We start from the raw sequence: 115,343 nt of genomic DNA, 5'->3' as shown, positions 1-115,343 counted from the left end.
CTAGAGCAGTATTGCGATGAGTTGCTTGTACACGCTGTTGACGTAGAAGGTAAGCAATCCGGTATTCAGCAAAGTCTAGTACGCGATCTTGCAGAGTGGACAACGATTCCGACAACCTATGCTGGTGGAGCGCGATCGCTTGAAGATATTGAGTTATTTCACAGCATAAGTAAAGGAAGACTCGGCTTAACAATAGGAAGTGCACTATCAATCTTCGGTGGTAATCTCTCGTATGAGCAAGTGTTAGACGTATTTAAAGCATATTCGTAATGGAAAAACTGACTGTATGCCATTTACAGTCGGTTTTTTATTTTATATTTATGTTGGAATAAGTGCATAGTAATGGATATCGCTAATGAAAAGGAATGGATTGTGGATTGGTTGGAATATAATCTAAAGGAAAATAGAGAGTTTGCGAAAAAATAAATATATCGGTCATCAGATATATACTGTAAAAGTAAACAATATACATACATAAAAATAATTATGTAAACTAAAATGCGAGAAAATCAAATTTGCTGTAAACGGAAGTTATTAGCGGTAATGAAAGTGTATTAATGATCTGTACACATGAATATGAACAATTTATAATAAATAAATGGCACATAACAATGAATGGCCTTACATAGATTCATTTATTGGATTCGTTGCAATGAAATAGGAACAATTTCTGTAAAGAGCAATAAAATAGTTATTGTGCCTAACAGAAACGGTCAATCGATGAACTGCAATAGTTGACGCGCAGCAGGTACATGATACCTCAGGTGATGTTTATGCTTATCGTTATCCAGCATGGGGAAATTTGTACTGAAGGAGCAAAGCTGAATGGTTAGTGCAATTATAGGAAGTTTTATATCTGCTATGGCGACTGTGCTTGGCGCACTGCCACTGCTTTTTGTAAAAAAACTGTCTGAAAAGTGGAAGGATATACTGGTTGCGTTTACCGCAGGCATCATGGTGAGTGCAACGACATTTGGATTAATTCCGCAGGCGCTCGAGGAGTCAAAGCTATGGATTCTGACAGTTGGTCTAATCGTTGGAATACTCGCGCTTGACCTTATAGAGAAAAATGTGCCTCATATTGATATTGAGCGCTATAAAAGTGTAAAGCAATTTGATACGAAATCACTGCTTGTCATCATTGCCTTGTTTCTTCACAATATACCAGAGGGCTTGAGCACTGGCTTTAGCTATGCCAGTGAAAATGAAGGACTCGGACCAATGATTGCGATTGCGATCGGTGCACAGAACATTCCAGAGGGCCTTATCTTAGCCGTTTTTCTTATACAGTCAAACGTAAGCAAGCTTCGTGCGATATTGATTGTAACGATTACTGGGCTAGTAGAGGTTGTATCGGCGATTGTGGGGTATTTTACAGCCGCCTATATTTCTTGGCTTATTGGTTTTGGGCTATCCTTTGCCGCAGGAGCTATGTTATTTATCGTATATAAGGAGCTAATACCTGAAACACACGGTCATGGCTACGAGCGTCCAGCAACCTATTCATTCATTATTGGATTAATTGTAATGATTTATATTAGTTATTTTTTTGGATAAGTAACCTTTACGGCGACCAATCATTTGGTCGCTTTTTTTATATAAACTTACGTAAAAATAATTATGTAAACTAATATGGCTTGAAAAAATATTGTTAAAATCGTAAGCACAAAACAGAACATATGTTCTATAAAAGGGTAAAGTAACAAATTGATTAAATGAATATGTAAATAAGTGAAATAATGATAGAACATTAGGTATCACAATAAAGAACACAAGATAAGCGACGGGTTACACCATAACACCGTCACATAGGGTGGACGTAGCAGTAATTCAGCACCTGTAAATAGGAATTTTATCATTTTCGATGGAAGCGAAACAATAAAATATTTTTCTTATTTAATAATTATTTATTGTAAAACGATAAATAATATGCTACATTCAATATGACATTACATTTGAGAGGTGCTTTTTATGAAACGTGTATCAACAGCCTTTTTGAAGGCAGCTGTAATTGTAATTGGTATTCCCGTGCTAGCAGCATGTATATTTGTAGTTCCTGCCTTTGGAAACTTTGCAGCTCACTTTTTTCCTGAGTTTTCAGCTATGAAAATTGTTGTCATGCTTTACATGTATGTGACGGTGCTGCCTTTTTATTTTGCCTTATACAAGGCCTATCAGCTACTGAATTATATCGATCAAGGCCGAGCTTTTTCAGAGCTGTCAGTTCAGGCGCTACAAGTCATTAAGCGCTGTGCAGTCATTATTAGCGCTCTGTATGTTCTATTCTTGCCAATGGTTTATCTCTTGGCTGAATATGACGATGCTCCTGGCTTGATTCTGATCGGGCTATTCATTGTTTTCGCTGCACTGGTCATTGCGGTTTTTGCAGCAGTACTGCAAAAATTGCTGCAGGAAGCAATCGACATTAAATCGGAAAATGACTTAACGGTCTGAGGTGATAAATATGGCGATTATTATTAATATTGATGTCATGCTAGCAAAGAGAAAAATGAGCGTAACGGAGCTGTCGGAGAAGGTTGGGATTACGATGGCAAACCTTTCAATCTTGAAAAATGGGAAGGCTAAAGCGATCCGAATATCGACATTAGAAGCGATATGCAAAGCTCTGGATTGTCAGCCGGGTGATATATTAGAATATCAAAGTGACGAGGAAACGTAACATAAATAGAAGCAGCGATTTCATAACGATGAGATTGCTGCTTTTTCTTGTGCGCCACGCATGGCGCGTAACTAGGCGGTGAAAGTCCGCTATGGGGGCTGGCAGTTGCCAACCATTAGCCAAGAGCAAGGGTGTCCATCGTGAGGTGGAATCTGAAGGAAGCTGGAGGCAAAGTTCCGACCCGAGGAACACGAATCGCATCAGGCATCTGTAGTGGGATGAGTCTGCAAGACAAGACGAAATCCAATAAACTGCACAGACACGAAGATGTAAATGCGGCGGGTGCATGGAATGAAAGCTACGCGTCTTACCGTGGGAGGTCTCATGGACGCATGAAGCGCATGTGCAACATGTGGTTGAAACAAGATTTGTCATGAGAAGTCAGCAGATACCATAGTAGTAACGCGATCGACCGCGTTATGAAGGGTTGAACCTAAGGAGGTGTTTAGTCAATGAAAGTTACCAAAGTCGGGATAAAAGAAAGCAGAATACCTTGCTGTGGCAAGGGCTACCTGCAAAGAGCTAGTGCGGAACACGAAGGGTATACAGGAGCGCTTACTGACAAGCGGATAACGGAAAACAACAACACCAATACAAACAGTCGAGAGGACAAGCTTTTAGAACGAATCTTAAACCGAGAAAATCTGAACAACGCTTACAAGCAAGTAAAGAGAAACAAAGGTGCGCACGGCGTCGACGGGATGGAAGTGGAGCATCTTCTACACTATCTCAAAGACAATGGAGATGAATTCATAAAACTAGTCCAGGACGGAAAATATCGTCCAAATCCAGTCCGAAGGGTGGAAATTCCCAAGGACAATGGGAAGATGCGTACATTAGGCATCCCAACAGCAGTAGATAGGATGTTGCAACAAGCGATCACGCAAGTGCTAACCCCGATCTTTGAACCTCAATTCGCAGAAACGAGCTACGGTTTCAGACCGAAAAGAAGCACACACGACGCACTAAGGAAGTGTAAGGAATATGCGAATGAAGGATACACCTATGTCGTCGACATGGATCTGGAAAAATTCTTCGACACGGTCAACCAATCGAAAATGATCGAGCTGCTGTCCAGAACAATAAAGGATGGTAGAGTAGTATCACTCATTCACAAGTATCTCATTGCAGGGGCGATGAATAAGGGGAAATATGAAGAAACAGAACTTGGCCTAGTACAGGGAGGAAATATTAGCCCATTATGCAGCAATATCATGTTGAATGAACTTGATCAGGAACTGGAGCGCAGAGGAATCAAGTTTGTGAGATATGCAGATGACATGATTCTCTTCGCGAAGACAAAACGATCAGCACAGCGGATGCTAGAGCATATTCTACCTTTTATTGAAGGGAAGCTTCGGCTAAAGGTGAACCGAGAGAAAACGGTGGTTGCCTACATTGGTAAGATTAAATTCTTAGGATATGGATTCTATCCATCCAAGGACGGGATCAAACTACGTGTTCACCCGAAGAGCACGAGTAAAATGAAGGCGAAGATCAAAGAACTAACGGCTAGAAGCAACGGATTAGGATACAAACAATTGAAGATAAAGCTAAAACAATTCATAGCAGGATGGCTGAACTACTTCAAGCTTGCAAATATGAAGAATCTGCTGAAAATAACAGATCATTGGTTAAGAAGAAGACTACGCATGTACATCTGGAAACAATGGAAACGAGTACGTACCAGATATACGATGTTGCGTAAATTAGGAAAAGATCACCACACAGCGCTCAAGTTTGCGTATACAAGAAAAGGCTACTGGCGATCTGCCAATAGCCCAATATTGAGTACAACCGTAACCGATGCACGCTTAAAACAAGCAGGATACACAACCTTCCTAGAATATTTCAAGACTGTAAAAGTATAAACTTAGGAACCGCCGTATACCGAACGGTACGTACGGTGGTGTGAGAGGTCGGCTGATTAATTAATAATCAGCCTCCTACTCGATTGTTAATCTATGGAAACTAGCGAGTTTATATTTAATTTATATAGCTGTGCTAGAGTAGTTGCATTAACAAAGAGGAGGAATTACGTTGAAAAAACTGTTAAATCCCATCACAGATTGGGTGTCAACGAAGCGCGGGATGTGGATAACAATTTCCGTTTGGTTGGTTGTTATGATTGGGCTAAGTGCTGGCCCCCAATTAAGTGAATATAAAGTGACTAATTTTCAGTCACTGCCAAATGATGCACAGTCGATCATTGCTGAAACGAAGCTAGAAGAAATTTTTCCAAATGATCAAGGAACACCTGGTATACTCGTTTTTCATAATCCGAATGGAGATGTGAGTCATGACGAAGTAAAAGTAATATTAGACCATATTAGCTCGGCTAATATTTCGGGTATAAAATCTATCGTTGATATTAGTAAATTGCCACCTCAAGCACTTTCAGGCTTCATGTCAGAGGATTTATCTACGATGATTGTTCCGATGAGCCTAGAAGCAGGTCTCGGTAACAGCGAATATGCCGAGATCAATGATAAAGCTTCAGAGCTCGGTAATGAGGCGGCTGAGGGTCTTAGTACTGAGTTTTATATAACGGGTCCAGCAGGAATTGCGGGAGACACGGTAAAGCTGTTTGAACAGGCTGATTTTGTACTGCTCTTCGCTACAATTATTATCATCCTATTATTATTAATTTTAATATACCGTTCACCTTTGCTAGCTATTATTCCACTACTAGCAACGATTATCGTGTATCAGGTAGCGAACCAATCCATTGCCTTGATGGGATCGTTTGGATTAGAAATCAACAACTCGACAACATCGATTATGAGTATTCTGTTATTCGCTGCTGTCATTGACTATTCGTTGTTTGTATTCTCACGCTATCGTGAGGAATTAAATAAAGTTGAAAGCAAATATACTGCAATGAAGCAAGCGATGCGAGCGACTGGCGAGCCTGTATTCTTTGCTGGTGGAACAGTACTAGCAGCAATGCTTATCTTGTTCTTTACAGAATTTCGTGATTATCAAAATTTCGCGCCGGTGTTCGGCATGGCGATATTCGTCATTATGCTGGCATCCATCACACTCGTCCCTGCACTATTCACATTATTTGGACGAAAAGCGTTCTGGCCTAAGGTTCCTAAATTCGGTGAAGATCAAGAAGTTAAGCACAGAGTATGGGGAGCTATTGCAAAGTTTGTCGTAAATAAACCAGTGATCAGCGGTGGACTCGTAGCTGTGTTCTTAGTAGTTACCGCCTTGAATGTTTTTAATTTGGATTATGAATTCGATACAGTTAAAAAATTCCCTAAAGATCTACCTTCTCGTGTCGGCTATGAAATCGTTGAATCAAAATTCAATAAAGGGGAGCTGGCACCATCCACCATTCTTCTAGAGTCTGGAGAAGCACTAGATGAGAATCAAATTGAGCAATTTAGAAGCAAGCTAGAGAGCTATGAAGAGATTGACTCCGTCCGATTAGCTGGAATAAGCGAAGATTCAAAAGCAGTGAAATTAAGTACAGCTTTATCGCTGAACCCATATTCTACCGAGGCGATTGACTTCGTAGAGCAACTACAAGGAGAGTCGACTTCGATCTTAAGTGAGTTACAGCTTCAAGGCGATGTATATTACGGTGGTGTGACAGCTAAGTTAGTTGATGAACGAGATATTAACAATAGTGATATTATTAAGATCGTAATTTTAGAAAGTATACTAATTCTAGTGCTGCTGATTGCTTTAACACGGTCAATAAAAATGGCGCTGTATATGATCGCAACCATTCTTATTTCCTATGTATCGGCTCTAGGGCTAGGCATATTCCTAGTTGATGTATTGTTTGGCTACGACTCCATCAGTACCCGTGTTCCGGTATATGCATTTATATTTTTAGTAGCGCTTGGTATCGATTATAATATCATTATGGTTTCCCGCTTCCTCGAAGAGAGAAAAACATTAAAGCTAAAGGATGCTCTTGAAGTGGCGATTCGCAATACTGGTGGAGTCATTTCATCGGCTGGTGTAATCTTAGCAGCTACTTTTGCTGCACTGACAACGATGCCGATTGCAGACTTGTTTGTGTTTGGATTTATGGTTGCGATTGGTATACTAATTGATACATTCCTGGTTAGAGGTTTATTGCTGCCGTCTTTGATCTTATTTTTTGAGAAGGATAAGGACAAGACATCAATCTCTTCCCAGAAATAATAGGGAGGAGACGTTATGAAAATTTTAGTCGTTGATGATGATTATGATATATTACAGCTGGTAACGATTCATCTAGTGCGAGAGGGCTATGAAGTATTACAAGCTCAGAACGGACTAGAGGCCCTTAAGCTGCTTGAGGAAGCAGAGGTTAGCCTCGCGATCGTCGATGTAATGATGCCTGGGATGGATGGATATTCCTTGACTAAGATTTTAACGAAGGAGTTAGACATTCCTGTTATCTTACTAACAGCAAAGGGGCAGCTATCTGATAAGGAGCAGGGGTTTAGATCGGGGACAGAGGATTATATTGTTAAGCCGTTTGAGCCGAAGGAGCTTTTGTTCCGAGTTGCCGTTGTGCTTCGTAGATATGGACGAGCATCGGAGAGTGTGTTACAGGTCGGTAATGTTAAGATCAATCGGAGCGATTATGAGGTCATCATCAACGATAAAACGATTCTATTTCCAATGAAAGAGTTTGAGCTGCTCGTTATGCTTGCTATGCGGGCCAATAAGGTTACACCCCGCGCTGTCCTTATTGAGCAAGCATGGGGCGAGGACGAGCAGGAACATGAGATGACATTAAATACGCATATGAACCGGATTCGTGAGCGACTTAAGCGATATCATGCGTCGATTGAGATCCAGACCGTCCGTGGCATCGGTTATAAGCTAGAGGCTGCAGAATGAAGACACTATATCGGGAGTTTATATCTGCTACGCTGCTCATTTTAGGCATCAGCATTTGTATCGGCTTTTTATTGGCGAATATCGTATACGTCGTGTTTACGAAGGATGAGATTACGAAGCAAAACGTTGAGGTTGCTGAGCAAATTGTACTCAATCTCGAAGAAATGCATAAATACGGCGATACGTTCCAGCCGTTTTTAGATTCGATTGCACGTTTAGGCTACCAGATTTATCTTACGAACCAAGCCAACGAGCACTATTACTTTGGAGAACCCTTCGAGTATAGTGAGCTGCCTGAGCCAATTAAGACTCAAGTGTTAAACGGTGAGTCCTATATGGGGAAGGAAGGGGTTTGGGAACAATTTTGGATGATGGGTCATTTTTCTAATGATATTACTAACACGATTGGTCTACCCCTGCAAATCGAACACGAGACGTATGCATTATTCGTAAAACCGGATAGCAAAACTTTATTCTCAGACTTTCATATGATGCTGGCAGGCTTTATTATCGCTATCGCGTTAGTTAGCTTAATCGGTGTCATCATAATGACAAAGCAGCTTATTCGTCCGATCTCTGAGCTGTCAGAAGCAACAAAAGCGATTACGAACGAGGATTTCACGTATTCGCTCGGCATTCATCGAAAGGATGAGCTTGGACAGCTTGCGGAAAACTTTACATTGATGCAGCAGCAGCTGAAGCATAATGATGTTGCACGTAAATCATTTATAAGCAACGTGTCTCATGATTTCCAGTCACCTCTAATGAATATTCAAGGTTACGCAGATCTGCTTCTCAGTTCCAAGCTGGAGGAGAAGGAGCGATTACAATACGCGAGGATTGTTAGCGATGAAGCCAAGAGACTATCTAACCTGACGAAGCAGCTATTACTCATTACGTCACTCGACCAATCTGGCTATCCTGTGAAAAAGAGTGTGATCCGACTAGATCAGCAGATTAAGGAGTCGATTAGAAAGCATCAGTGGAGCGTTCAGGAGAGAAATCTAACCATTTCCTATAAATTGGATGAAGCTTCGTTGTTGTCCGACCCAGAGCTGTTAGCGATCGTATGGGATAACTTAATTACAAATGCTATCAAGTACAACCAACCAGACGGTCAAATCTTTATCTCCTGCACTAATGATGAAGCCAGTATAATTATTAGGATTGAGGATACTGGTATCGGTCTATCTGAAGAGTCCGCAGAGCAGGTATTTGATCGCTTCTATCGCGTGGATACAACCCGCAAAAAGGATGGAACAGGTCTTGGTCTATCCATCGTAAAAGAAATTGTAACGCTGCTAAACGGTACCATAACGCTCGAAAGCGAGCTGGGTAAAGGAACCACCTTTACGATAATTTTACCAAAGGAAGGAAATGATCATTAATGGAACAAAAATGGAGCTTAATTCTTATTCGCTACGCTGCGATATTCGGTATTATTGGAACGTATATTGGTTCCAAGATGTCTGGTGAAATGGATTATTCCTTGCGACCAATCCACGCCCATATATTACTGGTAGGTTGGTTGAGCGTATTTGCATGGGGGATCTTCTATAAAAACTATAAGGTAAAGTACAAGAAGCTTGTCACGGTTCAAGGATGGCTAGCTATACTGGGATCTTTCGGGTTAACGTTTGGTATGTGGATGTATAATCTGAATCCGTTTAATCTAAATGACACCTTAGTTATGATTCTTTTTATTGTAGGTGGGTCGCTTCTGATGCTTGCATTTCTACTATTTGCAATCATTACGTTTTTTACAGAGAAAGAGCAAGCTTAAGCTGGAATAGAAGCAGTCAAAGCCAGCCAAAAGTTTTAGTAATGGAATGATGTTGACATTGCAAAGGAATTCTATGCCTTATGTGGTATGGTTAGGAGCTTTCTAACGATTCACGGGTGGCTGAATTCCTTTGCTTTTTTGTTTAATCGAGGTCTAGCTGCTCTATACCATTGCAAGCAAAGGATGAAGATCAACAGAATATCGATCAAATCTCCGCCGTAGTACATGAGCATGCCACCACGTTCTGCTTGATCTGCAGGTACACCAGTGGGAGGAAAAGCGTAGATAATCTTGGACAGTATACCGTGAGCTGCTAGCGCTACGATCAAGATAATCGCACGAGTGAAATACGAGGTCCTATGAGACATCGGATCAATATAAATGATCGACACCGTAAATAAATAACCAGCGATAAATACGTGCGCATGGATGAATATATGTAAAACGGTATGCTCATGCATGAGTATATAGAGATTCGTAGTATACAGGTACCAGAGCCCGCCAATATTCAATAATGCTGTTATGATTGGGTGAGTAAGCCATTGTGCCAGTCGGCTTCTTAGTAGTGCTGCTAGCCTTCTTGCAAGTGGAACGCTAAGCGAGCGAAGAAGCAGCGTTAATGGTGCTGCTAGTGCGATAAGCATCGGTGCAAGCATACCTAATAATAAGTGACCGACCATATGGGCTCTGAAATCTACAAATCCTTGCTCTGCTAGCGGTCCAATTACCGAACCAATAGCAAGTAGACATCCAGTTACCCAGCAAGCGGTACGAATGCTTGGCCAACGCTTATACTTTCGATTAGTAGCTGCAACGGCAACGATATACAATACCAATACCATGACGAATGGCAATGCCAAGATGATCTGCGGAATAATGCTTGTGATGTCATGGTCGTACATTCCCTTGCTAGGAATATGCTCGTCATGGCTCATAAGGCTATTCATGATCATGTGAAACGGCCTTTCTTGCATAAGTATGCTTTCTTGCACGAGCGACAAGGATAAGCCCTACTACAATCATAATGACGGCAATAACATTCCAGATTAGATCGTATACGATGACATTGTCTACATAACGGATCTGGTGAATGCGCATAAGCTTATGCTGGATCGTCCCATCATATAGCTGAAAGCTTCCTCCACCAATTAATTTTCCTGCCCACCATTTCATTCCCCAGTAGACATTACGCCGGCGGAGATCAGCCAGCATAAATAAGCCTCCAATCGTAGTAAACCAGCTAAATGCATGGAAAAGGCCGTCAGAGATGAGTCCAATGTCTGTCGTGGACTTGTCATAAAAGTGATGCCAGTGCAGCAGCTGATGAAACACGGCTTCGTCAATGAAAGCAGCTAAGCCTATGCCGAATAAAGCACCTGACCATAGATTACGCTTGGAGTATGCAGATAAAGTATCAAACGCAGATTGGTGTCGAATAGTCATGCTGTTCTCCTTGAAATATTGATGTAAATATTACTTTGAGTGTTGCCTTCATCCTGTAGAAATAAACTATCGTGAGTGATGAGGGTGATTGAGAACAAATTTACGACCTAATGCGTTAGACATTAATGTAATAAAACTGTTCGAAATTATGTAAATATTTACATAAGAACATGTGTTTGTTAATATGGAATGAAACTACGCTTTATGTCAATTCGAATCAAGTCTCGAATCGCATCATGAATAGTCTCTCATCGCAAGCCAATTTGTCGTGTGGAGGAAAATATGAATGAGTTTATCGAAATAAAAGGTGCTCGAATACATAATCTCAAAAACATTGAGGTCCGCATTCCTCGAAATAAATTGACGGTTATTACTGGTGTATCAGGGAGTGGCAAATCTAGTCTAGCTTTTGACACTTTATATGAAGAAGGTAAACGTAGATATCTGTTATTTTCAGGAGAACAATATACGGTGGATACAGACTCCAAGTTCGAAACGATCACTGGTCTTTCTCCCACTGTTGCGGTTGAACAGCGTATTATACGTCAATCGAATCCTAGAAGCACAGTTGGTACGAGGTCGAAGGTTGGTCATTTACTAGCTGTTCTCTATGCTTCCTATGGAGATCGAGAGTCTATGTACGATGATGGCTTACCACTATCGATGGAGTTTTTTCAGAAGAATTCCCCTAAAGGAATGTGTGTAAAATGTTTAGGAACAGGACGACATCAAGAGACTGACGAAGAAGCCATCATTAATAAGACAATCCCTATTAAGAGCATATTTGATGGTTTTCTAATGAAGCATCGAATACATAAAGCTAATTTCAAAAAATTCTGTGAGCTGCATCGTATCGATGTGAATGCTCCAATCGGAGATTTATCAGACGAGCAGATGTTATTGTTCAAATACGGCTGTCGTTTAAGTGGATTTGTCGGTGCAGTCGTATTTTTCCACGATATACAAAAGCATGCGATAAGCAAGCATATGCGGCACAATAAAGAAGGCAAGGAAGTCGAGCTGTGGGGAGTTAAGTTAGCATTAGTCGTGTGCCCTAAATGCCATGGTACAGGCCTTGGTGAACAAGCGATTCATACAACCATAGCGGGGAAAACAATTACTGAGCTAGAGAATATGTATATAGATGAGCTTTTAACGTATTTGCAGGATGAAAGAGGATCATTACCTGGCAAAAACATTATTGATGAAATCATCTTAAAGCTTCAGTGTATGGTAGATGTCGGTTTGCACCACCTCGCGCTATCACGTCAGGTGCCAACGCTTTCGGGAGGAGAGATTCAGCGTCTCTTCCTTGCATCATTTATTATTGCAGAGATGGACTCGATCATATTTATATTAGATGAGCCTACCATTGGGCTGCATGAGACGGAGAAAGAAACATTAATCAACATCGTTCGTAGTCTTGTCAATCGTGGTAATACGGTTGTTGCAGTAGAGCATGATGAAAATTTCATGCGTGCAGCAGATTATATTATCGATCTAGGACCAGACGCAGGGATATTCGGCGGTGAGAGGATTTTCCAAGGCAGTCCAGAACAGTTTATGCTGTGTGATAATTCTAGAACGGCACCTTATCTCTCAGGCAATTTAAGATTAAACGCTAAACGTTACTATAAACCAATAGATACGGAGAAGTTACTAAAGATCGAACATGCGACTTTACATAATTTGAAGAATCTCACTGTTTCCATTCCACTGGGATTGATGGTAGGCATTGCAGGGGTATCGGGTAGTGGAAAATCTAGCTTAATTAACGATACATTGGTCCTCAAGCTGAGGCAGTTGTTAAAGTCCAAGCTCGTGTATGATCGAGATGAGAGTGATGAATCGACTACCCCCGATGACGGTGTACTAGTAACTGGCATTGAGCATATCAAAAAATGCATTGTCGTTGACCAACGACCGATCGGCAGAAGTAAAACTTCCTGTCCCGCTACCTACACAAAGATAACGGATAAAGTGCGTGCGATGCTAGCCAATAAGCCTGAAGCCATTGACGGCGGATATACGGCTGGATTATTCACAATAAATTCTGAGGGTGGATGCAGAGCATGCAAAGGAGATGGCATCAAGAGCTATTATATTGGATTCGGAAATTTTGTCGAAGTAGAATGTGAAATATGTGGCGGTACAGGTTTTATTGAAGAAGCATTAAGCGTAACGCTGGATGGTAAAAACATAAAGGACATCATGAACATGAGCGTAGCTGAGGCAGCAGAGTTCTTCGGCCTCGAACAATCAGAGGCTTACAATAAATCAGTATCGGCTATTTTGACCACGCTTCAACGTGTTGGATTAGGGTACATAACGCTTGGACAAAAAACACCAACGATATCAGGCGGTGAAGCTCAACGAATTAAACTGGCTAAGGAGCTTTGCAAACAAACTGGCAGCGGCAATGTTTATATCCTTGATGAACCAACAACAGGTCTATCGTTCTCAGATACTGCCCGTTTAATTGAGTTGTTGCAGCAGCTCGTTGATGCAGGGAATACCGTCATCGTTACAGAGCATGATCCTTCTGTCTTGGCAAACTGTGATTATATCATTGAAATGGGGCCTGGCGGCGGCAGCTATGGTGGCTATGTCATTGCTCAGGGAACGCCAGAGAAATTAGGAATCAACGAACATTCTATTATCGGTAAATATATAAAGCAGGTGTTATTATGAGCTATGAGTGGTCGTTCTCTACTCCTGAAGAAGAAGGTCTGGATCGAAATGTGCTAGAGCAGGTAGATCATTATATTAGGCAAAAAAGATACCGCCTAGTGAATAGTGTGTTAGTGGTGAAGAATGAAAAAATTGTGTTTGAACATTACTACAATAAGTATGATGAGCATAGCAGAAACCATATTAAATCAATCTGGAAAAGTATTTTGTCTGTTGTGACCGGGATATGTCTTGATAAGGCGATTATTAAAAGCTTAGATGAACCAATCGGGAATTATTTGCAGGAGTTTTCACAGCAGCATCATCCTTATCACAAGCTAATTACAATACGGCATTTGCTTACAATGACTTCAGGCATTTACTGGAATGGAGGAGTCCACTATCATTGTCCGATGGTTGCGCAAATGATGAGAACGAATGATTGGACGGCACATATTGCGGATATTGCTATGAATAGTGTACCTGGCATGCATTTTCAGTATAAGGAATGGGATGTGATGCTGTTATCTGCTGTTATTGGCAGAGCATGTGGAGGCACCGCATACGACATAGCAAAGGAATACTTATATGAGCCACTCGATATGATTAGTGGAAGCTGGCCTCAAAGTCCATGTGGCTTCTCCTATACGGTGATGAAAGGGGAGGAAGCGTCTGATTTGTCCGCAAGAGACCTTGCAAAAATCGGGCTGTTGCTTCTAAATGACGGAAAATTTAACGGTAAACAGATTGTTTCCTCTGAATATATAAAACAAATCGTTAGTACGTCATCTTCCCATGCTATCGTAGACACAAGGGCAACTGATAACGGATATGGGTTTCTATGGTTGCTCTATCCGAATGGATACGGTGCGAGAGGATTTGGCGGACAGGAGTTAACCATCATTCCGGGAAAGGACTTTATTTCGGTTATTCAAGCGACACCGACGTCTTCTAGTAAATTTTATGGTGATATTCATGAGAATGTATTGAGCAAGGCTATATTGTAAGAGAATACAATACACTACTAGAGCACCAAGTTCGAGTTATAGGAGCTATTTTAACATTTGGTTTGTTATTTTAGGTGCTCTTACTTAAAAAGAAAGGAGATGATTTATCAATGTTACGTCAGCGTGAATGTCCAGTTGAGACACTCATTCATGTTTTAGGTGGAAAATGGAAGCCAATGATTTTATGGCATTTGATTGAATCCAAAAAGAGATTTAACGATTTGGAGAAGCTTATACCTGATGTTTCACAAAAAATGCTTTCACAACATCTTCGAGATTTGGAACGAGAAGGCATAGTCGATAGAAAGGTCTACCCCTCTGTCCCCCCCAAAGTAGAGTATTCTCTTAGTGAATACGGCAGAACATTGATTCCTGTAGCAGAAGTCATGTGTGTATGGGGAGAAAATCATAATATGTAAATGTCAACATAAACATGTACACTTTCGCTTGTCTAAGGATGTACAAAATCACTTGTCCTCTTGAACTAAATGATCCTTCAATCGGTAAGATTCGCCTACAATGGTAACAACGGTTGCGTGATGCAGAATACGATCTAAGATTGCATTGGCTAGCTTCGGTTCACGAAACACTTCATCCCATGCTCTGAAATTAACATTCGTTGTAAAGATCGTGCTACGTTTCTCATAACGCATATCAATGAGCTGAAAGAACAGTTTGGCATCTTCGGGTTCAATAGGAAGATAGCCAATCTCATCAATGATGAGCAGCTTGTATTTTGTGTAGTGCTTCAATCTTGCTTCCAGACGATTTTCTAGCATGGCGCGTTTCAAATTCTGAATCAGATCATGACATTTTATGAAGTACGTACTTGTACGTTTCTTTGCTGCAGCGATGCCAATTGACGTAGCTAAATGGGTTTTCCCAACACCACTGGGACCTAGGAATACAATGTTTTCATTTCCTTCAATGAAGCGCAAGCTAGCGAAGTCTAGCATTTGTTCACGGTTTACGGAGGGCTGAAAACTAAAGTCAAACTCTGAAAACTCCTTCTGGTGGGGAAAAGCACCAACCTTCACCATCGCGTGAATCATGTTCTGTTCACGCACATCAATCTCATAGCTTGTGAGCTTCACAAGCGTATCCATAAACGACAGTTGGTTGTGAATACTGAAATCGACGACTTCGTTCAGATGGCTTACCATTTGCTTAAGGCCTAAATACTCTAGGCTTCTTACGGCTTGCTGGTAGGTGGTTATATTCAATCGAATGCACCTCCAATCGCTCGTAGGTTCTTCTTGGCCAAGTCATTAATATCTGGATAGCTCGGCATAGACAATCTTCATAGACTTGTATACCTACCGTTTTTCCTTGATACCCAGTGGGGACTGAGTATTGTCTGGATTGGTAGGAGATCATGTTCGATACATTGATCTTCACAAGCTTATAATGTATGCGATAGGAACTTCTTACACGCTCCGCTGGTAACGGGTGTAAGGAGTTCTTTTCCTTTTCTAAGGCTAGAACTGGTACTTTTCCCGTTCCTTGATGAAACGATTGGTTTATACGATCGCATAGCCTCTGAATGTAGACTTGAAGCTCTAGTAAGCTTAACTGACCTTGGTAGGCATGGATCTCATCTAAGATTTTCATTTGTGCTTCCACCTTTCCTTTGGTGCGAGGACGTCCTGCGATACAGGGTCTCACTCGAAATCCAAAGTCAGCTGCATATCCAGCAAACCTCGTATTCACTTTTCCAGCAGTATGTTCCGTTCTGGCTTCGTCCATGACCGTCTTCATGTTGTCAGTTAGGATCTCGTGCGGAACACCACCAATAATTTCAAAGGCCTCGGTCAGGAAGGATAGAAGCACGCTTTGTGACTTTGACACGCTCATATGGTACACCCTAAACCGTGAATAGGAGAGCAACAGCACAGCTACATTCACTTCCACCTTTTCTCCTTCTTTCGTTTCAAAGGGAATGCTTTCTTTCCAGTCTAACTGAGCCTGCACACCTGGATCTGTTTCAAAGCGAATGGTTCCTTGTGGTGAAGACATACGCTGTCCATGCTTAAAGTAAGCTTCAAACTCTGGTTTCCGAGCGATGTATGCTCTAAAGGCAGATGCAGAACATTGCAGTCCATGATTGTCTGTTAGGTACTGCCAAAGCACTCGTTTGTAGTAAAACACTTGCTTGCTGTCTGTGGATAGCAGTGCAGCAATGATTTCATAATACTCATCGATTTTGGAACCTTTGTCCCGTGATCTCTTTCGTGTAAATCCATCTAAGTATTTCTGAATGGTTCGACGATCCACACCCAGTTCTCTTGCTAACTGACTTTTATTAATTTTCATATTGAGATTCTCCATTAATAATTTGAGTTTAGGTAAATCTAGTAAACTACGAATCTCCATATTCGATTGAACATTCAACGTGATGTACATACTCATCTCTCCCTTGAGACAAGTATGATTGCTCTCGTCAAATCTGTACATCCTTATTCAAGCACTTCTGTACATGTTAAGAATAGCATTTATATAATAAAAGGAAATATGAAGGTTCTGCGTCATAAATCAGTTTCAGTTCAATGAACACTACATTAATTCAGTCAACTCAAAACAAAAGCTGCCATGAGATTCCTCGGGCAGCTTTTGTTTACCTACAGTCGTATTCTATAAATGAGTTAGTAATCAATCTTGAAATAATAATTTTCTTATTGTGATGATTTGTCTCCAATCTGGCTAAAAAACCATCTTGACCTCTCAACCTCCGAGTATATTTTTTAGGTGGCCAGCTCTGTCATTCATGCTTACTTTTAAGTTAGTACCCTACTTTAAAGTGGGTTCTTAACATTATTTTGAAGTGATGCTAAGCTTGAGTCACCTAATATTGTGGCCATTAAAGAGGAGGTAAGAGAATGAAAATTATTGTTTTTGGAGCAACGGGAAATATAGGGAAAAGAGTGTTGCTACAAGGGATAAAAATGGGGCATGAAATGACCGCATTTGTGCGAAATTCTGAGAAGCTTTATGATCAACTAGGAGAGCATTACGTAAAGCATGTGAGGGTAATCGTGGACGATATTATGGACTCAGTAATCGTCCACGAGGCGCTTGCCCATCAAGACGCCGCTATTATTGCAGCAGGCCATGCCGGACAGGGAGAAGAGTTTGTTCGTATCGTCGATAACATTATGAGCCAATGTGAATTCCAAACTAGTTTCTCTGGGCGAATTTGGATAATGGGAGGAGCCGGCCTACTGGATATTCCACATACTGATCTTATCGGCAACAATTTACCCGGCTTCCCACCTGAGTATAGAAATCACACTAGGAATTACGAAAGGCTACAACAAACTCAACTCGATTGGTCCATTATGTGTCCAGGAACCATGATTGATTCGAAAGAGATTCCAGTTGCAGTTCGTCTACATGTAACAATGGATACCTTGCCTATTTTGATTCAGGAGACGACAAAGGAATATTCCGAAGCAGAGATAGCCGGTCACTTGTTCAGCAGACTTCAAGAGCTGAATATTGCTTATGACGATGTCGCAATATTCATGTTAGATCATCTTGAGCTGGGAGGAGCATTTAGAAGAAAAAGGGTCGGTCTAGCCTATCTAAGGAGTACTACTGTAAGCTAGTGGAAAGGGGATAACTATTTGTTTGGAATACTGCTTGTTTTGCATATATTAGCTTCAATCGCTATAATTGGCCCTGCATTCGTGATGCCCATTATTCTAAGATCCGCAAGAACCGTCGGTCAGCTGCATTTTGCTTATGCTATTAAAGCCAAATTTGCCATGTTTCCAAAAGTTGGCGGACTCGTACTTATTTTAACCGGGGTTTGGCTTATGATCATAACGAAGATTGGGTTAACCCAAATGTGGCTGAATGCATCTATCCTTTTATCGCTGCTCGTGATCGCCTTGATCGACGGATGGATCGAGCCGCGAATGAAAAAGATCATAAAGAGCATGTCTGAAGGTCAGGATCAAGATAATGAAATACCCGCTCAGTTCAGACTGTTGATAGAAAAGCTCGTACCAATCGAGACGGCAGCACAGCTGCTGATGCTTTTCATATTAGTGCTTATAGTCCTTAAACCTTTTTGAAATATTAATGAGTTGTTGCTCAACCGTGGATACTATCAAATTTTTCGTTATTTATTTATAGGTAATACCTATAATATGGATAGAAATTATATATTTAACGAATGTAGTTCGATATGCGACAATGAAATTACCAATAAAAGGAGATGGTGAGCGATGAATTCTACTAATGCTTGGCATAGTGATCATTATGATAATAAATTGAATTTTGTTTCAGAGCTTGGCAAGGGGGTCGTGGAGCTTTTGGATCCGAAAAAGGATGAACGGATACTAGACCTAGGCTGTGGTACGGGCGAATTGGCTGATCAGATCGCTCAATCAGGTGCAATCGTCACAGGTATAGATCTTTCTGAGTCGATGATAAGCTCCGCTAGACGTAAGTATCCTCATATTCCGTTCTTCGTAGAAAACGGAGAAAGTTTTCAGCTGAGAGAACAAGTCGATGCGGTGTTTTCCAATGCTGCATTACATTGGATGACGAGTCCAAGCAAGGTGATTACGTGCGTACGGAATGCATTAAAGGGTGGAGGGAGGTTCGTTGCAGAATTCGGAGGGAAGGGTAATGTGGAACGCGTTGTTCAGTCTTTAACTCACATTCTTTATGACGAATACGGCATCGATGCTGGTACGCTGAATCCATGGTATTTCCCTAGTATTGGAGAGTATAGTACGTTACTCGAGCAACTAGGCTTTCGAGTCGTATATGCCACACATTTTGATCGGCCGACTGAAATGACTGATGGTGAAGCAGGACTGCAACATTGGCTTAAAGGTTTTGCCGGGAATTTCTTCAGTCAATTAACGGAGATTGAAAGAGAAAATGTCATTCATAAAATAGCTGCAGAATTACGTGATGAGCTATATATAAACGGATCTTGGTATATTGATTATAAGCGGATCAGAGTTATCGCGATAAAGGATACGTTGTGAAATTAGAGCGCGTATAATCGTATTCGATATCGTAGCTCATATTGAAGATCTAGTCGCATTGGCTCATCCCATTTTGACAAATTAAGTGAAGGTTGCAGATGACCTCTGAATATATGGGGGTCATCTGCTTAAATGTTTGCTATTCATTGCTACGACAGGGCAAGTTAAGAATGAATGTAAGCGTTTACTTAATGGTGTGCGTTTAATAGATGGAAAGTTAGGAAAATACTATATTAATAGTATGTATTGAAATGCGTATTAAAGAAAAAAATTCATTTCCAATTCCTGAAGGTTAACAGATAATTAAAAAAGTTGTCATTAGATTATAAGATAACAATTGAATATGAAAATCTATTCAAATAGTAACAAAGTGAGTCGATCTAAGTAATATCGGTTTCAAATTTGTGATTGATATTACTTAGCTGATTAAGAACGTTTTAGAGTTTATTTATTGGTTTTTTATATAAGATCATGTATGATCTGAAGTTATTTTCAACAAGTTATGTAGAATATTGTGAAGACGAACTAATGATGAACCTTTGTAGTGAATGCTAATAGAACATAGATTTATAATAGTTGGAATTATAATTAAAAGACAGAATCCAGCGAATATAAACCATCTTCCACATAAGTCTACATTACATCTTCACAAAACTCGTATTTTGTACATATGTAATAAAGTTTGAATAATCCCTTGTATATCATGGTGTTTCCTTTAGTGTCATACATCAAAGAATACATTTTTTCCACGATAAAAATATAAGTTCTTTGTATTCACTCTTATTATAAAGTGTTCATCAATAAAACTCATTTATTCGTGCTACAAACCATCATAAGCAACGGCTAGCTAATTTAAGCCGTTGCTTATGATTATTAATATTCTCATGAATTAATTAATTTAAACGCATGAGTTCTTAATTATCCACTGTAGATGTCTATTGATTATCCTTGATTCCAATTATTATTTATTTGTTCGTTGCCTGTATAATGAGAATTTACTTTTTCCCCCACCTTCTGTCTTTCAAATCCCAAAGAGATGGTCATACAGCATTTAACATTATTTATACCTATGCCTTTAGTCGCTTTATATCTTGTTTTGGTGGAAAGCCAAACATTCGGGAATACTCACGGCTGAATTGCGAAGGGCTTTCATAACCTACCTTAAATGCCACATCGGTTGCATCCGCTGATTCAGTTAATAATAGTCGGCGGGCTTCCTGTAGTCTTAGCTGTTTTTGGAACTGAATAGGACTCATGGCTGTTACCTCTTTAAAATGCCTATGGAGTGAAGAAACACTCATATTTGCTATTTCAGCAAGTTCTTCAATTCGAAAAGAATGATCATAGTTATTCGTAATTTGTTCAATAACATCTTTAATTTGATAGGTGGAGCTTCCTTCCATAACAATTTGCTCCAAAACAGTCCCATGCTGCCCTTGTAGCACCCGATAAAGAATCTCCTTTATAACTAATGGAGCAAGCACTGGAATATCTTCAGGTTTATCTAATAAACGTGCTAACCTGAGGACTGCATCCAATAAAGACGACTCCATTCGGCTGACAAACATTGCTCGCTTAGAATTTTCCTTCGGATTAATTCGAATTTCGGAATTATGTAGCACCTCTAAGATTTGACTCGTTGAAAATTCAAGCTTTAAACCCAGATATGGAACATCGCGAGTGGCTTCGGTGACTTGGGCGCTAACAGGCAAATGAACGGATGCAACAAGATAATCAGCAGGACTATACCTAAAACGCTCCTGTGCCAGCCATACCTCCTTCGCCCCTTGAACAACTATACATAAGGAAGGTTTATAAACTCCATGTTTTGGTACGGAAGCATTCGAGTCACGCAAGAAAAATAAGGACTGAATATTGGTTGAATGAACACCGTCCTTTTCTGCGTAATGCTCAATAATTTTGGCAAGCTCATTCTGCTGTTTAGTAATTATCTCAATCATCTGATCCTCCCCTTTTGTAATTCTTTATCGTTCAATTATAGTCCATGTTTATCTATTATATAAGTAGTCATGAGAGGATTAGGCAAACATTCGGCACGAATGGGATATCGGGCGCTTTGTCTTTTAGTGCATAATAAGGATGTAAGCGCGGTGATTGAGTGAGCCACTTATGAATGAAAAGGATAGGAATGAGTTGGTTTACATTTAACTTTTCAAACAAGGGAGGATCTATATGAAAGAAAAAGTATTATTGAACAATGGTATCGAGATGCCTATTCTTGGTTTTGGTGTCTTTCAGATTGCTGATCCAATTGAATGTGAACAAAGCGTATATGACGCTATCATGGCAGGATATCGTCTGATTGATACTGCCGCCTCTTATTTAAACGAAGAAGCAGTTGGCAGAGCAATTAAGCGCAGTGGAGTGGCAAGAGAGGAATTATTTATCACTACGAAACTTTGGGTGCAGGATACCGGCTATGAAAGCACAAAGAAAGCATTTGAAAAATCACTGAATAGATTGCAATTGGATTATTTGGATTTGTATTTGATTCATCAACCATTCGGCGATGTACATGGCTCATGGCAAGCTATGGAGGAATTGTATCGTGAAGGAACAGTTCGTGCAATTGGTGTTAGCAACTTTCAGGCAGATCGTCTGATTGATTTGATTATTCACAATGACGTAGTTCCTGCCATAAACCAGGTTGAAACACACCCCTTTAACCAGCAAATTGAGAATGCAAAATTTATGAAAGATAATAATGTTCAGATTGAATCATGGGCGCCTTTTGCTGAAGGAAAAAATAACTTGTTCCAGAACGAGGTATTAGTATCCATAGCTGGAAAGTATAATAAATCCGTTGCTCAGGTAGTATTACGCTGGTTGACACAAAGAGAAATTGTTGTGATTCCTAAATCTGTGCGTAGAGAAAGAATTATCGAAAATATCAATATCTTTGATTTTGAATTAAGCCAAGAGGATATGGAGTCGATTGCCACGTTAGATACGAAACAGAGCTTGTTCTTTTCTCATAACGATCCTGAAATGGTGAAATGGATCGGAACCCGGAAACTTGATATTTAACAAACGATTTCTAAAGATCACCTGTAGTTTTGATTAAGCAAAAGAATTTAGAAATCAATCTATTTTAGGTGTTGGTTGTTATTATAGGAGCAGATGCACTTAAGCGATCTGCTCCTATTTCGATTACATTATCCATTATAATTAGTAAACAGTTTGATTACATAGCAATCTTTTCTCAACAAAAAGAGCTGATATCTTTCTCCACTGGGTTGGTATACTGTAGCGTGCATCATTTTAAATGTTCATTTTTTGTTTAATACACGATTAGTCAAATCGTTGAGGTTTCTTGTAAAAGATCAAAATATTATTGCTGTCTTTTCCATGTATACTATAACCAGACTGACTATCTAAATAAATATAGAGGAGAAACTGCACAGCATGAAAAAACGACTCACTGCACTTTTTATGATTCCCTCTTATCCCCTACTCTTTTTATGTATGTTTCTACAGGGAATGGCTATTTCACTCAGCGTCCCCTTTTTATCAATTTATTTCACGGAACAGCTTGGAGTATCTATCGGGATGTTTGGTATTTTTCTATCCGTGACGTTAATTGCGGGGATATGGATCAGTTCGCTTATTGGTAGACGCTCTGATCACGGCTTGAATCGAAAAAATATTTACCTTGTCTCTACGCTCTGTAATGCTTTGGCTTATAGTGGATACCTGTTAATTGAGAACTTTACGATCTTGTTCATCTATATGATTGTCTTCACTGCCCTCGGTTCACCTGGGATGCCTCAATTATTCGCCATTTCTAGAGAAGCAGTTAATAAAAGTAATTTTACTGATCATGCTTTTGCTAATTCTACCTTACGTTCTGCTTTCGCTCTCGGCTTTATTACAGGTCCTTTAATCGGTACCCTTCTAATCGACGGTTTAGAATTTAAGGGAATTTTCTCAGGTACGATCAGCGTTTTCCTGCTTGTTGCTTTACTTATTTTCCTATTTCTCAAATCAAATACTAATCATAAAAGAACAAACGATCAAATAAAAGTGAAAAGTTTCCAGTTGCGCCAGAACCCTAAGATACTGCTCCCTTTTCTGATTCTAACATTCATGTACGTCGCTCACTGGACGAGCAGTCTCAATACCGCCCTTTTTATTACAAACAATCTAGGAGGAACGACAAGTGATGTCGGACTAGTCAGCAGTATTTGTGCTGCATTGGAAATTCCTTTTATGATCATGCTCGGTCTATTCAGTGCAAAGTACAGTAACCGCATCTTAATGATGAGTGGTGCAGTTTTCGGGGGAGTTTATTATCTCATTGTCATTATTTCAGGCGCGATGTGGCAGATGTTTGCAGCTCAAATTCTGCTCGCCGTCTTTGTTGCTGTTATTTCAGCGATTGGCATTAGCTACATTCAAGATCTGCTTCCAAGCATGCCTGGGTATGCATCTACGCTCTACTCTAATTCATCCACGATCGGAAGACTGATTGGCAGTCTTGCTGGTGGGGGATTAGCCAGTGTTGTAGGTTACCGGTATTCCTATGTTTTTTGTTTTATACTTATCTTTATTTCTGCAATCATGCTTGCGGTAAGCGGACGTTACTCTGTAAATGAAGCACAAAAATTAACTTAATCCGCATTGCATTTCGTTTTATAGGAACAGGAGACAAATTTCTGTCGTTGTGATGCTACAAGAATTTGGTAAGATGCCGATGTGGAGAATTATTTGTCTTAGTCGCAATTTTTCATCGTTGGATATAAAAAAGTTGATTTTACTAGTGTTATCTAATTGTTTAGACAAGTTCTACAGGTTAAGAAACGTAGGATTTACTCTGGTAGATGACCTTTTAGAAGAGTCAATAGCAGCTGTTACCAATGCTGACGCTAACACCAAGAAGAAAAGGTTGTATTCCACTGTGGTGTCCGGAAAGAGCCGCATTGGTATGGTAGCCTACGGAACATTAATGGCGTTAGGGGTAGCTCATTAACTTAATGATGCAGGAAAAAGAAAAGAGGATTCGTCCTGTCTTAAACATTAAACCAGCACACCGATTGCATTAGAAAAACTCTACTAATAATTAAATAAACACGCTTAGAAAATATTATTCTAAGCGTGTTTATTTACTAATAATCCACAACCTACTGGAATTTTTCAAATTGGTTTTTTAACCAAATTTTATTTTGTTGTGCAATGTATTGTTCTGTACGAATTAACAACTCAACAATCTCTATCTTAGTAAGCTGCATATACCGTTGCTTTACACGTTCTAAGTCACGATCTTCTTTAATTGACTTGTATTCATCTAATATATCATTCCGATCGATCTGAATTCTTTTACGTCTTTCGTACGTCTTAGAAGTTCTGTGTTCAAAGAAATACTGTTTAAGTTCTTTGTTTTTCCTTATTGTATTTTGATGTATTCCTACGCCTGTTGGATCTAATTGTTTTGTCTTATCAGCGACTGTAGTATATGAAATAGATTTACCTTCTTCTTTAAGAACATCAATTGCACGTATACCAAGTTCTAATGAACGCTCTTTTCTTCTCTCATAAGATTCTTGTAGCCAGACTACTTCCTTACTTTGAGGAGATGTGAATTTCTGGTGCATGCAGTTCATCCTTTTGTGTTTTTTCAATTAATTGAATTTCTTTGAGTTCATTCCGGGCTCTACTTTTAGCTATTTTCATCTTTTTTTCTTCTAGTGGGAGATTCAATTTTTGAAATTTCTTTTCGCTTTCATCTGCCCAATTGTAGAATGCAATAATTTCTTCTTTAAACTCTGGACGAGGAATCTTTGCACCACATCCAACACAAGCCATTTTCGTAGGGCATACAGAGTCAATTGTACATATACCACCTACAACCTTTGACATTGTACCTACTTTTTCACGATAGTCATCATACAGCTCTTTAAGTTCCTCAGGTCCTCTAAGTATCCCCTTTTGAATATCAACATATGAAACCCAGTTTTCATAGAGTGAACTCACTGATTCTGTGATTTGTTGAGTAGTAGGTGCTGAATAATAGGATGTTACTTCTATATCTTTTTGGTGTAACAGCGTTTTAACAATATCGACGGGGATCTTTTCAGTTTGTACCGCATGAGTAGCAAATGCATGTCGTAGCAAATGTGCTTTTATGACAACTTGCTTTCCATCAGAAGCTTGAACAATTAAACCATGTAAAAGAAAACGTAGAATTGCATTAATAGAAAATTCATTGATATGTTTTGATTGATATTGGAAAATGTACTTTCTATCTTGAAGTAAGTGTTTTCTACTTTCAATTGAATAATTGACATCTGGAATGGTATCTGATTCATAAGAATCTTTAAGCATTTTTACAATTTCATTCATGAACTTATAGATTTCTTCAGGCATATAATAATTTTCTGGCTCATCCCTGCCCTTAGGTATTAATCGGAAGATGAAGTTTTTCTTGGGAGGATTACTACTTGTATCAACTGTCACTACACAGCAATCTTTGTCATAACTTATTTGTAGTAGTTCATTCATGCGTGCTCCTGAGGAGGTTATTATATCGAGTGCGAACTTAGCAAACATACAAGCTACATAAATAGGTTCAATGTTGATGAGGAGTTTATTTGTTAATCTAGCGGTACGAGTAGTCTCAAAACCTTGAATTAAAAGGCCAGAATTACGTGGTGAGAAAGGAGCAGTTGTTTTCTTACCTTCATTAATTTCATATCCCCAATGGTTTAAATAATCGATAACTTTTGTTCGATGTTCTTCAGTAGTATATTCCGTATCCCAATTCCCCAAAAGCTTAAGTCTAAGGAGATCTAGAAACCAAGGTCCTTCACCTTCTGTACCATCATCTAGTTTTTCTGCTCTTACAAATTCTAACACACAAAATTCATCTTTAAATTCTCTATATGTTCTTTTCTGTCCATGAAATTGTCCGAATCCTTTTAGATCCCTAAGGATAAAATGCCATCGTTCTCCAGCGTATTCAGATTCATCATATGAAAATTCAATAGGGAGTGGCAAAGCTTCTCTTCTGACACGTGCTATAGCCTCTTTAAAGGCTGCGCGCAGTCTGCTAATCTGATTCCACCGCAGATGTCCCTCTGCTCTAATTTCAGGCAACAAGGGCGTCACAGCAGAAGTGTCTTCTTTTCTCTTCGTTTTTGCATTTTGAATTGCTTTTGTTCTTGCACTAAAATCTCTATTATCATATGGAAGGTTAGGTAGTATGTATTTAGAGAGTTGAATTAGGATTTCATCGCTAAATTGAGTTCCAATCCACTTTTTAAGATTAAACATAAAAGTATTATAGCCAGTTAATATTGATTGTCGTTGTCGATCTGAATGCTCACTTAGTATTTGCCCTGTTACATATTGTTCTATATGATATGGTTGGATTTCCTCAACTTTTGATAAGTTGAAGTGAGTAAAGATATCTCTAAATCGCGCATTTAATACAGTTGTGATACTAGAAATTGAGGAAGGTGTTAGATTACGATCTGATAGACACATAAGTGCTAATGCAAAATGGCTACCCCAAGGATGGTCCGCAGTATGACGAGCAAAATACTTAATGTTTTTCTCATCTACTTTATCCCAGTAGTATTCTCCATTTGAGTTAGATAGTAATAGTAACTCTTGTGGAATTTTGTTATGCAGCAGCTTACTCCATACTTTTTCAATAATATCATCTGGTAGGTTATCTTTTAACGACATTATTACTCCATCCCTTCAAAAAAATCATGTACCCAATCATCTTTTAGATCAGATGAATCCAAATTTATGTGGATAGGCTGCACTGGTTTTGTTAGTTTTTCACGTGCTTTTAAGGATTTGAAGTATTCTTTTTCTCGCTGCGAGTAATTTTCTTGAAGTTTTTCATGTAATTCGCGGAATTTTTGTTCATCATAATAGTGTTCATAAATATTTAGAGTTTCTGGATCACGCCATTTCATATAAGCTACTAATTGTTTTTTCTTATCCTCTATTTGAGCAGCTGTTTCTGATGATTCGTATATACCTCGTAACATTGATGTAACAAACCAGTGTCTAGCTTTATGAGGGTTTAATTTAATGCCAGCTTGCTTAATGATGGTTGTCCAGTTTGAATAAAATGCAGAATATGTATACGGAGTTCCTCTTTTCGACAAGAAAATAGGCTCTTCATTTGTTAATTCAGAAAATTTCATATGTGTTTTAGCGGATTGACGACGATCCTTGTTAACGTACCTAATCAATAGTTTAAGTGTGTCGGGCGATATTCTAATGAATTTGATTCTACGTTTGAAACTACCTTTATTGATAGCAGCAAGTTCATGGATATCTGTTCTGTTTCTATAATCCCCAATAGTCAGTTCTAATATTTCTGAAATTCTAGCTCCAGTTTCAAACATAAATCTCGTAATAACCTCATCTCGCAAACTCCAACCGCTAGCCTCACCTGCTTGATAGACTCGATAAGGTAAATCCCAATCACCAATAATTTCAGGAATCCATTCATCATTAATTATCTTAAAATATGAATCTGTCTCTCTTCGGAAGGATAAAGGCTCTTCGGTTCCAGCTAATGGTGATAGTCGTGGTCGGTTAGGTCGTACTCCAGGATAGTCTTTCATTTCAACTGGTCCATCCAAACCTATAAGGGGATTGTCGAAGTAATACATATTTAGTCGAATCATTGTTTTGTAAAAACCTTTTATAGCAGATAAGAAGAGCTGAACAGTTTTTGAACTCTTGCTAGTTATATATACTCCTTCGTGACCATCTCTACCTCGCACCTTACAATACAATCTCGTTAATAAATACTGTCGAATGGTTTCTTGAACAGCTGCTGGTTTATGATCCCACCACACAGGTTCCTCTTTATAAAGGCTCTTATACTTCATCCAATAAAAGAACGGTTCCAAGCAATTAAGATACGCAATAACTGAACTCTCACTAATTCTGTTAACTTGATCATGATAAAATTCTGTTAGCGGCATAAATGGTTCTTTTTATCATCAAATACGATTAATCGATATTTACTTACTATATCTGTTGGACAGTACAGATGAAAGAATGAAGCCATTAGTTAACAGAACCCCCTTCCCTTACAAAAATAAATGACATCATTTTCGATGAGAAAATGATGTCATAATATGTTGTGTAACACTTTATAAGATAGTTCAATAATCTAGCATAGTCAACAATTTCTTACATTTAATATTATATAGTCTTTTGTACATATGTCTATAAGTCGTGATAAGCCCCTATACAATTCAATTTCTGAATGAAATATTATTTGAAATCGAGTAGGAGGGGGCGGCTAGCCCCCGTCCTCTCACACCACCGTGCATACCGTTCGGTACACGGCGGTTCATGTCATATTCCGCAAGTGATTATATCTGTCCGTTAAACTTCTCAGTCCAAGAGATGACCAATATTGGTTGTCTAGTGACCGATGAAGAATCGGACTACATGCAATTCTCCAGTATTTCTTCCTCGAATTTCCCCATTCGTGTGCCTTTTGTTTCGAAACGCCTAACGACAGCAGTTTTCTGACCTTTGTCTTCGGCTGCTTCCATTCTTTCCATATACACATTCGAAGCCTTCTTCTTATCCATTCGTCCAACGCTTGGAACACACTTTTCGTATCGGCTAATGCATAATAACCGCACCAGCCTGTAAGATATTGATTGAGTTCCTTTATTCGTAGTTCGATCGGGATCGGCTCACTCCGAGAGGTGATCGCTTTAATCTTTGCTTTCACTCGATCTAGTGATGGCTTTGCGATCTTTATTCGCGGATTTTTCTTCTCCCAGCTGAACGTGAACCCTAGAAACTTGCGCTTCCATGGACGGGCAACCGCACTTTTCTCTCGGTTAACCTTCAATTTCAGTTTTCCTTCGATGAATGCAGTAATGGAGCTCATCACTCGTTGTCCTGCCTTCCACGTTTTCACGTAGATGTTGCAGTCGTCGGCATATCTCACGAAACGGAGGTTCCTCTTTTCCAGTTCCTTATCCAGCTCGTCTAGGACGATATTCGATAATAACGGACTAAGTGGACCTCCTTGCGGGGCTCCTTCCGTTGTCGATTGAACGAGACCACCTTCCATTACTCCCGCTTGCAGATAGCCGCGAATAAGTTTCAGCACCATTTTGTCTGTCACTCGTTCCGCCAGCTTTGCCATTAAGCGGTCGTGGTGGATTCGGTCGAAGAATTTCTCCATGTCAATGTCTACCACAATGCGATATCCCTCTTCCATGTAGCTTCGCGCTTTCCTTACTGCATCATGCCCTCGCCGTTGTGGGCGAAATCCATAACTTTGCTCGGAAAACGTTGGGTCAAATACAGGCGTTAATACTTGGATGATTGCTTGCTGAATGAGGCGATCTGTCACCGTAGGTATGCCTAAGAGCCGAGTTCCACCGTTCGGTTTCGGGATTTCGACCCGACGGACTGGGCTCGGTTCATACGCTCCTTTCTTTATGCTTTCGCGAATGGTTTGCCAATGTTGTACGAGGTGTCTGCGTAAATCTTTTACCGACATGCCATCTACGCCGTGGCTTCCTTTATTCGCTTCGACCCTCGCTAGCGCCGATAGCATGTTTTCTCGTGACAGTACTTCTTCGATCATCCTTAGATACAACTCCCTTGCGTGAATGATTCTTTCTCTTTGTGCCGCTGATGAGCTCTGCCCTTCCGAGTACCCTCGCGTATTCACCGCTACTTTCCTCAGATAAGTCCTTTCGGATTGTCTGCTTTCATCGCCCATCCTCGAACGCCAAGATTCTTCATTCCTATTCCATGTTCGGTCCTTCCGCTAGCTGTTGCAACAGCCTGCGTACTATGACCTCTGCTGACTTCTGTACGTTCAGCTCGCCCTCGTGGGCAAGGTTACGAAGTTCACTTCGCATTCCGCACAGATCTCCCCAGGTAAGAACGCTATCTTCCTCTCCATCTATCTGCTTCATTTACTCTCGTACGCCTTCGGCAGTATGGACTTCAGTTTGTGCGGCAACTTCATCCAACGTACGCTAGCCTTGTATGAAGTTCGTGTCCCTCAGACCGGAGATTTGCCGCTGGCTTCCTTCAGATTCCATCTCGCGATGGACACCCTTGCCTTAAGCTATGGCTACTACTGCCTTCACCATTCGGGACTTGAACCCTAGAGATAGCACCCATGCTGGGCACACCACAAAAAAACGGACACTATTACAGGTGTCCGTTTATATATTTATTTCTTAAATTGCTCAATACATTCTTAATCAAACTTCATTATTAATGCCGATATATTATTCTAGCCGTAATCGTAACTTAAATAAAATATAAGGTATGAAAAGCGAATTAGTCGATTCTTTAACTAATCAGACGTTAGAGAGTATAAAATATTATGTGTAAATGAATAAATGCAAAAGGAAGACCTTTTCTTGTAGAATTGAGTTACCACACAAAATTCACAGAGAGAGGTCTTCCCTATGAATCATTTTACAACAGATTTAGTCCAAGCTCTAGTTACAAAACAAGATGTGACTGAAATTTTTCGTATTCACCTCGAAAGAGCGATGAATCACTTGTTAACAACCGAGTTAACCGCCTTCCTAGATTACGAAAAGTATGATCGTGCAGGCTTCAATACAGGCAATTCTCGTAACGGCAGCTATACACGTACGCTCCATACGGAATACGGCGATCTGCACCTTCAAATCCCTCGTGATCGTAATGGAGAGTTCAAGCAGCAGACCGTAGCGCCCTACAAGCGATCCAACGACACGTTAGAATCGTTTGTCATTCATATGTTCCAAAAGGGCGTAACCATGACTGAAATCGCTGATCTGATCGAGAAAATGTATGGGCATCATTACACACCACAAACCATATCTAACATGACGCAAGTGATGGTAGAGCATGTTGATGCGTTCCTAAAGCGCCCATTAGCCCAGCGCTATGTCTGTGTCTATTTGGATGCAACCTACATTGCTGTAAAGCGTGAGACTGTTTCGAAAGAAGCCGTTTACCTAGCTGTAGGCATTCGTGAAGACGGTTCTAAGGAGGTGCTTAGCTATGCCATCGCTCCAACTGAGTCTGCCTACGTATGGAAAGAGCTTCTGCAAGACCTTCGAGAAAGAGGCACAGAAGAAGTGCTACTCTTTATTTCTGATGGGTTAAAAGGTATGGTTGATGCCATTTTCGAGGTCTTTCCAAGTGCCAAATACCAAACCTGCTGTGTTCATCTTGCTCGCAATCTTGCTCATAAAGTGCGTGTGTCTGATCGTGCTGAGATCTGTGATGATTTCAAAACAATATACCGCGCAAAGGATGAGCAAGCTGGTCGTGAAGCGCTAGAACGTTTCTGTGATAAGTGGAAAACTGCTTATCCTAAAGCAACGAAAGCTTTAGTGGAGAATCCGTATATCTTCACGTTTTACAGCTTTCCACAGTCGATTTGGAGAAGCATTTACTCTACGAATCTTATTGAATCTTTTAACAAGCAGATCAAGAAATACACGAAACGGAAAGAACAATTTCCTCACGAAGAAGCACTAGAGAAATTTTTAGTTTCACAGTTCGAAGGCTATAACCAACGCTTTGCTACAAGATGTCATATTGGCTTTGACCAAGCTCGTGCAGAACTACAAGCCATGTTCAAAAGCAACACGTAATTCAACTGCTACAAGTAAAGGTTATTTTTATTTACACAAAATTCTTGACGCTACCAGACGTTATCTTATAACTTTCAAGCTCACCATCATTATTAAATTTGAGTCGAAACAAGCTGTCATCTACTCCCAATCCTGCTCTTCCTAAATAATATACATACTCACGAAATGGTTCCTCTACTATTTGTTCTGGTTTCCCAAGTAAATCAACAATCTGAGTTTCCGTCATTTCCTCAAGCTCATATTTGTTTATTAAATCATACACCATGCTGCTTCTTTTTTCTGGTTTCTTTAACCATTTTTCACTTTCAAACTGATTACTACAGGAACAAAGAATTAGTATTAATATTATTACGAAGGGTAACTTCTTCATTAAATCAACCTTTCAGTCTTCTTTGAAAATAATTTGCAGGTATTGCACATGACGTTTTTTACAAATTCCGTAATCACTTCATATTGTAGAGTATTCTCGAAATTATTGAGCTATCCTGCATTTTAGTCTAATAAAATGAGCAGGATACCGAAGCACCTGCTCATTGTTTATTACTGAACTAACGTTTTCCGTTAGAAATTCATTGAACGGTTGAACTTCCAGTAGGATTTTATAGGTAAGCAGGTATGATTCAACTGCTACCTCCTACTCCCTCACATCATCCGTTAAGAAGTTCCAACGACCACGCGATATCTGGACGCCTGAAGGTTAAACATTTGAGCGTATTTCCCGTCGATTTTCATAAGCTCTTCGTGTGAGCCTTGCTCAATGATTTGACCATTTTCCATCATGAGAATGCGATCCGCCATTTTGGTCGTCGATAAGCGATGGGAAATGAAAATGATCGGTCTATCTTCCGCCTTCTCTAACATGACTTGATTCAAATGGTATTCACTCATAGGGTCTAATGCACTGGAAGGCTCGTCTAATATAATTAGGAGAGTCGGCTTGGCGAATACTCTTGCGATCGCCACCTTCTGAGCCTCTCCGCCAGATAACTCGATCCCGGCATCGTCAAATTCCTTAGTAATGGAAGTCTCGGTCCCTAGTCGCAAAGATTGTAGCTTACTGCCAAAACCACTTTTCTCTAGCGCTTCTCTTATCAGATAGGTATCGCCTGATGCAGCATGGTTCATGACAACGTTTTGAGAAAGCGTAGCAGCGAACAACTGATGATCCTGAAACACAGAGCTAATCTTCATTCGGTAATCGTCCAGCTTCAATTGATCGATGGGTATCCCATTTAATAGAATTTCTCCAGAGCTTGCATCATATAGACGCATGATCAGCTTTGTCAATGTCGTTTTTCCCGCACCATTATAGCCAACGATTGCAATCTTTTCTCTAGGCTTAATGCTTAAATTAACGTTTTTGAGGATTGGCGGCCCGGATTGACCATATTGGAATGATAAATCTCTTAGCGTTAATCCAACAAACTTGTTTGGCACAGGTATAGGATCTTCAGCTTCTAACAGACGGTTCTTTTGATCCAGGAAGCTTCTTAACTTCTCAATATACAAGCTGTTTTCTTGCATCTGGCTAATAAGCGTCGTCATATATTGCAAATTGCCCTTTAAACGCCAGGATGAATTAAGCAGCGTAACCGCGCTTCCAAAACTTAACGTTCCTTTCACTAACGTCATAAACACAACATAGACGACGTACAAGCCGCTCAAAATCAACTCATTAAAAAAATACTCAGAGGAAAAGTTTAACCAGAACTGCTTTTTCGAATGCTTTTGCACGATTCCGTGCATCTCTTTATGTGTATCAGAGAAATTTCTAAAAAATCTCTCCTTGATGGAATAAAGTCTTAATTCCTTTGCATAATCAGCTAAGTAAAATAACCGCTTCAAATAGATTCGTTTGCGATCCTTTTCGTTTAGCTCCATCCTCATTTTGTACCCGATTTTATTGGTGATCATGCTGATAATTAGGGTTAAAATGAAGGACACGAGCACAAACAGCAAACCGACCTTGTCAACGAACAAGAAGAAGCTTATAGAGGTTATGATAACCGTAACGGATTTGCAAATGGTTCTGATGTTGTTTATTGTAGCATCTATTCGATTATGAGCATCATTGGCGCTCCAGACATAATCATTATAGTAAACGGGATCATCATAATTTGCCAAATCGGTACTAATCGCTTTTCCGTAAAGATCCATCCTTATCTTTTGATACAGCAATTCTTTTCCTTTAGGTTCAACGCTCTGGTAGTAAATACTGTCTAGTACAAAGCAGATTGCGATAAACAAAATGGTTAGTCCGATATAGAAGGCAACCGTAGTAAAAGAAGTTCCATATTGAACGCTGTCGAACACAAACTTAATCAAAATAACATGCTCGATAAAAATTTCGATTTCCTGCAAGCATGCATACAAGCATGTAAAGATGATATATTTTCGTGAATAGCGCAGCCCGTATTTCAAAACAAACCAATTATTTTTAAGTACCCGACTAAAGCTATGCTTATTAGGCTTCATGCAGATTCACCATCCCAGCCAACTCATCTTGATCAACATACTTTTCTGCTTGCTTTAAGAATAGCTCCGCATATTTTCCTTGCAGCTGCATCAATTCCATGTGTGAACCAGACTCTTGAATTTCGCCATCCTCCATGTAATAAATGCGGTCTGCCAGCATAGCGGATGACATGCGGTGAGAAATAATGACAACGGCTTTATCCTTGCAGGCTTCCATCATACTTTCAAATATTTCATATTCCGCAATCGGGTCGAGTGCACTTGTAGGCTCATCAAGAATGAGTAGTTCAGCCTGTTGCGCAAAAATGCGCGCGATCGCAATCTTTTGAAACTCACCGCCTGATAAAACCACTCCTTGTTCATCGAATTCCTTCGTAAGCATCGTATCTATTCCCTTCGGCAAAGTGGCTACCTTATCGTATACTCTGCTTTTCTTGAGCGCATTTATGACGAGCTGGCGGTCTGCTTCGGTTTCCACATCGCGCATAAGCACGTTCTCTGCAATTGTCATCGAAAAAATCTTAAAATCCTGAAATACAGTCCCATACAGTGAGCGATAGGACATGAGATCGAACTCTTTTATATTGCGGCCATTTAACAGTATTTCTCCCTCAGTAGCATCGTACAATCGCATCATGAGCTTAATTAACGTTGATTTACCTGCTCCATTGTGACCAACAAGTGCAATTTTCTCATTCTTATTCACTTCCATCGTAATATGGCGAATAGAAGGTCTATCTGCTCCATCATACGTAAATTGAAGATTCCGAATTGCTAATTGCTGTATCGGCGGCGCAATGGGTTTGACTGGATCGGCATCCTCCTGAATTTCAGAAACATAGCTTAAAAAAGTTTTTAAATTTTCAGTGTAAATGCCGTTCTTGTTGATCTCTACAAAACTATCAGACAGCCGGATGAGCGACCAGGCGCCACCAACCATTGCGCTTCCAAGAACGATAAAGGAACTGATTGAAATCGATTGCTTAACAATGGCTAGATAAGCACCGTACAGCAATACCCCTTGGAAAATGAGCGTGAAGGTAGTAAAAATTTTCAAAAAGGAAATGACTCCCGCCTTTACTCGATACTTATGAATGACAGAAATGACACCGTCATACCCTTCAATATAAGTGCTTCTCAGTACTGAAAAGATACGGGACAATCGAATTTCCTTGGCAAAGTGCGATAAATAAATGACACGGTTTACATAGTCCATTTTTCTTTGGTAGGGTATCCGTTCATCATTTTGCTGAAACTGAAGTCGATTCAGTTTTTTTCCAAAATAAAAATTGCCGATAATCGGCAATAAAGCAAACCATACCACCCACGGATCTATGGCGTACATGACGGCAAATATACTTATCGTTGCAAGCGAGACGAATATAATTCTAGAGAGATTGGCAAGAACAGCGCTTACTCGTATATCCGCTTCTTGGATGGCTTTAGTATATTTATTATAAAACTCATGATCTTCAAAGCACTTCAATTCTACGGAAGCTGCCTTTCGAAAAAGAATGAGATACAGCTTCTCATATAACTTCAGATCGCTTATAGGTTTGAAGCGATAATCATACCAGTTGTCCAGCAAGACTAATGCGAAAAGCAAACCCAATGTCAGCAATATGAAATAGACAATTTGCTGAAAATCTCTTCCGATTGATATGGACTCGATGATGTACTTCATGAAGTATACGGTAAAAAATACATTAGCAAGCTGTCTACCGGCTTGGACTGCAAACTCAGCCACCACTCTCTGCGGATGTATACTCCATGCTAATTTGAACATAAATAAGTTGTTGGCGATATTGATTTTAATATGCTGGAATGTATGGCGTAGCCTCTTCAAGATCGTTCCTTCCCCCTCGTATCGTTAAGAGCATTTAATCAGCATTTAGAAAAAGCTCCACCCAATAAATAATCAAAATTTACTACAAGGGATGATGGAAAACAACCCCAGAAATTATATGTATTGTAATTTGTAAACAAAAACATACAAAAAGATATGGGCGTTAGGTAGTTAAGAATCCAACACGATAGGGATTGAAGATGGACTAGGGATATGAGACGTGTCAATTTAGTCATGTACGAAGTCGATCCAGAATAATGATTCGGTTAGTGTAAATACAAGAAAAGCCGCCAGCGGCGACTTTTCTTGTGTGAGCTTATTCGTATCGTTGGTGCCAATAGGTAACTATAGGTAGGTATTGGCGGGTCTTACTGATCAGCAGAGTATTTAATTAAGTTCTCCGGAACCTTTAGCGGGATAATGAGCTGATGCTCCGAGCTGCCGTCTTTGGCGCTGCTGACATACAGAATTAACATCATATTTGGCTGAGTTGCGTGCTCGAAACTTACATCAAACTTAAATCTTCCCCATTCAGGTGCACCCGCATCAGTCATTTCATGACCTTCAGCTAGTATGTTGTGACCGTCCTCCAACACCCAACTGAATGCTGCTTCGAAAACACGGGCTTCTCCTTCAACAGTAAACGTAGGACCTAATTCTTCATGTGCTTGAGGGCTATATAAACGGAATGCATCATTCTCCGTTGCAACAATCGGAACGATTTCGCCTGATTTAGAATCAATGCGTACAGTTACCGGTTGATCCATATATTGAAAATTTACGATCTCCACCAGCCAGAACGCATTGCCTTCATCTAGCGTCGCTTGCTTAACTGCCCAAGGACCATTCACCTCTGTTTGCGCGTTAAGTGCAATTCGAATGGCCTCTGCCCGAATAATCGTAGTATCCACTGAATTCTCATCATCAAGCAACACAATTTTCACTGCAGTAGCTTGAGCAGGATATGATTCCGCTACTACTCCAGTATGCCATGCTTCCACCTGTGCACCAACAGTCAGTTGGTCAAGGGTCACCACTTCTTCGTTCTTACTCAGTAGCTCAGTCTGATCATTAATTCGAAACGAAATAGCATCTACATAAGAATCGGCTCCCTTGTCTACGAAGGTTGTAATGAGCAAGCTATCATTACTGGTTTGAATAATTTCTCCCCTGTCGATCGCTTTCACTGAGTGAATGTCATCCTGAATAGGCGGGTTATCACCTGTTCCCTGCTTATTGTTCGTATCTCCTCCCCCACAAGCTGTTATTAGCAGTATTGCACAAAGCATGGTTAGATGGAGAACTCTTTTCCTAATTGTCATCATGATCAACTCCCACGATCAAGTATTGTTTTTCCTGTAATTCTTCTTATATCGGAAGTCCTTTTTTGCTCGAAGCTCTAATTACTTCATTACAGGAATGGCTCCTTATCCTTCTGACGAAGCCTTGATAAAAAATGTTACATTAGTAGACCATTTCAATCCTATCATTGGGCGTAATATGGGATGAGTATTGGGAGTAAAGATTCATGAATCAAGAGCAGCGATTACGAATCTTCAATACCGGTATCATCACGCACGACTTTCTCTATGAATAATTTACTGAAACTCCGTCAGTGTAAGGATTACTTTTTGTTGGTAATATTCCTTGTATGTTGAAAACGGCAGCCTGCCAACGGCTGCCGTCATGACATAGAGCGACTATCTCCTATCTCCTGATGGTGAAATCTCCTGCTTATAACCATATATTTCTATGTGTGACAACGTAGCGCATTATTTTTTGCCCCAACTATCCTTTAGCGGAACAATTCGGTTAAACATCAGTTGATCATGCGTTCTCGACTTACGATCCAGGCAAAAGTAGCCATGTCTGATAAATTGGAATTTCATTTCCGGAGGGAAATCTTTAATGGAAGGCTCAATAAGTGCGTCCTGTATGGTAACCAATGAGTTAGGATTTATCTTTTCAGTCCACTCTTTGCCACCTTCCGTCGAAGTTTCTTCATCAAGCAGCATTTTTTCATAAAGATTAACATCTATCTTTACCGCCTGGTCCGCAGAAACCCAATGAATCGTCCCTTTCACCTTTCGTCCTGTAAACCCAGTGCCACTCTTCGTAAGCGGGTCATAGGTGCAGTGAAGTTCCGTGATTTCTCCTGTTTCACGATCCTTGATCACTTCTTCACACTTAATGAAATAAGCTCCCTTCAGCCTAACCTCTGCATTCGGACTTAGCCTGTGAAAACCCTTTGGCGGCTGCTCCAAAAAATCATTACGCTCAATATAGATCGTTCTGGAAAAAGGAACCTCTCTCTTCCCCAGTTCCTCGTTTTCGCTATTATTATCAATCGTTAGCATCTCCACGTCATCTTCAGGATAGTTTGTAATGACGACTTTCAGAGGGCGCAATACCGCCATTACGCTAACCGATTTTTCTTTTAACTCCTGTCTGAGGCAATGATCTAAGAGGGATATGTCCACCATGCTTTCTGTTCGAATTCCGCCAATTGTCTCGATGAAACTACGGATGCTTTCCGGTGTAAAGCCTCTTCTTCTAAGTCCTTGTATCGTTGGAAGCCTTGGATCATCCCACCCGTCAACGTAACCACCTTCAACCATTTGTCTTAAAAATCGTTTACTTGTGACAACGCCTGTTAAATTTAGCCGCCCAAACTCCCTTTGCCGCGGAGGATCAGGGATGTCAAGCTCTCTTAATACCCATTCGTACAAGGGACGATGATCTTTAAATTCAACTGAGCATAAGGAGTAGGTGATCCCTTCCATTGCGTCTTGGATCGGATGAGCAAAATCGTACATCGGATAGATACACCATTCACTTCCTGTCCTGTAATGCTCAGCGAAGATAATTCGATAAATTATCGGATCTCGCATATTTATATTAGGCGAAGCCATATCAATTTTGGCGCGAACAACCTTAGAAGCAGCCGGGAATTCTCCGTTTTTCATTTTTTCGAACAGCTCCAGATTTTCCTCGACTGAACGGTTTCTATAGGGGCTATTTTTACCTGGCTCAGTTAAAGTTCCTCGATACTCTGTCACTTCGTTCGGTGATAAATCACAGACGTAGGCCTTCCCCTTCTTGATCAATTTAACCGCAGCATTATAGACTTCGTGTGAGTAATCCGATCCAAAGTAAATATGTTTACCCGGATCGTAGCCTAGCCACTTTATGTCCTCAATGATCGCGTTAACGTACTCGAGGTCCTCTTTAAGAGGATTGGTATCATCAAAACGCAAATGAAATGTCCCATTAAATTTTTGAGCCACCGAATAGTTAGTGTGTATGGCATAGGCGCTCCCAATGTGAAGGTAACCATTAGGCTCGGGTGGAAAGCGCGTGCACATATTCCTGCCAAAAGGATTCTGTCCAAGCTCTTCCTTAATCCATCTAAATATAAAATTATCAGTTTGGTGTTCCTTTTCTTTAACCATGACAACTCCTCCTAATGAACTGGGTGTGGAAAAACAAAAAAAAATTTCACCTCCAAGACCTAATGTCTTGGGGACGAAATTTCGTGGTGCCACCCCAGCTTCATTAATATGTCGCCATATTAACCTCTTCAAGTACGGCATTGCATGCAATGCTTATACTCTAGCTCTGTAACGGGAGCTCCCGTCATGCCATCCCCTGTAACGGTTCCGACATGCTGCTCAGAGGCTTGTTTCTTGGAAAAGCTCTTGACTCCTTTTCAGCTTCCGGAGCTCTCTGTGCAAGGACATTTTCCCTTACTCTTCTCGTCATCGCGTTTGAATTTGCTCTAATATTATCAAATCATTCCCTCTTTTGTAAACTACAATTCAAGTTACAGTACACTTTGATCTTAAAAGATCAGAACTTTTACATCCCCATAAGCTTTAAACTTTATTTTCTCATTCGGTAAATGGGTTTGTTCTCAATGATTCTTAGTGGCTGCGTCCATTCTTCGGAATCAGGTGTCGAATCTAACGCATCCTCAACAGCCTGAAGCTTTGCATCTAGCGTATCAATATAGTGCAGAGCAATTGCCTCAGGTATTTGTGGTTGCACAGGACTGCCCCATTCCCCAAGATTGTGATGAGAAAGAACGAGATGCTGGAGTATAACGATTTTTTCATCCGAGGTATCCAACCCGAGAGCAATGGCTGCTTCAATAATCCAGTTTGCTGCTAGCGAAATATGCCCGATCAGCTTCCCCTTAAAGCTATAATCCGTTACGATGCCGAGTTCTGCGTTCATTTCCTCAGGTTTAGCTATGTCGTGCAGTATAATACCCGCTTTGATTAGATCAGCATTAAGGAAAGGACGCTGTTTTACGACAAATTCTCCTAGCTCAAGCATTCTGCAAATATGATAGGCTAGTCCGGCATAATAAGCGTGGTGCATCCCCTTAGCAGCTGGATAATGCATAAGCCTTTCTTCTACCTTGCTGACACAGTACTCGACGACACGTCTAACATCGCTATCTTGAATGCTGACAGCAGTTTGCTTAATCATGTGTACTAGATCAATTGCTTGAATCGGAGCTGATCTGATAAAGTCTGTTAGGTTGTAACCATCCTCTTCAGTAGCCTTCCGAATTCGATTAATTTTAAGTTGAGGTTTATCACGATACATTTGAACAAAACCTTGAACTTTTACTAGCATCATCGGGAAGTATGTCTCTTTATCGACAGGAGAAACATCCCAGAGCTTAGCTGGAATCTCTCCGCTCGTATCAGCAAAAACAAAATCAAAATAATCTCTCGGAGGTGTTGAGTTGGTTTGCTTTATATCTGCTCTTTTTAACAAATAAAAACCGATGATTTCTTCACCCTCGGTAAATGTTTTAATCAAATTCAATGTAGTGTCGCCCCTTACAATGTGGTTTATGAGTTATTCTACATCATAAGGTTTATTACCTTCTCGAAGATAGATGGTAATCCGAGGATCGCGATTTACGCGACTTCTAATCTATAATACATCTTGCCTTCGACATTATTGGATTATTTAGCAGGCTATTATATGTAAGAAATTGACCTACTTTCTATTTAGATCGTTTCTGAGCTCTATCACATGGAAACTTTCGGTATGATCCATATTCTAATTTGCTTTACTTCACGTTAGCCCAAGGCTGTGTCTCAGATTCTATGGTTTCTCCTGTAGCTACGGCCCGCTCTATTAACATCCCTAAATAATGATCTTGTGAAGCTTCTGCAAGACTATAGAAAGACGGACCACCAGAAGCGTAATCAGCCATTTTCACAAGACAGCTTGCGATAGCAATTTCATCATCGTAAAGTCTTGCAGGCATAAATGGATTCTCATACACCCAGCGTTCTCAAAGCCATAATCCCTATGAGCAGCTTCGGGTTATGAATAATTGCTATTCCGAGTCCTAAGCGCTGCTTCATACCCATTGAGAAATTCTTTACTCTCTTCTTAGCCGAATGCTCAAGACCTATAATTTGAAGTACTTCTTCAATCCTTGTTTTAGGAAGACCATAATTGGTACAAGCCACATTCAGGTTTTCCCTTGCAGTTAAATTAGGGTAGATGGTCGGATGCTCTATTAGTGCCCCTATGTTCCTTAGATCTTGTCCAGTCCACAGATGATCCTCAATATAGATGTCTCCTGAGGTCGGTTTCATTATCCCTGTAATCATTTTTAATAGTGTTGATTTTCCTGCTCCATTTGGTCCTAGTAATCCATAAACTGAATTCTTTCGAATACGTAATGAAACATGATTTACAGCAATTTGATTGTTGAACTTTTTAGTTAGATCCTTAACTTCTAAGGCATAATCTGACATTCTAATTACCTCCATTATCATCATAGCTTTCTTTGATAGGTTAAGAATAAAAGGTAATTATAAGGAATTCATAAGGATCTGTAGAAATAAAAAAAGCCTTGCTGTGCAAGACTAATCTTATAATTAACTCCTTTCCTAATCTACATCTAGTTAGCAAGCTGCTGCTCCATTTGTACATCCAAGTAATTCGGAAACTCGTCATGGAACTGAGCCCAATTCGCGATTAGTTCATTATCAGTTAGCAGGCATTGATCTAGTTCATGAGAGATCGCCAAGCGATCCAGAGCAAGGCCGATAAACACAATCTTATTTACTCTATCGCCATATCGTTCATCCCAGGACTCAGCTAGAGACGGATCCTCCAATAGCACTTCCTTCAGCTCTGCTTCTGGTAGTGCTGCAGCCCATTTACCTGCTGGTCCGAATTGGATGGAAGGTCCAGCCTGGCTAATGCTCTGTGCCATATCGTTGCGTGTGGCGAGCCATACAATCCCTTTGGCACGTACGATCTCTTCCGGCCATTCACGCATCCAGTTCATTAATCGTTCCGGATGGAAAGGTCGTGTTCGCTCATAAACAAAAGAGGAGATTCCGTACTCCTCGGTCTCGGGAGTATGATGCTCCTTCGCCATTTCAAGCATCCAGCCTGCTGATTGACTTGCTTCTACAAAATCGAACAAACCGGTATTCAAAATCTCGGCCGGATCTACCTGCCCACGATTAGAACGGATGAATTTGGCACGCGGCTGCAAGCTTCGAAGAACGGTTTCTAGCTCATCTAGCTCCTTCTCATCAACTAGATCGCATTTATTCAGTATTAGAATATCACAGAACTCGATCTGATCAATTAGTAGATCAACCACCTCCCTGACATCATCCTCTGCGACCTCCTGCTTCCGGTCAAGCAATGTGTCGCCGGAGGAAAAATCGCTCCAGAAACGATAGGCATCCACAACGGTAACCATACAATCAAGCCTGCAAAACTTGGTCAGATCTATTCCCTGCTCCTCATCGATATAGGAGAAGGTTTGGGCAACAGGTACAGGCTCACCTACACCCGTTGATTCAATCAAAATATAATCAAAGCGCTGTTCTAAGGCCAATCTTTCTACTTCTCGAAGCAAATCTTCACGAAGCGTGCAGCAAATGCAGCCATTCGACATTTCGACCAGCTTCTCATCGGTACGTGACAGACCCCCGCCTCCCTGAATCAAATCAGCATCTATATTGACCTCGCTCAGATCATTTACAATGACTGCGACTCTCATGCCTTCCCTGTTATTCAGAATATGGTTAAGAATTGTTGTTTTTCCTGCTCCCAAATATCCACTTAGAACAGTTACAGGCAGCTTTTTATCAATATTCATTAGTACACACCTCTTATTTTTTATTCATTTACTCATGTTATGGGCAAATCGTAATGATTACCATTATTAATAGTAATAATTACGATTAAAAAAGTCAATGAATTTATACCGTAGATCGACCTAATGGTTTAATTAACAAGTGATCAATAAGTAACTTAATAGGTTCTGGCTCATATTAAAGTTGAATGTTTGCAACTACAATAACGCTTAAAATACTCGTTAGTTATCCAAAGCTGCCGCACCCGATAATTTGCCTTGTCGGTCATAGGAGCAAACTATCACAAGTGCACTGAGAATTGCACAAATCAAATACATAACGGAATACGAGGTCAGGTCCGCCAACGGACCCATTGCCGCGCTGCCAAGAGAAACTCCCAAATCTGCCATCGCGATAAATAAGCCTAAAAGCACATTACGGCTTGTCTTAGGAAGTACGAAGGACAAATAGGTTGTTAACGTGGGATAGAGCAGTGCTTGAGAGATCCCCATTAATCCTGCGCTGGAATAAAACAGGATTGCTCCGCCACGGACAAAGCCGCTTATGCATACACCAAGCGACGAAGCGGCTGCAAGGAGTAAAATAGTCATAACAAAACCAGAGTGCCACTTACCTTCGGAAGGAATTTTTTTTCTTAATAAGAATCGAGCTGCGACAAGGGTACTCGCCTGTATCGTAAGGAAGGCAGCCGCGCTGAAGTTAATCGTAGACGCATATAAAGGAATGAAGGTGGTAACTGCTCCAAATACGATGGATACGATAAGCATGATGATACTGCATCTGAATAAATAAGGATTACGGTACAGATTGCTGAAGGATTGAAAAAAAGTTTCTTTCTCTCCCTCCGATTTGGGGTCAGATTCCCGAGAATCGCTAATTTGTATACTGAAACCTGCAACTCCTGTTAGGATGACAATGGCTACAATGGTCCACGTGAAATAAGTCATTTCCCCGTTTTGCCATATTCCGACCGCCAATAGAGGACCTATGACATTTGGAATGGAAGCAAATAGAGAATACAATGATACTCCTTGGGATCTCTCCTTTTCGGGCAATGCATCGATTATGCCAAGCTGAAGAGCCATCGAGAAGAAGGCCGTACATGCCCCCTGCAGAACACGAGCTATGAAATAACCCTGCAGACCCGTAAACGTATAGAGGAGAAGCGCCAATCCGTTAATCAAAATGATAGCACGCAGCACCTGAACAGGCCCCTTTTGCCGAATAATATGGCCCGCCCACGGTCGGAAAAACATCGTTGTAAATAAATACGCACCCATAATGATCCCGATTTCGCTGTTGCTTGCTCCCATTGAATCGCCTTTTAGTGGAATAAGAACGTTTAAAATTGCATTCGCGCAAAAATATAAAATTGTTAGACCATATAATCGTAGAAACGGCCATGACAAAGCACCTTTCAAGGCAACTGCTCCTTCCCTGAATCCGTTAGGCAATAACCATTTGCAGCATCTTCTTTGCATATGGGGATTGAACGTTCGTTAATTGATTAGAGCTCACAAATTCTTCAATCTGACCGTCTCTCATGAACATAATTCTATCGCAAATAAAAGCGGCCGCCTGAATATCATGTGTGATAAAAATATAGCCTAACTTATTGACTTCCTTCAGTTTCTTTAGCAATTCCAGTACTTGCATTTGAACGGAGCTATCCAAAGAGCTTATTGCTTCATCCAATAAAATGCATGGCGCTTCCGTAGCAACGGCTCTCGCGATACACACTCTCTGGATTTGACCACCCGACAACTCGTGCGGATACTTGGTGCGGCAATGCGGATCCAAGCCTACATTTTGCAAGAGTCGGTCAACTTTAGCATGATTTTCTCGTCGGCTGCTTGCATCCCTGTTAAGGGAGTTTAGCGATTCCATAATAGCCTGTTCGACCGTGAAATATGGATTAATTGATGAAGTATAATCTTGAAATACAGCGCTAATCTCTCTTCTGCCAGCGCGTTTACCTCCTACTCTATTACCCTTTAACAAGATCGAACCACGCTCAGGCTTCTCAATTCCTAGCAATAATCTTCCCAGCGTCGATTTGCCGCATCCGCTCTCTCCAACGATGCCCAGGCATTCTCCTTGTTCGTATTGAAAGCTGACGGTTTTTATTACCTGCTGTCTTTCTCGCGAGAACAAGCCGCCTTTTTTATAAGACTTATCCACGCGATCAACGATTAACATAGAGAGGACCTCCCGTAACCATCTTATAATGCTCATTAAGTGTTGTGTGCGAAGAAATTAGAAACCGCGTATACTCATGCTTCGGAGCGGAGAACAAGACTGAGGTTTCCCCACGCTCGACAATATTTCCCTTTCTCATGACAAGCACATCATCTGCCAGCTTTCTGACGATTCCAAGATCATGAGAAACAAAGATCATGGCTCCCCCCATATTCTCCCGCAATCGGACGAACTGTTCCATCACCTCGTATTTGGAGACAGTATCTAGCGCCGAGGTTGGTTCATCCGCAATAATAATATCTGGCTCTAATACGAGCGCCAAACTAATCATTATTCTTTGAAGCATTCCTCCTGATAGCTGATGAGGATACTTGTTCATGATCTCAATAGGGTCTTTCAGTCTTACCATCAACATAGCCTGTTTCATCTTTTCGACGGTTTCGCTGCGGCTCCAGCCAAAATGGTGAACCAGCGTTTCCATCAAGTGAACGCCAATTACGCTTGTGGGGTCAAAAGCTCGCATCCCGTTTTGAAGTATCAAGAATAGCTGCTTTCCCCTTCTTCTCCTCATCTCCTCTTCGGTTAACTGATCTAAACGAACTCCTTTAAATAAAATGTCCCCAGATTGGCGAATCATTTTTTTGTTCAGCTTCATGATAGCTTTGCATGTAAGAGACTTTCCGCTTCCACTTTCGCCGACGATTGCCAAACAACTTCCCGGATTAAGCTCAAATGAACTATTCGGGACTAATACATTTCCCGAAATATCATCCCAAATTCGTAAATTTGATACTTGTAAAATACTCATATCAGGCCACCTCTTTTCCTTGTAGATTAGCCGTTTGGATTATTCCTTTTAATTGTTTCTTCTTTCCTTTAGATCTTAATTTAGGATCGAAGGCAACTTGAAGTGCATCGGTGAAAAAATTAACAGCGGAAACAAATAGGATGGTGGTTATCCCTGGAGCCAGCATTAATTCCGGTCTTGAAAACATGACTTCCCTTGCCTCATTCAACATCATCCCCCACTCCGCGTGAGGAGCTTGAACGCCTAAACCAAGAAACGAAAAGCCTGACAATTGCAGGATCATGGAGCTGAATGCGCTGCTGGACGTAACGGCAATGACTGGAAGCGACACTGGTACGATATGCCTCCATATAATTTGTAAGCTTCCTACCCCTAGTGTTTTAGAGAACATCACGTACTCCGCACTGGAAAATTGCATAACAGAAGTTCGGATGATACGAGCGAACCACGACCACTTCATAAGTACGAAGGCTAAAAGTATATTTTGGAGTCCCACTCCGAAAATACCGATAATTGCGAGCGTCATTACATACCCTGGGAATGAAAGCATAATATCGCAAATCCTCATCAATATGGCATCTATTTTCCCTTTATAATATCCCGCTATAAACCCGATCACTGTGCCTATCCCTACTGAGATGGTAAGTGTGGCTAGTACCCATAAGACACTGGGACGAATTCCATAGATTAACCGGGATAGAACACAGCGGCCCAAATGATCGTTGCCAAGCAGGTATTCCCAAGAGGCAGAGGCAAATCTCAACTCCATATGAACCTCTTCCGGATCATTTGGAGCAATCCAATGCGCGAATATCCCAGCCAGCAACGTGCTTGTAATAATGAAGAAGGACAGCAAAGCGAGCCTATCTTGAAAAAGAATACCTACCCGTTTCATAGGTCATTTCCCCTTAATTTAGGATTTATAATTGCATTGATAATATCGGAGAACGTATTGACCACAACGAAAGTAGCCGCCAATACCAGCACGTAGGCTTGTATAATAGGAAAGTCTCTGCTTAGAATCGATTTGACGCTAAGCATGCCGAGTCCAGGCCAAGCAAATATATTCTCGATAACGACTGTGCCCTAGAATGATTGGGATAGCCATACAGAATACCGAGACGGCTACCTGTAAGGAATTTCTCAACAGACGTTTCGTAATTCGACCTTCAGGCAACCCGCATGCTCTACCGAATAGCACATAATCTTCATTAAGATTCGTAAGCATTTCACTTCTTACGATTCGAAAATAGAGTCCAGCGTAGCTTATCGTGATGACGCTAACGGGTAAAATATAACTTTGGAAGGTTTCCTTTCCGTTTGTCGGAAGCCAATCGAGTTTTACTGAAAAGTACCAGACTAACAGAGCTGCCAGCAAGTAGGAAGGCATGGAAGTCAAGAAAAACGCTGCCCCTCTTACAGATTTGTCTAGCCATTTTCCTTCTGTTAACGCACAAACAATGCCTAATCCAATCGATACAGCGATAACGGCAACTACCGAAAGGATCGTGAGCTCAAGCGTGTTCAAGAAGGCAGGCCCAAGCATGGACCATACCGGTTTACCCGTGACATACGAGTTGCCGAAATCTAGCTGAAGGCACGAGAATAACCAATCCAAATATCGGGTAAGGAATGGTTGATCCATTCCAAGAGCCGTTCTTGTCTCTGTTAGCAGCTCATCCGTAATCCGGGGAACGCCTTGCGCATGAAGCACGACTTCGGCCGGATCCATTGGGGAGAGTGAGTTTAGAACAAACGTTAGAAATGAGATAAAGATCAGCAACGGTATTGCGAGCAATGTTCTCCGGAATATATACGCAACCATGACATTCTCCTTTGCTAGATGTAGAAAGAGAGATTCCTTTTCTACTAACTTTTATTATTCAAAGTTCATTCTCTCGAACGGCAGCTCAAACTGCGTTTGCTTAAAGGAGATGTCCTTTAATGATGTTGGAGCGACGATGGTTACGTTACCGTTGGTAATGGGAATAAAAATGGCTTCATCATGAACGATCGTTAAAATATCCTTATAGTGCAATTCGCGAGTCGCTTCATCAGAGGAAATCATAACCTCTTCGATCTTTTTGTAAAGTGCGTCCGCTTTGGCGATTCCGCTTGTCGCATGATAGTATGCCGCTTCTGATGTGAAGGAAGCAATTGTGCTCTGAGGGTCATAGGCTAGCCCCCATGTTTGATTAAACAGCAAATCATACTCGCCCGTTGCTCTTCGATTCGCGATAGAGGTGGACTCCTCTCCAACTAACTCCAATTGAATGCCAATCTTCTTTAAGGTGTTCTGAAGCAGCTCCGCCTCTGATTTCTGGGAGAAAGAACTGATATCGTAATAAAGCCCCATGATTAATGCATTTCCATTTTTCTTTCTAATCTCATCTCCTGTCTGCAAGGTCCAGCCCGCTTCGTCTAGCAGCTTCTTAGCTGTATCCAAGTCATATGCTCTCTTTTCCAAATCGATATCGGCATAATTAACGTTGGATGAAAACAAGGCTTCGGCAGGCAATTCCTTACCGTTAAAAAGCTCTCTGCTGATTGTTTCTCTGTCAATGGAATGCCAAATTGCTTCACGAACAGCCTTATCGGCCGCTGGACTGTCCGTTCTACTGCTGTTGGCTACAATTATTTTAGTATTCATGGGAGCGCTACGGACAATTTGGTATTTTCCGCTGTCGGCGAGTGTATTCATCGCCTCGACATCAATACTGTCTGTTCCCCGATCATCCGTAAATACGAAGTTGACTTCCCCTTTCTGTAAAGCGAGGAAGGTAGTCTCTCCAGCCGGAAGTACTTTCGCCATTATCTTATGTATGCGAGGCACGCCATTCCAATAATGCTCATTCGCTACGAAGGTAGCATATTGATCAGTCTTATGCTCGGTTAATTGATAAGGCCCTGTACCGTTATAACCGTTAACGCCATCTTTCGTCTCACCGTTAATAAAATCGTTAGGTGAAAGGAAAACATAAGGCCTGGTCATGGATAGCTCAAGCAAGGTTGGATAATAAGGCTCTGATAATATCAACTGCACGGTATGCTCATCTATAACCTTCGTTTCTAGGAGTTTGGTAGACAGCTTGATCCAAGCATGCTTGGATGCGTTATTTTGCACGGCATCAATGTTTTTCTTTACGGCTTCCGCGTTAAAAGGAGCCCCGTCATGGAAGGTTACGTTCTTCCGTAGATGAAATGTGTAGATTTTTCCGTCTTCAGAGATTTCCCACGATTCCGCTAGTAGAGGTTTTATCCCGTCTTCCGTGTTCTCAAGTAAGGATTCATATACGATTCCTTGAGCCGGCATCGACCCAGTATATAGATGAGGGTTCATATCGTTGATATCTTTAGCCGTTGCATAGATCAGTTCCAGATCCGGCGTGGCAGTTTTTTTACCATTCTCATTAGTTGAGCTGCTGTTGCCGTTAGGACCTTTGGAACTGCACCCAGCTAACAAGGCCATCGCCACTATCAAAATCAACAGAGTCAATCGAATCGTTCTATTCTTAAACATGTTGTGTCCTCCTCGTCTATTTGTTCACAAATTTTTGGCCAATCTGACGCCAGTCCTCTTCAAAGCTTTGAATATTAAATGATTTAGCCAGTCGCTCTCCTTTTAAGTTCTTCAAACACTTTAATATTTTGCTTTCATAGGTCGCTATAAATTTATCAAGCGTCGGCGTACCGGTTCCTATCATTCTTGCTATGCCTTGAATCATCTTCACACGATAATAGTCCTCATTAGGCATGCGGGGGATATCCCACTCCCCTTCCTTATTCACAAAAATTTGGCGGATAGGAACGGCAGAGAAATCGAAATATCTCCCTTTTTCGTCAGGTTCAGAAAACGGATCAATTAATAAGGAAGCATACCGGACGTACAATAAATATTCTTGGTGAATGGGAGGAAAGCTAGTGAAATGATCGATATCATGACGGGATAAGCTTTCGGGGCGTACTGGATAATTATCATCTGTCATAAATTTGAGCAGATTGACCGCGCTTATGTTCATTTTCTCTAGCATGAATGAAATCTCTTTCCAATAGGAACGCATATCTCGTATGAGTTGCATAGTGATAGGACCTTCTGGATAAAGCTTGTAAACATATTTCTTTGCCTCTTCCTCCTTAAAAACAATGCTTAACGAAAAATCATTCATGAACAGTGGCGGGTGCACGTATAGGGAAATGTTTCTCGACTCCGCTTCGATCGGAGAATCCAAGACTTGTAGGGTGATCCCTAATCGTGTATACAATTCACAAAGCTTTCCAAGGTTAACTGACGATGATTGCGAAGAGCCTACATAAAGTTTTTTCTTAACTCCGGTTGTCTTCACTTGATTGGACGGTATTCCATCCATCCAGCGCGTATCACCCAAGTATGTAGAGAAGCTGATCACTTCGATATTAGGTTGTATTTCTCTTAAATAATGTCTCACCAGATTATTAGATCCAAGCGTAGGAGAGATTAAAACCACGCACTTTAATATACTCATAACCTGATCATCGATTTGCTGGAGTGCCTCTATGTAAGCATCTGTGGTAACCGCCAATACAACCGTATCCCAAACTCCCGTAACCGTCGCATAGTCATGAAAAACTTGATCAAGCTGACAACGCCCTTCCATCTGGCGATGTGTATCATTTTGTACAACAACTTGGACTTCGCGATCATTGTCATTTAGTACAGAGAAAAAAGAAGTGGAACGAACTGAACTACGGCCTGCGATTCCGACCTTGCTCTTTAGATAAACCTTCAGCAATAAAGCAATTTGTATGCTGACTGGTCCCGTCCCCAGAATTAATACACGGTTAAAATTATCCATGGCGCACTCCTATCTGCGTACTTGACAAAGCCTTTTTATAAAAACCAACATCAAATACGTGCTTAGGATGAATGATCGTATCGATGAGCTTCCACTTTCGGTGATCGGTCTCTTGCTTCGGATAATTAAATAAGGATTTTACTTGATTGCCGTACCTCATCGCCACAACCACTTGCTCATTTGTCAAGGCATGCAACTGGTCTAGTAATTCATATTTAAGGGCCACTGTTGAACTAAAGATGATATGGGTTAACTCCATTGTATCCCCGAGCTGCGTAAGAAATTTATTTTCCAAACGGATCTTCAAACCTTCTCCCAGTCTATCGATCACTTTTCTGCCCAATTCTACGGCTTCCGCGTCAATATCGATGCCAATCACTTCTGCTCCGGTTTGTTTCGCTATATAGAGCGGAGTCATTGGAAACGAACCCGAACCTACTAATAAGATCTTGGAGTCTGATTGAATGTTGAATCCTTCGAATTCCTCTTTTATAGCAGACTGGATATTATGGAAATAATCGGTTTCGTCTACTTGGTTGTTCAACAGTCTGAGCGCTCGATACTTCTCCATGATCGCTACACACCGAGCAGAGGTTTCTCTTAACTCATTCACAAGTGTTATAAATTCGTTAGTGGGTTGTTGCTCTAGTTGTTTCCAGTCCATCTGATTGTTGTTATCGATTATGAAGGCGGAGTAATCATTAATTGTCTGCTCTAGTTCCGAGCTATTATTTAGAGCCTCCTCTCTTGACGATACTAACGCCGAAAACCTACTGTGAAAGTCAACTAAGCATTGCTGAAGTCTGGTGGCTGTCTGCACGATGCTCACTCCCTTCGAATTCGATAAAAGCTTTGCCTTGTGCTACAATTCCCGAAACACCCTGGATAACTAGGCTGGCTAGCTCTTGATTGTTGCTAACGGCCGAAACGCTAATCGTTCCACCGGGCTGTGCAATTGAAGCCGTAATTGTCCCCTTGTTCTTCCAGTGCAAATAGGCACCTATTGAAGCTGTTCCTGATCCGCAACCTTTCTCCCAAATCATGCTGCCTAACTCGGGAAGATAAATAAGCGGTGACATCGTGTTGGATGCTGATACGAACAACATTATCCCGATCAAATGAGTACCTTGTATTACACCGAGCAGTTTTGCCAGCCCTTCCGCTATTTCCCTCCACTCCGGACTGATGGAATCTACTTCCAATACAATATGGAAAAAGCTATCATACCTTACTATTCCAATGCTTAAATCTAACCCCTCATATGTAATAGATTGTTGTTCCACCTTGATCGGAAGTGGCATTGTCACCTGACAGGAATATCTTTCGTTAACTTTGTTCACGCAGCACGCTACCAACTGCTCCACCCCCGAGCATTCCAATGAGATCTTCATCTGAACGTTTGGTTGAAGTCCGTTTTCGACAGCTAAAAAAGTGGCCATAGCCATACACGCATTTCCGCAAAATTCACCTCCCGCCATTTGCAGGCATGCGTCCGCTCCTTTTTTGCTCGGGCTACGAATAAAACCAACTTGTTCGGCGTACACGTTGTCATAGGACATTAATCGTGAAGCAATCGGTAGGTATTCATTCGCTTGATGAATTGTCTTTACAAGAATAGTCATATTTTGTGTGGGGTTGACTTTTACAAAATCGATCTCCTGCCTCATCTCATCATTCCCTTTGCTTTAATCGTAATTATTACGATATCGGTACATACAACTACTAAACGGCCGTACTTACTAGTCGATATGTTAATCGTAATCATTACGATAAGAGAATAACATCCATCTGTCAATCCTGTCAATTCATTCCTGAAAATATAATTTATTAAAACGTTCATTTAATAAATTATCCTATTGATCTACCAAACTTATATCCTCAAACCTTGAAGTAACCGCAGAGTATAGGGAAAGGATAAAAGTTCTTGTCTAGAGCAATAGACAAGAACTTTTTCGGAAAAATAAAAAACCTCGCTAAGCGAGGTTTTACGTATTTTAGCTGATTCAATAATTTCGATATAAGATCCCTTCTATTGCAAACTTCGTAGAAACTTGAACTCTTCTATAAACATCGACGGATCTGTTTTTACCATATAAGAATGAACACCTTGGTTCGTATGCAAATACAAAAAGCCTTCGTCACCACTTATAATTTTGTAAGACAGGTCGTACACATTATATAGCGAATACTCACGATGACGTGAAACAATTTTTGATTCGAACAAGTACAGCTCATGTTGATGGACTGTAATTTGTTGCCTTTGGTTTGTGATGGCACGTTCGATAATGACATATGGTTGAACAGCAATAGCTCTAGTCATAAATGTTCTCCTTTATTCAGTGCTAGGTGCTTCACTTTTTTTCTTATGAAGATCATCACGAACACTGTTTCTCCAAAGCGCTACTCCACTGCGGTAGGCTGCACGACCATTCAAATGTCCTGCTACTGGCGAGGTAATGAATACAAATACAATCCCGAGCAAAAGCTTGATGCTTATGTGATCCAGCACAAGCCAAAAATATAGGAATGCACCTAAAAGAACACAAAGCACGCCGAGTGTCGCACTCTTCGTTGCTGCATGCGAACGCAGATAAACATCTGGCAAACGAACAAGCCCGAAAGCACCTAGAGCGCAAAATATAGCGCCAAATAAAACGATTCCTACGACAGCATATTCAATGATTATCATTCATCTCATCCCCACTCTCTAGGACAATGCCTCTTTCGATATATCTCGCTAACGCTACTGTTCCGATAAACGTTAATATACCTAGAACGAGAATGACATCAAAGTAGGCTTGTGTTTGAAATTTCAAGCTCACAACTGCGATTAACGCAAGAGTACATATACCCAACGTATCGAGTGAGGCGATCCGATCGGATAATGAAGGACCACGCAGCAAGCGATATATACAACCAAGCAAAGCAATTGCTAATAGTGCAAGTGCTGTTGTCAGCATCCCGTCAATCATGCACGTCTCACCTCCAGAATGGCTGTCTCAAACGTATTTCTAATTTGTTCAATATGCTCCTCTACATCTTTGATATCCATCGCATGAATATAAAGATACCTATTATCCCGAGATACCTCCAACGTCAACGTCCCTGGAGTCAGACTAATTAAGCAAGCAAGCAATGTAACCTCCCAATCGGTTTCAAGCTCTGTTGTATATGCAAATATTCCTGGTCGGAAGCTTAGCTTAGGTGAGACTGTCTGCCGAGCAACCGTAAAACTAGAAAGCAATAATTCTTTATTAAATAACAGGAACAAGCGAATCATTGCCCATACTTTCCTCATATAAAATGGTCTTGAGAAAAAGCGACGGAACGCGCCTACGATTAGCAAGCCAAGCACATAGCCAACAGTCAAGCCGCCAAGTGTCCAGTCGTTTTGTAAAAACATCCAGATGAAAGTCAACATAAGGTTAAGTAATATTTGAATAGCCATCTCCATCTACTCCTTCATTACGGCATGAATGTATAAATCTGGCTCTGCAATAACATGACCAGCTTGAGCAACAAATTCGTATACCCATTCAGCGTTAACACCTAGAAATACTACTAGAGCAAATACCGCTAATATGGTGCCGTTTAACAATTTGGATCGAGGAGGTACGGTAGTACGTGGTTCTTGATCAAGCTCAGATCCCCAGAATGCTTGCTTAAACACAACAATGAGTGAGTAAAGTATGAAAAAGCTAGATATTAAGCCGATCGCTGCTAGTACGAATGCTTGCTCCTGAAATGCGCTGCGTATGAGCATCACCTTTCCAGGAAAACCACTTAACGGTGGAATTCCTACTAGAGCAAGCGTTGTCCCTAGAAACAGCCAGCCGATCAATGGATAACGATCAATTAAACCTCTTATCTCTAATAACTTTTCCGTTCCAACTGCAGTAATGAGCATGCCGCCTAATATGAAAAGCAGAACCTTCGCCAGCATATCATGCATGAGATAAAAAACGACACCATCCCAGGCTGCCTGCGTTGCAATGGCTAAGCCAAGGCCAATGAAGCCAATACCTATGACAACCTGATAGTTCAGAATACTCGATACATTTCGATAGGCTATGGCACCAATACTGCCGAGCACCATCGTAGCGCCCGCCATCCAGCCAAGCCATGTATGGGTAACTGCAGGATCATGGTAAAAGATTAAGCTGAATGTACGAACAAGGGCATATACACCAACCTTTGTAAGCAAAGCTGCAAACAATGCACGAATCGCAGCAGGCGGAGCGGCATATGAGCCTGGTAACCAAAAAAACAAGAAAAGGCCAGCTTTTAGCGAGAAAACAATCATCAGTAATATCGCAATGACGTTTAGCATGCCCCCTTGCCCCGCCTCAGCTACTCGCTGCGACAAATGGGCCATGTTTAGCGTACCGAGAGCACCATAGAGATAGGCCACCGCAGTTACGAATAGTGCTGACGATAAAATATTGACTAGCATATATTTGATTGACTCGCGCAGCTGACGCTTGCTTCCTCCAAGCACGATTAGCGCATAGGATGAAATGAGCATGACCTCAAAGCATACAAATAAATTAAATAAATCTCCAGTCAAAAATGAGCCGTATACGCCAGCAAGCAAAAATTGAAGCAAGGGATAAAAATACATACGTTCTCTTTCTTCACCAATACTACTAAATGAATAAAATATACAAGCAGCGCCTACTACTGAAGCTGTTAGTATGAGCAGCCCAGCAAACATATCTGCTACAAATACAATCCCGTATGGAGGGATCCAGCCTCCCATATACAGCGTTTGAATGCCATCGCTTTGAATCTGGCCAACGAGTATAACGGCAATAACAATATTAAGCAGTGCACTTATGCCGCTAATCGAGCGTTGGACAGCAACTTGTTTGCGGAGGAAAACCAATATAATCGCGCTCAATAACGGAAGCAGTAAAGGCAGTACAATCAAATTATTCATTCTCGTCTCCCCCTCTCAGCTTCTCCAAGTCGTCCGTTCCTAGTGTCTGATTAGCACGGTAAGCAAGTACAAGAAAGAAAGCCGTTACACCAAAATTAATAACGATCGAAGTTAAGATCAGTGCTTGAGGCAACGGATCGGTATAACTCATCGTATCCTCACTGATTAAAGGAGCGGAGCCCCTTTTCAATCCTGCCATGTTCATTATTAACAAATGAACACCATGTGTTAGCAGGGAGGTTCCAAGTATAATGCGTAGTACACTACGAGACAAAATAAGGTAGACAGCAACAGCAAAAAGCAAGCCTGTCGTGATCGCCATAACCAATTCCATCTTAACGCTCCCTCCCTACTGACAATATTATTGTCAAGGTTACACCTATGACAGACAGATACACACCAAGGTCAAAGATAACAGCCGTTGCAAGCTCCGTTTCTCCTAATATGGGCAGCTGGAAATGTCCAAATGAATGACTTAAGAAAGGAGCTTTGAATAAAAAGGAACCTGCTCCTGTAAGAACAGCAATGAGTAAACCGATCCCCGTCATTGTTCGGTAATTGACAGGCAGTACTCGCTTGACAGCATCCATACCGAAGGCAATAGCAAACAATATGATGGCTGCTGCAGTCAGCAATCCACCAATAAAGCCTCCGCCTGGCGCATTATGTCCAGCAAAGAACAAATTAATCGAAAACAGAACAATGATAAAAATAATGATCCGTGCAGCAGTCATCAGGATGACATCATTGCTGTTAAATGGACGCTTCCCGTCAAAACTTGCCAGTCTATTCGTATCCAGATTGGACGCTTGCTCCCTGCTATCCTCAGCTCGAAGCTTTACTAAGGCGTATATTCCTAACGAAGCAATACCTAATACAACCACTTCGAGCATCGTGTCGAAGCCTCTAAAATCTACGAGGATAACGTTAACCATATTTTTGCCCCCGGCTAGATGATAGCTCTCCTTGATAAAATAATCGGAGATGGATTTGATATCGTGACCACTGCTAACGCCAAGCGCAATGAACGTAACGACGATGCCTACAGCAGCAGCAATCAAGGCATTGGTCATCTTGAAACTTATTTTTACATTTTCCTTCTTCAGCTTAGGTAAATGCTTAAAGCACAACAAGAAGAGAACGACAGACACTGTTTCAACAATAAGCTGCGTTAATGCCAAATCTGGCGCTCGGAACAGTACGAACAGCAATGTCACCATATATCCAACAGCACCTGTTAGCAAAATCGATGCAATTCGATTTTGAGACAGAGGTACAGCTAACGCTGCCAAGCCAAGTGCTACAATTGCAGCAAGCTCATAGCCATCAATCGGTGCATGATCACTAAAGTCTAGCGTGTAAACCGGTAGAGCTAGCATCGTAGTACTAAGTGCAATCACGAAAAGCATAAAAATGTAGATCAAATATTGGCGAATCGATCCGTTCATATATAACGAAGTCAGTTTCTCGGAAGCATACTCACTACCTTCAAGAGTCTTGTCATATAGTCGGTTCAGGGTAAAGCGCGCTTTCTCGCCACTGCCTGAAAGAACCCAGCCTCGCTTTTTGTATAGGATGACCAGTAAAGCCCCAATCGCGATTAGCGCTGCTGTCATCCATACCTCTGTCGTCCATCCATGCCACATTCGAATATGGATATGAAAATGCTCTCCCGGTGTAAGTAAATGAGGATGTACAGAAGTCATCGCAGGCTCGATCAACCAAGTTGCAGGAAGAGCTGGAAATAGACCAATAGCAAGTGCAAGTGACGCTAGAACTGTCGGAGATACGAGTAAGCCAATGCTCGCTTCATGCGGCTTAATATGGTAACGCTCCTTGTCATATTTCCCACCAAATGTACGGACTAATAGAATGATGCTATACATGAAGGTGAATACACTTGCAATCCAAGCCAATACAGGAATCAAAACTCCCCAGCTTTCCAAGCTCCACATATTCAATTCTCTTATATTCAGCACGGAGGTAAAAAACATTTCCTTACTCAGAAATCCACCAAATGGCGGTAAGCCAGCCATGGAGAATGCACCGATAGACGCAATGGTAAACGTAACAGGCATTATGCGAATTAATCCGCCTAGTTTTCGTAAATCACGCGTTCCAGTCTCATGATCTACAATTCCAACTACCATAAATAAGGCACCCTTAAACACGGCATGGTTGAATAAATGGAATAATCCCGCTGTTGTGGCCTGAGCAAAGAATAAAGCAAGCGCAGTATTGGTTTGCAAGCCTGCTGCAGAGCCAAGTCCCAGCAAGCACATAATTAATCCCAACTGACTAATCGTCGAGTAAGCGAGTAGTGCCTTTAAGTCAGTTTGTCTTATCGCCTTCATCGATCCGTATATTAGCGTTATTAGACCACCGATCGAAACAATCCAGAACCATTGGGCCTGCATAGCAAATATCGGACTGCATCGAGCAACAAGGTACAAGCCTGCTTTCACCATCGTAGCTGAATGCAAATAAGCACTTACTGGAGTAGGAGCTTCCATAGCATCTGGCAGCCATATATGGAAAGGAAACTGCGCTGACTTGGTGAAGGCTCCAAGCAGCACTAGTATCAGTGCTGGTACGATGAGCGAGTGCCCTGTAATGCTATCTACCTGAGATATAATCTCACGGATACTAAATGTTCCCGTCATGACATAAAGCAGAATAAATCCTGCAAACATCGCCAGGCCACCAAACACAGTAATTAGCATGGATTTTAATGCTCCATACTGCGATCTTTCTCGCTCATACCAGTACGCGATTAGTAAAAAGGACGCGATACTGGTTATCTCCCAGAAAGCATATAGAACAAGTAAATTATCAGAAAGAACAACACCAAGCATTGCCCCCATGAACAGGAGAAGATATGCATAGAAACGCTGCTGGTCTTTTTTCTCTTCATCAAGATAATAAATCGAGTACAGAACAACAAGTAAGCCGATACCGCTGATTAAAAGCGCAAACAATAAAGATAAGCCATCCAAATAAAATGTAATCGTAATGTCAAGACTCGAAATCCACGACGCTGCATGGATGATTGGAGCTTCCTGAACTTGCGGAATATGCGACAAAAAAAATACAAAAAGCAGTATTGGAACCGGCAAGGCCAGCCACCCTCTATGCATACTTTCAAGAAACTTGCGACTGACTAGCAGCACCGCAGAGAATAAAAAAGGTATGAAAACAGCAATATGTAGTAAAAACAATCAAGTTCCTCCTTCTTTCATTCTATTTTTCATCATTCCCATTTCGATGCAAACAAATCGCTAGATCATGGAGAACATAAAAAAAACGCAAAAAGAGCCCGCTGTGTGCAGGCTCCTCCAGGGTCTTACTCATATGATATTGTAAGTGCAGTATATTCGCGAAATAAAAACGACCAACATATGTTAAAATTTAATTTAACGTATTCTCAGTCATTTGTAAAGCAAAATTCAAGTTTCTACTTGAAGCAGTTTGGCAACGATTATGTATAGTTACCTTCGGATCTGGTCACACTGTTGATAAAAACGTACGGAGGAGATCTTTTGCCAAGCCGTCAAATTATCACCTGTTCTATTATATTTCTCGCCATACTAATCTCAGGTTTTTGGCTCAATAATGCTAGCCATGAACAAACAAATTCGCATTTACTTTTTGCAAAATGGATAAATGACGTTAATGTATCAGAAGGTCAAAGTATAAACTCATCCGCATCTTATTACCCTAGAGAATATGTTCGTATTTTGCCCAGAAACGACGATTTCACGGAATTCAGCCCTACTCTACCATAGCAACATATAACACAAATTCCCCTAAAGTAGGTTATGCTCAACAATATTTCGGAAGATCTCTTTACTTTTGGCTTATAATATTTTAGTATGAGTTACGATAAATCAATATATCACTGCTTAATCCTCCTTTAGGGAGGAGCGGGGGAACCATAGAAGCATGAACTGCTTCAGGGGTGAATTCTTTCTGAATCCAGAAAGAACGGGTACTCTCAGACCCGAATCCGACAGCTAACCTCGTCAGCGTAATGAGAGAGCCTTCATGCATTTTTGGGTTTGTTATGACACATCCAAAAGCTTGGTAGCGGACTTCTCTGCTTCCAAGCTTTTTTGATTGCCCAGTACAAACAAAACAATGAATATCCAACAAAGGAGTATAGCAATGACGAGCGGTGAAAAAATTATGGTATGCGTTAGTCACGTTGCAAATGGTGAGCAACTAATCCACCGTGGAGGTGAATTGTCGAAATTACTTCAATGTCCCTTATATGTACTAAGTGTTAGTTATGGCGAAGATAATCAAGCAAAGTCAAATAATGATTTAATTTGGAAAAGCAAAAGTGATGAATGGGGAGCAAAGCTACTGGTCCAATCCAACGAAAACAAAAAAACATGTGAAGTTATAGCTGAAACTGCCAAGCGATATAACATTACACAATTGATTATCGGTCAATCCCCGCAAACTCGTTGGCAGGAAATTATGAACGGTTCTATCGTGAATGAATTGCTATATCGACTTAACGAGGTCGACATACATATCGTTTCACTTCATCGTTCCTATCAATTGGAACAGAAAGGGAATCGTCAGGCTTTATAGATTTTCGTATTTCACAAAATTGGAATATAATATACAATAGTGCAATTGCCTTAGTTCGAGCTTCTATCGGGCTAAGGCAACTGCATTTTGTGCAGTACGAACTGCTGTTTTATACGTATGGCTTCTAGTCTGCTCTTCTAATAAACAATCGAATGATCATTATGAGTAAGGCAATATGAACCATAAATCCAATGATAAAATTGTAGATTGCAGCGAACGTTTCACCTTTAGACCCCTCTAAAAATATTTTTGCGGGCCAAAAAGTCGGAATCCATACCGCTACCCATTGCCACACATCTGGAACAAAGAAAATAACGATGGGTCCAGCGATAAATACAATTGCACCTATTTTGTATAAGGCTAATCCCTCAACTTTATTTGCAGAGAAAGCTGCCACTAGCATTGCAAAGCATGGTGCTTCGATGACCAATAAGACGAGCATCAGTAAATATTCGATGTGAAACTCAGTGAGTCCAGAATATACTAAAAACATTACTGACCATATAGCGCTTATCACGATAGGTAATATCAATCTGTATACTAAGTAACCTTTTCTCATAAGTGGGGTTACTGCAAAATAGGAGATTATATTCTCATCTCGTTCATCCAACATTAATAATCCAGTCATAATCCCTAACAGCATTGGTATGGTGACAATAAACAAAGCTGTAGTAAAGTCTCTATATGGATTTAGATCAAAGGAGTAACTTGTCTCTAACCAATGAGCTGTCATTGGAAATCCAAAACGAGTGAGTATGATTAAGATCAAAGGACCTAAAAATCCAACGATTAATACGGGGTCAGTTCCTGCGTGTCGGATATCGTTCATTAATAGCACTTGGTACTTTTTCATAATCCATCTCTCCCCTCTCCTATTTTCCCCAGCACATATTTCTTATAAGAGTAGCTAGCCCAGACATAGATCCCATAATTCCATATGAGCAGAATAAAAAGAGAATATCCAATTTGTACAGTTGTCAAATCAGAGATGGCGGATTCCAATAGAAGTAACGTCCCTTCCGTTGGAAGAAGAAGGTAAAGCTTAGTATTCCAGATGTCAAAAAAACCGAGCAATGGAAGTGCTAAAGGTAATGCATAGACTTGAGACATCATGATAAAGCCGTTAATCGTATGGTAACGAACGACAACACTGATTGATAATAACGTCATTAAACTCGAAGTTAACACAACGCCAACTGAAAACAGTACAGGTGACTTCGGAATTCCGATTGAAGTTAGATGAATCACCCAAGCTGCTATTAAAGATAAACATGATAAAGAAGCTACTTTCGCAAACAAATAATCTCGAGTTCGCATAGGTGTAACAAAAAGAGGGTCATGTATTCCTTGATCTCGCTCAAGAAGTAAAATTCCTCCAGCTAAAATCAACCCCAATGCACTTGGATCACTAAAGGTTAATAATATAACACTCTTGTGCAGATACGCTTCCGGAATATAGTTCAGTAGGAGCCAATAACAAGCACATACAAAGGCATATGCAAAATAAAAGCCATGACGCCACTGGAATCTGAAATCAAAAGCAAAAGCAGTAATGAATCTCATATTAGCCTTCTCCCTGTCACTTCAATAAAGATCTGCTCAAGTGAAGCCTCTTGAGAATGAATCGTCTCTATGGAGTACTCTTTGATCAGATTTAGAAATGTATGATTTTCTCCTATTCCTTGCTGGGGAAATGCTGCACTCATTAATTCCCCCTCATTCCGATATTCGACAACAATTCTTTGTTTACCCTTACGAAGTTTAAGCTCCCGAGGGGAGTCAATTAGCTTAATTTGTCCATCTACGATAAAAGCGACACGATCGCATAATTCCTCAGCTGCTTGCATGTTATGCGTTGTGATTAATACCGTTTTACCTTCTTTCCTTTTTTCTAGAATTAACTCCTTCATCCGCTGGGCATTGACGGGATCCAAACCTGAGGTTGGTTCATCAAGGAAGAGGATATCTGGGTTATTTAAGAGTGCACGGCAAAAATTCAATCGCATTTTCATTCCTTTGGACAATTGAGAAACCTTCATATTTGTTGCCTGATCTAAGCCGACCTGCTCAAGTAACGTTTTTGGGTTTTCAGTACGACCAGCATAGAGTGAACCAAAGAATTTTAAGTTCTCTAACACAGAAAACTTGGAATAAAAGTTTGGAAACTCAAACGCTACTCCTATTCGTTCATAGTAGTTAGGGCCGATATCTTTAATCTCTTTATCCATCACTTTGACACTGCCTTGATATCCCTTCAGTATACCGATCAATATTTTTTGCGTTGTACTTTTCCCTGCTCCTGATGGGCCCAAAAACCCGAAAACTTCCCCCTTTTGAATATTAAAACTCATACCATGAATCGTCGGCTCTAGTCTTCCCGGATAAGTAAAGTTAAGGTTCTGTACATCAATCATTAATATCCCCCCGTTTTAAAGACAAAAAGAGCCCGCTGTGTGCAGGCTCCTCCAGTTAAACCAATGTTCAGTTTTATAGTTTCAACTTATCACGTCTGGTTGATTTTTACAATATTTTTTTGTTGCTCATTTCAAGCTCTTTCTATATTATTTCATCGCTTAATTAATTCATAGTTGTTTATCTGTTAATCATTCATCTGAAATTACTGATTCGGCGATTTCAACTAGTATATCCGCTGTAACTTGATTTTCTATACGAGTGTCTATCGCAAGCCAATATTGCCAACCATTTTTCTCAAAGACTAGAATGTTAAATCCTCCATTAAACATAGATCCTCCCCCATACAATATTCTTTTAGTAGTAAAGTAAATTGCATGGCTACCGTCACTTAGTTTATATAATTTCTTATTTCTTTTAAACTTTGTGATATTTATTCTCTGTTCAATTGGTCTTATATCGATCATATAATGGTACTCCCCGTGTGCTTCGTGGAGATATTCGATATTAAGTTCGTCATTATGGTTATTCTTATCCTTTATACATCTTCCTAAGTGATGAGTAAATTGTACCGGTGGTAATTTAATTGGCAAGTGAAGTTCTCGTTGATTATGTATTTCACATTCCTTTAATGCTTCTTCAACTGATTTAAATCCGATTTCGAGATAAGGCTTTTCAAATGGAGGAATATCAGTTTGTGTGTTATCTGTTGCATGCACATAGATATTGGCGGTGAAAAAACTGAATATGAGTAAATAGACAAGGTAAGCTCGCTTCATGTACCAGTAACACACCTTCTTATAGACGTAGTATGTAAAGATGAGTTATATTGTTACCAAAAAAGATAAAATCAACCAACGACGAAAATGTTCATATTTCCAATTTGACTCGCTGAGAGCTTTAGTGTTCAACATCCTTCAGATTCAAAGTGTTATTGTTGATTAGAATCGTATGATCATTCTCCCATTGAATATTAACAACTTCCGCTCTCTTCTCGTAATAAATTCTCTTCTTAAACCAAAGTGGTCCGTTTAACTCTCCTAATATTCCAAAGCTACCCCTTGCACCTGCGTCCGTATAGTAAAAATCCACCGTAAATTGACCGTCAGGAGAACGTACTGTCTTTATCCATTCTTTCTCACCAGTAAACATACCTGTGAAGAACATCATTATGCATAGACATAAGATTAACAATATAGAAAAAATGGTCGATAGCAGGCTTCTTAGCTTCGCTCTCCAGCTGGATCCATCCATAATGCCGATGATCCCCATAATTAATGCTACAATGGTCAGCAATAATATTACAGCGTGTGGCGGAGTGATTAGCAAGGTGTTATGAATATTCGAATATAGAGAATATGCCGTTATTATGTACAAGCATATGATGAAATAAAAAGCATATCTATTGTGAAATTGGACTGTTTTACTGTTCATAACTCACCTCAAATATTGGAAGTGACTAGGCACTTGAAGTTGTTTTCTTCTGCATTGTTGACTCAACAACATGAACGACAGGGAATGCGACAATTAATAGGAGCGTGAGATAAGTGGAATTTTCAAAAATATCTCGAAACCTTTGCTGAGACCAGCCTTTTTCACCAATAATCGAGTAAGCCACTTGATTAGCAATAGCAATTCCATCGTTTACCTCTGGAATTAAGTTCTGAGTGTAGTTTTGAGCAAGACATACAACAGCTACTATAGATAATGCAATGGCTAGGGCGAAGGCTTTAGAATATGGGCTAGAAACTCCAGCTTTTCTCATCGTAAATATAGAGATTACAATAAAAATGAAACTGATTAGCATATATAACATCTACATCCCTCCACATTCTTATTACGATTGACTCAGTTTATATGACGAAATCAAGCTCAAGATTGTTGCTAATATTTGGATGAAGCAACTTAGAAACTAGTCCTCTCCATTACCAACCTCTAAAATAGAAAAACGCACTAGTAATAGTGCGTTTAAGAAGTCTGTGAAGAAAAATAAACTTAAGCTATCGTTGCTTTATTGTTCCATCGTTCCCATTAACGTAATGTATTTTCGGCAGCGTCCACCGTGTGCTTTAGCAGGGTGGCAATGGTTACTGGACCAACCCCAGCAGGAACTGGAGTAATGGCATAAGCATTCTTCAGACATGCATTATAATCTACGTCTCCGATATTACCTTCGTTGTAACCAGCATCAAGTACAATCGCACCCGGCTTTATCCAATCCCCTTGTATGAAATTAGGTTTTCCTACAGCCGCAACTACGATATCCCCGAGTCGAACGATATCTTCTAGATTAACTGTTTTGGAGTGGCATGTCGTAACGGTAGCATTTTGATTTAACAGCATTGCCGATACTGGCTTTCCAAGAATAGGGCTTCGGCCAATCACTACTGCATGCTTCCCTTCAACCTGTAAGTTGTAATAGTCAAGAATAGCCATAATAGCAGCTGGTGTACAAGATGGAAAATTGGCGATCCCAAAAGCATTTAGTGCATAGCCGAGAGTAGTTACTCCATCTACATCCTTCTCGATGCTTATCGCATCAAATGCTGCTCGCTCGTCGATATGATGTGGGACCGGATGCTGCAACAATATTCCATGTACGTCGGGATCATCATTTAGCTTATGAATTTGTGATATTAATTCTTCTGTCGTAATACTTGCCGGGAGATCTATTCGGATCGATTGCATGCCTAGCCTTTTGCAGGCATTTCCCTTCATTCGCACATACGTATGCGATGACGGGTTATCACCTACTAATATCGTTGCTAGGCAAGGTACGATCCCCTTCTTGGAAAGCTTCGTAATTCGTTCAGCCAAGCTCGCTTTTATGCTGTCAGCAACTTGTTTTCCGTCTAAGATCAATGTTTCTCTGTTCATGTTCATCAGCCCTTTCTAGAGTAAAAGGCTGAATTTTATTTCAGTCTCTCCTCATCAAACCGTACGTGAAGTTTTCCCTCATACGGCTTTCCGATGTTCTTCTTTCATGCGCATGCAGATTACAATAGTGTTTTTAATCCAACTTGCTTGGCTATAAACTTTACTTCATGAAATGAGCTCATCCATCTTCTTCGCTGTCTCTTCTTGGCGTACCATCTTGTGAATCGTTGTAAAATATACCAATCTAGCTTAGCTAGTTTTAACTGACTGTAGGAAGTGTAATAATAATTACGCCATCCTTGAATCTTTGGGTTTAACCATTTCACATGGTCTGCGAAGGAGATGACACGCATACGTGGGGGCGCTAATCTTTCTTTGACCACTTCCCGTATCCGTTCTTCTGCTTTCGTTGTCAGCCATTGTTGAGTAGTATAGTATATTTTACCCGTTGACGTTTCTGCCTTCGTTTTTCGATGGTGCATACCGAGAAAATCAAAACCTTCTTCCCCTGTCCATAGACCGATGATTCGAGTTTTTGTAGGGTGCAGCGTTAGTTCTAATCGTTCCATAATGGCTCTAATCAACTTAAACGCATGGTCGGCATCTTTCTTGGTTTTGCACACGACGACAAAATCATCTGCGTACCTCGTAAGTTCACCTAATGCTTTACCATGTCGTTCCCATATCACATCGAAATAATTCAGATAGATATTCGCCAATAGCGGGCTAATGACTCCACCTTGAGGTGTGCCTAAATCTGAACGTCGGACTTGTCCTTCCTCCATTACACCAGCTTGCAACCATTTGCGAATGAGTTTCAGAACTCGTCTGTCATTGATTCGCATTTCCACCAACTTCATCAGTTTCTCTTGATTAATGTTGTCAAAGTAGCCTTGGATGTCGACGTCGATCACCCAGTTACCTTTACGGTTGCATGCCTTTCGTATACGATCTAGCGCTTGCTTAGCACTGCGCTTCGGTCGAAAACCATAAGAGGATTCTTGAAAGTCAGTTTCAAATATGGGCTCAATCATGAGTTTTGTTGCCATTTGTATGACTCGATCTCGCACGGTTGGAATACCTAGCGGACGTTGCTTCCCATCCTTCTTCGGAATGTATTGCCGTCTTACAGGCTCGGGATGGTAATTCCCTTGTTCTAGTTGCTTTTGACAGTCATGTAGAAACGCCTCGACGCCTATCTTTTCGATATTCGCCAATGTTTCACCATCGACTCCAGCTGCTCCTTTGTTTGCCCGTACTCGGTTCCAAGCTTCCCCCAATGTATTCCATGCATAGATTTTGTCATACAAAGCGTGGAATTTACGCTTTTTGTTCTCCTTGGCTGCATGACCTAGCTTTTCTTGGAGTTGTTGAACTTTTTCCTTTGGTGTTGTTAGCCTTTTGGCATTCACTCACTCGTACCTCCTTAAATAGCTTGAACAAAGCAGGGCTCCTTTCCTCCCACAGGTTATGTTGTCCTGAGATTCTTAGGTACTATGAGCCCCTCGGACTCCCTTCCTGCAGATGACTCATTTCGCTTTTTGGGCTTATAGAGTATCTCTTTACAGTTTTTTTTTTTTCTGTGCAGGGGAGGGTCTCCCCAGTTCACTGCATTATCTTTCATACCATGCAGCTCCCCATACGCCGGAGGATTCTTCACTGTTGTTCCAAGTTCTTGTGCAGCTTCCTTGGCCTTCGTCTAATTTAGCGAGACTCGGCTTCCCCTTTTCCCTTTTGCAAGGCCTTTTTAACGACGCGGCAGGATTCACTTTATGTTACAGCCTGGTATGTTGCTCGCCCTATCTCTGACAGGTACTTTCGTCGATACGCTTCTACGTACAGATTTCGCCATACGCAGGTACCCTAGCTACAAAGGTGGCTTGGCCCCTCCTTCGGTTGGACTTTCACCAACTAGATAATGCGTGCCTCTGGGCACGCCTAAACATAAAGAGGTAAGGGATGATATCCCTTACCTCTGCCCAGGCGTACGGCTGTATACATATGTGCTTCCTCGTGGTACTCCACGTTTACGCCAGTCGCACATACCAAAAATTTACTATATTATAGTCTGATTATTTATCATTGGCAAGTACTATTATCTGGTTGTATGGCGAATTACTATCTTATATTGTAATTAGCTTTCTAGATTACGATATAACGTTGTTTTACTAATTCCTGTTTCCTCTTTAATTTGGGCTAGCGTAAAGTTCTGACTATGGTACATCTCAATAGCCTTCCTTAAATTAGCGTCAGGTTTTCGTGGCCTTCCAACATTAATGCCGCTTTGTCTTGCTTTATCCATACCTTTTCTTGTGTTCTCACTTGAGATATCTTGTTGAAATTCTAATAGCAATTTGACACAGTCGTAAACGGAGTAGGTGTTAATACTTGTATCAATATTGTCTGTAATTGTTTTTAACGTTACGTTCTTAGAACGAAATACATCTAATAACTCTGCTAAATGTCTAGTTGAATCAGCCAATATATATAATTTCGTAACAATAATATGATCCCCATCATTTAATTGTTCCAGCATTGACTCGAGCTGTACTCTTCGTTTAGGTGAAGAATGCTCTTCTTTTATATATCGATCACAACTAAGTTGAGTTAGGGCCTTATGTTGCATATCACAGGTTGGATCATCTAACGTTGGTCTTAAATAAGCGATTAACAAAACATCACTCCTTTATAAAATAAACCAATAGCCATCGAGTCTAGTGGGAAGCCCATAAGTATTCGTCATTGCATTGATTATTCATTGTATAGGTATTATCTGTTATTTTCAAGACAACCCCGATTTATTTATTCAAGATAAATAGAAAACCGCAGTATTGACTAGAGTTGCTAGTCTATACTGCGGTTTTCTTTATAATAATTCCTTACGAATTAATTGTAAGACAAATGTTTCTCGCTCAATTGAAAAGCCCATAGAAGGCTCTTGTTTCTGCAGCACAGATAGGTTATGACTGATTGCTTCGTCTATGTTTACCCATAATGGATAGGAACCATTCTTAACTTCATAATCCTCTGGATTAGCATGTTGAAAGTCATAATCGACATTGCATACATAAAAAAATGAGTCCATATGGATAAGATCATATTCTGGCTTATTCGACGGTTTAAATTCAGTGATGTAGCCAAACTGTTGCAGGATTTCTGTATGGCTAGCACCAATCTCTTCACTTAACTCTCTCTGTAACCCTGGAACAAGCTCTTCATCAGTATCCACCCCACCTCCAGGAAAGCTGTAATCGTTATATCGCTTCGTATAAATTAGTAAAATGTTAGTACCATGCAAAATGATACCTCTAGCTGATCTACGATAGAATGTTGAACCATTAGGGTTATTAATGGCCTTATGCGTGATAGTTTTTATTAATCTCAATACTCTCTCTCCCTAATTAGCATTTCGATTACTTCGGAATTATTTCTTATTATTATTGAGCCTTCAGCTGAGCATTTGTATCTTGGTATATCGCTAATTTATCTATTATTTTTTGGCTAGATGCATTTAATCCCCTTACTGTAACCTTGTTATGATTATCACGCAGTTTAATGACCGCTTTGTCTATAGCAGAAACACCCGAATCATCCCATATATGAGCATTAGTAAAATCAATCATGACTTTACTGTTTTCAACCGTATAGTCAATTTTATTAATAAAATCCTCGACGGATGCAAAGAACAACTGACCTGTTACAACATATATTGTTTCATTAGCAGCTCTTCTTTTTTGGACTTCAATTTTGGATATTTTTGCAACAAAGAAAATCGCGCTAAGTACGACACCAGCGATAACTCCTTTAGATAAATCATGTGTTGCAACGACGGTAGCGACCGTTACGAGCATAACGAGAGCATCTGTTTTAGGTGCTTTTATTATATACTTAAAGGATGACCAGTCAAAAGTACCAATCGAAACCATAATCATTATACCAACTAATACAGGCATAGGGATCTGAACGACTAGCTCGCCTAACACAATAATTAGGAACATTAGGAATAGTCCTGCTACTAAGGTAGACAGTCTTCCTCGTCCACCTGATTTCACATTAATGACGGATTGTCCGATCATTGCACAACCAGCCATTCCACCAAAGAAACCAGTGACGATATTCGCAATACCTTGTCCTCTGGACTCTCTATTTTTATTACTTTCAGTCCCCGTCATATCATCGACAATTGATGAAGTGAGTAAGGATTCCAACAGTCCAACAATAGCAAGAGCAATGGAATACGGAAAAATAATTTGTAATGTTTCTAGATTGAATGGAATTTCTGGTATAAAGAATCTAGGCAATGATTGGGTGATTGCGCCTAAGTCTCCAACTGTTTGTAGCTCAATCCCACCAAATATTGCTAAAGCGGTAAGAACGATAATTGCAATGAGTGGCGCAGGTATCGCCTTAAAAAATCTAGGTAGTACATAAATAATAGCCAACGTAATTGCAACGAAAACGTAGGTCATAGTAGAAATTCCCCAAAAGTGTGGAACTTGAGCCATAAAGATTAGGATAGCTAGAGAGTTTACAAATCCAATCATTACAGATCGAGGAATGAATTTCATTACTTTCTCAACTCGCAGCAGACTTAAACCTACTTGAATAATCCCAGTTAAGATTGTAGCAGCCAGTAGATATTGTAAGCCATGCTCCTTTACTAATGGAAGCATTAATAAAGCCATCGCTCCAGTAGCAGCCGATATCATACCTGGTCGTCCCCCGACAAAGGCGATTATGACGGCGATACAAAAGGATGCGTATAAACCAACCATTGGATCGACACCAGCAATTAGGGAGAATGCAATGGCTTCCGGAATAAGAGCAAGTGCAACTAAAATACCCGCAAGTACATCTCCTTTGATATTGGAAAACCAATCTAACTTGATTTTTTCATACATGTTATCTCTCCACTCCTCTCTATTTCTAAATATATAATGATCTAAAGAATACAGAAACATTCTAACATCAATAGTACCAAAAGGGAACCTTTTTAGGAATAAAATGATGAGAGTAGCCTAAAATAAAAAACCGCGATAATCATCGCGGCAATTAATCTATAGGAAGAACTGTTAATCATTATTGAGAATCTCTTCAATCTCGGCAATTAAAAACTGTCGTTCAGGTTCCATAGGCTCGCTGCTAAGATGCTCTAATAGCTGTTCGAGTAACAATTGATAGGCCTTCACCATGGATTTACTTTGGGGATATTCGATGTCAGGTATAACTCCTATCCCATTCCAATTCCCTTTAGTTATTGGATTAATCGGATAAGCATTTGGAATAAAAGCTTGGAAATGATCATTTACACGATGAACACTGCCAGCATTTGCTTTTCCCGCTGTCTTTTCGCCGATAACCTTCACTCTTTGAATGGCTTGTAGACTGTAGGCGAACTCCTCAGCGCAGGATCCAGTATTGGAGCTCGTTAGGATATATACAGGCTTAATTGCGCCAAATCTTTCTCCAGGAACATAAGGTAAACTCCATATGGATTGAGTCATATCGTATTGTCGCCAATAGATGTCATTTAATAGTACTGGTGGCGAACCATCTAACAAATAACTTGCGATAAATGCACTCATTAACGAGGAGCCACCGTAGTTTTTTCTGAGATCAATGATCAATCCATCTGTATCCGCAATAAAACTCATTGCGTGTGCTGCAGTTTTGCCTGCATGTTCTGGATATGCAAACTCATTTATGACCATGTATCCTATATTGCCTGGTAGTCTCTCTACTCGTTCAAATCCATAATTATTTAACTTAAGACGCAATAATAAGCTTTCATCATTTATCAGATCGTACTGCTTAAGTGGCAGAATTGATTCATGAAAGGTAAAAATCAAATGCTTGTCATTACTTAACCTTTGTAGATCCTCCGTTATTTTCTCTGCTAAGTCAAAGCCGTTTTCAATCTTGTCATAATCACCTTCGGATAGCTTTTCAAGCAGCGAAGCTTTCATCTCCTGTGCAGTCTTTGGGAAAATGTAAAATTCGAGTAGCAGTTCAACAAGAGATTTAATCGTTTTTCCAATATAAACATCGTCCAGTTTAAGTGAGGTCACTTTGTATCTTCCTTTCTGCTACCGCATTTTTATAATTTCCTTTTATTTGAATATTTTACTTATCATTAACTATATAATAGGATTGGATATATGTATATAACAGATTGGTAGTTATATCGATAATCACTGTGTTTTATGAGTGGAACTGTGATATAACACTCATCATATTTTTGTATAACAGATGATATCTTTAGTTTGAATATATATCTTATGAAATCTATCACGATTTCAACTTATAGAAAAAAAGAACCCTGTTGGGTTCTCTCAATAAATGATTCAAATTCAATGGCCCTCCGTTTAATCAGCCACCACGCGTCCTATTTATCCTTTAATAAAGAGTACTTGCGATACGCATTGTAGTAACTGCTACCGAATAAAACAACCATTATCGCAGGAAGCAGCCTTAGTAATGCAAACGGAGTTTCAAATATAAATGCCTTCCAGAATAATGAACCTTCCATGCTCCAAAGTCCTTCAGCTAAATACAAGCCTGAATCCTTGAATATCATAAAACAAAAAGCTAAAAATACGATCACTAAACCAGAAGAATACCCCATTAATCGTTTATAATAATTACTTTTAGATTCGCGATCAGAGAAGATATCGGTATGTCCATCATCTTCCTTTTGCCAATACCGAATTCCGACAAGCGAAGGGCTATTAATATAATCCCAGCCATAGTCTTCGTATATGCCCTTGTAGTCATTGAATTTTTTATGTGATAAATATCCTTGATAATCCAGCCGCATCACATAACGTTTATCGGTCTTCTCAAATGTATATACCCCTAATCCACTGATATTCGTACAGCGATAGCCTTGCTGTAATTGCTCGTTCAGCCATTGCTCCTCTTTTTCTATATCAAAAAACATCTTAATTTTTTTCATTCGATTCACTTCCTTCATATAGTGATAAAATATGCTGTATTCGGTCTTGCTCTATTGATAAAATGTGGCGTCCTTCACTAGTTATCGAATAAACCTTTCTTCGACCTGACTCTCCAACGGGTTCAATCCATCCGTGTTTTTGTAAGTTTTCAATGGCACCGTATAATGTACCAGCTGCTAAAATAACAGTACCTTTACTCATCTCTTCTATCTTCTGCATTACGGCGTAGCCATGAAGTGGTTCACGTAATGCTAACAAAATATAATGCATCGTCTCTGACAATGGAAGTAGCTTATGTTTCATGCTCTCACCTCTATTCAGTTCGACTGTACAGTTCAACTTAATAATAAAATAATACAGTTCAACTGAATAGTCAATAACATTTGCAAAATTAGCCAAAATAATTTAAACAAAAATAGCCGCCGATTAAAAATCGGCGGCTAATCATACTAGCTGGTTAGTAAGTTCTAAGAATTGATGAGTACGATGACTTGCTAAGTTAACTCTAAATATCTTTCATCTCGTATATCTTCTGCAGGGTATGAAGATGCGTGGATCGATCCTCTGGTGACTCTTCAAATTTGTACCATTCTACAAGTCTATAGCCGAACATAGCAAGAATCAGTTCGTGAATGCAATGCTTGGAGTTACTGGAGATATCCGCATATTGTGAGAAACCTCGGTAATATGCCGGGATGCATTTCTGATAATAATCAACCATATGACTAATGTCCGCTTCATCTGCTATTAAGCTCGCGATATCCTCACCCATATATCCCCATCCTGCGGTATCCCAATCAATTAGCACGAGCTTACCATCCGAATAGAATATGTTTTCTACCCAAAAATCTCTGTGGCAGAGCACGATCGGCAACTGCTCGATACGATTGAATATTTCGTCCGCATCCGTATCAAAGTTTATGAGCATATCACACAGATGCTTTGGAATTTCGCATTCGTCTGAACGAATGTAATCGTACAGCACAGGCCATGACCGATATCGAAGATAATAGTTTTTCATATACTCTACCTTGCTAAGATTAGGCTGGTTATGAAGTATGCGCGGTCGTTCGCAATACAGCCTCCCTTGGAATCGACCTAATTGCTCAGCGATGTGCTCAACCATTGCCGGAGTCAGATTCAGGCCCGATACGCCATCTATCTGTTCCATCCACAGCTGAATTTCATCACCAATTATTTCAGCATGAAAACATTCCGGTGAGCGAAATGAATCGGAGAAAACCTGCTTGAAATCCGATACATAGAGGTCATATTCCCTGCGCCATGAATCTGGATCACCATAGCGCTCAAATTTCTTCTGTGTTTTCCACACCATTTTATAGGGCTGCTTCTCACCATCTGCGGTTTCAGCCAATCCTATTACAAGATGCACCTCGCCAATGGTGCCGCCTTGTAACGCTTTGAGGTTGTATTCTGCACGAATAATCGTTTGATTAAGCATATTGCTTAATGCTTTGATCAGTAATTCTTGCTTTACGATTTCATCATCATTATTCATTTCTTGCGCCCTCCTTTTTTGCTCTTTTGATACATTGCGATTGATTTTTGCAATGTCCTTTTCTCTCTGAGATAGTCTGATTTATCATCTACAAATTTATTTTCGCGTTTCTGAACGAGGTAGCGGTCCCAGCGCTCCTGTTCCAAAGATCCATCGGCGAGGGCTTCAACAACTGCACAGCCGGGCTCAGCGTTATGCTGGCAATCCGTGAACCGACACTGAGTGAACAGCTCTTCTACATCACTAAAGCCTGCACGAATTCCTTCCTCTGCGCCAAACAGACCTAGCTCGCGCATACCCGGTGTATCAATGACCATCGCACCAGAAGGAAGCATGAACAACTGGCGATGTGTTGTCGTATGCCGACCACGACTATCGGCTTCACGGATTCCTTTGACGGTCATCACTTCTTGATTCGCCAAAGCGTTTAGCAGTGAGGATTTACCTACACCGGACATACCGAGAAATACAATCGTTTTGCCTGGCTGTAAATATTCGCTTAAGCTGTCTAGGACACTTCCGCTGTGACTAGAAACGGCAAGTACAGGTACATCAGGAGCAATATGTTGTACCTCAGCTAATTGTGCGCTGTAATCTGGTGTCAGGTCAGCTTTAGTTAAAATGATAACCGGCTGGCCGCCGCTCTGCCGTGTCTGTGTCAGGTAGCGCATAATACGGCTTACATTGAAGTCCCAGTTTAGGGAGGACACGATAAATACATAATCAAAATTCGTTGCTACCACTTGCTCTAGTATCGTTTTGGCGTACGCTGCGGCGTGTCCTGAGTAATCAGCGCGTGAAAATTTGGACCGTCGAGGCAGTAATCTAACTATGCGCGAAACGCCGCTGTCGTTATATTGCAGAAATACATAATCGCCAACGCACGGAAATTCGTCCCGATGCTCCGCATTGTGGTAGAATGAGCCCTTTAATACAGCGGTCACTTCTCCATGCTCAGTAATAACAGTATACTGATCTCGCTGAAGCTCCGTAATTCTTCCCGGAATTAAACCAATCGGTGCTGATTCAGCTTCGATATAGCCATATTGTTTCAAATCAATCATTTTATTCGATCTCTCCTAAGGTTAGTTTGTTTTTGAGCATAAAAATGCCGCGAACAAGCAGCCTCTTAAGAAGCTGCTTGTTCGCGGCGATAGAAGCCTAATGTAGGCTAATAATCAAAAAAAGGATACGACCACGTCGTATCCAGGTTATAGGATGAGCAATTGCACGAAGCAACACCCATTCCCGCTAACAGCAGTATTCACGAAAGGTTACTGTTTACGGCATAGCAAACAATACGGGTGAATTCCCGCAGTTTTCACTCCAAATATCCAGATTGGAATTGGATTGATCTATGCCCGATATTCGGTTAAGTCAAAACCACCAATACCATATATGCAGTCATTAAAAACATCTCCTTTCGCAGGAAAAAATTGAAAAGTTGTTACTTCTATATATTTACATATATCTTAGTATAAATGCAATAGAAATTTTAAGATACAAACAGATTTTATCCTAAGAGATCAATCCAAATTTTAATTGCTGTTGCACCAATCATTATCGCAAGCAGCCATTTTAATAGCTTTACGTTTATTTTCTGTGCCACTTTGGCACCTAATGGAGCTGCAATAATACTAGCTACAATCATGATGAAGGCTGTGTAATAATCAATTTGTCCGGTGATGATCTTCCCTACACTTCCACCGATCGATGAGATAAACGTAATCGCTAAGCTCGTTGCTATAGTTACTCGGGTTGGGATTCTTAATATGGTGAGCATGATCGGAACAAGTATAAAACCACCTGCTGCACCGACAATCCCTGAGCCAATACCAACTGCCAATGCGAGACTACTCGCTAGAAGCTTGTTAAACGGGAGCATTTCAGCGTTTTCTACTTTTTTACTTGGGATAAACATCATAATAGCCGCAATCAGTGCAAGTACGCCATACACGATATTTACAGCATTTTCAGATAGAAAGCCTGAGCCGTAACTACCGATAAAGCTACCAACTAATATTGAGCCTCCCATATATATAATTAGATCTTTATGCAGTAATCCACTTTTGCGATAGGCCCACACACCAGCTATAGAGGCGAAAAGCACCTGAATAGCACTAATACCCGATACTTGATGCGCGGTAAATGCCACGAGACCAAATAACGGCGGAATATATAGAAGCAACGGATATTTAATAATTGAACCTCCGACTCCTAACATTCCTGAGAGGAATGACCCTATAAATCCAAGTGCAAAGATAACGATAATAAATGTAATTGAATAATCCATCTCGCCCCTTCTTTCTAATGAGTAAAGCGAGTAGACTAATCTCTACTCGCTATATTTATTACGCCTTTTGAATATAAAAGAATATGACGCCGGCTTCTTCCTTTTGATTAACGATCGTGTGACCACCTGCGGAAGCCCAAGCCGTAAAGTCATGTAACGCCCCTTTATCGGTTACTTGGACTTCTAATATCTCACCTGAATGTAGCGTATCGATCGTTTTTTTCGTACGTACAATCGGCATCGGGCATGCTAAACCTTTAGCATCTAAAGTTTTTGTAATGTTCATTTGTCTATTTCTCCTTCTTGTATAGGTTATCGAACTGCACATCGGTTTGGACCGATTTCCATTTCGGTTTGTTCTTCATGACTTGGTGTGATTTTCCCCTTATTAACCTGGCGAATCTCTTGGTAAGCATTTGGCTGAGGTGGTAGGTTATCCGTGACCATAGAGCGGAATACATCCTCGTCCTCTACGTTTAATCCGTGGTTTTCCTCGAATAAGTCACCTAAACGCTTTGCCACTGTTCCATCGTTATTCAATTCATCAAGGATCATGAAGTGGGCAGGTAATACGATTAAACCGTCTGCTAGCTTGCGGTAGCGAGAGTATAATGTCTCCCGTAAATCCGCAACCCAGTCCTCAGCAAGACCTGCTAAATCTGGACGACCAATGGAATCGATGAATAGAATATCTCCCGTTAACAAATACTGCTCATCAATAACAAATGATGTGGATCCGATGGTGTGACCTGGAGAGTATAATGCTCCAACCTCGATGCGTGAAGCGCCCAACTGAATTGTAAGACCATCGGTAAGTGGTGTATAATCAAAAACGACTTCCTCAGCATCTTTAGGCGGCAAATAATAACTTGCACCTGTCTGGCTTGCAATGTGGCGTCCACCTGAAATGTGATCAGCATGCAAATGTGTATCAAGTACATGCTTAATCGCTACCCCTTTTTCTTCTGCAAACGTCGTAAATACATCTGTGAAGCGGACGGCATCAATGATGGCTGCCTCACCCTCAGAGATCGCCATATAGGATAAACAGCCTTTCCCTAAGCGAACAAATTGGTATAATTCACCTCCGCCTGCCAGCTCGCCAACTTTGATCGGTTCAATATGCATGGACCATGCTTTCATTCCACCCTCAAGATAGCCAACTTCACGACCAGCTTCGGAAAGCATCTCAGCTACCATGATGGAGGAGCCTTCCTTCGCACATACGACTAGAACATCCATATTCATTGGAATTTGTGGCAAAATCTCTTCTACTCCATCTAAAAGCTCAAAATACGGAATATTTAGATATTGAAAATGATGGCCCTCTATTTTCCACTCTTCGAATGCATCTGCGTTTCTAACATCTAAAATAAATAACTCCTTGTTCTCAATAACCTTGCGTGCTACATCTGCAGCAGTCCATTTTCTTAACATCATCTTGTACCCCCCTGGGTATAAATTTTTGAAAAAAATAATAGGGTTAATGATCTACCCCAATGATTTCTCTAAATCCCCTGTATAACCCGACATTCCCGGCAACACATTATAAATGTCTCGGAAGCCTGCCTCGGCTAATTGCTGTGCAGCTAAATCCGAGCGCATACCTGTACGGCAAATGACATAAATCGTTTTATCTTGATCTAATTCTTTAAGGCGGTTTTGTAATTCTCCCATTGGGATTGAATGGGCACCAGGAATATGACCGAATGCGAATTCAGCCGCTTCTCGTACATCAAGAATGACCCCTTCCCCCTTGATCGCATCTTCTATTGAGATCGTTTTATCGTAGGTTTTATCTTGGTGCTCATTTGCCTCATGATCACATTTCCGAATATAGTGATAGAAAACTCCACTTTCCTCATGGGTTCCGATGTATTGGTGCCCCACAGTTTTTGACCAAGCAGCAAGATCAGCCACTGATCCCTTATCTGTCGCCTGAATCTCTAAAACTTGTCCCTCGAGTACATCATTCATTGCTTTTTTCGTACGAACAATAGGCATTGGACAAGCTAAACCCTTTGCATCTAATTGCACATCTGATTTAATCATTATAAAATTCCTCCATTCATTTGATCTTACTTATTAGAAGGTGAAAGCCATTCACTTTTTATTGCTTAACTTCACCAGTCCACTCCTGCATGCCACCCGTCATATTGGTGACATGATAGCCATAGGATTCTAGAAATGCTGTAGCTTGACCACTTCGGCCACCTGAACGACAAACGATAATATAGGCTTTTGATTTATCTAGCTCATGCATTTTGAATTCGAGTAGCTTGAGTGGAATATGAATGATGCCAGCAATATGACCTTCTTTAACTTCGTTCACTTCACGAACATCGATAATATTTAATGCTTCCCCTGCTTCTAGCTTTGCTTGAACCTCTTGTGGCAAGATGGTTTTCATCGCTTTTCCTCCTAATATGCGCTCATTCCACCACGAACATTGATCATGTTGGAATAGCCCATTTTCTTTAATTGATTACATGCTTGCTTAGATCGCATTCCACTTTGACAGATGACCACAATTTCTTTATCCCTCGGCAGCTTAGAAAAATCTGAACCGAGAGGCATATTTACGAATGGTTTCACATGGCGTGCTTTGAACTCGGCTGGTGTCCGAACATCGATAAATACTTTACTGCTGTCATTCTTCATTGCTTTAAGCTGTTCCGTTGAAATGGTAGTGACGCCTTTTACTGGCCTCATACGCCAAATGAAAAACAAAACAATGAGGGCAATTAATATGATCGTTTCCATAACCCACCTCTTATATAAATAAATTCACGTTACCTTGTTCTGCATCAGCTAAATAAGCGGCAACGCCTGCATACTCAATACCGTCTAATAATTCCTCTTCTTTCAAACCTAACAAGTCCATCGTCATTGTACACGTAATGAGTTTAATGCCTTGTTCCTGTGCCATTTCGACAAGCTGAGTAAGTGTCAGTGCATTATGCTTTTTCATTACATGCTTAATCATTTTTGGCCCCATACCTAGCATTTGCATTTTCGATAGACCTAATTTTTCTGCGCCACGTGGCATCATTTTTGCGAACATCTTCTCTAGAAAGCCTTTTTGCACATTTACTGGTGCTTGCTTACGAAGTGCATTAATGCCCCAGAAGGTATGAAATATCGTTACCTCATGGTCATAAGCAGCTGCACCATTAGCAATGATATAAGCTGCCATCGCCTTATCATAATCTCCACTAAATAGAACAATCGTCGTTTTCTTCTTCTCCATCATTATCCCCCTACCCCTATGGGTATTAATTTTTGTAAAAATAAAAAGTCTTATCGACTTTTTACTAGTAATTCTACAGCTTGCTTTACCATCTCATTTTTATCTATTGCTTCGACGTCTTCCTTCGATAAACATTCCACTAAATTTTCAGTAACAATAACACCGATCGCTCGATCTACAGCAGAACGAACCGCACTTAATTGTGTTATGACTTCCTTACAATCCTTCTCTTCTTCCATCATGCGCAATATTCCTCTGAATTGACCCTCGATTTTTTTTATCCTCGCTGTTACTTTCGCATCGTATTTCATTACCTCACCTCACTTCTTTCAATCAACTAATATAGCGATATAATATACCCATGGGGGTATAATGTCAATGGTTATTTTTATAATATGATCAAATCATCGTTTTACAGTCATTGATATTTCTTAGCTAACTCATGTAATCGTTGCTCACTTACAGGACCGATTATGCGCTCTAATTCTTGACCTTCCTCATTTAAGATTACCGTAGTCGGTATTGCTTTAATTCGATAAGCTTGCCCGAAATCATCCCGTTCATCTAACAAGATGGGATAAGTTACGTTATATTTGCTCATAAAGGCTTGTAAAGCTTCTGGTCCATGATCACGGTCCGCTAAATTAATACCAATCAACTCTACCCCATGAGGTAAATTGTCAGCAAATTTTTGTAGATGTGGCATCTCCGCTTGGCAAGGCGGACACCACGTTGCAAAAAAATTAACGATCGTAAGCTGCTGCTCTTGCTCTGACAAGATATATCGCTCATTTGTTGTGGTCATTAAGTCGATTGGCAATCTTTCCGTTGTAGACGTTAGTGTACGTATATCGGTTAGCGCCGTTGCGAGTAAGCTTAATATGATAACAAGAGTAATATGATGTTTATTCCTCTGTTTAATTAGAAGCGATATGAGCACCATGCCATGAGCGATGACGAATGGATCGCCCCAACCTGCACTCCATAGAAGGATTGTCCACTGGGCAAATAATATCCATAGTTTCCATCTCCACTCAATCATGATGAACAGTATTAACGAGGTTAGTGCTAATAACCAATGCTCGCTGAAGCTATAGCTAATTAGCTGAAAAACTGCTATAAAGCGTGCCCAGTATTTCCACCCCACTTCCCACATAAAACCGCGGTGAGTCTTCACTAGAAGGATGGTCATTGTTAGAATGGCCAGTAAATGCCCCTTTAAGCCACCATCAAAATACAACAGCGATATGGGCGATAATCTAAAGCTTGACCAAGCAAATAGGATGTAACTGAATTTCCATACGATCAAATACGACCATAGAAGTCGGTTTAATATCTTATTTGTTGTGTCATCTTTATTATTATTTCTAAAATCACTGTAAATTATGGCTAGCAAAAATGCTAACCAGCTGATGGGTATAGAAAACTGTCCAAGTGTTAGATATGTCATTTTTTCTCCTCTCTATAAGGAAAGATATTTACAATTACATATACGCGTATAGGTATAAAGTCAACAATATACTTCATTTATCTAATGAACATTAAAGTTCAATAGAATGACAGATCAGAGATCAAGTTTATCAGCTTAATCGTACTGATTATCTTAGTTTAATGAAAATGGCAGCCTAATATTTTTGTCGGCTGCCGCTTAGTATGAAATATCATAGTTTTTTGCCATGTTTACTGCTTCTTATTTCCCGGTTTCAGCGAAATGCTTGATCCGATCACCAATCTCGTCACGAACACGCTGAAACTCTGACCATTCTTTTCCTGCTGGATCATCAAAGCCCCAGTGTACTCGTTCTATATGTGGAGGAGTAACTGGACAATTGTCTGCTGCATGTCCGCAAAGAGTGACAATTAAATCAGCTGTATTCAATATTTCGGGATCAATCACATCCGATGTTTGTTTTGAGATATCAATTCCCGCTTCTTTCATAGCTTTAACGGCATTTGGGTTTAAACCGTGTGCTTCAAGTCCCGCACTTTTTACCTCCCACTCCTCTCCTAAATGCTTTTTTGCCCAGCCTTCAGCCATTTGGCTTCTGCAAGAATTTCCAGTGCATAAAAAATATATCGTTTTTTTAGTCATAATGGTTGTCCCCTTTTAGTTGATTAGTATAGAAATGTATAGTCCAATTAAAGTAATGAACAGAATAGGAATCGTTAAAATTATACCTGTTTTGAAATAGGTTCCCCATGAGATTCTCACTCCTTTTAACGATAAAACATGAAGCCATACTAAGGTTGCTAACGATCCGATAGGTGTAATTTTCGGACCTAGATCAGAGCCAATGACATTGGCATAAATAAGAGCTTCCCTTATCGTGTCAGAAGTACTCGTTTCAGCAATAGCTAAAGCATCAATCATAACGGTCGGCATATTATTCATTATTGAAGATAAGAAAGCAGCGATAAAGCCCATACTTATCGTTGCAATAAATAAGCCTTGATCCGCCGTTGCTTGAATGACAGCAGCTAGCGATTCAGTTAGCCATGCATTACCTAAGCCATATACAACAACATACATTCCTATCGAGAAGAACACAATGGCCCAAGGTGCACCTTGAACAACTGTTTTTATATTTACCGCACTACTCTTGCGGGCCATCAATAAAAAGAAGATGGCAATGAACCCAGCTACAATCGATACAGGTATTCGAGTGAATTCACTCGAAAAATATCCAATTAGTAATAAAGCGAGGATATACCAGGAAAGGCGAAACATTTTTAAGTCCTTGATCGCTTCGCTAGGTTTATTTAATTTTGATAAGGCATACGTATTTGGTATGCTCTTTCTAAAGTAAATATATAAGACACTAATTGTGGCTCCTATTGAGAACAAGTTAGGAATCATCATTCTAGAAGCATATTGTACAAACCCGATATTAAAGAAATCGGCAGAAACAATATTAACTAAGTTACTAACAACGAACGGTAATGAGGTTGTATCTGCAATAAATCCACTTGCCATAATAAATGGAAAAATCATTTTCTCCTTAAATTCCAAATGACGAACCATCGCTAACACAATTGGAGTCAGTATTAACGCAGCACCATCATTCGCAAATAGGGCTGCGACAATCGCACCTAACATGCTAATAAAGACAAACATTTTAATTCCATTGCCCTTAGCTGCTCGTGCCATATGTAGGGCTGCCCATTCAAATAACCCAATCTCGTCTAAAATCAGCGAAATAAGAATAATAGCAACAAACGATAATGTGGCGTTCCACGTAATGCCAATAACCTCGAAGACATCATCAAATCCAACGACCCCTAATAGCAAAGCTAGGACAGCTCCGCCGCAAGCACTCCAGCCAATATTTAATCCTTTTGGCTGCCAGATAACGAGAATAAGTGTTGATAAAAAAATAATTGTTGCTAATATTGCTGTTGTCACTACATTTAACCTCCATCACTAATACCATGCATACAATTCCTCATATTTATCAAGCCATAATGAGAAATATTAGCAACAGCTTCCTTTTCCTGTTTTCCGGAACACACAACAGAGCTCTTCGGAAAGTAAATGATTAACCTCTGTATCATTTAAATCATAATAGCTCCAAGTTCCTTTTGTTTCCTTAGTAATTAAGTTGGCCTCCAATAGAATTTTAAGGTGATAAGAAAGCTTTGATTGTGTCATCCCGAAAGCTTCTGTTAAATCGCATACACATGTTTGGCCTTTTTGACAAAGCACATACATGATCTCAAGCCGTTTCTGATCAGCTAAAGCTTTGAATTTCTTTTCGTATTGTTCAAACTGTCCCATCCTTGCGATCATGTATAGACCTCTTTTCATCAACTTTTTTTGATGTATATAGTGTATAAAATCGTTTATGCTTTTGCAACTAATAAATCAAATAAAATTGATTTATTATCGAAAGCTTGGAGAATACATTAATGGGTAAGTTACTCACGACTTTAATCGCAACATACATTAGAAATCCTACGTCTAGATAATCAACCAAGAAAGGTGGTTAGCTTGTGAAAAGTAAATTGATACTGGCGAGCAATCGAATATTAGGAATCTGCATGCTTTTGACCATTGTGTTTGCTATTGGATGCTCAACACCGACGATATTATCTAATTCACCGCCTAATGCTAAGGGAAAAGCAGACGGGCAAATGATTGAGTTTATTAAGGGGTCTTATCAGTGGAACCAATCGTTCGCCGACTCCCCGACCCCAGATAGCTTAGTAAAAGATACGACTGTTTACATTATAAAGCCAAGTACAATTCTCACTTTAAATTATGAGGGGAACAAACCCGATAGCGTTTCAGTAACACTTTGGGAGAACTCAGACCAAGTGATACGACCACAAGGAAATACGTTTATACTCCCATCAGAGCCTGGAACCTACGTACTAACTGTCTCGGGTGAATGGTCTGGAAATAATCGGGCCACCAATGCCGCAGCGATTGAAGTTAAAGATCCCCTATAAAATAGGAACTGGGGCATATGTGCCCCAGTCCCCAAATTATTTATATGGCTTAGTCAAACTACATTTTAATTTCAATACCATCTTCGAAGATAACCTTTAACGTAAAGTAATAGTTGCCATTCGTGATCAGATCCCAATACTCAGGTAGATCAGCTTCAGTCAATGTTTTTTCTACGCTGTATTGTAAAGAAGACGTTCCGATACCCGCTTCAGCATCCTCAAGGGCATAACCAAATTCCGCAAGATATTCCTGGAAGGTCATCTCATATGCTAGTTGCCCTGAGGCTAATGCTAATCTATATTGATCCTCTAGCTCTGCATTGTGATTCGTTCTAATGACAACACTACTCGTGATATCAAACTCGGCAATGACATTCTGCTGCTCATCCATTGCCTCCAGTATAACTTTATCGATATCTGCTCCTTCGATCTTTTCTCCTGTAAACCCGAATGAATGTTGATAGACTATTCTGTCTGCTGATGTGGTAGTGCTTGAGCCTAGACTTTGTATACGGTTAGCATAAAATTCATTATATAAATGCAATGAAATTTCATTATTATTCAGCTGTCTAGTTGCTCCATCATCTGCTACCTCGTATAGCTGCAGCTTATAGTTTTTGTCTAAGTCTAGATTAATAATTGAACGATAGGTCAATCCTTCTAGCCTTTCAAACTCAGCAGGATAGCTATCGGTACCACCTAATTCTTCAAATTGACCAACAATGGAACGATTTGAGCCAACTTCCTTCATAATTACTTCAAATTCAATCTCTCCACTTTTCCCAGCTAAATCGACATTCAATATTTTATGCTTATAATCCACGATGAAGTTGTTATTTTCAAGAATGAGATTTTCCATGGAGCTTAATACGTGATTACCATGATTGATGGTTTGATTTAAATAATTTTGATAGAGACTAGCGTTCTCTTCCTGTATTGCTCTCAACTCTTTTTTTATGCTTTGGCCATAGTAAATAACGAGAGCAATCATAACGACTAGCAGTAAAACCGTCATTTTTTTTACTAATTCCATACGTCCTCCTATCCAATATGCCTGTATTTGGCTCATCTATTATAGACATTATAGCAGAAATTGGATGCTGTGGAATTTATCAAGAAGAACTATGGCTCATCTTCTTTATCTAGCATAGGCGCTCTAAGCCGCTATCTGTCTTATTCTAACGTTTTATCGTATAATAAGAAGTTAAAAGAATGCTTTCTCTAGAGAATAGGATGAAAATATTGAGCCAACAGCAGCAATTATTTATTTACACATACGGTTGTCGCCCAGAGGAAACAGAATTGTTTCATTTAGAAGCACGATCGTTTTTTGGAGATGATTACAATAGCAATGAGCCCTATATGATCAGCCCTATTGAGATTGATCCAGATCGCAGCCCTTTCATGCGTGAGCGCTTAGAGATTCTATATGAAGGAGAAAAGCTTTCTGATATTATAGCTCAGGTTGAGCAGCTGGAGTTAAATAACCAAACGTTTAAGATCACCTATATAAAAACGAATGACCTAAAGGACTCCAGTAAAATTGACTATGACGAAAGACGGAATATTGAGCGACAGCTTGGCATGGCCATTGATGGTGAGGCAGATATGCGTGTACCTAATATTGAATATGGCATAGTAACACTTGGTGGTCGTTGGTATTTTGGAATCTATATAAAAAGTAAAGCAATATGGCTCCAACATATGCATAAACCAAAGAGCTATTCCATCGCATTAAGTACTAGAGTTGCAAGAGCGATAACGAATATTGCTGTTCCCGATATCGAAGAACTAACTGTTATTGACCCTTGCTGTGGCATTGGTACTGTCTTAGTAGAAGCATTGTCGATGAATGTTGATATTGTTGGAAGAGATATTAATCATTTTGTAGTAAGAGGAACACGAGAGAATCTGAAGCACTTTAATATGGAGACGGACGTTGTATGCGGGGATATTGCTGAAGTTACCGAGCATTATGACGTTGCTATTTTGGATTTGCCTTACAATCATTTTTCACATGCGACAGAAGAAAATCAATTTTACTTGCTGAAGCATGCTAGACGGATTGCTAATAAACTCGTCATTGTATCGGTCGCAGATATTGACCATATGCTTAATGAGCTAGGCTTCACCATTGTAGATCGTTGTACTACGCGAAAAGGAAACTTTATTCGCCAAATCATCGTATGCCGTTAAACCGTAGCATCGTTGCTGAGAACATAAGGAGAGAACAGATGATTATACGTCAGATAGACAAACAGGACAATGATCGTATTAAGCAAATCATACAGGACTCGTTGAAATCGCTTGGCTTAGCGATACCAGGCACTGCTTATTATGATCCTCAGCTAGGAGAACTATATCAATATTATAACAGCTTAAAGCATGCGATTTACTGGGTCGTTGAGCAGGATAAAGAAATTGTTGGTGGGATCGGCATTGCACCATATAACGAGCAAGATCGGGTATGCGAATTGCAAAAGCTATACTTAACACCGCAGGCACAAGGCTTAGGGATTGCAAAAAAGCTGATGGAAACAGCTCTGTCCTTCGCCTCACAGTATTATACAATGTGCTATCTAGAAACAAAGCACGAATTAAAGGCTGCTTGTCGCTTATATGAACGATATGGATTCCAGCTTTTACAGGAACCGTTGCCAGGCTCCGAGCATTCAGCGATGGATGCATGGTATATCAAAGAACTGCATTGATCATTTAAGACATTTCATTACAATAAAAAAGAATTATGAAAGTTAAGGATTAGATTAAACCACTTTCATAATACTTTTTTCGTGCCCTAAGTTAGAATGGATTGTATAATTTAATGCTAACGAATTCTCTGTGGAATAATCGGCTTAGCAACATTTATTACATTGGCTTCATTACCATTTTCGTTACGCTCTTGTTTTTCTGTTTCCCCAGTATCACCGGGCTTAACAGCAAATAATGTTAACAAACCTCCAATAACCCCAAGACCAGCCATTGTACCGAATAATGCCCAATGACCGCCTCCCATTAATAACGATACTGCCGGAGGACCTAACGTAACCCCTATAAAGCGCATGCTGCTATATAGAGATGTAATTGTCCCTCTATTATCCTTCTCGATGCTTCTTGTAATTAAGGCATCCATGCATGGCAATACAATCCCTACTCCAATCCCACTTAATATGAGAAAGCCAACCATAAAGTAAATTTCATTGGAAAACCCTGTCACTAGCATGGAGGCTCCGATAAGGACCATGCCGCCAAAGCCGAGCCACTTCATACGCACCTTGTTCTCGCCTATGATCTTTCCAGTAATAAAAGAGGCAAGACAAAGTGCAGCAAGGGGGATCGCTAATACATAGCCCTTTGTTGCTCCGAAGAGATTATATTTGGATTCAAGCACCTCAGATAAATAAAACAGCACTCCAAACGTAACAAACATACAGATACCGCCGATAGCAAAGATTGCATACAGCCAGCGCCCTTTTTCCTTTAATATCGCTTTAATTTCCTGCATAAATTCCTTTACTGTTCTTTCGTCACGCTTTGCTGTCGTCTTAGGTTTTTTAACCATAAATACAACAAGTAAAAATGAAATCAAACAAAGAATAGGAATCGCAACAAACGGGGCAAACCAGCTTAGAAGACCTAGGTAAGCGCCCAATATTGGACTTAGCACTTTACCGAAGGTGTTTGCTGTTTCGATCACCCCTAAGCCTTTACTTACCTCTTTTTCATCCTTGAATAAATCACCTATAAACGGGATCACAATTGGAAATGCACCAGCAGCGCCAACTCCTTGCAGGAATCTTCCTGCCAGAATGACATAATAAGTGATTGCCCCTTTCATAAACCATGCTGCAGCTACACATACTGCTCCACCCGCTGCCGTTATAATTAGACATGGCAGAATGACCTTTTTCCGGCCGAAACGATCGGATAGGTATCCAGCGATAGGAATCATGACAATGGCAATTAACCCATATACCGTAATAATCATACTAACCTGAAATGCACTAATGTTAAGCTGCTTAGCGATTTGAGGCAATATCGGGATTAGCATAGAATTTCCAAGCGTCATAATGAGCGGAATAGACGCAAGTGCAATAAGAGCCCCTTTTTGACTCTTCATAGATGATCCACCTCTTAATATTCACTTTGCTGACTATTGTGGGTTAAATTTTCGGATTTATACACCGACTCGGATACATTTAATACCATTAACTACTTGCTGGATATCTTTGTTCGTTGAATGGAAATTTTATATACAGCTACAGTTAGGAATGACAAATTTAATATGGGCATAATACGGAGTAACATTTCCTAGGAGGATTAGAATGACGAGCAAGAATAAGCCCAATATAGATAAGTCAAGTGATAATCAAAATAAGCTTAGCTGGTGGCAATTATCACTATTAGGTGTTGCATGTACGATTGGTACGGGTTATTTTCTAGGTTCAGGACTCGCCATCAATATTGGCGGACCAGCTGCATTAATCTCATTTGCTGTGGCTGCCCTTGGCACTTATCTTGTATTCGATGCGCTGTCACAGATGACCTCCGAGCAGCCATTAGAAGGATCATTTCGCTCATATGCTAAAAAAGCTTATGGCGGATGGGCAGGCTTTAGCAGTGGGTGGGCGTATTGGACGTCAGAATTGTTAATTATGGGAAGTCAATTAACAGCGTTATCGATTTTTGCTCGCTTCTGGTTTCCTAATATTCCAATGTGGATTTTAGCCTCCATCTTTGCCGTGTTAGGCTTATCCATAATTATTGCTGGAACGAAGGGCTTTGAACGGATGGAAAATATTTTTGCTGTGATTAAAGTTTCAGCAATCGTCATCTTTATCGTCATTGCTGCCCTTGCTTTATTTGGCGTACTTGGCCAAGGCAAATCACAGCCTGCCTTTCCGTGGGAGAGCTTTTTCGAGAAGGGCATAATGGGGCTCTGGTCCTCCCTGCTCTTCGCTTTTTATGCATTTGGTGGTATTGAAATTATGGGGATTATGGCGATGAGATTGAAAAAGCCTGAGGATGCACCGAAATCTGGTAAAGTCATGCTCGGCTTGCTTGCGATTATTTACGTATGCTCGCTTATCCTTACCCTAATTTTGATTTCATGGAAGGAGCTGGACACTAGTAAAAGTCCTTTCATGCAGGCATTGAATCAATATCCGCTTCCTTTAGTGCCCCATATTTTTATCGCCATATTAATTATTGCCGGCTTTTCTACAATGGTCGCATCATTATTTGCCATTACAAGTATGCTTGTTACGCTAGCCGAGGATAAGGATGCGCCAAAGCTCTTTGCTAAGCAGGTAATGAATCGCCCATTTCTAGCCATCGGTTTAACGACGATTGGGCTAATTGTGTCGATTGTTTTATCAATGCTGCTCCCTGGTAGTATTTATGAGTATTTTACAACAGCAGCAGGCTTAATGCTTATATACAACTGGGCGTTTATCCTTATTACGTCGGGAAAATTATTGAAACTCAACACGTTAGGTAAGGTTAAGCGGATTACTGGGATCGTTATTATAGGTGTAGCAATCACCGGTTCCTTATTCCATCATACAAGCCGACCCGGATTTTTTGTAAGTGTTGGCTTTCTTGTGATCATTACAACGATTACGTGGCTTCTACGTAAAAAGTGGAAGAAGAAGGAGCTGTCAACCGCTTCATAACTGTTTAGCTTTGTTTTGATCTAGATTTGTTTTGATGCAGCTTTGAGCTACACTTTTACGATAAAAAGAGAAGATCAACCGCCTTATAGCCAAAGTATAAGCCAATCCCAATCAATGATAAGCCAGATAATATCGAGATTCCTTTAAGTGTACGGGCTGTGAACCATTTGCGGGCAAAGCTGGCGATGCCTGCCATCGTTACATCCCAAATGAATATGCCAAAAATAATAGCTAAGCTATAGACGATGAGCTGTTCAATGTTATATTTGGATGCTGTTTCAACGAGCACGGACCCATAAATGCCAAGCCAAAACAAAATTGTCAAAGGATTAGAGAGTGATAGTAAAAAGCCTGATATGAACGATTTTAAGCGAGTGTCTCCGGTCTTTCTTTTACTCTCTTCAGCCACTTGTTCAATCCCCATTAGACTCTCTACACCCGTATAAATGAGAACGAAGCTGCCAAATAGCCATAGAAAGGCTTGCATGAAGGGAATATTAATAAAATGCACGATGCCCATATAAACCATAAGCATATATACAATGTCCGCGGTCATAGCGCCTAAACCAATTAACCAGGAATGCCAAAAGCCTTTTTTAATGCCGGCATCTAACTGAGCAGCATTAATCGGCCCTATCGGTGCAGACAATGATAAACCTAAAAAGATATATCCGAATACAATTTGAAGTGCACCCTGTCAAGTGGACAGTGTAAATAACAAAAATAATTTGCTTGGAGACCTCAGCTCATTTGAATGGAGCTGGGGTCTCTTTATTATGCAGCTTGCCGGTATTCATTTGGTGACAAACCGCCTAGACGCTCTGTATAGCGATAGTTGTTATAATAGAGGATATATTCACTAACATCCTTGAGGACATTTTCATAAGTGTCATACTTTGTAAGATAATAGCTCTCTGACTTGTACGTCCCCCAAAAACGCTCAATCGGCTGGTTGTCCAGGCATCGACTCACGCGAGACATGCTTTTCCTAAATCCGTATTTCACATGGAGTCGGTTATACTCATGGGACGTGTACTGGAAGCCTCTGTCGCTTTGGATGAGCGGGATTACACCAGGATTTTTCTCGTAAGCCTTCTTCAGCGTATCCATTACGAGCTTATTGTTGTTGGAACGACCTAATACCCATGAAACAATGGAGTTATCGTACACATCAATAATCGCGCTTAGATAGGCTTTGCAACCATTTCCATACTTCAGTTCTGTCACATCTGTACACCACTTTGAATTAGGAGAATGGGCATCAAAGCTACGATTCATTACATTTTCAACAATATGGATCTCAGGAGTTTTCACGTAGCTTGGCCGTTTCCTACGAATGACCGCTTTGAGTCCAAGGGCCCGCATGATTCGGTAATATCGCTTCTTGTTATACTTCTTTTTGAGTTTTCGGTTGAGCTGAGTACGTATTTGACGGTAACCGAGTATTCCTTTTCGCTTGTCATAACGAAGCTTTACTTCTTTGGCTAACAAACGGACTTCCATTTCCCTGGCAGATGGCGTCCAGTTTAGCCACTTATAATAGGCAGATCGAGCTACCCCCGCTAGTGCACATAACTTTGTAATGGCGTACCCTTTTTCTTTGTTCAATTCTTGAATCGCTTGATACAAGTTTACGTGTCGAACAAGGGTTAGCGTGTATTTCGTCGCTTGATCTCTTCCAACTTTTTTGCGAAGGCATTCTCCATCTCTAGGTATTCGTTTCGAGCTTCTAGTTCCTTGATCCGTAGCTTAAGACGTTCATGCTCATCTAGCTCGTCTACAGGCTTTTTACGACCACGGTTGTCCTTGAGAGCATCCTCGTTGCCTGCTTGATATTTACGAACCCATGCATAGACTTGCTGATAAGAGACGCCGTACTTTACGATCGCTTTCTGATAATCCATGTTATTAGCGATGGTATATTGTGCAATTTCAATGCGTTCTTCAAACGTTGTTTTACGTCCTTTATTCATAGGAGATAGCCCTCTTCCTTTACGAGTAGGTTTCAATTCTATCTCACCAGTATACTTGGAAATCCATTTCTGCAGGACACTTCTACTTGAAATATTGTGTTTTTTTATTGCAGCTGCTACGGAATAATGACCAGACAATACATCTTTAATAGCAGTTAGCTTTAATTCCTTCGAGTACGTTTTCCATGTATTCGATTCCTTTAATCCATTAAAACCATCCGCCATATATTTTCTTATCCAATCACGAACAGTGAGTGGACTAACGCCTAGCTGTTTCGCTTCATAGGTTGGATTGGATTTGTGTTCTAAACATAGCTGTACGACATACAATTTCGTTTCCAAAGAGGTTAGACTTCTTTTAGACATTAGAAAAACTCCCATCATTGTAGCAGTAGAAGTTTTTGTTTTTTCTACTGTCTACTATGATGGGAGCATATCAATTCCCAAATGACACACTCCCCTATTTTTTAACGTCAGCTTTCATGCTTGTACCATTTTATTCTTGAGATATTTAAAATATGAAAAGGCTACCCATAAAGTGGATAGCCTTTTCAAAATAAACGTCTAAAATATAATCTTAATCGGATCGGACAACCTGCTGCATATCGAGTTATGGTAAATCTACTCCGATATAATAAGCCGAAGTCTGTTGTTGTGCTGTCTGCCATATGACAAGCTCGTTTAACTGATTCCACTGTGCTAAGATCCCAGTTCCTAGCCAGCTTAGCTTATTCTCAACGATATCGATTAACCAATTACCTGACGAAATCTCCACAGCATAATATCGGTTATTCTCAGCGTCAGAATGTGGTAAAACTCTTGCAATGTCAGATTCATGTATATCACCGACAACGGTCTCTAATAAGCTCAGTGCAGCGTCAGGCAGCATGATATCGGCTTCAAGCTTAGTTTTATCCTCATTTAAGTGAATATAAGTCTTGCCACGGTAAAAGCTATCCTCTCCTAATCCAATGATGGGTACGACAATCGTCTGTTCATTAAGCCAAGTCATTGGATATACAAAAAGAAATCCTTCGCTATGTCCGACATAACTAGCTCTCTCTTTTATGAATAAGATATGACCTTCCTCATCCATAACGATCAAATCCGCCTCAGGACCGATCGAAGGATCTGATGGAACAAGAATGGCTATACGACGATTATCTGGGGAAGCAGCGATTCCATAGATAGGTCGATCCGAGTCATATATCTTTTGTAATTCATCAACGTCGTCAGAAGCGCTATAACGATAAATGTATCGATTCCCCTTCACTACGTACGATGTTCCATCTACAACTTGATCCGTGAAGAGTACACTTGTTCCATAATCATTGCCGTAGCCGTTTTCAGCTCCAGGCCATTGCTTGATATGTATTGGTTTCGTTTCACCAGTATCAAGGTTAATCAGTGTCTGACGATCCTGCGTATCATATACCATAAGGGAGGTTTGCTGTTGATTCGTGTTTCGTATCGGCTGCAGTAGAAGCGCAGAATCTAAGTGCTGTTCACGAACGGCTTCACCATGCATATTTATCCACCTTAAACCTTGAAAGGTTGGCTTACCATATAGAATGACTTGATTGCGGTAAGATGGTCTATCCCCTGCAAATGACTCACCAGACACGGTCTGAACAGCATCTAATCGAAAATATACCGCTTCCTTTTCCTCTAAAGTATTGAACCGGACAACAAATCGTTGAGGATCAGTAATATGGACTGAATAGTCAAGCTTCCTCTCCTCTTGTTTCCCGGTAAATGTTACAGTATCCTTTATCGCTTGATATACCGAGTTACGATTCATATCGCGATTAGCCAATACGATCACGCTATTGCTATTCTCATTTATGCTGACATGTAGTAGTGGCTCTGTTACACCAGTTGGGTTCTCTTTTAAGAGCATACGCATCCAGGCAGATGGAAGCTCCCATGCTAAACTTTGATTATCTTCGATCGTGGCATATAGCTTCACGCTAGAGTCCTGAGCGTCGGTGTAACGTAAATCATTCACCTTGTACGTTATCGATGCCGAATCACTGACCACTTCCATGCTGTACATTTCACCTACATGTTCCGGATCGTCAATAAAGGATGGCTTAGCGTCAACTGTCAGCCCCTGCAGTATGGCATCTAACACTTCTTGATCAAAATGTGAAAGATGAACAGATTCATCATGCTTCGAGATTTTAATATATTGTACGTTGTCTATTACTGGAATGCGTTGTTGCTTATGTGAAACTTCTTCCGAGGAATTTGTTTTGCAGCCTGACAACGTAATTAGCATTGTAAGGACAATTATGATAATCGTTATACCACTTCGGTACATTGCACTTCCCCCCTATGAGAAAGCTTCCTTATTCATCATTAAAAATATAAAGATACCCGCTAATAGAAACGACACCATTATTGTCTGTAAAGCCACAACGGTAGCCTGCTTCCCACGAACAGACAACTTAGATATGGACAGCCAATTTAGTACATTTAAATTAAATAAAAGTAAGATCAATATGAGCATATATAGAACTCTTTTAGAATCAGGATTTTCAATCCATATCGTCGGCGCGATAATGAGCAGTAACACGAGAGCTTTATATAACCAATGATACTCCTTATCTACACGAAAATAATAAGGGTTATAGATACCCTTTCTATACTGGATGACATCTTTTATTACAATCAATATTGCACCTGAGATACTTAAAAGCATTAAAACAATATCCAAAGCTATGATATCTCCTTTTATTTAAGCTAATTACGTTCATTATACCAAAGATTACAATTGTTGGAATTGTAATCTTCACGCATTAAAAAGCAGCCCTTCAGATTCAGAATGAGGACTGTTGCATAAAGTTTCACATTATGGAAAAAATGATTGAGCAATGCTGTAGCAACTCATTGAGTAAAGCCTTGAAAGGCGGTTTCGGACTATGGGTAAAATAAAAGTGAAATTGTGGACAAACCAGTACTTAATCATTATTCTATTGTCGTTAGTGATGTTCGCATCCTTTTATATGATTACTGCTGGATTCCCGATCTTTGTGTCAACGATTAGTGATAATCCTGCCATTGCCGGAATTATGACGACAACCTTAATGTTAGCATCGCTTATCACTCGATTCTTTGCCAGTGTAATTATTCAGAAGATCAATATGAAGCTGCTGCTTATTATTTCCCTCATATATTTTCTAGGTACAATCGCACTTACCTTTTTGAACGATTCCGTTGTTTTTCTAATAATCATTCGAGCACTACAAGGTATTGGCTTCTGCATGCTAACCAACTTAGTTTTTACGATTTCAAGTAATATTGTGCCGAAATCGAGACTAGGCGAAGGCATCGTATTTTTCGCAATGTCGACAAGCGTGGGGACAACACTCGGACCTCTAATCGCGATCTCTTACCTTGCAAGATTTTCATTCCGCTCGATGATGATGTTGACGCTTGCGTTGATGTGTTTCTCATTGCTTTGCAGCTTCTTCGTAAAGAATACGAAAAAGAAAGAAGCAGAACGTCCACTTGATCAGACCCAAAAAGAACCCTTCTATAAGTACATGTTCGATAAACGCGTCTTGCTTCCATGTATTTTAGTAGCATTCAATTATATGGCTATCGCAGGAATCGTTAACTTTATGGGGGCATTTGGTAAGGAGATTAATGTAGGCGGAAGCATCTCACAGTTTTTCATTGCACAAGGAATTGCGATGGTCATCATTCGCATGTTTTCGGGCAAAATCTTCGATAAATTTGGTCACAGAGTCCTTATTATACCGGCCGCAATCGCAGGTGCTGGAGGCTTAATTCTATTAGGCTTCTCGACGAAAATGTGGCTCGTATTAGTATCCGGGGTATTGTTCGGTGTCGCATTTGCGATTATCCACCCCGTTATTCAAGCTTGGGCGTTAACGCTTGTTCCGCCTGAGAAAAAAGCAACGGCTAATTCGATGCTTCTCATTTTTATAGACTCAGGCTTGGCGATTGGGTCCGTCGGACTTGGTATATTAGCAAAATGGGTTGGCTATGGCATGACATTTACTTATTCTGCTGCGTTTATGATTGTTATCCTCATACTGTATCTAATGGGGAGCAGAAAAAAGGTTGATTTCGCAGTAAATAAAGGGTAAAGAAATCACATTTATTCAGGTGAAGCTAGTAAAAGAAGGAGCTACAATCATGCAGCTCCTTCAACCTTTAAATCTGTATCTCTATCGTATGAAGAGCATAATCGAATGATCATCTGCTATTATGGCTCACAATCTTGTGTCCTTTAAGCGTCTTATCTAAAAACTTGAGCGTATGTTCCCAGGATTCAAGTGCCGCTTTCGCATTTGCCCTTCTTGTTCCACCAAATATCATTGTCATATTATAGTTGGTATCACCTACTGTTTGTGGTAGATTAGGCAGACTGCCTGGGAATGCAGCAAAGTGCCCTGCGTCCTCATAATAAATATATTCATTCAGTTCATGGAAAGGGTGGTTGCTGAGTCTTTGCTCCATGCGTTTCGTAAAGAATTCCGCAGGTTGAACATGATCATCTCTTCCAGATAGAAACATCATCGGCGAATGAATGTTTTCAACCGCTATCGCGTTATCCTCTAATTGTCTTGTATCTTGCAGATTTCTATGAATGGACGGTAGGCCAGAATAAGGCTTGCGGAAGATCCAATGATAAAAAAACGTAGCAGTATCGCCCAGGGTCCTTTTTGCTTTAAAATACTTTAACGGCTTGCCCTTAAAAGTCCATGCGGGCGCATCGATAGGCTGAAAGTTAACAACACCTGAAAAGACAACTGCACTCGGTGCAACGGCGATAACAGACTTTAATTTAGGATAATGAAGCGCATAGAGCAGTGTCAGCTCTGCACCTCGTGAAAAGCCAATCATTCCAAGGTTATGGTGATCAACGTTGGTCTTGCTTTCTAAATATTGAAAAGCATGATCTACATATTCAAGCGGGATGTTCTCAATGCCCTTCGGCAAGCCCTCTCTTCCAAAATAAGCAAGTGCCAGTACAACATACCCTTGAGCTGCAAGCATTGCCGCTGCTGCTTCATGTACAGCTCCGTCAGATCCACCCACAACAATGACTGCGGGATATTTTCCTGGCTGTTTTGGAGAATAGGTCGTTCCAAGGATGGATTCGTTCGCTATGGATTCTTTTACAACTTCTTCTACTGGATAAAATGTACGGATGATAGATTGAGAATCTACTAATTGGTCATTGTCATAGGCATGTAGGCGAATTTTAATTGGATCTGAAGAATGCTTTACGAATCTACCTTCTTTCTTCTCTACACTTCGCATAGACCATATTAAGCCCATGCTGTCTACACCTTCATAATCCCCAGCAATAGGAGCTTGCTTGCTTAAATTAATGATGCCATGCTCATTCGTATAAAAGGCTGCGCTTGAACGAAACATATTGCGTTTATCATCTTCTGTAGTCGCTTCTATCCTAAATTTTTTTAGTGGTTGATTCGTATGTAGTTGTATCGTAAATTGTTCATCTATGCCTGATCTTATCGCTGAAACAAACAGTCTAGCCATTGGTTTACGTTCGCTCATTGCTACACCTCATTTGCAATCAATAATCGTTCGTATCCTCATTATATTAAGCAAAGTGTTTAAGATTGCTAATACTGAATAATAATAGCTCTTTCTAAGCAGAATCATTTATAGGAAAAGCCTTAACCAGTTTCGGCCAAGGCTTAATGCATTAGATTTTCAATACGAACCTTTCTCATACAGTTTCTCTGGTAGTGCCTGCACGAACGGTGACCATTCGCCAATTGAGTATAGATGAAGACGATGCATGGCCCGTGTACACGCGGTATACAGAAGCTTGCGTTCGTTCTCTTGACGATAGGATTCGGATGAAGCATCATAGACGAGGACTGCATCAAATTCTACACCCTTGGCAAGATACACAGGGATGACCTTTATTCCCTGATCAAAGCCTTCGGTCTCCTTCGTAACGAGGTGCAATGATTCAACGCCTTGGAATTTTAGCGATTCATAGGCCGCACGACTTTCGACTGCAGTCTTCGTAATAATCGCGATAGAGTCTAATCCTTCAGCCTTCAGCAACTCGATGTCTGAGACCATTTGTTGAACGCGGTTTTCTCCATCCTCCAATCTCTTAAGAAGTGGTTTTGGACCTCTCCTTTCAAAAGGAATAATACTATCTCCTTCAGGAAGCATAGATTTGGTGAATTCTACAATTTCTTTCGTTGAACGATAGCTGCGTAATAAGCGAATAAGCGTTGTTTCGGATTCACCGTATAGGTTAACAAGTTGAGAATTGGAAGAGTCTAAGCTTGTAGATTGCATAAAAATCGCTTGACCGAAATCACCGAGCACTGTCATTCGCGCACGAGGGAATAGCTTTTTAATATATTCATATTGGAACGGAGAATAATCCTGCCCCTCATCAACAAACACATATCGTATGTCCTTGTTCAATCGGACACCTTCGATGAGTTCTTTTACATACAAATAAGGCGTGGCATCCTCGTAAAGTAACTTGTTGTGGAGCAAGGATTCTTTAGTATGCTTGCATATTTCTGACCATAGAGATGGGACGAAAGCTGTATTTGTTCGCTCTAGATAAGTCGGTTCATCGACAAATAATTGAAGATAGATGCCTTTAATATCTACGAAAGAGAGCTTTCTCACGAATTTTCTTAATGGTTTGAAGTATTCTTTTACGATGCTGCGTCGCAGTAAGGTCTCCTCATTTTGCGCAAAGTCATAGTCGCTTTCATCCTTACGACGATTGTTGGTCACTATTTCACGAACTATAGCATACTGTTCGGCGATGTCTAATACTTCTCTATCTTTATGAAGCATTCCGAAGACTTCAGCATACTGCTCAGTGTCGAGGAGGTAGTTTAGTTCTTCCTCTACCCAATTTGCGTTTCGCTCAACACGCTCTAACAAGGCCAACTCATCTAGCAGCCATTCCTGCAACAGCATGATGCGATTGGAAAGCGATAGTGACTGGTCGTAGCTATAAAACTTCTCTTTCATTTGTTTTGCGGTAATAAGCTCTTGATCTCGAAAGTGAATCGATACAAAGCGCATACCTTCGCGTCCCAGCCATATACCATAGTTGTGTAAAGCGTTCAAGAAAGCCTCAGAAGCTTTATATTCCATACCTTGAAGACGAGCTTCATATTCCGGCGCTCCTTGTTCGGTTAATACATATTCCATTTGATCAAAAGGGTCCTCTGCCTGTAGTGATGAACCTACCCAGTAATTTAGGTATTCTTGAAAAGTCGTCTGCTGAATATTCTCTTCTCCTAGCTCAGGTAGAACGGTAGAGATATAGCTGTTAAACATCGGATTGGGTGAGAAAAGCACGATTTGATCGGCCTTTAACGTTTGGCGGTGTTTGTATAGCAAGTAAGCAACACGCTGCAATGCGGCAGACGTTTTCCCGCTCCCCGCAGCCCCCTGTACGATAAGCATTTTACCTTGTTCATTACGAATAATCGTATTCTGTTCCTTCTGTATCGTAGCCACGATCGTCTTCATCTGAGCATCGGCACCTTCGCCAAGCACTTGCTGCAGTAATTCATCACCGATCGTCTCATTAGCATCAAACATATTGATCAGTTGCCCCTGTTGTATCTGGAATTGTCGTTTCAGCTCCATGGTCCCTTCGATCTTACCTGCTGGAGTGTTATAAGACGCTTGGCCAGGAGTATGATCGTAGTACAAGCTCGCGATAGGCGTACGCCAATCATAGATGAGAAAGCTTAATTCGTCTTCGTCAATGAAGGAGGATACGCCAATGTAGATCTGTTCAATGTTCTCTTGTCCATCCTCGTGAAAGTCGAGGCGCCCAAAATAAGGAGATGAAAGCAAACGATTCATATTTTTCCATTGCTGCTGTAACTGTTTAAGTCCACGCTCGCGTTCAGCCAATAACGCGGACTGTTGGTTAATCGTATAGAAGGTCTCTTCGAAATCTTCTTGTGTGCTGGTATTAATCGTAACTTCTTCCCAAAATCTTTTTCGGATGTCTGTAGCTTGATCTCTTAGTCCTGCAACCTCGGGTTCCAGTTCATTAATTCTTGCCTTCAACTTGTTTCTGACCCATTTCAGCCGTTCCTGTTCTTGCTGCCATTCCTTCGCCTCCATGTGGAAACACACTCCTTATACCTTATTTTGGGAAATGCAAAGCGTGTTGACAAATCAAATCTGTAGTTGTATAATTAAGATATGATTAGGAAAACTATACGATTTTGTTTGATTTGAAAACGCCGCTATTGATTATATCATAGCGCTATTTTTGTTTCAATCTATTTTTAGCTCTTTTGATAAAGCAGTATGAACCCATTGTTTAGTGGTTAAACATATGTAGCGTCAAGCAGCCAAAGAAGCCCCTTGAAATACTCAAGGGGCTTCTTCTATTTGTTCTATTTGCGTTCATTAATACCCAAAAAAAGCATCCTTCTTAATATTGCGCTTTGGAATATTTTGATTTTTTACATAATTAGTGACATCGTCTACCATCGATTTTGGTCCTGCAATAAAATAATTGCCATTATCCTTATGTTTAGCTATAAACTTATCGATTTCCTGCTGCAACTCATCCTTCGATTCCATATATGTGATACGTATCGATGTGTTAGTGGCAATTCTGTCTAGCTCATCTTTATATAGATGTGTGTTGTTGCTATCCATATAAAGTAGCTGAATGCCTTTCTGCTCATTACTACCTTCTACTTCTAATTGTTTTAAGATCGAACGAAAAGGCGTAATTCCAATTCCTCCAGCAATAAAGAGTGAAGGTCGAGAATCTGTTGGATAAAAAGCTCCTACAGGTCCGCCCATTTTTATACTCATACCAGGCTTTAGCTCGAGCAATGCCTGCTTGAATTCACTTGGTTCGCCACTAATCCGTGTTGTTATTCGTACAACATTCTCTGAAGGTGCTGATGCGATGCTGAACGGTTTTGTACCGTTTTTGATAGACTTGTGAGTAATGCTTAACAAGCCATATTGCCCGGCATTCCAGGTTAAGCTCTTGTCTATTTCAAACAGAAAAGTGTATACCTCATCTGCTTCCTTGTAGCTTTCTCGAAACATTAATTCCTTCTTTTTGAAAACCGAGATCATATCTTTAATAAAACTCATACATCCCTCTCCTTAAGTTTATTTTCCCATAGTAAAACAATAATTTGTTGCAAATTACAAAGTCTCGAGCATTTTTTCTAGTCCTTCAACCATGCTAGCCCAGCCATATTTCGCGCCATGGAAGGCTTGATTTTCTTTTTCAAATCCAGTTTGCTCCAGCTGTAAGTGCGTTATCCCATTCTCTTCCTTTAACGTCCATGTAACGATCGTATTTATCGGTCCAAGTGCATTACTTTTTCATTCCAGAATTTTTCGTAAAAGGACACCCAGTCTTGAATTTCTTGAAGGGGGTCTGCATTCAGACGATATCTTGTTTCTCTGCCTACCTTACGATCCGTTACGAGTTGAGCTTCTTTAAGTATAGTCAAATGCTTAGAAACAGCCGTACGTCCCATGTTAAAATGGGAAGTTAATTCATGCAGAGGAAGCTCCTCTGCATCAGCCAATAAACGTAACAATTCACGCCTCGTCGGGTCTGCTATCGCTATATACACATCACGCTCTTGTTTATTCTCGTTCAATTTCCTCCACCCTTTACCTAATTGGACACCAATCAGTGTCTCAATTATATGACACCAATTGGTGTCCAGTGAAACTTTTTTTAGCACATAATAAATAGGAGACCCCTGTGAATAAGGATCTCCAGTAAGGCTTATCTATTTAATCGTGGACGTAACCGTATTGACTGCGGTTATTTCAAGTACTTCCCTGTAATCGACTGCTCCGCACCAATGATCTGAGAAGGTGTGCCTTCGAACACGACCTGGCCACCCTTACTACCTCCATCTGGTCCCATGTCAATGATCCAATCAGCTTGACTTATCACTTCAAGATTATGCTCGATGACGATAACGGTATTACCAGCGTCCACAAGTCGGTTCATGATCGCTAGCAGATGACCGATATCGGACGTATGCAGACCTGTCGTGGGCTCGTCCATGACATAAATGCTGCCGTTCTTATGCAGCTCACTTGCTAGCTTAATACGGTGACATTCTCCCCCTGACAATGTGCTGAGCGGCTGACCTAGTGTAATATAATTCAGTCCTACATCACTCATCGCCTGCAGCTTGCGCTTGACTTCCTTCAGCTCAAAAAACTCTAAAGCCTGCTCTACTGTCATTTGCAGTACATCGGCAATCGACTTTCCATTCAGCTTGTACTCAAGCACCTCTTCCTTGAATCTTCTGCCTTCACATACTTCACAGGGCAGCTTCACGCTATCTAGAAATGCTAGATCCGTATACACAACGCCCAGTCCTTGACAATGCTCACAGGCTCCTTTGGAATTAAAGCTAAACAAGCCTGCACTCACCTTATTGGCAGAAGCGAATGCTTTGCGCACATCATCCATAATACCGGTATAGGTTGCAGGATTCGAGCGGGTTGACACCCCTACCGCCGATTGGTCAATGACGATTGTGTCAGGGTGCTGACTAAGAAATATTTCATTGATGAGCGTACTTTTACCTGATCCTGCAACTCCGGTAACGACAGTAAGCACAGCGGTTGGAATATCTACGCTAACGGTTTTTAGATTATGCAAGGTTGCATCCTTGATCGAAAGCTTGCCAGATAGCTGTCTGCACTCTTGCTTCAGCTGGAGCTGATGCTTCATATGGTTGCCTGTTAATGTACCTGATTCCAGTAAACCTTGATAGCTCCCTTCGTATACGATATTTCCCCCTCGACTGCCAGCATAAGGGCCGACATCAATGATATGATCGGCTACCTTAATAACATCAGGATCATGCTCGACCACAATGACCGTATTCCCTTTATCTCGCAGCTTCTGCAGCAATTCATTGAGACGATGCACATCTCGTGGATGTAAGCCAACGCTAGGCTCATCGAAGATATACGTAACATCAACGAGACTACCACTTAGATGCTTTACCATCTTGACGCGCTGTGATTCACCGCCAGACAAGGTGTCCGTCTGACGATCGAGTGTCAAATAATCCAGTCCGATATCGACCAGATGCTGCAATCGTTCCGTAAGTGATTTGATGATGGAGGAAGCAACCTCATTGTCAATCTCCTTCACGACTCGAATGAGCTGACCGACCTCCATTGCAGACATCTCAGCAATATTAAGTCCATTGATTTTACAGCTAAGTGCAGCTTGACTCAGCCTTGCACCGTGACAGCTGGAGCATGGTCCCTCGGAGATGAATGGTGCAACCGCTTTTTGGGTACGTTCTGACTTTGCTTTTAGATCCTGCTTTATGTATTTGTTAGTGAATTTCTCGATAACGCCTTCCACTGTAATATTCGTTGGCTTTCCTGCAAATTCTACTTTTACTTTTTTAGCCTTACCGTACAAAAGCTGTTCCAGTTCTTCCTCTGAATAGTCGCTTAGCTTCTTATCAGGGTCGAAGCCAGACTGTACGACCATTGACCAATCCCAGCCGTTTACTGCATAATCTGGCAGCATCAATGCCCCATCATTCAACGATTTTGACATGTCAATGGCTTTGTTCATGTCTACACCTAGCTTTCGACCTAGCCCATTACACTTAGGACACATGCCCTGTGGATCGTTAAAGGAGAACATATTGACATGTCCAATATGGGGTTGACCTATTCTGGAGAAAAGTAGCCTTAATATTGGTGATATATCTGTAATCGTTCCCATTGTTGAATGAGAACCGCCGCCGAGACGCTTCTGGTCCACAATAACAGCCATACTCAGGTTTTCGATCGCATCCGCGTCAGGCTGTGGATAGCGAGGTAGAAAATTTCGAACGAACATACTAAAGTTTTCATTCAATAAGCGTTGTGATTCTGCTGCAATTGTATCGAAGACAATTGAAGATTTTCCAGAACCAGATACGCCGGTAAAGATGGTGATTTTTCGTTTAGGAATCCGTAGCGAAACGTTTTTAAGATTATTCTCTCTTGCAGATGAGATAATAATATATTCTTGATTCGATTCACTCATAGTAACACCCTTTCTATAGGTTTGATTAGCTCGAACGATTATTATACCATTCATTGTGTATAATTCTAGAGGAGTCTAAACCATTTATTTCACACGATATCTCGCATAGACATCATCCACAAATTGAACAACCTCTTCCTTTCTTGAAACTAAACTGTCGAGTTGCTCCTCTTCAAGATCGGAGAGTAATGTACCATTATATAGACATAATAAATGACCGTAGTTTAATGGTTTATTCACACCTACCATACGAGAAAGCTCGGCAATTTCATAGCCAAGCTGCTCAGGAGTTATTTGCATTCCAAGGCCCATAAAGATCTGGTCATATTCGCCTGACTCTATGGGCTTAGTAGTGCTTGAACCTGTAAAATATGAATGAATATAATGATCGATTCTAGCCGTGTACTTTTTCCAGGTGATGTCAGCTTCTATATCTTGATAATATCTCTTTTGTTCAGGATCAATTGAAAAGCAGCGCGGAACTGCAATCCAGTCTCGATACTCCTCTGAATGTAATACCTTCTGCAGCGCTTCTTCTACCGTATTTCCTTCCAAGAGATAATGACGAGCAAGCGCGTTAATTCTTTTCGATAATTCCCAATCACGATTAATGATTTTTTCATCCATCGAACGGCCTCCTTAGCAGATTCAATAATACGGAGCACATAGATGAGGTTTACATAAGATGAAGCAGCTATTATACAGTATATCGATAACTGTATAATATTGTAAATCTATTAACTTCACCTTCTATACATGAATGCGGCTTCGTTTCTATATAATTTATAAACTGCATAGGAGGTGTAGCATGAATCCCGAACGAATTCGAGAGCTTGATTTAAAAGCGGACATCAACCAATTAACTAGGTTTCTTATACAGCAGCAGCAAGCGGACGGTACTTGGCGTTTTTGCTTTGAGAATGGCACGATTATTGACGCGTATATGATAATTTTATTGCGAACATTACATTATGAGGACGAAGCATTCATTGGGCAGCTCCACCAACGAATTATAAAGGAGCAGCTGCCCAATGGATGCTGGAAGCTTTATGAGGATGAAGAGGATGGAAATTTAGCTGCGACGATCGATAATTTACAAGCGTTGCTGTTTTCTGGCTACAGCCAATTAAACGATGATAGCATCTTGAAAGCTAAACAGTTTATTCGCTCTAGAGGAGGAATCACTAACACGAAAGGTTTATTATGCAAAGCGATGCTCGCCATTACAGGACAGCAGCGCTGGCCCAAAGCTATCTCATCCATCCCTATGGAAATGCTCCTCCTACCTACTTATTTACCTATTAATTTCTTTGAGTTTTCAGGCTACTCACGAGTTCATCTTATCCCTATGCTTATTATGGCTAAGCAAGACTTCCACATCCAGTCTCCTTATCCACTAGATGACCTATTCGTTTATCCTTCGACTCGTTATGAAGCTGAGGAATTCGAATCTGCTTCGTATCAACTGATGCAGGAGCGGATAGAAGAAGGTCGTAATCGTTTATTGGGTTCCTCTCTGAACGATATCGCCTCTGAAAAAGCGGTGCAATTTATGCTTGATAGAATTGAGGATGATGGAACACTGTACAGCTATGCAAGCTCTACGATCTTAATGGTTTTCTCTTTATTAGCATTAGGCTATGATCGTCAGCATCCAACCATTATAAAAGCAATCGAGGGGCTTATACAGATGAGGTGTTATAGCTCAAGTCATACCGTTACAATACAAAACTCGCCATCAACGATATGGGATACTGCATTGCTAAGCTATGCACTGCAGCAAGCCAACGTGAAAGCTAGTCATCCTGCTATCTTAAAAGCGAATTCGTATATAGTAAACATGCAGCAGCACAAAAAAGGAGACTGGAGCGTACATAACGAAGGAGCAGCTCCTGGCGGCTGGGGGTTTTCTGAGTCAAACACGATCAATCCCGATATTGACGATACGACTGCGGCATTACGTGCGATCTATAGCATGTCTCAGGAAAATGAGTCCTATAAAGAAGCTTCAGTCTTAGGTCTAAATTGGGTGCTCTCTATGCAAAACAACGACGGTGGCTGGCCTGCATTTGAGAAGAACGTAGATAATAAAATGGTGACGTGGTTAGCGTTAGATGGTTCGAAAGCAGCAGCGATTGATCCTTCGACTGCAGACTTAACAGGTCGAACGCTTGAATACCTCGGCCATTACAGTCAGCTTAAGCACGACAATCATCATATTCAGCGTGGCGTTCGATGGCTAATGAACAATCAAGAGGCCGATGGCTCATGGTATGGAAAATGGGGAATTTGTTATATTTATGGCACGTGGGCAGCATTAACTGGCCTAAGTGCAGTAGGGATTACTTCGAGCGACAAACAAGTGCAGAAAGCGATAGAGTGGCTGTATTCCATACAGAATCGAGATGGTGGCTGGGGAGAATCATGTACAAGTGATCGCCGCATGCAGTACACCCCTCTACATTATAGCACCCCCTCTCAAACGGCATGGGCATTAGATGCTTTAATTGCTATGCATGATCAACCGACTTCTGCAATTAACAGTGGTATGAAAAGGTTAATGGCATTAATTAATGAAAACGGCTGGCCTACGATATACCCTACAGGGGCTGGTCTGCCAGGTAACTTTTATGTTCATTATAATAGCTATCGATATATCTATCCCCTACTCGCCTTAAGTCATTATTATAAAAAATATGTATAAGCTTAGCCCAGTCATCCGCTCGTAGCTTCTCATATGAATAACTAGGAGGCTGATGCGGATGCCAAACTACAGAATTATTGTAGATCTTTCTGATAGGATGCTTTATCTTCTTGATTCCGATACAGTTGTTCGAGGATTTCCAGTAGGAATTGGTAAGATGGTGTCGAAAACACCAGTTGGTGAATTCACCATCGTCAATAAACAGCGCAATCCTGGCGGTCCATTTGGTGCTTTTTGGATGGGTTTATCCAAACCACACTATGGCATACACGGTACGAATAACCCTGCTTCGATCGGTCATGAGGTCTCGCAAGGATGTATACGCATGTATAATGAGGATGTCTTGCAGCTAGCAGAAACTGTATCTGTTGGAACAAAAGTAACGATACGCCGGTGAGTGGTCACCGGCGTATCGTTATTTGTATGTCTGCTCTTACATATCGAATGCTACTGCATATGATGTGGCAAAATTAGTGTGAACGCTAAGCTCTATATAAGCCCACCAGCCTGCTCACATATTTGCATTGTTTGATGATGAACGCTTTCATCAACGACAACGGTCAGTAGTATGTCTCTCCCTGTTGGTCCATGATCGCCACCGCTGCTATAACCACTTGCGTCTGTACCGGCTGCCAATAATATTCCATCATCTCTACTAGAGATATCCGCATTAAGTGAAAGCGTGGCAAGGCTTGAAATATATCCGGTAACAGGATTCGTAATACTGTTTAGTTCTCCTCCAGGATTTTTGGAGAAACGATCAATACTCATATCAATCGTGCCTAATGCTTCTAATTGTTTTGCTGCTTTTTGTGCTTCTTCCGGACTCTTAAAATACGCTAATATATTTTTCTCCAACTACTGCAGCCTTCTTTCTTACTCGTATTCGGAATCCTGTCTACGATCTGCTTGCTCCATACGCTCGAGTGCCTCCATATCTTCTTCGTCGGCTAGCTCCATCGAAAACTCTACATCCTCAATACCGTTTATCGGTAGCTTTTTCTGAGATTGATTTTGTCTACGCTTGTTCTCCATTTCTTTATCACCTCACAGCATGATTTTCGTTATTTTGTCCGTTTTTTATGTTTTTATGACGCTTATAAAGACACCAATGGTTGAATGGTTTAGACGTACATATTTATTGAGCTAAATTCAAAGGATATGACCGCAGTCCATTATTTTTAAAGGAGGAGTAATAGCATGAACAACCAACAAAAAAATCAAAATCAACAGCAAGCACAACAACAAGCTAATCAACCATTAAATAATTTAGCGCCGCTGAACAAAGAAGGAAAAGAGGCTTGCAGTATCAGTAACAACGATACGAATTTTATTTTTAATGGTGGCGAAGAAATTACAGAATTTCAGCAGGAAAGAAAAATATTTAGTGAAAACAGACCAGCTGAATAAATAAATGCTCCTGATAAAGAGTCAGAAGTGTTCAATATGAATCATTGAATCACTCTCACTCTGCGAAATGAAATAATTGTTCGATTGAACAAAAACAGGTGAAGCAAGGAATTTACATTCTCCTGCTTCATCTGTATTATCTATTATCGTAAGCGACAAACGCTTGATCTATAAAGCTCCAACGACTTTATGTGGTACATAAAGCTCCTCTAATGAAGCGATCTCTTCATCGGTCAGCTTTAAAGTAATCGATTGTACGGACTCCTCTAGCTGCTCTATACTCGTCACTCCAATGATTGGAGCAGTTACGGCTTCCTTCTGAAGCAGCCAAGCAAGAGACACATGCGAGCGAGGAACTCCGCGACTCTCTGCAATCATCGTTACGCGGTCGGCAATCAATCGGTCTGATTCAGCGGTAGCACCGTATTTCGATTGTTGCGCTTTATCGGTTTTAGAACGAATGGTCTCCGTTGTCCACTCGCGCGCTAAACGCCCCGCAGCTAATGGACTATAAGGAATTACACCGATGTTTTCCTCTCTGCAGAGTGGCATCATCTCACGCTCTTCTTCCCGATAAATAAGATTCATATGGTTCTGCATGGACACGAAGCGAGTCCAGCCATTCGAATCGGCGACATGCAGCGCCTTAAGGAATTGCCATGCATACATAGCTGAAGCGCCTATGTATCTTACCTTCCCAGCTTTAACGACATCATGCAAAGCTTCCATCGTCTCTTCAATCGGTGTATGGTAATCCCAACGATGAATTTGGTACAGATCCACATAATCTGTTCCAAGTCTCTTAAGGCTTTTATCAATTTCTGACATAATCGCTTTACGTGAAAGACCAGCTCCATTCGGTCCTTCATGCATTCTGAAGAATACCTTTGTTGCGATAACGACCTCATCACGGTTCGTGTAGTCCTTCAACGCTCTACCGACAATTTCCTCACTAGCTCCTTCGGAATAAATATTGGCCGTATCAAAAAAGTTAATTCCTAGCTCTAATGCCTTCTTAATGATCGGACGACTGTTTTCTTCATTAAGCACCCATGGATGAGTCCATTTTGTGGCATCGCCAAAGCTCATACAACCGAGACAAATTCGAGAAACATCCAAACCAGTATTGCCTAGCTTTATGTATTCCATTTATTTACCTCGCCTTCTCACTATAGAATGATAAGATAAGAGTTCACAGCAATTATCTCATATGGACAAATTTGTATCAACTTAATGGCCAGAGCAGTCAGTTAACTGAATTGTCACAACTATGAAGACTTTTCGAAAGAAGCGTATTCTTATATAAATTGATTGTTTATTTTGCTAAAATAGGAAGCAATCAATACCTAATGTATAAATACTTCTAGAGGAGGAAAATATAATGCTGCCAACGATTTTGGTTCTAGTTATGCTTTCCACATTTGCCTATCTTTTTGTTGCAGGTATAAGCATCATTAAGAATGACCACCAGTAATACGAGATCGTATACATAAAAACGAGCGCATCTATTAACTAGATACGCTCGTTTTTATGTTTAGTGCTATAGGTTTTCCCATTTCTCCTTAAAGAACAACGTATAAACCTTGATCGCAATAACCTTTAGAATGAGATAGGCTGGTATCACGATAATCATAGCGATAATCCCACCCATTTTCCCTGCACCTAGTACAAGGATAATTGTAGTTAGAGGATGTATATTTAACTGCTTCCCAAAAATATAAGGTGCAATCAGATTATCCTGAATTTGCTGTGCTAGCAAAATAATGACCAGAGACCATATCGCCTTGGACGGTGAATCCACTAGTGCGACGATTACAATTGGTACTGAGGATAATATTGCTCCCACGAATGGAATGAAATTTGCGATAACCGCAATGGTTGTCAGCAGCAGTGCATATGGCAAATCAATTATGATAAAGCCAATGTACATCAACACACCTAAAAAAACATTGACTAGTACTCGACCGACAATAAAGCTGCTAAGTACTTTATCAAATTCCTCGAGCATTTCCTGTACATCGTTCTTAAAACGCACTGGAGATCCATTAACAATGCGCGTCGGCAGCTTCTCGCCTTCCTTAAGTAAAAAGAACAGAATAATTGGTGTGATAAATAGTACAATGGTGAAATTGGACACGAAGCTCACTAGACTACCGATATAAGCATTGATGCTTGATAGTCCTTTATTAATGTAGTTGGATACCGTCGACCAATCAAAGTCCGTAGCTGGGAAAATCGTTCGGAAAATTTCCTGCTGCTGCAATTCTGTAATCTGTTTACCGATGGCATCAAAGAAGCTAGGTGCATTTTCTATCAAACTGATAAACTGTTTTTGCAGCAATGGCAGCATCGCGACGATGAACCAAACAACTAATGCCGAAAGTATTAAAAAGATGATGAGGATCGAAAAGATTTTTTTTATTCTGTATTTAGCGAGTAAACGAATAACGGGCCGCAACAGATAATAAAAAAACGCCGCTAACAGGATAGGAACGAAGATCACCTGAATTAATCCATACAAAGAGGTAAACAAGTAATCTACCTTAGAGTATAGAAAGACAATGACAAATATCAGCGCAACAAGCAAAGCAATCTGAATGGTTCGATTTAATTTGAACAAAGATATTACTCCTTTAACAGGTTATGTATGATGCAATGTGTTCAAGCATTACATACGTTTATATGCGCATTTGGTTTTATAAAATTTATTGTGAGTTCACCTGGACTTGTGTAGTCGACTGAAATTCTAGAGTAATATTGGCTCCCCCTGTTAAAGCATCTAAGGTTTGCCTGATCAGGAAGGAATATTTAGTTTGAAGCCACTCCATGGAAAATGGATTCGGACAACAAACGATGAGTGTTTCGTTTTCTAATCTTCCGGTTGCAGTTTGGAACCATGTCTTGTAGCTTTGTGCATTTATTTGTTTTTCTATTACTTTTAATACTTCACTCCATACTAACTCTGACGAATCTGAACTCGTTATTTCAGTCTTTACGACGTTCTCATCCGTTAGCCCTTCACTATGTCCTAACAATATTTGTTCCATCGTCAGGTTAAACAGTTTTGTGAGCCGTAATAACTGTTCAATATCAGGCAAACTCATCCCTTTTTCCCATTTAGATACAGCTTGATGACTTATGCCGAGCATCTCAGATAACTCTACTTGTGTCATGTTTTTATTCTTTCTACATTGCAAAATTCTCTCGCCGATTTTTTTATAATCCAGCATATACTCTCTCCTCTCTTACTCTGAAGAATCAGATTATACTAATTTCATCATAGCAAATTGAGCTATAAAGCTGTAGCGAGCGTTAGTTGAAGAGCTTTTGCAACTGTTAGTTGCTAAGATAAACGTATTAGAACTTGCACTATCGATATATTGTACAAAAATAGCTGCAAGAGCATTAACAGTAAATAGAATAGTTAGCATATGTGCCTATGATCACATAAAACGGCAGCCCACGTTCACCGGCTGCCATCGATTCATCAATCATTTTACTAAACCGTTGCATTCATCAAAACCGAGCATAAGATTCATATTCTGTATCGCAGCACCCGATGCACCTTTTCCTAAATTATCATAACGAGATATGATATTGATGTTGTCATTATTGCCGAATACGAAGATTTCCAAACGGTTTGTATGATTGCATGCCGTAATGTCGAATCTTCCATGATCGTGGTATGCTTCAGATTGAAATGGCATGACATGAATAAATGGTTCCGACGAATAGTACTCCGCTAAAGCCTCATGGATCTCTTGGGCAGTGGATTTTTTCGGTAGCATTCTGCTTATTAGCGGAATGGTCATTGCCATCCCTTGCCGATAATTTGCGATAACCGGTGTAAACAGCGGTTCATGCGAGAGTCCAGCATACATGCTCATTTCAGGTAAGTGCTTATGATCGAGCCGCAATGCATAATGCTTTGGAGCATGCAAAAGCTTTGACGCTATGTGCACTGGATTCTCATATTCCTCAATCCCACTTCTACCTGCACCTGAATACCCCGTTAGTGAATAGCACGATATTGGATAATCCTTTTGAAGTAAGCCAGCATCGATGAGTGGTCGAATGGTTAAGATAAAGCCAGTGGCGTGACAGCCTGGGACAGATACTTTAGAGGCGGCTCGAATGAGCTCTCGTTGACCTTTAATCTCGGGCAAACCGAACACCCAATCGTTGTCAGTCCTGAAGGCAGTACTCGTATTAATAACTCTAGTGTCTGTATTCTTAATTAGCTCGATGGATTCTCTTGCCGCAGAATCAGGTAGACATAGAAATACAAGATCAGCTTGATTAAGCAGCTTGCTGCGTTCCGTTGTGTTCTTTCTCTTGTCAGCATCTATGCGCATAACCTCTATGTTTGCTAGCTTTGATAAATCCTCAACAATCTTTAAACCAGTCGTGCCTTCTTGCCCGTCGATAAACACATTATATTTCATTCTCTCCCTCCAAACATGGTATACATATGTTCAATATTGCATAATTATACATTCATATGTAATTTTATTCAATTACTAATACCTTACTTATGCGCATGTAAGCCATACAGCAGTACATTACGTTTACCATGCTTCTATCTCACAAGAGAATTTTATTAATCGTGTTGTTGCTCACAACTAACAAACGGTAGCAAAGTTAATCTAGCTACCGTTTGTTCAAGTTCTATGAGTCCATTCATTTTTTAATACATTTACATGTATGCTGTCGTACAACCTTTGTTATTTACTTGTAGGTAGCGACAGTAACCCCGTCTTCTGCTTATCAGTCTTTTCCTTTCGAGCACTTGAAGCTAGTAGAACTACTGCTGCAACGGCTGCAATGCACCACATGACACGATATGCTAATGACATCCCTTCTCCACCGTAATACATGATCGTTCTTAGACCAGCTGCTGCGTAACGAAGCGGAGTCCATGAATATAGCCAGTCTTGAGTTGTTTGCGACATAAACTCAGGTGCCATATTTAACAATGGTAACGAGAAGAACAGAAGCAACACAAGTAAACCAATTGCCGGGAAACCGATCCAGCTTAACAGTGCTGATTGGAGGAGGAAAAAAGCAGCAGCTACAAGCCACAAGAACAACCAAACGTGCAAAGGATTACTTATATGCATTCCATACCAAATATTGGCCATCCAAACCGTAAAGCCTGATGCAGCAGCAGTTAAGACCAATCCTACAATTAATTGTACAGCAACAACTGCGAATCTACGATCGGTTGTTTGTCGACAATTTCTAACAGCTAAAAATAGGAAAATAGAGCATATCAAGCTTCCAATCCAAATTACCTGCGTCAAAATATTTGGTGCAGTGCCATTACCGTTATTACTGCCTACAGCATGGACGACGATCTCCTCTATATGGAACGGAGTTAATAGTGCTTTTGCAGTATGGATAGGCAATTGCTCTGCCTGTTCCCCTATTTGGCTCAATAGATTTTGAGAGATTTCGCTTTGCATCATATCCATCATTTGATTCAGCATAGTTTTAACTGCTGATGCAGCCTGACTATTCATTCCTTCATTAAGATATTGCTTAATTGTAGAAGGAACAGGTGAAGGAGATTGAATAGACAACACTCCTCTGCTGAAATCAGCCGGTATAATGAGGGCGCCATATACGTTTTGAGCTTCTAGCTCTACTTGAACATCACTTTCGGAGTCCATTGTAATCCAGTTAATTGGTAGCTGATCCAATTCTGTAACCTTTTGCTTCACTAATTCACCCAATGCTATCTTTTCGCCCGTTGGCAAATCCAATGGCTGATCAAGAACGACGAGAGCTACCGGTAATGCTTTAGCTTTTGCCCCTAATACTGAGCCCATCATCGCTAAACCAAAAATGATAAGTGCGACAAAAACAGCAGCTCCACCTATCCATAATATTTTCTGCTTCAATAAAGACAATTCCAACGCCTTCCTTTCATTTTAATGAACATGTTGTTGATTATTAATCACACTGTCAATTATAATGAGCATAGGAAAAACATCAATAATCAATAAACCGCCGAGATGTTCAATATTCAACACTTTCATTGCTATCTGTTGATTGAAAAATAAATTCGTATTAAGAAATTTGCGAAAGGAATGTAATGATGGTTAAAAAGACAGACTTGCGAAAGCTTCGAACAAGAAAGCTTCTTCGTCAGGCACTGGTTGAATTGATGCAGGAAAAAGGACTGGAGAAAATAACTGTTAGTGATCTTACGATGCGCGCTGAGATCAATCGTGGCACGTTCTATCTTCATTACAAGGATGTAACGGATCTGCTTCAACAATGTCAGCAACAATTGATGGATGAGCTCTCATTACTCGCGAATGAAATTCAAATCGATGAGCTGCTTACAGCTGCAAAGCGTGATGAGCCGTATGAGAAAATTGTTGCCATACTAGAGTTTTGGTATGAGCATACTGATTTTAGTAAGCTAATGCTAGGCCCTAAGGGAGATCCTGCATTCGCAATGGGCATAAGGAAATTTATGCAGCAAAAATTATTTAATAAACTTACTGACTTTATTCCAGAGGATCAAGCGGCGAATATTAAGGTGCCAAAGGATTACTTGATTGCATTTATCTCGTCGGCCAATGTCGGTGTACTGCAGCATTGGTTTGAATCAGGTCAGCATCAATCACCGCGAGAGCTGGCACTAATTATGACGCGTCTTATTGCTCAAGGACCGGTTAAGGTTACTGGCTTACATGAATAATCATCCGCTCTATGATGATCATACTCATGACGCGTGACCTAATCATCATGCTCAACATCAAAATGCCGAAAAGCTCAAGCTTTTCGGCATTCTTCATTTACTATGGT

General features: G+C 40.5%; 109 protein-coding genes, 3 pseudogenes, 2 riboswitches and 1 other annotated feature (1 of these 115 cut by a window edge). Of the genes and pseudogenes, 28 read left to right on the top strand and 84 right to left on the bottom strand.

What is annotated here, in order from left to right:
* From hisA to NSQ99_RS11020, 9 genes are all read left to right on the top strand, one after another.
* Window positions 1-270, top strand: partial view of a phosphoribosylformimino-5-aminoimidazole carboxamide ribotide isomerase gene (gene hisA / locus NSQ99_RS11060; RefSeq protein ID WP_340836599.1) — the final stretch only. Its footprint begins 483 nt before the window's first position; only the last 270 of its 753 coding nucleotides appear in the window; the start codon falls outside the window, past its left edge; the stop codon is at window positions 268-270.
* 555 nt (window positions 271-825) lie between these two features.
* Complete coding sequence (locus tag NSQ99_RS11055) at window positions 826-1,557, top strand: ZIP family metal transporter (protein WP_340836598.1); 732 nt, start codon at window positions 826-828, stop codon at window positions 1,555-1,557.
* Between the two features lie 414 nt (window positions 1,558-1,971).
* Window positions 1,972-2,454 (top strand): DUF2975 domain-containing protein, encoded by a 483-nt coding sequence (locus NSQ99_RS11050; protein WP_340836596.1) that lies wholly within the window; start codon window positions 1,972-1,974, stop codon window positions 2,452-2,454.
* Between the two features lie 10 nt (window positions 2,455-2,464).
* Entirely contained in the window at window positions 2,465-2,680 is a 216-nt protein-coding gene (locus NSQ99_RS11045) for a helix-turn-helix domain-containing protein (protein WP_251665356.1), read from the top strand.
* Window positions 2,681-3,132: 452 nt separating this feature from the next.
* On the top strand, window positions 3,133-4,551 hold the full coding sequence (ltrA, locus tag NSQ99_RS11040) for a group II intron reverse transcriptase/maturase (RefSeq protein ID WP_340836593.1): 1,419 nt from the start codon (window positions 3,133-3,135) through the stop codon (window positions 4,549-4,551).
* 169 nt (window positions 4,552-4,720) lie between these two features.
* Window positions 4,721-6,844 (top strand): MMPL family transporter, encoded by a 2,124-nt coding sequence (locus NSQ99_RS11035; protein WP_340836591.1) that lies wholly within the window; start codon window positions 4,721-4,723, stop codon window positions 6,842-6,844.
* A gap of 15 nt (window positions 6,845-6,859) precedes the next feature.
* Window positions 6,860-7,531 carry a response regulator transcription factor gene (locus NSQ99_RS11030; RefSeq protein ID WP_251665354.1) on the top strand — a complete coding sequence of 224 codons (672 nt, stop codon included), beginning with the start codon at window positions 6,860-6,862 and terminating at the stop codon, window positions 7,529-7,531.
* Window positions 7,528-8,919: a sensor histidine kinase gene (locus tag NSQ99_RS11025; protein WP_340836590.1), complete on the top strand. Its 1,392-nt coding sequence runs from the start codon at window positions 7,528-7,530 to the stop codon at window positions 8,917-8,919. The genes NSQ99_RS11030 and NSQ99_RS11025 overlap by 4 nt, the downstream gene beginning before the upstream one ends.
* A complete protein-coding gene (locus tag NSQ99_RS11020; RefSeq protein ID WP_251665352.1) occupies window positions 8,919-9,314 on the top strand; it encodes a hypothetical protein in 396 nt (131 codons plus the stop codon). The genes NSQ99_RS11025 and NSQ99_RS11020 overlap by 1 nt, the downstream gene beginning before the upstream one ends.
* A gap of 110 nt (window positions 9,315-9,424) precedes the next feature.
* On the opposite strand, the gene NSQ99_RS11015 is transcribed toward NSQ99_RS11020, so the two are convergent.
* Both NSQ99_RS11015 and NSQ99_RS11010 read right to left on the bottom strand, forming a co-directional pair.
* Complete coding sequence (locus NSQ99_RS11015; protein WP_445670547.1) at window positions 9,425-10,156, bottom strand: cytochrome c oxidase assembly protein; 732 nt, start codon at window positions 10,154-10,156, stop codon at window positions 9,425-9,427.
* Between the two features lie 97 nt (window positions 10,157-10,253).
* The gene (locus NSQ99_RS11010) at window positions 10,254-10,757 is read right to left on the bottom strand and encodes a DUF2243 domain-containing protein (RefSeq protein WP_340836588.1); all 504 of its coding nucleotides are present in this window, start codon (window positions 10,755-10,757) and stop codon (window positions 10,254-10,256) included.
* 282 nt (window positions 10,758-11,039) lie between these two features.
* On the opposite strand from NSQ99_RS11010, the gene NSQ99_RS11005 reads away from it, so the two are divergent.
* The 3 genes from NSQ99_RS11005 to NSQ99_RS10995 all read left to right on the top strand — a co-directional run bounded on the left by NSQ99_RS11005 (window position 11,040) and on the right by NSQ99_RS10995 (window position 14,853).
* Entirely contained in the window at window positions 11,040-13,448 is a 2,409-nt protein-coding gene (locus tag NSQ99_RS11005) for an excinuclease ABC subunit UvrA (protein WP_340836587.1), read from the top strand.
* Entirely contained in the window at window positions 13,445-14,434 is a 990-nt protein-coding gene (locus NSQ99_RS11000) for a serine hydrolase domain-containing protein (protein WP_340836585.1), read from the top strand. Before NSQ99_RS11005 ends, NSQ99_RS11000 begins: the two co-directional genes overlap by 4 nt.
* A gap of 110 nt (window positions 14,435-14,544) precedes the next feature.
* Entirely contained in the window at window positions 14,545-14,853 is a 309-nt protein-coding gene (locus NSQ99_RS10995) for a winged helix-turn-helix transcriptional regulator (protein ID WP_340836583.1), read from the top strand.
* 48 nt (window positions 14,854-14,901) lie between these two features.
* Here NSQ99_RS10995 and istB read toward each other — a convergent pair whose 3' ends face one another.
* On the bottom strand, window positions 14,902-15,597 hold the full coding sequence (gene istB, locus NSQ99_RS10990) for an IS21-like element helper ATPase IstB (protein ID WP_445670546.1): 696 nt from the start codon (window positions 15,595-15,597) through the stop codon (window positions 14,902-14,904).
* A gap of 56 nt (window positions 15,598-15,653) precedes the next feature.
* Window positions 15,654-16,837: pseudogene (gene istA / locus NSQ99_RS10985) on the bottom strand (IS21 family transposase).
* A gap of 473 nt (window positions 16,838-17,310) precedes the next feature.
* On the opposite strand from istA, the gene NSQ99_RS10980 reads away from it, so the two are divergent.
* From NSQ99_RS10980 to NSQ99_RS10970, 3 genes are all read left to right on the top strand, one after another.
* Complete coding sequence (locus NSQ99_RS10980; RefSeq protein ID WP_340836580.1) at window positions 17,311-18,039, top strand: NAD(P)-dependent oxidoreductase; 729 nt, start codon at window positions 17,311-17,313, stop codon at window positions 18,037-18,039.
* A gap of 18 nt (window positions 18,040-18,057) precedes the next feature.
* Complete coding sequence (locus tag NSQ99_RS10975) at window positions 18,058-18,510, top strand: DUF2269 family protein (RefSeq protein WP_340836578.1); 453 nt, start codon at window positions 18,058-18,060, stop codon at window positions 18,508-18,510.
* A gap of 153 nt (window positions 18,511-18,663) precedes the next feature.
* Window positions 18,664-19,437: a methyltransferase domain-containing protein gene (locus NSQ99_RS10970; RefSeq protein WP_340836576.1), complete on the top strand. Its 774-nt coding sequence runs from the start codon at window positions 18,664-18,666 to the stop codon at window positions 19,435-19,437.
* 1,067 nt (window positions 19,438-20,504) lie between these two features.
* Here NSQ99_RS10970 and NSQ99_RS10965 read toward each other — a convergent pair.
* Window positions 20,505-21,398 (bottom strand): AraC family transcriptional regulator, encoded by an 894-nt coding sequence (locus tag NSQ99_RS10965; RefSeq protein ID WP_340836574.1) that lies wholly within the window; start codon window positions 21,396-21,398, stop codon window positions 20,505-20,507.
* A gap of 232 nt (window positions 21,399-21,630) precedes the next feature.
* Here NSQ99_RS10965 and NSQ99_RS10960 point away from each other — a divergent pair, with 232 nt between their 5' ends.
* A complete protein-coding gene (locus NSQ99_RS10960; RefSeq protein WP_340836572.1) occupies window positions 21,631-22,485 on the top strand; it encodes an aldo/keto reductase in 855 nt (284 codons plus the stop codon).
* 378 nt (window positions 22,486-22,863) lie between these two features.
* Complete coding sequence (locus NSQ99_RS10955) at window positions 22,864-24,072, top strand: sugar efflux transporter (protein ID WP_340836570.1); 1,209 nt, start codon at window positions 22,864-22,866, stop codon at window positions 24,070-24,072.
* A 506-nt stretch (window positions 24,073-24,578) separates the two neighbouring features.
* Here NSQ99_RS10955 and NSQ99_RS10950 read toward each other — a convergent pair.
* The 5 genes from NSQ99_RS10950 to NSQ99_RS10930 all read right to left on the bottom strand — a co-directional run bounded on the left by NSQ99_RS10950 (window position 24,579) and on the right by NSQ99_RS10930 (window position 30,383).
* A complete protein-coding gene (locus tag NSQ99_RS10950; RefSeq protein ID WP_340836569.1) occupies window positions 24,579-25,049 on the bottom strand; it encodes a hypothetical protein in 471 nt (156 codons plus the stop codon).
* Window positions 25,018-27,144: a site-specific integrase gene (locus NSQ99_RS10945; protein ID WP_340836567.1), complete on the bottom strand. Its 2,127-nt coding sequence runs from the start codon at window positions 27,142-27,144 to the stop codon at window positions 25,018-25,020. The genes NSQ99_RS10950 and NSQ99_RS10945 overlap by 32 nt, the downstream gene beginning before the upstream one ends.
* 2 nt (window positions 27,145-27,146) lie before the next feature.
* Window positions 27,147-28,334 (bottom strand): tyrosine-type recombinase/integrase, encoded by a 1,188-nt coding sequence (locus NSQ99_RS10940; protein WP_340836565.1) that lies wholly within the window; start codon window positions 28,332-28,334, stop codon window positions 27,147-27,149.
* Window positions 28,335-28,783: 449 nt separating this feature from the next.
* Window positions 28,784-30,046 (bottom strand): group II intron reverse transcriptase/maturase, encoded by a 1,263-nt coding sequence (gene ltrA / locus NSQ99_RS10935; protein WP_340836563.1) that lies wholly within the window; start codon window positions 30,044-30,046, stop codon window positions 28,784-28,786.
* 163 nt (window positions 30,047-30,209) lie between these two features.
* On the bottom strand, window positions 30,210-30,383 hold the full coding sequence (locus NSQ99_RS10930) for a hypothetical protein (RefSeq protein WP_251671621.1): 174 nt from the start codon (window positions 30,381-30,383) through the stop codon (window positions 30,210-30,212).
* Between the two features lie 504 nt (window positions 30,384-30,887).
* On the opposite strand from NSQ99_RS10930, the gene NSQ99_RS10925 reads away from it, so the two are divergent.
* Complete coding sequence (locus NSQ99_RS10925) at window positions 30,888-32,072, top strand: IS256 family transposase (protein ID WP_210178541.1); 1,185 nt, start codon at window positions 30,888-30,890, stop codon at window positions 32,070-32,072.
* Window positions 32,073-32,103: 31 nt separating this feature from the next.
* On the opposite strand, the gene NSQ99_RS10920 is transcribed toward NSQ99_RS10925, so the two are convergent.
* From NSQ99_RS10920 to NSQ99_RS10800, 25 genes and pseudogenes are all read right to left on the bottom strand, one after another.
* Entirely contained in the window at window positions 32,104-32,442 is a 339-nt protein-coding gene (locus NSQ99_RS10920) for a hypothetical protein (RefSeq protein WP_340836561.1), read from the bottom strand.
* A 284-nt stretch (window positions 32,443-32,726) separates the two neighbouring features.
* A complete protein-coding gene (locus NSQ99_RS10915) occupies window positions 32,727-34,547 on the bottom strand; it encodes an ABC transporter ATP-binding protein (RefSeq protein ID WP_340836559.1) in 1,821 nt (606 codons plus the stop codon).
* The gene (locus NSQ99_RS10910; protein WP_340836557.1) at window positions 34,537-36,393 is read right to left on the bottom strand and encodes an ABC transporter ATP-binding protein; all 1,857 of its coding nucleotides are present in this window, start codon (window positions 36,391-36,393) and stop codon (window positions 34,537-34,539) included. The genes NSQ99_RS10915 and NSQ99_RS10910 overlap by 11 nt, the downstream gene beginning before the upstream one ends.
* Before the next feature lie 368 nt (window positions 36,394-36,761).
* Window positions 36,762-37,718, bottom strand: coding sequence for a Gmad2 immunoglobulin-like domain-containing protein (locus NSQ99_RS10905; RefSeq protein WP_340836556.1), 957 nt, complete (start codon window positions 37,716-37,718; stop codon window positions 36,762-36,764).
* 447 nt (window positions 37,719-38,165) lie between these two features.
* Entirely contained in the window at window positions 38,166-39,845 is a 1,680-nt protein-coding gene (locus NSQ99_RS10900; protein ID WP_340836554.1) for a glutamine--tRNA ligase/YqeY domain fusion protein, read from the bottom strand.
* A gap of 66 nt (window positions 39,846-39,911) precedes the next feature.
* Window positions 39,912-40,164: a binding site (T-box leader), on the bottom strand.
* A 111-nt stretch (window positions 40,165-40,275) separates the two neighbouring features.
* Complete coding sequence (locus tag NSQ99_RS10895; protein WP_340836553.1) at window positions 40,276-41,232, bottom strand: 3'-5' exoribonuclease YhaM family protein; 957 nt, start codon at window positions 41,230-41,232, stop codon at window positions 40,276-40,278.
* A 250-nt stretch (window positions 41,233-41,482) separates the two neighbouring features.
* A pseudogene (locus NSQ99_RS10890) lies at window positions 41,483-41,710 on the bottom strand (Gfo/Idh/MocA family protein); the annotation flags it as partial.
* A complete protein-coding gene (locus NSQ99_RS10885) occupies window positions 41,694-42,182 on the bottom strand; it encodes an ATP-binding cassette domain-containing protein (protein ID WP_340836551.1) in 489 nt (162 codons plus the stop codon). The pseudogene NSQ99_RS10890 and the gene NSQ99_RS10885, both read right to left, overlap by 17 nt.
* A gap of 146 nt (window positions 42,183-42,328) precedes the next feature.
* On the bottom strand, window positions 42,329-43,549 hold the full coding sequence (locus NSQ99_RS10880; RefSeq protein WP_340836549.1) for a GTP-binding protein: 1,221 nt from the start codon (window positions 43,547-43,549) through the stop codon (window positions 42,329-42,331).
* 219 nt (window positions 43,550-43,768) lie between these two features.
* Window positions 43,769-44,968: a staphylopine family metallophore export MFS transporter CntE gene (gene cntE / locus NSQ99_RS10875; RefSeq protein ID WP_340836547.1), complete on the bottom strand. Its 1,200-nt coding sequence runs from the start codon at window positions 44,966-44,968 to the stop codon at window positions 43,769-43,771.
* A 25-nt stretch (window positions 44,969-44,993) separates the two neighbouring features.
* A complete protein-coding gene (locus tag NSQ99_RS10870; protein WP_340836545.1) occupies window positions 44,994-45,746 on the bottom strand; it encodes an ABC transporter ATP-binding protein in 753 nt (250 codons plus the stop codon).
* Entirely contained in the window at window positions 45,733-46,554 is an 822-nt protein-coding gene (cntD, locus tag NSQ99_RS10865; protein ID WP_340836544.1) for a staphylopine uptake ABC transporter ATP-binding protein CntD, read from the bottom strand. The genes NSQ99_RS10870 and cntD overlap by 14 nt, the downstream gene beginning before the upstream one ends.
* Before the next feature lies 1 nt (window position 46,555).
* Entirely contained in the window at window positions 46,556-47,449 is an 894-nt protein-coding gene (gene cntC / locus NSQ99_RS10860) for a staphylopine uptake ABC transporter permease subunit CntC (RefSeq protein ID WP_340836543.1), read from the bottom strand.
* A pseudogene (opp1B, locus tag NSQ99_RS10855) lies at window positions 47,446-48,379 on the bottom strand (nickel/cobalt ABC transporter permease). Before opp1B ends, cntC begins: the two are co-directional and overlap by 4 nt.
* A 54-nt stretch (window positions 48,380-48,433) precedes the next feature.
* Window positions 48,434-50,074, bottom strand: coding sequence for a staphylopine-dependent metal ABC transporter substrate-binding lipoprotein (gene cntA, locus NSQ99_RS10850; protein WP_340836541.1), 1,641 nt, complete (start codon window positions 50,072-50,074; stop codon window positions 48,434-48,436).
* A gap of 16 nt (window positions 50,075-50,090) precedes the next feature.
* Complete coding sequence (locus tag NSQ99_RS10845; RefSeq protein WP_340836539.1) at window positions 50,091-51,386, bottom strand: opine metallophore biosynthesis dehydrogenase; 1,296 nt, start codon at window positions 51,384-51,386, stop codon at window positions 50,091-50,093.
* A complete protein-coding gene (locus NSQ99_RS10840; protein WP_340836538.1) occupies window positions 51,379-51,930 on the bottom strand; it encodes a hypothetical protein in 552 nt (183 codons plus the stop codon). Before NSQ99_RS10840 ends, NSQ99_RS10845 begins: the two co-directional genes overlap by 8 nt.
* Window positions 51,931-52,168: 238 nt before the next feature.
* Complete coding sequence (locus tag NSQ99_RS10835; protein ID WP_340836536.1) at window positions 52,169-53,053, bottom strand: diaminopimelate epimerase; 885 nt, start codon at window positions 53,051-53,053, stop codon at window positions 52,169-52,171.
* 362 nt (window positions 53,054-53,415) lie between these two features.
* Window positions 53,416-53,706 carry a hypothetical protein gene (locus NSQ99_RS10830; RefSeq protein WP_340836534.1) on the bottom strand — a complete coding sequence of 97 codons (291 nt, stop codon included), beginning with the start codon at window positions 53,704-53,706 and terminating at the stop codon, window positions 53,416-53,418.
* A 12-nt stretch (window positions 53,707-53,718) separates the two neighbouring features.
* On the bottom strand, window positions 53,719-54,075 hold the full coding sequence (gene mnhG, locus NSQ99_RS10825; RefSeq protein WP_340836533.1) for a monovalent cation/H(+) antiporter subunit G: 357 nt from the start codon (window positions 54,073-54,075) through the stop codon (window positions 53,719-53,721).
* Window positions 54,062-54,358 (bottom strand): Na(+)/H(+) antiporter subunit F1, encoded by a 297-nt coding sequence (locus NSQ99_RS10820; protein WP_251665328.1) that lies wholly within the window; start codon window positions 54,356-54,358, stop codon window positions 54,062-54,064. Before NSQ99_RS10820 ends, mnhG begins: the two co-directional genes overlap by 14 nt.
* Window positions 54,355-54,834: a Na+/H+ antiporter subunit E gene (locus NSQ99_RS10815; RefSeq protein ID WP_340836530.1), complete on the bottom strand. Its 480-nt coding sequence runs from the start codon at window positions 54,832-54,834 to the stop codon at window positions 54,355-54,357. Before NSQ99_RS10815 ends, NSQ99_RS10820 begins: the two co-directional genes overlap by 4 nt.
* A gap of 6 nt (window positions 54,835-54,840) precedes the next feature.
* Entirely contained in the window at window positions 54,841-56,325 is a 1,485-nt protein-coding gene (locus NSQ99_RS10810) for a Na+/H+ antiporter subunit D (RefSeq protein WP_340836529.1), read from the bottom strand.
* The gene (locus NSQ99_RS10805) at window positions 56,318-56,659 is read right to left on the bottom strand and encodes a Na(+)/H(+) antiporter subunit C (protein ID WP_251665325.1); all 342 of its coding nucleotides are present in this window, start codon (window positions 56,657-56,659) and stop codon (window positions 56,318-56,320) included. The genes NSQ99_RS10810 and NSQ99_RS10805 overlap by 8 nt, the downstream gene beginning before the upstream one ends.
* A gap of 1 nt (window position 56,660) precedes the next feature.
* On the bottom strand, window positions 56,661-59,543 hold the full coding sequence (locus NSQ99_RS10800) for a Na+/H+ antiporter subunit A (protein WP_340836528.1): 2,883 nt from the start codon (window positions 59,541-59,543) through the stop codon (window positions 56,661-56,663).
* Window positions 59,544-60,214: 671 nt separating this feature from the next.
* Window positions 60,215-60,367: riboswitch (cyclic di-AMP (ydaO/yuaA leader) on the top strand.
* A 122-nt stretch (window positions 60,368-60,489) separates the two neighbouring features.
* Between NSQ99_RS10800 and NSQ99_RS10795 the strand changes: the two genes are divergently transcribed.
* On the top strand, window positions 60,490-60,924 hold the full coding sequence (locus NSQ99_RS10795; protein ID WP_340836527.1) for a hypothetical protein: 435 nt from the start codon (window positions 60,490-60,492) through the stop codon (window positions 60,922-60,924).
* A 124-nt stretch (window positions 60,925-61,048) separates the two neighbouring features.
* Here NSQ99_RS10795 and NSQ99_RS10790 read toward each other — a convergent pair whose 3' ends face one another.
* From NSQ99_RS10790 to arsR, 28 genes are all read right to left on the bottom strand, one after another.
* Entirely contained in the window at window positions 61,049-61,777 is a 729-nt protein-coding gene (locus tag NSQ99_RS10790; protein ID WP_340836526.1) for a hypothetical protein, read from the bottom strand.
* Complete coding sequence (locus NSQ99_RS10785) at window positions 61,774-62,487, bottom strand: fluoroquinolone export ABC transporter permease subunit (protein ID WP_340836525.1); 714 nt, start codon at window positions 62,485-62,487, stop codon at window positions 61,774-61,776. Before NSQ99_RS10785 ends, NSQ99_RS10790 begins: the two co-directional genes overlap by 4 nt.
* The gene (locus NSQ99_RS10780; protein WP_340836524.1) at window positions 62,484-63,338 is read right to left on the bottom strand and encodes an ABC transporter ATP-binding protein; all 855 of its coding nucleotides are present in this window, start codon (window positions 63,336-63,338) and stop codon (window positions 62,484-62,486) included. Before NSQ99_RS10780 ends, NSQ99_RS10785 begins: the two co-directional genes overlap by 4 nt.
* A gap of 189 nt (window positions 63,339-63,527) precedes the next feature.
* Window positions 63,528-64,115 (bottom strand): hypothetical protein, encoded by a 588-nt coding sequence (locus NSQ99_RS10775; protein WP_340836523.1) that lies wholly within the window; start codon window positions 64,113-64,115, stop codon window positions 63,528-63,530.
* 121 nt (window positions 64,116-64,236) lie between these two features.
* Window positions 64,237-64,770 (bottom strand): DUF5412 family protein, encoded by a 534-nt coding sequence (locus tag NSQ99_RS10770; RefSeq protein WP_340836522.1) that lies wholly within the window; start codon window positions 64,768-64,770, stop codon window positions 64,237-64,239.
* Between the two features lie 25 nt (window positions 64,771-64,795).
* Window positions 64,796-65,152 carry a hypothetical protein gene (locus tag NSQ99_RS10765; RefSeq protein ID WP_340836520.1) on the bottom strand — a complete coding sequence of 119 codons (357 nt, stop codon included), beginning with the start codon at window positions 65,150-65,152 and terminating at the stop codon, window positions 64,796-64,798.
* 215 nt (window positions 65,153-65,367) lie between these two features.
* The gene (locus NSQ99_RS10760) at window positions 65,368-66,213 is read right to left on the bottom strand and encodes a bifunctional 5,10-methylenetetrahydrofolate dehydrogenase/5,10-methenyltetrahydrofolate cyclohydrolase (RefSeq protein WP_251665316.1); all 846 of its coding nucleotides are present in this window, start codon (window positions 66,211-66,213) and stop codon (window positions 65,368-65,370) included.
* Between the two features lie 119 nt (window positions 66,214-66,332).
* On the bottom strand, window positions 66,333-67,625 hold the full coding sequence (ltrA, locus tag NSQ99_RS10755; RefSeq protein WP_340835877.1) for a group II intron reverse transcriptase/maturase: 1,293 nt from the start codon (window positions 67,623-67,625) through the stop codon (window positions 66,333-66,335).
* 558 nt (window positions 67,626-68,183) lie between these two features.
* Window positions 68,184-68,263: riboswitch (ZMP/ZTP riboswitch) on the bottom strand.
* Window positions 68,264-68,347: 84 nt separating this feature from the next.
* The gene (locus NSQ99_RS10750) at window positions 68,348-68,887 is read right to left on the bottom strand and encodes a recombinase family protein (RefSeq protein ID WP_340836518.1); all 540 of its coding nucleotides are present in this window, start codon (window positions 68,885-68,887) and stop codon (window positions 68,348-68,350) included.
* Window positions 68,888-69,079: 192 nt separating this feature from the next.
* The gene (locus NSQ99_RS10745) at window positions 69,080-69,598 is read right to left on the bottom strand and encodes an NUDIX hydrolase (RefSeq protein WP_340836517.1); all 519 of its coding nucleotides are present in this window, start codon (window positions 69,596-69,598) and stop codon (window positions 69,080-69,082) included.
* Between the two features lie 52 nt (window positions 69,599-69,650).
* The gene (locus NSQ99_RS10740; RefSeq protein ID WP_340836516.1) at window positions 69,651-71,114 is read right to left on the bottom strand and encodes a SulP family inorganic anion transporter; all 1,464 of its coding nucleotides are present in this window, start codon (window positions 71,112-71,114) and stop codon (window positions 69,651-69,653) included.
* Window positions 71,115-71,285: 171 nt separating this feature from the next.
* Complete coding sequence (locus NSQ99_RS10735; RefSeq protein WP_340836514.1) at window positions 71,286-72,281, bottom strand: S41 family peptidase; 996 nt, start codon at window positions 72,279-72,281, stop codon at window positions 71,286-71,288.
* 317 nt (window positions 72,282-72,598) lie between these two features.
* Window positions 72,599-73,168, bottom strand: a complete 570-nt coding sequence (locus tag NSQ99_RS10730; protein ID WP_340836512.1) for a DUF2812 domain-containing protein — start codon at window positions 73,166-73,168, stop codon at window positions 72,599-72,601.
* Complete coding sequence (locus tag NSQ99_RS10725; protein WP_340836510.1) at window positions 73,155-73,472, bottom strand: PadR family transcriptional regulator; 318 nt, start codon at window positions 73,470-73,472, stop codon at window positions 73,155-73,157. The genes NSQ99_RS10730 and NSQ99_RS10725 overlap by 14 nt, the downstream gene beginning before the upstream one ends.
* A gap of 202 nt (window positions 73,473-73,674) precedes the next feature.
* Window positions 73,675-74,688: an aminoglycoside phosphotransferase family protein gene (locus NSQ99_RS10720; RefSeq protein ID WP_340836508.1), complete on the bottom strand. Its 1,014-nt coding sequence runs from the start codon at window positions 74,686-74,688 to the stop codon at window positions 73,675-73,677.
* Window positions 74,685-75,752 carry a ribosome small subunit-dependent GTPase A gene (rsgA, locus tag NSQ99_RS10715; RefSeq protein WP_340836506.1) on the bottom strand — a complete coding sequence of 356 codons (1,068 nt, stop codon included), beginning with the start codon at window positions 75,750-75,752 and terminating at the stop codon, window positions 74,685-74,687. The genes NSQ99_RS10720 and rsgA overlap by 4 nt, the downstream gene beginning before the upstream one ends.
* 449 nt (window positions 75,753-76,201) lie before the next feature.
* Window positions 76,202-76,981 (bottom strand): sulfite exporter TauE/SafE family protein, encoded by a 780-nt coding sequence (locus NSQ99_RS10710; RefSeq protein ID WP_340836505.1) that lies wholly within the window; start codon window positions 76,979-76,981, stop codon window positions 76,202-76,204.
* Between the two features lie 58 nt (window positions 76,982-77,039).
* Window positions 77,040-77,267: a sulfurtransferase TusA family protein gene (locus NSQ99_RS10705; RefSeq protein WP_251665307.1), complete on the bottom strand. Its 228-nt coding sequence runs from the start codon at window positions 77,265-77,267 to the stop codon at window positions 77,040-77,042.
* Window positions 77,268-77,293: 26 nt separating this feature from the next.
* A complete protein-coding gene (locus NSQ99_RS10700; protein ID WP_340836503.1) occupies window positions 77,294-78,421 on the bottom strand; it encodes an MBL fold metallo-hydrolase in 1,128 nt (375 codons plus the stop codon).
* A gap of 51 nt (window positions 78,422-78,472) precedes the next feature.
* Window positions 78,473-79,033 carry a sulfurtransferase TusA family protein gene (locus NSQ99_RS10695; protein ID WP_340836502.1) on the bottom strand — a complete coding sequence of 187 codons (561 nt, stop codon included), beginning with the start codon at window positions 79,031-79,033 and terminating at the stop codon, window positions 78,473-78,475.
* 58 nt (window positions 79,034-79,091) lie between these two features.
* Window positions 79,092-79,391 carry a rhodanese-like domain-containing protein gene (locus NSQ99_RS10690; protein ID WP_251665304.1) on the bottom strand — a complete coding sequence of 100 codons (300 nt, stop codon included), beginning with the start codon at window positions 79,389-79,391 and terminating at the stop codon, window positions 79,092-79,094.
* A gap of 11 nt (window positions 79,392-79,402) precedes the next feature.
* Window positions 79,403-79,744 (bottom strand): rhodanese-like domain-containing protein, encoded by a 342-nt coding sequence (locus tag NSQ99_RS10685; RefSeq protein ID WP_251665303.1) that lies wholly within the window; start codon window positions 79,742-79,744, stop codon window positions 79,403-79,405.
* A gap of 10 nt (window positions 79,745-79,754) precedes the next feature.
* Window positions 79,755-80,234: a DsrE/DsrF/DrsH-like family protein gene (locus NSQ99_RS10680; RefSeq protein ID WP_445670504.1), complete on the bottom strand. Its 480-nt coding sequence runs from the start codon at window positions 80,232-80,234 to the stop codon at window positions 79,755-79,757.
* A gap of 47 nt (window positions 80,235-80,281) precedes the next feature.
* Window positions 80,282-80,542 carry a metal-sensitive transcriptional regulator gene (locus NSQ99_RS10675; RefSeq protein WP_251665302.1) on the bottom strand — a complete coding sequence of 87 codons (261 nt, stop codon included), beginning with the start codon at window positions 80,540-80,542 and terminating at the stop codon, window positions 80,282-80,284.
* 107 nt (window positions 80,543-80,649) lie between these two features.
* A complete protein-coding gene (locus NSQ99_RS10670) occupies window positions 80,650-81,681 on the bottom strand; it encodes a TlpA family protein disulfide reductase (protein WP_340836501.1) in 1,032 nt (343 codons plus the stop codon).
* 240 nt (window positions 81,682-81,921) lie between these two features.
* Entirely contained in the window at window positions 81,922-82,323 is a 402-nt protein-coding gene (gene arsC, locus NSQ99_RS10665; RefSeq protein WP_251665300.1) for an arsenate reductase (thioredoxin), read from the bottom strand.
* Between the two features lie 15 nt (window positions 82,324-82,338).
* Window positions 82,339-83,634 carry an arsenic transporter gene (locus NSQ99_RS10660; protein WP_340836497.1) on the bottom strand — a complete coding sequence of 432 codons (1,296 nt, stop codon included), beginning with the start codon at window positions 83,632-83,634 and terminating at the stop codon, window positions 82,339-82,341.
* Window positions 83,635-83,703: 69 nt separating this feature from the next.
* On the bottom strand, window positions 83,704-84,006 hold the full coding sequence (gene arsR / locus NSQ99_RS10655; protein WP_340838775.1) for an arsenical resistance operon transcriptional regulator ArsR: 303 nt from the start codon (window positions 84,004-84,006) through the stop codon (window positions 83,704-83,706).
* 227 nt (window positions 84,007-84,233) lie between these two features.
* Here arsR and NSQ99_RS10650 point away from each other — a divergent pair, with 227 nt between their 5' ends.
* On the top strand, window positions 84,234-84,680 hold the full coding sequence (locus tag NSQ99_RS10650) for a hypothetical protein (RefSeq protein ID WP_340836495.1): 447 nt from the start codon (window positions 84,234-84,236) through the stop codon (window positions 84,678-84,680).
* 58 nt (window positions 84,681-84,738) lie between these two features.
* Here NSQ99_RS10650 and NSQ99_RS10645 read toward each other — a convergent pair whose 3' ends face one another.
* On the bottom strand, window positions 84,739-85,713 hold the full coding sequence (locus NSQ99_RS10645) for a hypothetical protein (protein WP_340836494.1): 975 nt from the start codon (window positions 85,711-85,713) through the stop codon (window positions 84,739-84,741).
* A 200-nt stretch (window positions 85,714-85,913) separates the two neighbouring features.
* Between NSQ99_RS10645 and NSQ99_RS10640 the strand changes: the two genes are divergently transcribed.
* Entirely contained in the window at window positions 85,914-86,876 is a 963-nt protein-coding gene (locus tag NSQ99_RS10640; protein WP_340836492.1) for a TRM11 family SAM-dependent methyltransferase, read from the top strand.
* Window positions 86,877-86,914: 38 nt separating this feature from the next.
* Window positions 86,915-87,391: a GNAT family N-acetyltransferase gene (locus tag NSQ99_RS10635; protein WP_340836490.1), complete on the top strand. Its 477-nt coding sequence runs from the start codon at window positions 86,915-86,917 to the stop codon at window positions 87,389-87,391.
* 116 nt (window positions 87,392-87,507) lie between these two features.
* On the opposite strand, the gene NSQ99_RS10630 is transcribed toward NSQ99_RS10635, so the two are convergent.
* Window positions 87,508-88,800: an MFS transporter gene (locus NSQ99_RS10630; RefSeq protein WP_340836489.1), complete on the bottom strand. Its 1,293-nt coding sequence runs from the start codon at window positions 88,798-88,800 to the stop codon at window positions 87,508-87,510.
* Window positions 88,801-89,005: 205 nt separating this feature from the next.
* Here NSQ99_RS10630 and NSQ99_RS10625 point away from each other — a divergent pair, with 205 nt between their 5' ends.
* On the top strand, window positions 89,006-90,355 hold the full coding sequence (locus tag NSQ99_RS10625; RefSeq protein WP_251665293.1) for an amino acid permease: 1,350 nt from the start codon (window positions 89,006-89,008) through the stop codon (window positions 90,353-90,355).
* 55 nt (window positions 90,356-90,410) lie between these two features.
* Here the strand turns inward: NSQ99_RS10625 and NSQ99_RS10620 are convergent, their stop codons facing one another.
* The 5 genes from NSQ99_RS10620 to NSQ99_RS10600 form a co-directional block, all read right to left on the bottom strand.
* Complete coding sequence (locus NSQ99_RS10620; RefSeq protein ID WP_340836486.1) at window positions 90,411-91,004, bottom strand: LysE family translocator; 594 nt, start codon at window positions 91,002-91,004, stop codon at window positions 90,411-90,413.
* Window positions 91,005-91,129: 125 nt separating this feature from the next.
* Window positions 91,130-91,984, bottom strand: a complete 855-nt coding sequence (locus tag NSQ99_RS10615) for an IS3 family transposase (protein WP_340834468.1) — start codon at window positions 91,982-91,984, stop codon at window positions 91,130-91,132.
* 20 nt (window positions 91,985-92,004) lie between these two features.
* Entirely contained in the window at window positions 92,005-92,694 is a 690-nt protein-coding gene (locus tag NSQ99_RS10610) for a helix-turn-helix domain-containing protein (RefSeq protein ID WP_340834466.1), read from the bottom strand.
* Between the two features lie 244 nt (window positions 92,695-92,938).
* Window positions 92,939-94,651 carry a hypothetical protein gene (locus NSQ99_RS10605; RefSeq protein ID WP_340836485.1) on the bottom strand — a complete coding sequence of 571 codons (1,713 nt, stop codon included), beginning with the start codon at window positions 94,649-94,651 and terminating at the stop codon, window positions 92,939-92,941.
* A 12-nt stretch (window positions 94,652-94,663) separates the two neighbouring features.
* Window positions 94,664-95,047: a hypothetical protein gene (locus tag NSQ99_RS10600; protein ID WP_340836484.1), complete on the bottom strand. Its 384-nt coding sequence runs from the start codon at window positions 95,045-95,047 to the stop codon at window positions 94,664-94,666.
* 220 nt (window positions 95,048-95,267) lie between these two features.
* On the opposite strand from NSQ99_RS10600, the gene NSQ99_RS10595 reads away from it, so the two are divergent.
* On the top strand, window positions 95,268-96,446 hold the full coding sequence (locus NSQ99_RS10595; RefSeq protein WP_340836483.1) for an MFS transporter: 1,179 nt from the start codon (window positions 95,268-95,270) through the stop codon (window positions 96,444-96,446).
* A gap of 109 nt (window positions 96,447-96,555) precedes the next feature.
* Here NSQ99_RS10595 and NSQ99_RS10590 read toward each other — a convergent pair whose 3' ends face one another.
* The 7 genes from NSQ99_RS10590 to NSQ99_RS10560 form a co-directional block, all read right to left on the bottom strand.
* A complete protein-coding gene (locus tag NSQ99_RS10590; RefSeq protein ID WP_340836481.1) occupies window positions 96,556-97,887 on the bottom strand; it encodes an acyl-CoA thioesterase/bile acid-CoA:amino acid N-acyltransferase family protein in 1,332 nt (443 codons plus the stop codon).
* Between the two features lie 159 nt (window positions 97,888-98,046).
* Window positions 98,047-100,467, bottom strand: a complete 2,421-nt coding sequence (helD, locus tag NSQ99_RS10585) for an RNA polymerase recycling motor HelD (RefSeq protein WP_340836480.1) — start codon at window positions 100,465-100,467, stop codon at window positions 98,047-98,049.
* A gap of 291 nt (window positions 100,468-100,758) precedes the next feature.
* Window positions 100,759-101,466 (bottom strand): FAD-dependent oxidoreductase, encoded by a 708-nt coding sequence (locus NSQ99_RS10580; RefSeq protein ID WP_340836479.1) that lies wholly within the window; start codon window positions 101,464-101,466, stop codon window positions 100,759-100,761.
* 54 nt (window positions 101,467-101,520) lie between these two features.
* Entirely contained in the window at window positions 101,521-101,625 is a 105-nt protein-coding gene (locus tag NSQ99_RS10575) for a hypothetical protein (protein ID WP_340838774.1), read from the bottom strand.
* 53 nt (window positions 101,626-101,678) lie between these two features.
* Entirely contained in the window at window positions 101,679-101,987 is a 309-nt protein-coding gene (locus NSQ99_RS10570) for an ArsR/SmtB family transcription factor (RefSeq protein ID WP_340836478.1), read from the bottom strand.
* Between the two features lie 170 nt (window positions 101,988-102,157).
* Window positions 102,158-104,410 (bottom strand): excinuclease ABC subunit UvrA, encoded by a 2,253-nt coding sequence (locus NSQ99_RS10565; protein ID WP_340838773.1) that lies wholly within the window; start codon window positions 104,408-104,410, stop codon window positions 102,158-102,160.
* An 84-nt stretch (window positions 104,411-104,494) separates the two neighbouring features.
* Window positions 104,495-105,037, bottom strand: a complete 543-nt coding sequence (locus NSQ99_RS10560; protein ID WP_340836477.1) for a hypothetical protein — start codon at window positions 105,035-105,037, stop codon at window positions 104,495-104,497.
* Window positions 105,038-105,218: 181 nt separating this feature from the next.
* Between NSQ99_RS10560 and NSQ99_RS10555 the strand changes: the two genes are divergently transcribed.
* Together NSQ99_RS10555 and NSQ99_RS10550 are read left to right on the top strand one after the other, a co-directional pair.
* Window positions 105,219-107,114: a terpene cyclase/mutase family protein gene (locus tag NSQ99_RS10555; RefSeq protein WP_340836475.1), complete on the top strand. Its 1,896-nt coding sequence runs from the start codon at window positions 105,219-105,221 to the stop codon at window positions 107,112-107,114.
* Window positions 107,115-107,172: 58 nt separating this feature from the next.
* Window positions 107,173-107,511, top strand: coding sequence for a L,D-transpeptidase (locus NSQ99_RS10550; protein ID WP_340836474.1), 339 nt, complete (start codon window positions 107,173-107,175; stop codon window positions 107,509-107,511).
* A 92-nt stretch (window positions 107,512-107,603) separates the two neighbouring features.
* Here NSQ99_RS10550 and NSQ99_RS10545 read toward each other — a convergent pair whose 3' ends face one another.
* Both NSQ99_RS10545 and NSQ99_RS10540 read right to left on the bottom strand, forming a co-directional pair.
* Window positions 107,604-107,972, bottom strand: coding sequence for a hypothetical protein (locus tag NSQ99_RS10545; protein ID WP_340836473.1), 369 nt, complete (start codon window positions 107,970-107,972; stop codon window positions 107,604-107,606).
* An 18-nt stretch (window positions 107,973-107,990) separates the two neighbouring features.
* Complete coding sequence (locus tag NSQ99_RS10540; RefSeq protein ID WP_340836471.1) at window positions 107,991-108,149, bottom strand: YfhD family protein; 159 nt, start codon at window positions 108,147-108,149, stop codon at window positions 107,991-107,993.
* A gap of 165 nt (window positions 108,150-108,314) precedes the next feature.
* Between NSQ99_RS10540 and NSQ99_RS10535 the strand changes: the two genes are divergently transcribed.
* Window positions 108,315-108,524 carry a hypothetical protein gene (locus NSQ99_RS10535; protein WP_251665277.1) on the top strand — a complete coding sequence of 70 codons (210 nt, stop codon included), beginning with the start codon at window positions 108,315-108,317 and terminating at the stop codon, window positions 108,522-108,524.
* Between the two features lie 168 nt (window positions 108,525-108,692).
* Here the strand turns inward: NSQ99_RS10535 and NSQ99_RS10530 are convergent, their stop codons facing one another.
* From NSQ99_RS10530 to NSQ99_RS10510, 5 genes are all read right to left on the bottom strand, one after another.
* On the bottom strand, window positions 108,693-109,673 hold the full coding sequence (locus NSQ99_RS10530) for an aldo/keto reductase (RefSeq protein WP_340836468.1): 981 nt from the start codon (window positions 109,671-109,673) through the stop codon (window positions 108,693-108,695).
* A 391-nt stretch (window positions 109,674-110,064) separates the two neighbouring features.
* The gene (locus NSQ99_RS10525) at window positions 110,065-111,144 is read right to left on the bottom strand and encodes an AI-2E family transporter (protein ID WP_340836466.1); all 1,080 of its coding nucleotides are present in this window, start codon (window positions 111,142-111,144) and stop codon (window positions 110,065-110,067) included.
* An 85-nt stretch (window positions 111,145-111,229) separates the two neighbouring features.
* Complete coding sequence (locus tag NSQ99_RS10520; protein WP_251665274.1) at window positions 111,230-111,754, bottom strand: helix-turn-helix domain-containing protein; 525 nt, start codon at window positions 111,752-111,754, stop codon at window positions 111,230-111,232.
* 261 nt (window positions 111,755-112,015) lie between these two features.
* On the bottom strand, window positions 112,016-112,969 hold the full coding sequence (gene argC / locus NSQ99_RS10515; protein WP_251665273.1) for an N-acetyl-gamma-glutamyl-phosphate reductase: 954 nt from the start codon (window positions 112,967-112,969) through the stop codon (window positions 112,016-112,018).
* A 279-nt stretch (window positions 112,970-113,248) separates the two neighbouring features.
* The gene (locus NSQ99_RS10510; RefSeq protein WP_340836464.1) at window positions 113,249-114,427 is read right to left on the bottom strand and encodes a YhgE/Pip domain-containing protein; all 1,179 of its coding nucleotides are present in this window, start codon (window positions 114,425-114,427) and stop codon (window positions 113,249-113,251) included.
* 194 nt (window positions 114,428-114,621) lie between these two features.
* On the opposite strand from NSQ99_RS10510, the gene NSQ99_RS10505 reads away from it, so the two are divergent.
* Window positions 114,622-115,236, top strand: a complete 615-nt coding sequence (locus tag NSQ99_RS10505) for a TetR/AcrR family transcriptional regulator (RefSeq protein WP_340836462.1) — start codon at window positions 114,622-114,624, stop codon at window positions 115,234-115,236.
* The last annotated feature ends 107 nt before the right edge of the window (window positions 115,237-115,343 follow it).

The organism is Paenibacillus sp. FSL W7-1287 (assembly GCF_038004245.1).
Lineage (GTDB): Bacteria > Bacillota > Bacilli > Paenibacillales > Paenibacillaceae > Pristimantibacillus > Pristimantibacillus camelliae.
Note: the sequence above shows the minus strand (reverse complement) of the source record. Positions and strands in the feature narration are given on the sequence as shown.

What these genes read in the sequence shown, in the direction of transcription:
- NSQ99_RS10535 (WP_251665277.1), top strand. Translation starts at nt 108,315, where the DNA reads ATGAACAACCAACAAAAAAATCAAAATCAACAGCAAGCACAACAACAA.
- NSQ99_RS10795 (WP_340836527.1), top strand. Translation starts at nt 60,490, where the DNA reads ATGACGAGCGGTGAAAAAATTATGGTATGCGTTAGTCACGTTGCAAAT.
- NSQ99_RS10740 (WP_340836516.1), bottom strand. Translation starts at nt 71,114, where the DNA reads ATGTATGAAAAAATCAAGTTAGATTGGTTTTCCAATATCAAAGGAGAT.
- helD (WP_340836480.1), bottom strand. Translation starts at nt 100,467, where the DNA reads ATGGAGGCGAAGGAATGGCAGCAAGAACAGGAACGGCTGAAATGGGTC.
- NSQ99_RS10680 (WP_445670504.1), bottom strand. Translation starts at nt 80,234, where the DNA reads ATGATGGAGAAGAAGAAAACGACGATTGTTCTATTTAGTGGAGATTAT.
- NSQ99_RS10705 (WP_251665307.1), bottom strand. Translation starts at nt 77,267, where the DNA reads ATGAACATTACAAAAACTTTAGATGCTAAAGGTTTAGCATGCCCGATG.
- NSQ99_RS10790 (WP_340836526.1), bottom strand. Translation starts at nt 61,777, where the DNA reads ATGAAAAAGTACCAAGTGCTATTAATGAACGATATCCGACACGCAGGA.
- NSQ99_RS10505 (WP_340836462.1), top strand. Translation starts at nt 114,622, where the DNA reads ATGATGGTTAAAAAGACAGACTTGCGAAAGCTTCGAACAAGAAAGCTT.
- NSQ99_RS10725 (WP_340836510.1), bottom strand. Translation starts at nt 73,472, where the DNA reads ATGAAACATAAGCTACTTCCATTGTCAGAGACGATGCATTATATTTTG.
- NSQ99_RS10965 (WP_340836574.1), bottom strand. Translation starts at nt 21,398, where the DNA reads ATGATTGAGATAATTACTAAACAGCAGAATGAGCTTGCCAAAATTATT.
- NSQ99_RS10780 (WP_340836524.1), bottom strand. Translation starts at nt 63,338, where the DNA reads ATGATTGATGTACAGAACCTTAACTTTACTTATCCGGGAAGACTAGAG.
- NSQ99_RS10560 (WP_340836477.1), bottom strand. Translation starts at nt 105,037, where the DNA reads ATGGATGAAAAAATCATTAATCGTGATTGGGAATTATCGAAAAGAATT.
- ltrA (WP_340836593.1), top strand. Translation starts at nt 3,133, where the DNA reads ATGAAAGTTACCAAAGTCGGGATAAAAGAAAGCAGAATACCTTGCTGT.
- NSQ99_RS11055 (WP_340836598.1), top strand. Translation starts at nt 826, where the DNA reads ATGGTTAGTGCAATTATAGGAAGTTTTATATCTGCTATGGCGACTGTG.
- NSQ99_RS11005 (WP_340836587.1), top strand. Translation starts at nt 11,040, where the DNA reads ATGAATGAGTTTATCGAAATAAAAGGTGCTCGAATACATAATCTCAAA.
- NSQ99_RS10805 (WP_251665325.1), bottom strand. Translation starts at nt 56,659, where the DNA reads ATGGAATTGGTTATGGCGATCACGACAGGCTTGCTTTTTGCTGTTGCT.
- mnhG (WP_340836533.1), bottom strand. Translation starts at nt 54,075, where the DNA reads ATGATAATCATTGAATATGCTGTCGTAGGAATCGTTTTATTTGGCGCT.
- istB (WP_445670546.1), bottom strand. Translation starts at nt 15,597, where the DNA reads ATGGTAAGCCATCTGAACGAAGTCGTCGATTTCAGTATTCACAACCAA.
- NSQ99_RS10530 (WP_340836468.1), bottom strand. Translation starts at nt 109,673, where the DNA reads ATGGAATACATAAAGCTAGGCAATACTGGTTTGGATGTTTCTCGAATT.
- NSQ99_RS10610 (WP_340834466.1), bottom strand. Translation starts at nt 92,694, where the DNA reads ATGTCTAAAAGAAGTCTAACCTCTTTGGAAACGAAATTGTATGTCGTA.
- cntA (WP_340836541.1), bottom strand. Translation starts at nt 50,074, where the DNA reads ATGTTTAAGAATAGAACGATTCGATTGACTCTGTTGATTTTGATAGTG.
- NSQ99_RS10640 (WP_340836492.1), top strand. Translation starts at nt 85,914, where the DNA reads ATGAAAATATTGAGCCAACAGCAGCAATTATTTATTTACACATACGGT.
- NSQ99_RS10880 (WP_340836549.1), bottom strand. Translation starts at nt 43,549, where the DNA reads ATGAATATTGATAAAAAGCTGCCTGTAACTGTTCTAAGTGGATATTTG.
- argC (WP_251665273.1), bottom strand. Translation starts at nt 112,969, where the DNA reads ATGAAATATAATGTGTTTATCGACGGGCAAGAAGGCACGACTGGTTTA.
- NSQ99_RS10775 (WP_340836523.1), bottom strand. Translation starts at nt 64,115, where the DNA reads ATGAAGCGAGCTTACCTTGTCTATTTACTCATATTCAGTTTTTTCACC.
- NSQ99_RS10830 (WP_340836534.1), bottom strand. Translation starts at nt 53,706, where the DNA reads ATGACTAGAGCTATTGCTGTTCAACCATATGTCATTATCGAACGTGCC.
- NSQ99_RS11010 (WP_340836588.1), bottom strand. Translation starts at nt 10,757, where the DNA reads ATGACTATTCGACACCAATCTGCGTTTGATACTTTATCTGCATACTCC.
- NSQ99_RS10835 (WP_340836536.1), bottom strand. Translation starts at nt 53,053, where the DNA reads ATGAGGCAGGAGATCGATTTTGTAAAAGTCAACCCCACACAAAATATG.
- NSQ99_RS10695 (WP_340836502.1), bottom strand. Translation starts at nt 79,033, where the DNA reads ATGATTAAATCAGATGTGCAATTAGATGCAAAGGGTTTAGCTTGTCCA.
- NSQ99_RS10870 (WP_340836545.1), bottom strand. Translation starts at nt 45,746, where the DNA reads ATGTTAATCGTTGATCGCGTGGATAAGTCTTATAAAAAAGGCGGCTTG.
- NSQ99_RS10690 (WP_251665304.1), bottom strand. Translation starts at nt 79,391, where the DNA reads ATGAAAACCATCTTGCCACAAGAGGTTCAAGCAAAGCTAGAAGCAGGG.
- cntC (WP_340836543.1), bottom strand. Translation starts at nt 47,449, where the DNA reads ATGAAACGGGTAGGTATTCTTTTTCAAGATAGGCTCGCTTTGCTGTCC.
- NSQ99_RS10605 (WP_340836485.1), bottom strand. Translation starts at nt 94,651, where the DNA reads ATGTACCGAAGTGGTATAACGATTATCATAATTGTCCTTACAATGCTA.
- NSQ99_RS10970 (WP_340836576.1), top strand. Translation starts at nt 18,664, where the DNA reads ATGAATTCTACTAATGCTTGGCATAGTGATCATTATGATAATAAATTG.
- NSQ99_RS10995 (WP_340836583.1), top strand. Translation starts at nt 14,545, where the DNA reads ATGTTACGTCAGCGTGAATGTCCAGTTGAGACACTCATTCATGTTTTA.
- NSQ99_RS10845 (WP_340836539.1), bottom strand. Translation starts at nt 51,386, where the DNA reads ATGGATAATTTTAACCGTGTATTAATTCTGGGGACGGGACCAGTCAGC.
- NSQ99_RS10710 (WP_340836505.1), bottom strand. Translation starts at nt 76,981, where the DNA reads ATGGATTATTCAATTACATTTATTATCGTTATCTTTGCACTTGGATTT.
- NSQ99_RS10670 (WP_340836501.1), bottom strand. Translation starts at nt 81,681, where the DNA reads ATGACATATCTAACACTTGGACAGTTTTCTATACCCATCAGCTGGTTA.
- NSQ99_RS10945 (WP_340836567.1), bottom strand. Translation starts at nt 27,144, where the DNA reads ATGTCGTTAAAAGATAACCTACCAGATGATATTATTGAAAAAGTATGG.
- NSQ99_RS10765 (WP_340836520.1), bottom strand. Translation starts at nt 65,152, where the DNA reads ATGTTATATATGCTAATCAGTTTCATTTTTATTGTAATCTCTATATTT.
- NSQ99_RS10815 (WP_340836530.1), bottom strand. Translation starts at nt 54,834, where the DNA reads ATGGCTATTCAAATATTACTTAACCTTATGTTGACTTTCATCTGGATG.
- NSQ99_RS10700 (WP_340836503.1), bottom strand. Translation starts at nt 78,421, where the DNA reads ATGATGTTAAGAAAATGGACTGCTGCAGATGTAGCACGCAAGGTTATT.
- NSQ99_RS10930 (WP_251671621.1), bottom strand. Translation starts at nt 30,383, where the DNA reads ATGAAGCAGATAGATGGAGAGGAAGATAGCGTTCTTACCTGGGGAGAT.
- NSQ99_RS10760 (WP_251665316.1), bottom strand. Translation starts at nt 66,213, where the DNA reads ATGAACAGAGAAACATTGATCTTAGACGGAAAACAAGTTGCTGACAGC.
- NSQ99_RS10555 (WP_340836475.1), top strand. Translation starts at nt 105,219, where the DNA reads ATGAATCCCGAACGAATTCGAGAGCTTGATTTAAAAGCGGACATCAAC.
- NSQ99_RS10810 (WP_340836529.1), bottom strand. Translation starts at nt 56,325, where the DNA reads ATGAATAATTTGATTGTACTGCCTTTACTGCTTCCGTTATTGAGCGCG.
- NSQ99_RS10720 (WP_340836508.1), bottom strand. Translation starts at nt 74,688, where the DNA reads ATGAATAATGATGATGAAATCGTAAAGCAAGAATTACTGATCAAAGCA.
- NSQ99_RS10770 (WP_340836522.1), bottom strand. Translation starts at nt 64,770, where the DNA reads ATGAACAGTAAAACAGTCCAATTTCACAATAGATATGCTTTTTATTTC.
- NSQ99_RS10925 (WP_210178541.1), top strand. Translation starts at nt 30,888, where the DNA reads ATGAATCATTTTACAACAGATTTAGTCCAAGCTCTAGTTACAAAACAA.
- NSQ99_RS10580 (WP_340836479.1), bottom strand. Translation starts at nt 101,466, where the DNA reads ATGAGTTTTATTAAAGATATGATCTCGGTTTTCAAAAAGAAGGAATTA.
- NSQ99_RS10730 (WP_340836512.1), bottom strand. Translation starts at nt 73,168, where the DNA reads ATGAAAAAAATTAAGATGTTTTTTGATATAGAAAAAGAGGAGCAATGG.
- NSQ99_RS11045 (WP_251665356.1), top strand. Translation starts at nt 2,465, where the DNA reads ATGGCGATTATTATTAATATTGATGTCATGCTAGCAAAGAGAAAAATG.
- NSQ99_RS11020 (WP_251665352.1), top strand. Translation starts at nt 8,919, where the DNA reads ATGGAACAAAAATGGAGCTTAATTCTTATTCGCTACGCTGCGATATTC.
- NSQ99_RS10915 (WP_340836559.1), bottom strand. Translation starts at nt 34,547, where the DNA reads ATGAAGCCTAATAAGCATAGCTTTAGTCGGGTACTTAAAAATAATTGG.
- NSQ99_RS10980 (WP_340836580.1), top strand. Translation starts at nt 17,311, where the DNA reads ATGAAAATTATTGTTTTTGGAGCAACGGGAAATATAGGGAAAAGAGTG.
- ltrA (WP_340836563.1), bottom strand. Translation starts at nt 30,046, where the DNA reads ATGATCGAAGAAGTACTGTCACGAGAAAACATGCTATCGGCGCTAGCG.
- NSQ99_RS11030 (WP_251665354.1), top strand. Translation starts at nt 6,860, where the DNA reads ATGAAAATTTTAGTCGTTGATGATGATTATGATATATTACAGCTGGTA.
- NSQ99_RS10920 (WP_340836561.1), bottom strand. Translation starts at nt 32,442, where the DNA reads ATGAAGAAGTTACCCTTCGTAATAATATTAATACTAATTCTTTGTTCC.
- NSQ99_RS10960 (WP_340836572.1), top strand. Translation starts at nt 21,631, where the DNA reads ATGAAAGAAAAAGTATTATTGAACAATGGTATCGAGATGCCTATTCTT.
- NSQ99_RS10905 (WP_340836556.1), bottom strand. Translation starts at nt 37,718, where the DNA reads ATGATGACAATTAGGAAAAGAGTTCTCCATCTAACCATGCTTTGTGCA.
- arsR (WP_340838775.1), bottom strand. Translation starts at nt 84,006, where the DNA reads ATGGGACAGTTTGAACAATACGAAAAGAAATTCAAAGCTTTAGCTGAT.
- NSQ99_RS11050 (WP_340836596.1), top strand. Translation starts at nt 1,972, where the DNA reads ATGAAACGTGTATCAACAGCCTTTTTGAAGGCAGCTGTAATTGTAATT.
- NSQ99_RS10630 (WP_340836489.1), bottom strand. Translation starts at nt 88,800, where the DNA reads ATGAAGAGTCAAAAAGGGGCTCTTATTGCACTTGCGTCTATTCCGCTC.
- cntD (WP_340836544.1), bottom strand. Translation starts at nt 46,554, where the DNA reads ATGAGTATTTTACAAGTATCAAATTTACGAATTTGGGATGATATTTCG.
- NSQ99_RS10540 (WP_340836471.1), bottom strand. Translation starts at nt 108,149, where the DNA reads ATGGAGAACAAGCGTAGACAAAATCAATCTCAGAAAAAGCTACCGATA.
- NSQ99_RS11015 (WP_445670547.1), bottom strand. Translation starts at nt 10,156, where the DNA reads ATGGTATTGGTATTGTATATCGTTGCCGTTGCAGCTACTAATCGAAAG.
- NSQ99_RS11025 (WP_340836590.1), top strand. Translation starts at nt 7,528, where the DNA reads ATGAAGACACTATATCGGGAGTTTATATCTGCTACGCTGCTCATTTTA.
- NSQ99_RS10820 (WP_251665328.1), bottom strand. Translation starts at nt 54,358, where the DNA reads ATGATTGACGGGATGCTGACAACAGCACTTGCACTATTAGCAATTGCT.
- NSQ99_RS10900 (WP_340836554.1), bottom strand. Translation starts at nt 39,845, where the DNA reads ATGGTTAAAGAAAAGGAACACCAAACTGATAATTTTATATTTAGATGG.
- NSQ99_RS10955 (WP_340836570.1), top strand. Translation starts at nt 22,864, where the DNA reads ATGAAAAAACGACTCACTGCACTTTTTATGATTCCCTCTTATCCCCTA.
- NSQ99_RS10635 (WP_340836490.1), top strand. Translation starts at nt 86,915, where the DNA reads ATGATTATACGTCAGATAGACAAACAGGACAATGATCGTATTAAGCAA.
- NSQ99_RS10950 (WP_340836569.1), bottom strand. Translation starts at nt 25,049, where the DNA reads ATGCACCAGAAATTCACATCTCCTCAAAGTAAGGAAGTAGTCTGGCTA.
- NSQ99_RS10885 (WP_340836551.1), bottom strand. Translation starts at nt 42,182, where the DNA reads ATGTCAGATTATGCCTTAGAAGTTAAGGATCTAACTAAAAAGTTCAAC.
- NSQ99_RS10590 (WP_340836481.1), bottom strand. Translation starts at nt 97,887, where the DNA reads ATGAGCGAACGTAAACCAATGGCTAGACTGTTTGTTTCAGCGATAAGA.
- NSQ99_RS11000 (WP_340836585.1), top strand. Translation starts at nt 13,445, where the DNA reads ATGAGCTATGAGTGGTCGTTCTCTACTCCTGAAGAAGAAGGTCTGGAT.
- NSQ99_RS10550 (WP_340836474.1), top strand. Translation starts at nt 107,173, where the DNA reads ATGCCAAACTACAGAATTATTGTAGATCTTTCTGATAGGATGCTTTAT.
- NSQ99_RS10645 (WP_340836494.1), bottom strand. Translation starts at nt 85,713, where the DNA reads ATGGAATTAGTAAAAAAAATGACGGTTTTACTGCTAGTCGTTATGATT.
- arsC (WP_251665300.1), bottom strand. Translation starts at nt 82,323, where the DNA reads ATGACTAAAAAAACGATATATTTTTTATGCACTGGAAATTCTTGCAGA.
- NSQ99_RS10625 (WP_251665293.1), top strand. Translation starts at nt 89,006, where the DNA reads ATGACGAGCAAGAATAAGCCCAATATAGATAAGTCAAGTGATAATCAA.
- NSQ99_RS10785 (WP_340836525.1), bottom strand. Translation starts at nt 62,487, where the DNA reads ATGAGATTCATTACTGCTTTTGCTTTTGATTTCAGATTCCAGTGGCGT.
- rsgA (WP_340836506.1), bottom strand. Translation starts at nt 75,752, where the DNA reads ATGATTGATTTGAAACAATATGGCTATATCGAAGCTGAATCAGCACCG.
- NSQ99_RS10520 (WP_251665274.1), bottom strand. Translation starts at nt 111,754, where the DNA reads ATGCTGGATTATAAAAAAATCGGCGAGAGAATTTTGCAATGTAGAAAG.
- NSQ99_RS10675 (WP_251665302.1), bottom strand. Translation starts at nt 80,542, where the DNA reads ATGAAATACGATGCGAAAGTAACAGCGAGGATAAAAAAAATCGAGGGT.
- NSQ99_RS10685 (WP_251665303.1), bottom strand. Translation starts at nt 79,744, where the DNA reads ATGGAAACGATCATATTAATTGCCCTCATTGTTTTGTTTTTCATTTGG.
- NSQ99_RS10565 (WP_340838773.1), bottom strand. Translation starts at nt 104,410, where the DNA reads ATGAGTGAATCGAATCAAGAATATATTATTATCTCATCTGCAAGAGAG.